This window comes from Streptomyces sp. ALB3, from assembly GCF_044385685.1.
Lineage (GTDB): Bacteria > Actinomycetota > Actinomycetes > Streptomycetales > Streptomycetaceae > Streptomyces.
The window spans coordinates 227246-341556 of the sequence record NZ_JBISCE010000037.1; the positions used below are offsets into that span (position 1 = coordinate 227246).

104 protein-coding genes, 1 pseudogene and 2 riboswitches (2 of these 107 running past the window's edge) are annotated in these 114311 nt (G+C 71.5%); of the genes and pseudogenes, 36 read left to right on the forward strand and 69 right to left on the reverse strand.

Annotated features, from left to right (window positions below; translation table 11 throughout):
- Together ACHFIV_RS23065 and hisD are read right to left on the reverse strand one after the other, a co-directional pair.
- On the reverse strand, window positions 1-781 hold the 5' portion of the coding sequence (locus ACHFIV_RS23065; RefSeq protein ID WP_398972196.1) for a histidinol-phosphate transaminase. Its footprint begins 347 nt before the window's first position; 781 of the gene's 1128 nt are visible here — the first part of the coding sequence; its start codon is at window positions 779-781; its stop codon lies beyond the left edge, outside the window.
- Window positions 778-2100, reverse strand: a complete 1323-nt coding sequence (hisD, locus tag ACHFIV_RS23070; RefSeq protein ID WP_398972199.1) for a histidinol dehydrogenase — start codon at window positions 2098-2100, stop codon at window positions 778-780. The genes ACHFIV_RS23065 and hisD overlap by 4 nt, the downstream gene beginning before the upstream one ends.
- A 160-nt stretch (window positions 2101-2260) precedes the next feature.
- Between hisD and ACHFIV_RS23075 the strand changes: the two genes are divergently transcribed.
- From ACHFIV_RS23075 to ACHFIV_RS23095, 5 genes are all read left to right on the forward strand, one after another.
- Window positions 2261-3862 carry an oxidoreductase gene (locus ACHFIV_RS23075; protein WP_398972202.1) on the forward strand — a complete coding sequence of 534 codons (1602 nt, stop codon included), beginning with the start codon at window positions 2261-2263 and terminating at the stop codon, window positions 3860-3862.
- A 222-nt stretch (window positions 3863-4084) separates the two neighbouring features.
- Window positions 4085-5119 carry a hypothetical protein gene (locus tag ACHFIV_RS23080; RefSeq protein ID WP_398972205.1) on the forward strand — a complete coding sequence of 345 codons (1035 nt, stop codon included), beginning with the start codon at window positions 4085-4087 and terminating at the stop codon, window positions 5117-5119.
- Window positions 5120-5130: 11 nt separating this feature from the next.
- On the forward strand, window positions 5131-5907 hold the full coding sequence (locus tag ACHFIV_RS23085) for an LON peptidase substrate-binding domain-containing protein (protein WP_398972207.1): 777 nt from the start codon (window positions 5131-5133) through the stop codon (window positions 5905-5907).
- A gap of 16 nt (window positions 5908-5923) precedes the next feature.
- Complete coding sequence (gene ybaK, locus ACHFIV_RS23090; RefSeq protein ID WP_398972210.1) at window positions 5924-6424, forward strand: Cys-tRNA(Pro) deacylase; 501 nt, start codon at window positions 5924-5926, stop codon at window positions 6422-6424.
- Window positions 6425-6500: 76 nt separating this feature from the next.
- A complete protein-coding gene (locus tag ACHFIV_RS23095; RefSeq protein ID WP_398972213.1) occupies window positions 6501-6875 on the forward strand; it encodes a TraR/DksA family transcriptional regulator in 375 nt (124 codons plus the stop codon).
- Window positions 6876-6915: 40 nt separating this feature from the next.
- On the opposite strand, the gene ACHFIV_RS23100 is transcribed toward ACHFIV_RS23095, so the two are convergent.
- From ACHFIV_RS23100 to ACHFIV_RS23120, 5 genes are all read right to left on the reverse strand, one after another.
- Window positions 6916-7113 (reverse strand): hypothetical protein, encoded by a 198-nt coding sequence (locus tag ACHFIV_RS23100; RefSeq protein ID WP_398972577.1) that lies wholly within the window; start codon window positions 7111-7113, stop codon window positions 6916-6918.
- A gap of 55 nt (window positions 7114-7168) precedes the next feature.
- A complete protein-coding gene (locus ACHFIV_RS23105; RefSeq protein WP_398972214.1) occupies window positions 7169-7906 on the reverse strand; it encodes an ABC transporter permease in 738 nt (245 codons plus the stop codon).
- A gap of 34 nt (window positions 7907-7940) precedes the next feature.
- Window positions 7941-8780, reverse strand: a complete 840-nt coding sequence (locus tag ACHFIV_RS23110; protein WP_398972216.1) for an ABC transporter permease — start codon at window positions 8778-8780, stop codon at window positions 7941-7943.
- A 55-nt stretch (window positions 8781-8835) separates the two neighbouring features.
- Window positions 8836-9819: an ABC transporter ATP-binding protein gene (locus tag ACHFIV_RS23115; RefSeq protein ID WP_398972564.1), complete on the reverse strand. Its 984-nt coding sequence runs from the start codon at window positions 9817-9819 to the stop codon at window positions 8836-8838.
- Between the two features lie 106 nt (window positions 9820-9925).
- Entirely contained in the window at window positions 9926-11185 is a 1260-nt protein-coding gene (locus ACHFIV_RS23120; RefSeq protein ID WP_398972218.1) for an NYN domain-containing protein, read from the reverse strand.
- A gap of 264 nt (window positions 11186-11449) precedes the next feature.
- Between ACHFIV_RS23120 and ACHFIV_RS23125 the strand changes: the two genes are divergently transcribed.
- The gene (locus ACHFIV_RS23125; protein ID WP_398972221.1) at window positions 11450-11623 is read left to right on the forward strand and encodes a hypothetical protein; all 174 of its coding nucleotides are present in this window, start codon (window positions 11450-11452) and stop codon (window positions 11621-11623) included.
- Between the two features lie 90 nt (window positions 11624-11713).
- Here ACHFIV_RS23125 and dnaE read toward each other — a convergent pair whose 3' ends face one another.
- Window positions 11714-15253, reverse strand: coding sequence for a DNA polymerase III subunit alpha (gene dnaE / locus ACHFIV_RS23130; RefSeq protein WP_398972224.1), 3540 nt, complete (start codon window positions 15251-15253; stop codon window positions 11714-11716).
- A gap of 170 nt (window positions 15254-15423) precedes the next feature.
- Between dnaE and ACHFIV_RS23135 the strand changes: the two genes are divergently transcribed.
- The 4 genes from ACHFIV_RS23135 to ACHFIV_RS23150 all read left to right on the forward strand — a co-directional run bounded on the left by ACHFIV_RS23135 (window position 15424) and on the right by ACHFIV_RS23150 (window position 20235).
- The gene (locus ACHFIV_RS23135; protein ID WP_398972226.1) at window positions 15424-16749 is read left to right on the forward strand and encodes a DUF2252 domain-containing protein; all 1326 of its coding nucleotides are present in this window, start codon (window positions 15424-15426) and stop codon (window positions 16747-16749) included.
- 84 nt (window positions 16750-16833) lie between these two features.
- Entirely contained in the window at window positions 16834-17559 is a 726-nt protein-coding gene (locus ACHFIV_RS23140; protein ID WP_398972228.1) for a hypothetical protein, read from the forward strand.
- 47 nt (window positions 17560-17606) lie between these two features.
- The gene (locus tag ACHFIV_RS23145) at window positions 17607-18422 is read left to right on the forward strand and encodes a DsbA family protein (RefSeq protein WP_398972231.1); all 816 of its coding nucleotides are present in this window, start codon (window positions 17607-17609) and stop codon (window positions 18420-18422) included.
- 148 nt (window positions 18423-18570) lie between these two features.
- Window positions 18571-20235 carry an alkaline phosphatase D family protein gene (locus tag ACHFIV_RS23150; RefSeq protein ID WP_398972234.1) on the forward strand — a complete coding sequence of 555 codons (1665 nt, stop codon included), beginning with the start codon at window positions 18571-18573 and terminating at the stop codon, window positions 20233-20235.
- 54 nt (window positions 20236-20289) lie between these two features.
- On the opposite strand, the gene ACHFIV_RS23155 is transcribed toward ACHFIV_RS23150, so the two are convergent.
- Complete coding sequence (locus ACHFIV_RS23155; RefSeq protein ID WP_398972236.1) at window positions 20290-20868, reverse strand: dienelactone hydrolase family protein; 579 nt, start codon at window positions 20866-20868, stop codon at window positions 20290-20292.
- Between the two features lie 37 nt (window positions 20869-20905).
- On the opposite strand from ACHFIV_RS23155, the gene ACHFIV_RS23160 reads away from it, so the two are divergent.
- A complete protein-coding gene (locus ACHFIV_RS23160; RefSeq protein WP_398972239.1) occupies window positions 20906-22048 on the forward strand; it encodes a mechanosensitive ion channel family protein in 1143 nt (380 codons plus the stop codon).
- Window positions 22049-22087: 39 nt separating this feature from the next.
- Here the strand turns inward: ACHFIV_RS23160 and ACHFIV_RS23165 are convergent, their stop codons facing one another.
- From ACHFIV_RS23165 to ACHFIV_RS23185, 5 genes are all read right to left on the reverse strand, one after another.
- The gene (locus ACHFIV_RS23165; protein WP_398972242.1) at window positions 22088-23674 is read right to left on the reverse strand and encodes a Na+/H+ antiporter; all 1587 of its coding nucleotides are present in this window, start codon (window positions 23672-23674) and stop codon (window positions 22088-22090) included.
- Between the two features lie 116 nt (window positions 23675-23790).
- Window positions 23791-24267 (reverse strand): GNAT family N-acetyltransferase, encoded by a 477-nt coding sequence (locus tag ACHFIV_RS23170; RefSeq protein WP_398972244.1) that lies wholly within the window; start codon window positions 24265-24267, stop codon window positions 23791-23793.
- Window positions 24264-25205 (reverse strand): RluA family pseudouridine synthase, encoded by a 942-nt coding sequence (locus ACHFIV_RS23175; RefSeq protein ID WP_398972247.1) that lies wholly within the window; start codon window positions 25203-25205, stop codon window positions 24264-24266. Before ACHFIV_RS23175 ends, ACHFIV_RS23170 begins: the two co-directional genes overlap by 4 nt.
- Before the next feature lie 23 nt (window positions 25206-25228).
- Complete coding sequence (gene lspA, locus ACHFIV_RS23180; RefSeq protein WP_398972250.1) at window positions 25229-25843, reverse strand: signal peptidase II; 615 nt, start codon at window positions 25841-25843, stop codon at window positions 25229-25231.
- Window positions 25844-26182: 339 nt separating this feature from the next.
- Window positions 26183-26998 (reverse strand): TraR/DksA family transcriptional regulator, encoded by an 816-nt coding sequence (locus ACHFIV_RS23185; RefSeq protein WP_398972252.1) that lies wholly within the window; start codon window positions 26996-26998, stop codon window positions 26183-26185.
- A 563-nt stretch (window positions 26999-27561) separates the two neighbouring features.
- On the opposite strand from ACHFIV_RS23185, the gene ileS reads away from it, so the two are divergent.
- A complete protein-coding gene (gene ileS / locus ACHFIV_RS23190; RefSeq protein ID WP_398972255.1) occupies window positions 27562-30711 on the forward strand; it encodes an isoleucine--tRNA ligase in 3150 nt (1049 codons plus the stop codon).
- A gap of 214 nt (window positions 30712-30925) precedes the next feature.
- Here the strand turns inward: ileS and ACHFIV_RS23195 are convergent, their stop codons facing one another.
- The 16 genes from ACHFIV_RS23195 to rsmH form a co-directional block, all read right to left on the reverse strand.
- Complete coding sequence (locus ACHFIV_RS23195; protein WP_398972258.1) at window positions 30926-32077, reverse strand: DivIVA domain-containing protein; 1152 nt, start codon at window positions 32075-32077, stop codon at window positions 30926-30928.
- A 49-nt stretch (window positions 32078-32126) separates the two neighbouring features.
- Window positions 32127-32423 (reverse strand): YggT family protein, encoded by a 297-nt coding sequence (locus tag ACHFIV_RS23200; RefSeq protein WP_031098947.1) that lies wholly within the window; start codon window positions 32421-32423, stop codon window positions 32127-32129.
- 69 nt (window positions 32424-32492) lie between these two features.
- Window positions 32493-33104 carry a cell division protein SepF gene (locus ACHFIV_RS23205; RefSeq protein WP_250289705.1) on the reverse strand — a complete coding sequence of 204 codons (612 nt, stop codon included), beginning with the start codon at window positions 33102-33104 and terminating at the stop codon, window positions 32493-32495.
- Between the two features lie 127 nt (window positions 33105-33231).
- Window positions 33232-33951 (reverse strand): YggS family pyridoxal phosphate-dependent enzyme, encoded by a 720-nt coding sequence (locus tag ACHFIV_RS23210; protein ID WP_398972263.1) that lies wholly within the window; start codon window positions 33949-33951, stop codon window positions 33232-33234.
- Window positions 33952-33957: 6 nt separating this feature from the next.
- The gene (pgeF, locus tag ACHFIV_RS23215; protein ID WP_398972265.1) at window positions 33958-34689 is read right to left on the reverse strand and encodes a peptidoglycan editing factor PgeF; all 732 of its coding nucleotides are present in this window, start codon (window positions 34687-34689) and stop codon (window positions 33958-33960) included.
- A gap of 17 nt (window positions 34690-34706) precedes the next feature.
- Entirely contained in the window at window positions 34707-35921 is a 1215-nt protein-coding gene (gene ftsZ, locus ACHFIV_RS23220) for a cell division protein FtsZ (protein WP_398972267.1), read from the reverse strand.
- 276 nt (window positions 35922-36197) lie between these two features.
- A complete protein-coding gene (locus ACHFIV_RS23225; protein WP_398972270.1) occupies window positions 36198-36989 on the reverse strand; it encodes a cell division protein FtsQ/DivIB in 792 nt (263 codons plus the stop codon).
- Between the two features lie 48 nt (window positions 36990-37037).
- A complete protein-coding gene (gene murG / locus ACHFIV_RS23230; protein WP_398972272.1) occupies window positions 37038-38132 on the reverse strand; it encodes an undecaprenyldiphospho-muramoylpentapeptide beta-N-acetylglucosaminyltransferase in 1095 nt (364 codons plus the stop codon).
- Window positions 38133-38138: 6 nt separating this feature from the next.
- Window positions 38139-39599, reverse strand: coding sequence for a putative lipid II flippase FtsW (gene ftsW, locus ACHFIV_RS23235; RefSeq protein WP_398972274.1), 1461 nt, complete (start codon window positions 39597-39599; stop codon window positions 38139-38141).
- A 139-nt stretch (window positions 39600-39738) separates the two neighbouring features.
- A complete protein-coding gene (gene murD / locus ACHFIV_RS23240) occupies window positions 39739-41172 on the reverse strand; it encodes a UDP-N-acetylmuramoyl-L-alanine--D-glutamate ligase (protein ID WP_398972276.1) in 1434 nt (477 codons plus the stop codon).
- Window positions 41154-42224: a phospho-N-acetylmuramoyl-pentapeptide-transferase gene (mraY, locus tag ACHFIV_RS23245; RefSeq protein WP_398972279.1), complete on the reverse strand. Its 1071-nt coding sequence runs from the start codon at window positions 42222-42224 to the stop codon at window positions 41154-41156. Before mraY ends, murD begins: the two co-directional genes overlap by 19 nt.
- Window positions 42221-43639 carry a UDP-N-acetylmuramoyl-tripeptide--D-alanyl-D-alanine ligase gene (locus ACHFIV_RS23250; RefSeq protein ID WP_398972281.1) on the reverse strand — a complete coding sequence of 473 codons (1419 nt, stop codon included), beginning with the start codon at window positions 43637-43639 and terminating at the stop codon, window positions 42221-42223. Before ACHFIV_RS23250 ends, mraY begins: the two co-directional genes overlap by 4 nt.
- A 4-nt stretch (window positions 43640-43643) precedes the next feature.
- The gene (locus ACHFIV_RS23255; RefSeq protein ID WP_398972282.1) at window positions 43644-45374 is read right to left on the reverse strand and encodes a UDP-N-acetylmuramoyl-L-alanyl-D-glutamate--2,6-diaminopimelate ligase; all 1731 of its coding nucleotides are present in this window, start codon (window positions 45372-45374) and stop codon (window positions 43644-43646) included.
- A 16-nt stretch (window positions 45375-45390) separates the two neighbouring features.
- Complete coding sequence (locus ACHFIV_RS23260) at window positions 45391-47382, reverse strand: peptidoglycan D,D-transpeptidase FtsI family protein (RefSeq protein ID WP_398972285.1); 1992 nt, start codon at window positions 47380-47382, stop codon at window positions 45391-45393.
- Between the two features lie 4 nt (window positions 47383-47386).
- Window positions 47387-47917 carry a septum formation initiator family protein gene (locus ACHFIV_RS23265; RefSeq protein WP_398972287.1) on the reverse strand — a complete coding sequence of 177 codons (531 nt, stop codon included), beginning with the start codon at window positions 47915-47917 and terminating at the stop codon, window positions 47387-47389.
- Window positions 47918-47966: 49 nt separating this feature from the next.
- On the reverse strand, window positions 47967-48932 hold the full coding sequence (rsmH, locus tag ACHFIV_RS23270; protein WP_398972290.1) for a 16S rRNA (cytosine(1402)-N(4))-methyltransferase RsmH: 966 nt from the start codon (window positions 48930-48932) through the stop codon (window positions 47967-47969).
- 405 nt (window positions 48933-49337) lie between these two features.
- On the opposite strand from rsmH, the gene ACHFIV_RS23275 reads away from it, so the two are divergent.
- From ACHFIV_RS23275 to ACHFIV_RS23290, 4 genes are all read left to right on the forward strand, one after another.
- Window positions 49338-49898, forward strand: coding sequence for a beta-class carbonic anhydrase (locus tag ACHFIV_RS23275; RefSeq protein ID WP_398972292.1), 561 nt, complete (start codon window positions 49338-49340; stop codon window positions 49896-49898).
- 190 nt (window positions 49899-50088) lie between these two features.
- Window positions 50089-51135 (forward strand): AAA family ATPase, encoded by a 1047-nt coding sequence (locus tag ACHFIV_RS23280; RefSeq protein ID WP_398972295.1) that lies wholly within the window; start codon window positions 50089-50091, stop codon window positions 51133-51135.
- Window positions 51135-52520 carry a DUF58 domain-containing protein gene (locus tag ACHFIV_RS23285; RefSeq protein ID WP_398972298.1) on the forward strand — a complete coding sequence of 462 codons (1386 nt, stop codon included), beginning with the start codon at window positions 51135-51137 and terminating at the stop codon, window positions 52518-52520. Before ACHFIV_RS23280 ends, ACHFIV_RS23285 begins: the two co-directional genes overlap by 1 nt.
- The gene (locus ACHFIV_RS23290; RefSeq protein WP_398972300.1) at window positions 52517-54937 is read left to right on the forward strand and encodes a transglutaminaseTgpA domain-containing protein; all 2421 of its coding nucleotides are present in this window, start codon (window positions 52517-52519) and stop codon (window positions 54935-54937) included. Before ACHFIV_RS23285 ends, ACHFIV_RS23290 begins: the two co-directional genes overlap by 4 nt.
- 373 nt (window positions 54938-55310) lie before the next feature.
- Here ACHFIV_RS23290 and ACHFIV_RS23295 read toward each other — a convergent pair whose 3' ends face one another.
- The 3 genes from ACHFIV_RS23295 to ACHFIV_RS23305 form a co-directional block, all read right to left on the reverse strand.
- Window positions 55311-55715, reverse strand: coding sequence for a DUF3040 domain-containing protein (locus tag ACHFIV_RS23295; protein WP_033303312.1), 405 nt, complete (start codon window positions 55713-55715; stop codon window positions 55311-55313).
- A 302-nt stretch (window positions 55716-56017) separates the two neighbouring features.
- Entirely contained in the window at window positions 56018-56776 is a 759-nt protein-coding gene (locus tag ACHFIV_RS23300) for a methyltransferase (RefSeq protein ID WP_398972304.1), read from the reverse strand.
- A 105-nt stretch (window positions 56777-56881) separates the two neighbouring features.
- On the reverse strand, window positions 56882-57418 hold the full coding sequence (locus ACHFIV_RS23305; RefSeq protein ID WP_398972306.1) for an SAV_6107 family HEPN domain-containing protein: 537 nt from the start codon (window positions 57416-57418) through the stop codon (window positions 56882-56884).
- 167 nt (window positions 57419-57585) lie between these two features.
- Between ACHFIV_RS23305 and ACHFIV_RS23310 the strand changes: the two genes are divergently transcribed.
- From ACHFIV_RS23310 to ACHFIV_RS23325, 4 genes are all read left to right on the forward strand, one after another.
- Complete coding sequence (locus tag ACHFIV_RS23310; RefSeq protein ID WP_398972308.1) at window positions 57586-58419, forward strand: ATP-binding cassette domain-containing protein; 834 nt, start codon at window positions 57586-57588, stop codon at window positions 58417-58419.
- The gene (locus ACHFIV_RS23315) at window positions 58391-60478 is read left to right on the forward strand and encodes a YhgE/Pip family protein (protein WP_398972310.1); all 2088 of its coding nucleotides are present in this window, start codon (window positions 58391-58393) and stop codon (window positions 60476-60478) included. The genes ACHFIV_RS23310 and ACHFIV_RS23315 overlap by 29 nt, the downstream gene beginning before the upstream one ends.
- A gap of 29 nt (window positions 60479-60507) precedes the next feature.
- Complete coding sequence (locus ACHFIV_RS23320) at window positions 60508-61119, forward strand: TetR/AcrR family transcriptional regulator (protein ID WP_398972312.1); 612 nt, start codon at window positions 60508-60510, stop codon at window positions 61117-61119.
- A gap of 454 nt (window positions 61120-61573) precedes the next feature.
- Window positions 61574-63076: a phytoene desaturase family protein gene (locus tag ACHFIV_RS23325; protein ID WP_398972314.1), complete on the forward strand. Its 1503-nt coding sequence runs from the start codon at window positions 61574-61576 to the stop codon at window positions 63074-63076.
- Between the two features lie 55 nt (window positions 63077-63131).
- On the opposite strand, the gene ACHFIV_RS23330 is transcribed toward ACHFIV_RS23325, so the two are convergent.
- The 6 genes from ACHFIV_RS23330 to ACHFIV_RS23355 all read right to left on the reverse strand — a co-directional run bounded on the left by ACHFIV_RS23330 (window position 63132) and on the right by ACHFIV_RS23355 (window position 67951).
- Complete coding sequence (locus ACHFIV_RS23330) at window positions 63132-64043, reverse strand: hypothetical protein (RefSeq protein ID WP_398972316.1); 912 nt, start codon at window positions 64041-64043, stop codon at window positions 63132-63134.
- Between the two features lie 50 nt (window positions 64044-64093).
- Complete coding sequence (gene metF / locus ACHFIV_RS23335) at window positions 64094-65011, reverse strand: methylenetetrahydrofolate reductase [NAD(P)H] (protein ID WP_398972319.1); 918 nt, start codon at window positions 65009-65011, stop codon at window positions 64094-64096.
- A gap of 104 nt (window positions 65012-65115) precedes the next feature.
- Entirely contained in the window at window positions 65116-65766 is a 651-nt protein-coding gene (gene thiE, locus ACHFIV_RS23340; protein WP_398972323.1) for a thiamine phosphate synthase, read from the reverse strand.
- Window positions 65767-65914: 148 nt separating this feature from the next.
- Window positions 65915-66280 (reverse strand): Rv2175c family DNA-binding protein, encoded by a 366-nt coding sequence (locus tag ACHFIV_RS23345; protein ID WP_031081112.1) that lies wholly within the window; start codon window positions 66278-66280, stop codon window positions 65915-65917.
- Window positions 66281-66339: 59 nt separating this feature from the next.
- Window positions 66340-67581 (reverse strand): NAD(P)/FAD-dependent oxidoreductase, encoded by a 1242-nt coding sequence (locus ACHFIV_RS23350; RefSeq protein ID WP_398972326.1) that lies wholly within the window; start codon window positions 67579-67581, stop codon window positions 66340-66342.
- A 28-nt stretch (window positions 67582-67609) separates the two neighbouring features.
- A complete protein-coding gene (locus ACHFIV_RS23355) occupies window positions 67610-67951 on the reverse strand; it encodes a hypothetical protein (protein ID WP_398972328.1) in 342 nt (113 codons plus the stop codon).
- Window positions 67952-68002: 51 nt separating this feature from the next.
- Window positions 68003-68115, forward strand: a riboswitch (TPP riboswitch).
- On the opposite strand from ACHFIV_RS23355, the gene thiO reads away from it, so the two are divergent.
- From thiO to ACHFIV_RS23380, 5 genes are all read left to right on the forward strand, one after another.
- Window positions 68113-69327 carry a glycine oxidase ThiO gene (gene thiO, locus ACHFIV_RS23360; RefSeq protein ID WP_398972331.1) on the forward strand — a complete coding sequence of 405 codons (1215 nt, stop codon included), beginning with the start codon at window positions 68113-68115 and terminating at the stop codon, window positions 69325-69327. It overlaps the preceding riboswitch by 3 nt.
- Window positions 69324-69566, forward strand: coding sequence for a sulfur carrier protein ThiS (thiS, locus tag ACHFIV_RS23365; protein ID WP_398972334.1), 243 nt, complete (start codon window positions 69324-69326; stop codon window positions 69564-69566). Before thiO ends, thiS begins: the two co-directional genes overlap by 4 nt.
- A gap of 2 nt (window positions 69567-69568) precedes the next feature.
- Window positions 69569-70363, forward strand: a complete 795-nt coding sequence (locus ACHFIV_RS23370; RefSeq protein ID WP_398972336.1) for a thiazole synthase — start codon at window positions 69569-69571, stop codon at window positions 70361-70363.
- Window positions 70364-70491: 128 nt separating this feature from the next.
- Window positions 70492-72411, forward strand: coding sequence for a Stk1 family PASTA domain-containing Ser/Thr kinase (gene pknB, locus ACHFIV_RS23375; RefSeq protein WP_398972338.1), 1920 nt, complete (start codon window positions 70492-70494; stop codon window positions 72409-72411).
- Between the two features lie 20 nt (window positions 72412-72431).
- Window positions 72432-73295 (forward strand): deoxyribonuclease IV, encoded by an 864-nt coding sequence (locus tag ACHFIV_RS23380; protein WP_398972340.1) that lies wholly within the window; start codon window positions 72432-72434, stop codon window positions 73293-73295.
- Window positions 73296-73425: 130 nt separating this feature from the next.
- On the opposite strand, the gene ACHFIV_RS23385 is transcribed toward ACHFIV_RS23380, so the two are convergent.
- Window positions 73426-74058, reverse strand: coding sequence for a sulfite oxidase-like oxidoreductase (locus ACHFIV_RS23385; protein WP_398972343.1), 633 nt, complete (start codon window positions 74056-74058; stop codon window positions 73426-73428).
- 156 nt (window positions 74059-74214) lie between these two features.
- Between ACHFIV_RS23385 and bfr the strand changes: the two genes are divergently transcribed.
- The gene (bfr, locus tag ACHFIV_RS23390) at window positions 74215-74694 is read left to right on the forward strand and encodes a bacterioferritin (RefSeq protein WP_398972345.1); all 480 of its coding nucleotides are present in this window, start codon (window positions 74215-74217) and stop codon (window positions 74692-74694) included.
- Between the two features lie 46 nt (window positions 74695-74740).
- Here bfr and ACHFIV_RS23395 read toward each other — a convergent pair whose 3' ends face one another.
- Window positions 74741-75010 (reverse strand): bacterioferritin-associated ferredoxin, encoded by a 270-nt coding sequence (locus ACHFIV_RS23395; protein ID WP_398972347.1) that lies wholly within the window; start codon window positions 75008-75010, stop codon window positions 74741-74743.
- A gap of 159 nt (window positions 75011-75169) precedes the next feature.
- Complete coding sequence (locus ACHFIV_RS23400; RefSeq protein WP_398972349.1) at window positions 75170-76516, reverse strand: class II 3-deoxy-7-phosphoheptulonate synthase; 1347 nt, start codon at window positions 76514-76516, stop codon at window positions 75170-75172.
- A 103-nt stretch (window positions 76517-76619) separates the two neighbouring features.
- Between ACHFIV_RS23400 and ACHFIV_RS23405 the strand changes: the two genes are divergently transcribed.
- Window positions 76620-76676, forward strand: coding sequence for a trp operon leader peptide (locus ACHFIV_RS23405; RefSeq protein WP_078513512.1), 57 nt, complete (start codon window positions 76620-76622; stop codon window positions 76674-76676).
- Between the two features lie 120 nt (window positions 76677-76796).
- Complete coding sequence (locus tag ACHFIV_RS23410) at window positions 76797-78734, forward strand: anthranilate synthase family protein (protein ID WP_398972566.1); 1938 nt, start codon at window positions 76797-76799, stop codon at window positions 78732-78734.
- 85 nt (window positions 78735-78819) lie between these two features.
- Here the strand turns inward: ACHFIV_RS23410 and ACHFIV_RS23415 are convergent, their stop codons facing one another.
- From ACHFIV_RS23415 to ACHFIV_RS23435, 5 genes and pseudogenes are all read right to left on the reverse strand, one after another.
- Window positions 78820-79824 carry a 2-hydroxyacid dehydrogenase gene (locus tag ACHFIV_RS23415; protein ID WP_398972351.1) on the reverse strand — a complete coding sequence of 335 codons (1005 nt, stop codon included), beginning with the start codon at window positions 79822-79824 and terminating at the stop codon, window positions 78820-78822.
- A 94-nt stretch (window positions 79825-79918) separates the two neighbouring features.
- Window positions 79919-80158, reverse strand: a pseudogene (locus tag ACHFIV_RS23420) (6-phosphofructokinase); the annotation flags it as partial.
- 16 nt (window positions 80159-80174) lie between these two features.
- Window positions 80175-80867: a response regulator gene (locus ACHFIV_RS23425; RefSeq protein ID WP_398972353.1), complete on the reverse strand. Its 693-nt coding sequence runs from the start codon at window positions 80865-80867 to the stop codon at window positions 80175-80177.
- Window positions 80864-82081 (reverse strand): MacS family sensor histidine kinase, encoded by a 1218-nt coding sequence (gene macS, locus ACHFIV_RS23430; RefSeq protein ID WP_398972356.1) that lies wholly within the window; start codon window positions 82079-82081, stop codon window positions 80864-80866. The genes ACHFIV_RS23425 and macS overlap by 4 nt, the downstream gene beginning before the upstream one ends.
- Before the next feature lie 59 nt (window positions 82082-82140).
- Complete coding sequence (locus ACHFIV_RS23435; protein ID WP_398972358.1) at window positions 82141-82860, reverse strand: lysophospholipid acyltransferase family protein; 720 nt, start codon at window positions 82858-82860, stop codon at window positions 82141-82143.
- Window positions 82861-83076: 216 nt separating this feature from the next.
- Here ACHFIV_RS23435 and ACHFIV_RS23440 point away from each other — a divergent pair, with 216 nt between their 5' ends.
- Window positions 83077-83856 carry an alpha/beta hydrolase gene (locus ACHFIV_RS23440; RefSeq protein ID WP_398972360.1) on the forward strand — a complete coding sequence of 260 codons (780 nt, stop codon included), beginning with the start codon at window positions 83077-83079 and terminating at the stop codon, window positions 83854-83856.
- Window positions 83849-84520 carry a hypothetical protein gene (locus tag ACHFIV_RS23445; RefSeq protein ID WP_398972362.1) on the forward strand — a complete coding sequence of 224 codons (672 nt, stop codon included), beginning with the start codon at window positions 83849-83851 and terminating at the stop codon, window positions 84518-84520. The genes ACHFIV_RS23440 and ACHFIV_RS23445 overlap by 8 nt, the downstream gene beginning before the upstream one ends.
- A 66-nt stretch (window positions 84521-84586) precedes the next feature.
- Here the strand turns inward: ACHFIV_RS23445 and ACHFIV_RS23450 are convergent, their stop codons facing one another.
- The 6 genes from ACHFIV_RS23450 to ACHFIV_RS23475 form a co-directional block, all read right to left on the reverse strand.
- On the reverse strand, window positions 84587-85348 hold the full coding sequence (locus ACHFIV_RS23450; protein ID WP_398972365.1) for an endonuclease/exonuclease/phosphatase family protein: 762 nt from the start codon (window positions 85346-85348) through the stop codon (window positions 84587-84589).
- A gap of 75 nt (window positions 85349-85423) precedes the next feature.
- Window positions 85424-86365 (reverse strand): ROK family glucokinase, encoded by a 942-nt coding sequence (locus ACHFIV_RS23455; RefSeq protein ID WP_398972367.1) that lies wholly within the window; start codon window positions 86363-86365, stop codon window positions 85424-85426.
- A gap of 75 nt (window positions 86366-86440) precedes the next feature.
- Window positions 86441-86932 carry a DUF5304 domain-containing protein gene (locus ACHFIV_RS23460; RefSeq protein WP_398972369.1) on the reverse strand — a complete coding sequence of 164 codons (492 nt, stop codon included), beginning with the start codon at window positions 86930-86932 and terminating at the stop codon, window positions 86441-86443.
- 80 nt (window positions 86933-87012) lie between these two features.
- Entirely contained in the window at window positions 87013-88194 is a 1182-nt protein-coding gene (locus ACHFIV_RS23465; RefSeq protein WP_398972371.1) for an ArsA family ATPase, read from the reverse strand.
- Between the two features lie 4 nt (window positions 88195-88198).
- Window positions 88199-88648 carry an SRPBCC family protein gene (locus ACHFIV_RS23470; protein ID WP_398972374.1) on the reverse strand — a complete coding sequence of 150 codons (450 nt, stop codon included), beginning with the start codon at window positions 88646-88648 and terminating at the stop codon, window positions 88199-88201.
- A gap of 120 nt (window positions 88649-88768) precedes the next feature.
- Entirely contained in the window at window positions 88769-89578 is an 810-nt protein-coding gene (locus ACHFIV_RS23475) for a metallophosphoesterase family protein (RefSeq protein WP_398972377.1), read from the reverse strand.
- A gap of 280 nt (window positions 89579-89858) precedes the next feature.
- On the opposite strand from ACHFIV_RS23475, the gene ACHFIV_RS23480 reads away from it, so the two are divergent.
- Window positions 89859-91655 carry an AMP-dependent synthetase/ligase gene (locus tag ACHFIV_RS23480; RefSeq protein WP_398972379.1) on the forward strand — a complete coding sequence of 599 codons (1797 nt, stop codon included), beginning with the start codon at window positions 89859-89861 and terminating at the stop codon, window positions 91653-91655.
- A gap of 67 nt (window positions 91656-91722) precedes the next feature.
- On the opposite strand, the gene ACHFIV_RS23485 is transcribed toward ACHFIV_RS23480, so the two are convergent.
- Window positions 91723-92865, reverse strand: a complete 1143-nt coding sequence (locus tag ACHFIV_RS23485; protein WP_398972382.1) for a glycosyltransferase family 4 protein — start codon at window positions 92863-92865, stop codon at window positions 91723-91725.
- 77 nt (window positions 92866-92942) lie between these two features.
- Between ACHFIV_RS23485 and ACHFIV_RS23490 the strand changes: the two genes are divergently transcribed.
- Window positions 92943-94211: a glycosyltransferase 87 family protein gene (locus tag ACHFIV_RS23490; RefSeq protein ID WP_398972384.1), complete on the forward strand. Its 1269-nt coding sequence runs from the start codon at window positions 92943-92945 to the stop codon at window positions 94209-94211.
- Here the strand turns inward: ACHFIV_RS23490 and ACHFIV_RS23495 are convergent.
- From ACHFIV_RS23495 to ACHFIV_RS23510, 4 genes are all read right to left on the reverse strand, one after another.
- Window positions 94168-95421 (reverse strand): hypothetical protein, encoded by a 1254-nt coding sequence (locus ACHFIV_RS23495; protein ID WP_398972387.1) that lies wholly within the window; start codon window positions 95419-95421, stop codon window positions 94168-94170. The genes ACHFIV_RS23490 and ACHFIV_RS23495 overlap by 44 nt on opposite strands.
- 232 nt (window positions 95422-95653) lie before the next feature.
- Window positions 95654-96679, reverse strand: a complete 1026-nt coding sequence (locus tag ACHFIV_RS23500; RefSeq protein ID WP_398972390.1) for a C40 family peptidase — start codon at window positions 96677-96679, stop codon at window positions 95654-95656.
- 297 nt (window positions 96680-96976) lie between these two features.
- Window positions 96977-98338 carry an NYN domain-containing protein gene (locus tag ACHFIV_RS23505; protein WP_398972569.1) on the reverse strand — a complete coding sequence of 454 codons (1362 nt, stop codon included), beginning with the start codon at window positions 98336-98338 and terminating at the stop codon, window positions 96977-96979.
- A 37-nt stretch (window positions 98339-98375) separates the two neighbouring features.
- Complete coding sequence (locus ACHFIV_RS23510; RefSeq protein ID WP_356536793.1) at window positions 98376-98618, reverse strand: hypothetical protein; 243 nt, start codon at window positions 98616-98618, stop codon at window positions 98376-98378.
- 168 nt (window positions 98619-98786) lie between these two features.
- Between ACHFIV_RS23510 and ACHFIV_RS23515 the strand changes: the two genes are divergently transcribed.
- Both ACHFIV_RS23515 and ACHFIV_RS23520 read left to right on the forward strand, forming a co-directional pair.
- The gene (locus tag ACHFIV_RS23515) at window positions 98787-99536 is read left to right on the forward strand and encodes a rhomboid family intramembrane serine protease (RefSeq protein WP_398972393.1); all 750 of its coding nucleotides are present in this window, start codon (window positions 98787-98789) and stop codon (window positions 99534-99536) included.
- Window positions 99533-99814: an Lrp/AsnC family transcriptional regulator gene (locus ACHFIV_RS23520; protein ID WP_033303376.1), complete on the forward strand. Its 282-nt coding sequence runs from the start codon at window positions 99533-99535 to the stop codon at window positions 99812-99814. Before ACHFIV_RS23515 ends, ACHFIV_RS23520 begins: the two co-directional genes overlap by 4 nt.
- An 88-nt stretch (window positions 99815-99902) precedes the next feature.
- Here the strand turns inward: ACHFIV_RS23520 and ACHFIV_RS23525 are convergent, their stop codons facing one another.
- The 6 genes from ACHFIV_RS23525 to ctaE form a co-directional block, all read right to left on the reverse strand.
- The gene (locus ACHFIV_RS23525; RefSeq protein WP_398972396.1) at window positions 99903-101309 is read right to left on the reverse strand and encodes an aminotransferase class V-fold PLP-dependent enzyme; all 1407 of its coding nucleotides are present in this window, start codon (window positions 101307-101309) and stop codon (window positions 99903-99905) included.
- 172 nt (window positions 101310-101481) lie between these two features.
- A riboswitch (SAM riboswitch) is annotated at window positions 101482-101599 on the reverse strand.
- Window positions 101600-101684: 85 nt separating this feature from the next.
- A complete protein-coding gene (gene trpD, locus ACHFIV_RS23530; protein WP_398972398.1) occupies window positions 101685-102749 on the reverse strand; it encodes an anthranilate phosphoribosyltransferase in 1065 nt (354 codons plus the stop codon).
- Window positions 102750-102872: 123 nt separating this feature from the next.
- Window positions 102873-104498: a cytochrome bc1 complex cytochrome b subunit gene (gene qcrB / locus ACHFIV_RS23535; RefSeq protein ID WP_398972400.1), complete on the reverse strand. Its 1626-nt coding sequence runs from the start codon at window positions 104496-104498 to the stop codon at window positions 102873-102875.
- Window positions 104495-105547: a cytochrome bc1 complex Rieske iron-sulfur subunit gene (gene qcrA / locus ACHFIV_RS23540; protein ID WP_398972402.1), complete on the reverse strand. Its 1053-nt coding sequence runs from the start codon at window positions 105545-105547 to the stop codon at window positions 104495-104497. The genes qcrB and qcrA overlap by 4 nt, the downstream gene beginning before the upstream one ends.
- On the reverse strand, window positions 105544-106353 hold the full coding sequence (gene qcrC, locus ACHFIV_RS23545) for a cytochrome bc1 complex diheme cytochrome c subunit (protein ID WP_398972405.1): 810 nt from the start codon (window positions 106351-106353) through the stop codon (window positions 105544-105546). The genes qcrA and qcrC overlap by 4 nt, the downstream gene beginning before the upstream one ends.
- A 55-nt stretch (window positions 106354-106408) precedes the next feature.
- Window positions 106409-107029: an aa3-type cytochrome oxidase subunit III gene (ctaE, locus tag ACHFIV_RS23550; protein ID WP_014045480.1), complete on the reverse strand. Its 621-nt coding sequence runs from the start codon at window positions 107027-107029 to the stop codon at window positions 106409-106411.
- A 187-nt stretch (window positions 107030-107216) separates the two neighbouring features.
- Here ctaE and ACHFIV_RS23555 point away from each other — a divergent pair, with 187 nt between their 5' ends.
- Entirely contained in the window at window positions 107217-107618 is a 402-nt protein-coding gene (locus ACHFIV_RS23555; RefSeq protein WP_398972408.1) for a hypothetical protein, read from the forward strand.
- Between the two features lie 63 nt (window positions 107619-107681).
- Here ACHFIV_RS23555 and ACHFIV_RS23560 read toward each other — a convergent pair whose 3' ends face one another.
- The 4 genes from ACHFIV_RS23560 to ctaC form a co-directional block, all read right to left on the reverse strand.
- Complete coding sequence (locus ACHFIV_RS23560; protein WP_398972410.1) at window positions 107682-108938, reverse strand: L,D-transpeptidase; 1257 nt, start codon at window positions 108936-108938, stop codon at window positions 107682-107684.
- A gap of 125 nt (window positions 108939-109063) precedes the next feature.
- Window positions 109064-109462: a cytochrome c oxidase subunit 4 gene (locus ACHFIV_RS23565; RefSeq protein ID WP_398972413.1), complete on the reverse strand. Its 399-nt coding sequence runs from the start codon at window positions 109460-109462 to the stop codon at window positions 109064-109066.
- Window positions 109459-111195 (reverse strand): aa3-type cytochrome oxidase subunit I, encoded by a 1737-nt coding sequence (ctaD, locus tag ACHFIV_RS23570; RefSeq protein ID WP_398972416.1) that lies wholly within the window; start codon window positions 111193-111195, stop codon window positions 109459-109461. The genes ACHFIV_RS23565 and ctaD overlap by 4 nt, the downstream gene beginning before the upstream one ends.
- Window positions 111192-112160: an aa3-type cytochrome oxidase subunit II gene (ctaC, locus tag ACHFIV_RS23575; protein WP_398972419.1), complete on the reverse strand. Its 969-nt coding sequence runs from the start codon at window positions 112158-112160 to the stop codon at window positions 111192-111194. Before ctaC ends, ctaD begins: the two co-directional genes overlap by 4 nt.
- Window positions 112161-112432: 272 nt before the next feature.
- Between ctaC and ACHFIV_RS23580 the strand changes: the two genes are divergently transcribed.
- The gene (locus tag ACHFIV_RS23580; RefSeq protein WP_398972422.1) at window positions 112433-113815 is read left to right on the forward strand and encodes a cysteine desulfurase/sulfurtransferase TusA family protein; all 1383 of its coding nucleotides are present in this window, start codon (window positions 112433-112435) and stop codon (window positions 113813-113815) included.
- A 19-nt stretch (window positions 113816-113834) separates the two neighbouring features.
- On the opposite strand, the gene ACHFIV_RS23585 is transcribed toward ACHFIV_RS23580, so the two are convergent.
- Window positions 113835-114311: the end of a carbohydrate kinase family protein gene (locus ACHFIV_RS23585; RefSeq protein ID WP_398972424.1), read on the reverse strand. Its footprint extends 498 nt past the window's final position; 477 of the gene's 975 nt are visible here — the last part of the coding sequence; the start codon falls outside the window, past its right edge — the gene reads right to left on this strand; the stop codon is at window positions 113835-113837.

Below are 114311 nucleotides of genomic sequence, written 5' to 3' on the forward strand. Positions count from 1 at the left end.
CCAGCTGCACCGCGTCGACGACGGCGGGGTCGGCGGCGAGGTAGCCCAGGCGCAGGCCCGCGGCGCCGAAGGCCTTGGACATGGTCCGCGAGAGCACCAGGTGGCGACGCCCCTCGATGAGGGGCAGCAGCGAGGGGTGGTGGCTGAACTCGCCGTACGCCTCGTCGACGACGACCATCGAGGGTCCGGCCGCCTGGGCGGCGTCGTAGAGCTCCACGACGGTGTCCGCCTCCACAGCGGTGCCGGTCGGGTTGTTGGGCGAGGTGATGAAGACCACGTCGGGGCGGTGCTCGGCGATGGCCTTCTTCGCCGCCTCGACGTCGATGGTGAAATCGTCCTCGCGCGGTCCGGAGATCCAGCCCGTGCCGGTGCCTCGGGAGATGAGCGCGTGCATCGAGTACGAGGGCTCGAAACCGATCGCGGTGCGCCCGGGGCCGCCGAAGGTCTGCAGCAGCTGTTGCAGGACCTCGTTGGAGCCGTTCGCCGCCCAGACGTTGGCCGCCGCGACCTGGTGGCCCGCCGTGCGGGTGAGGTAGCGGGCCAGTTCGGTGCGGAGCTCCACGGCGTCACGGTCGGGGTAGCGGTTGAGGTCGCGTGCGGCCTCGCGGACCCGCTCGGCGATGCGGTCGACGAGCGCGTCGGGCAGCGGGTACGGGTTCTCGTTGGTGTTCAGCCGGACGGGCACGTCGAGCTGGGGCGCCCCGTAGGGGGACTGGCCGCGCAGCTCGTCGCGGATGGGGAGTTCGTCCCAGGCGTTGGCGGTGGTGCGGTCGTCTCTCACGCCTGCGGGACCTTCCATCCGAACCTGGCCTTCAGCGCGGCGCCGTGGGCGGGAAGGTCCTCCGCCTCGGCCAGGGCCACCACGTGGTGGGTGACCTCGGCGAGCGCGTCGCGGGTGTAGTCGACGATGTGGATGCCGCGCAGGAAGGACTGCACGGACAGGCCCGAGGAGTGGCAGGCGCAGCCGCCGGTGGGCAGGACGTGGTTGGAGCCCGCGCAGTAGTCGCCGAGGGAGACGGGCGACCAGGGGCCGACGAAGATGGCGCCGGCGTTGCGGACGCGGCCGGCGACGGCGGCGGCGTCCTCCGTCTGGATCTCCAGGTGCTCGGCGCCGTACGCGTCGACGACCTTGAGGCCGTCCTCCAGGTCGTCGACCAGGACGATCGCGGACTGGCGGCCGGTCAGGGCGGGCTCGATCCGGTCGGTGACGTGCCTGGTCGCGGCGACCTGGGGCTTCAGCTCGGCCTCGGTGGCGGCTGCGAGCTCCTCGGAGTCGGTGACGAGCACCGCGGCGGCCATCGGGTCGTGCTCCGCCTGGCTGATCAGGTCGGCGGCGACGTGCACCGGGTCGGCGCTCGCGTCGGCGAGGATGGCGATCTCGGTGGGGCCCGCCTCGGCGTCGATGCCGATGCGGCCCTTGAGGAGGCGCTTGGCGGCGGCGACGTAGATGTTGCCCGGGCCCGTGACGAGGTTGACCGGCAGGCAGTCCTCGGTGCCGTACGCGAACATCGCGACGGCCTGGGAGCCGCCGGCGGCGTACACCTCGTCGACGCCGAGCAGGGCGCAGGCGGCCAGGATCGTGGGGTGCGGCAGGCCGCCGAACTCCTTCTGCGGCGGGGAGGAGACGGCGAGGCCCTCGACGCCGGCCTCCTGGGCCGGGACGACGTTCATCACGACGGAGGACGGGTAGACGGCACGGCCGCCCGGCACGTACAGGCCGACGCGCTCGACCGGCACCCACTTCTCGGTGACGGTGCCGCCCGGGACGACCTGGGTGGTGTGCGTGGTGCGGCGCTGCTCACGGTGGACGAGGCGGGCGCGGCGGATCGACTCCTCCAGGGCGGCGCGCACGGCGGGATCGAGCCCCTCCAGGGCCTCGGTGATCGCACCGGCGGGGACCCGGACGGATTCCAGCCGCACCCCGTCGAGCTTCTCCCCCCAGTCGATCACTGCCGCGGAGCCACGATGGCGTACGTCCTCGCAGATGGGCCGCACCGTCTCCAGGGCGGCTTCCACGTCGAACTCGGCACGGGGCAGCAGGTCGCGCAGGTCGCCGCCCTCGGGGAGGGCGGTGCCGCGCAGATCGATTCGAGAGATCACACCGCAATTCTCTCAGACCGGTTCCGGCGTCCGGTCGCCCGTATCACTGGCTGATACATGTCCCGGGTGTCACTGCTGACCGTCAGCTTTCACACGGTCACAGAGAGGGAAGAACGACTGTACGAAGCGCGGACAGGCCCGCGCGGGCGGAGGTGAGGCAGTGACCGAACCGCAGGACGGCGAGATCCCTGACGGGCTCAGCGCCGCGGAACTGGGTATGTGGCAGTCCTTCCGCAACGGCACCACCTACGATCTGCGCTCCCACGACCCCGTGCGCGACGATCCCTTCGCCCCGCACGGCTGGGGGCCCGAGCGGAGCGTCGGCGCACGGACGGTGGCGCGCCTGCTGCTCAGCGGCCCGCCGGCCCGGCCGGGACGGGTGGCCGCACTGAAGCTCAGGGGCGTGCGCATCACGGGGAAACTGGATCTGGCGGGCGGGCGCGTCTCGCCCTACGTGGAGCTGACCGGCTGCCGCTTCGAGCAGGAGGTGGTCCTGCCCGAGTGCCACTTCACGACGCTGCGGATGGTGGGCTGCGCCGTGCCGAGGCTGGACGCCGCCCGGCTGCGCACGGAGGGCGATCTGCATCTGCCGCGCTGCCGGGTCGAGCGGGGCATCCGGCTGACGGACGCCCAGATCGGCACGGACCTGCTGATCAACCAGATCCGGATCGGACCCGACCGGCGCGGCCGTGCCTTCGTGGGCGACGGGATGTCGGTGGCGCAGGACCTGCAGGCCGAGATGATCGAGACGCTCGGCGAGCTGAGCCTGCGCGGCGCCAAGGTGGGCGGCTCGCTGAGTCTGCGCGGCAGCCGCCTGCGCGCCACGGACGGCCGGCGGGCGCTGAACGCCCCGCAGCTGAGCGTGGAGCGCACGCTGTACATGACGGAGGCCTGGGTGAGCATCGACACGGGCAACCAGGGGACGACTCCCCCGTTCGGTGTGGCGCGGGGCGGCGGCCCGGCTCGCGGGACGCGTGCGCAGGTCTTCGAGTGCAGGGGCGCGGTACGGCTCGACGACGGGCGGTTCGGGGACGCGGTGGACCTGCACAAGGCCCGGTTCGTGCTCGCCGACCGCGAGGAGCTGTCGCTGCGCCGCATCGTCACCCCGGAGCTCCGCTTCAACGCGGAGCGCCCGCGGGAGGGCCGGGTCGTGCTGAACGGCGCGAAGGTCGTGACGCTGATCGACGTGTCGACCAGCTGGCCCGGTCCGGGCGGCCTGGCGATGGGGGGCTTCGTGTACGAGAGCCTCGTCCCGTACGGACACTTCCCGCTGTCCCGGCGCCTGGAGTGGGTACTGACCGCGACCCCGGAGTACGTACCGGAGCCGTACGAACGCCTCGCGGCGGTGCTCCGCAGCTGCGGCGAGGACGCGGACGCCCGCGAGGTGCTCCTGGCCAAGCAGCGGCGGCGCCGGGAGACGCTGCCGCCGGCGGGGAGGATCTGGGGCTACCTCCAGGACTGGGCGGTCGCGTACGGCTACCGGCCGGGCCGGGCCCTGGTGTGGATGGCGGTGCTCTGGGCGGCGGGGACGGCGGCCTTCTCGCAGTACGAACCGGCGTCGATCAAGGGCGACGAGCATCCGCAGTGGAATCCCGCGCTGTACGCGCTCGACCTGCTGGTGCCGGTGATCAATCTCGGGCAGGACGGTTACTGGCGGCTGGAGGGGGGCTGGCAGTGGACGGCGGCGGCTCTCGTGCTGGTGGGGTGGATACTGGCCACGACGGTGGCGGCGGGCGCCTCCCGGCTGCTGCGGCGCGGCTGACCCGGGGGGGGTGTCCCGTCCGGGCGGATCCCTGTCGGCGCGGTGGTCGAAAGGCCGGCCGGGACCCGGCAGGACAGGCGGTTATCGGCAACCGGGAGGGCGGAATCACGCCACCCGAGGGCGCTTCCTTTACTTTTTCTTGACCTGACCGGGGGCAACCCTCCCACTCGCCACAGAAGCTTCACAGAGACCCTCTGGCGCCGCCCCCACCAGGGCTTTTCAATGGTCTGCACCATGGCTCTCCTCCGCGCACTGCTGAGTTCCGCGCGCACGTTCCGGCACGGCCCCGGGCTGTCGGCCGGGCTGCCCTCGGACGACGCGGTGATGCTCGACGCCCCCGACGAACGGCTCTCGCCCGCGTTGGTGGCGGCGGCCCTGGGCGACTTCGAGCCCGCGGCGAAGCTGCTCGCCACCACCAGGGACGCCGCCGACTGGGAGACCCGTGACCGCACGCTGGCACGGCTGGTCGCCTTCGCGCGCAGCCGGGACGGCTGGCTCACCGGCTGGCTGGCCGCCGCTCCTCGCGACCCGGACGCCCTGCTCGTCAAGGCCGCCCTGGCGGTGCGCCGCGCGTGGGAGTCGCCCGCCCACGCGGAGCTGCTCCGCGAGGTGGGCCCACTGATCACGGCCGCCGCCGAGGCCGATCCCCGTGACCCGGTCCCGTGGCGGCTCGCGCTCGACCACGCCCGTGGCACCCATGCCCCGCACACGCTCTTCGAGTCGCTGTGGGAGCAGGCCGTCCGCCGCTGCCCGCACCACTACGGCAGTCATGTCGCCGCGCTCCGGTACCTCTCGGCCGAGTGGTACGGCTCCCACCGCGAGTGCTTCGACTTCGCCGAGCGGGCGGCCGAGGACGCGGCGGGCGACTCCCTCGTGCAGGCCCTTCCCGTCCGGGCGGCCTTCGCCCTGCTGCGGGACGAGAAGGCGGCCGCGCGGGCGAACTCCGTGCAGGCGGAGCGGGTCGACGCCGCCGCCGACCTCGCGATCAGGCTCTCGGCCGGGTTCCCCGTCGGCGACCCCTGGCCGGCGGAGGTCCGCAACCTCCTCGCCTACGTCCTCGTCGCCCGGGGCCGCGAGACGGAGGCGCTGGAGCAGTTCCGCCTGATCGGGCCGTACGCGACGTCGTTCCCGTGGGCCTCCGTCACCGGGGAGGCACTCGGGGGCTTCCTCGACGCGCGGGCCGACGTCCGGCTCCGGGTGGCCTCTTCGACGCCGCTCTGCGGGAGGCCGGAACACAGCGGGCTCCGTGGCCATTAGGCTTGGCCGTTGTGACCACCGCTCGCCTGCCCCTCTTCCCGCTGAACGCGGTGCTGTTCCCCGGCCTCGTGCTGCCGCTCAACGTCTTCGAGGAGCGTTATCGCGCCATGATGCGCGAGTTGCTCGAGATCGACGAGGACGAGCCGCGCCGCTTCGTGGTGGTCGCGATCCGCGACGGCCGTGAGACCGCGCCGACGGCCACCGGGATGCCGGACACCGTCGCCGCCGCGCCCCCGGTGGAGCGCGCCCCGGGAGACGGCTTCGGACCCGATCCCCTCCAGACCTTCCACCGCGTCGGCTGCGTCGCGGACGCGGCGAAGATCCGTGAGCGCGCCGACGGCAGCTACGAGGTGCTGGCGACCGGTACCACCCGGGTCCGGCTGCTGTCCGTCGACGCGAGCGGTCCGTTCCTGACCGCCGAGGTGGAGGACCTGCCCGAGGACCCGGGCGCCGCCGAGGGCGAGGACTCGCCCACGGATGAGGCGGGGGCACTGGCGGAGGGGGTGCTGCGCGCTTTCCGCGGTTACCAGAAGCGGCTGGCGGGCGCGAGCGAGCGTTCCCTGACGACCGGCGCGGACCTGCCGGACGACCCGTCCGTCGTCTCCTACCTGGTGGCCGCCGCCGCGGTGCTCGACATCCCCTCGAAGCAGCGCCTGCTCCAGGCCCCGGACACCGCGACCCGGCTGCGCGAGGAGCTGGCGCTCCTGCGCAAGGAGACGGCGGTCATCCGGCACCTCCCGTCGCTGCCGGCGATCGACCTGACCCGCGATCCCACCTACCCCAACTGACCCGAGGACCTGCCCGGTGGCGAAGAAGTCCAGGAAGCAGCAGCCCGGCGGTACCCCGGCCACGGTCGCTCTGGCCACGGCCGGCACGGTGTTCACGGTCCACTCGTACGACCACGACCCGTCCTCCCCGTCCTACGGCGAGGAGGCGGCCGAGGCCCTCGGGGTGGCCGCCGACCGGGTCTTCAAGACCCTGGTCGCCGACGTCGACGGCGAACTGGTCGTCGCCGTCGTCCCGGTCGCCGGATCGCTCGACCTGAAGGCACTGGCGTCCGCGGTGGGCGGCAAACGGGCGGCCATGGCGGACCCGGCGGCGGCGGAGCGCACCACGGGCTACGTCAGGGGCGGCATCTCCCCGCTGGGGCAGCGCAAGCGTCTGCGCACGGTGCTGGACGCGTCGGCCGCGTCCCACCCCACGATCTGCGTCTCGGCGGGCCGCCGGGGGCTGGAGGTCGAGCTGTCCGCCTCGGACCTGGCCGCCCTGACCGGCGCGTCGCTGGCGGAGATCGGCCGGGCGTAGCGGAAGGGGCCGTGCGCGGACGGTGAACGGCTGGCGCGCACGGAATGCGGGCGCGGCCACGGCCGTTGTCGCGCAGGTGGACGAACAGGTGGCGCCCGGCGGCCCCGGGACGGTCCGTCGGCGGCTGATCGCGGAACGCCGCGACACGGTTGCCCGGATCGCGGCTCTCCTCAGGGACTTCGACGGCATCGTCGAGGCGAACGCGCTGGTGGCGGTCGACGACGAGCACGACCCGGAGGGATCCAGCACCGCCTTCGAGCGGGCCCATGTCGCCTCGCTCCTGGCCCTGGCGCGCGGTCACCTGGACGCGGTGGACCACGCGCTGGAACGCCTGGAGCGGGGCGGCTACGGTCGCTGCGAGGGGTGCGGGGAACCGATCCCTCCGGGCCGTCTGGAGGTGCGTCCGGCGGCGACGACCTGCGTGGGCTGCGCCGCGGGCGCGGCGCGCTGAGCCCGGGCCGCGCCCTTCCGGGAATCCTCCCGGCGCGTCGTCAGCGCTTGAAGGCGTCCTTGGACTTCTCCTTGGTGCCCCGGCCCTTGCCCCGGGCCTCCAGTGCCGCTCCCTTGGCCGCGGTGGTGTCGTCACCTGCCGCGTGGGCCATCTTCCGTACGGCCTTACCGGCGATCTGCTCGGCCTTGGCCTTCGTCTTCTCTCCGGCGCTCATGTCGGTCCTTTCGTAGGTGCTCATCCAGTCGCCTGCCCCTGACCCCGGGGCGGAAACGGGCTGGAAGCAGAAAGGCGCGCTACGGCCGCGACGGACCGGCGCCCGGGGATGTCGGGCCGTCCCCGGCCCGCGGCTCCTCGGCGGCACCGGACGCGGGGCCGAAGGCACTCTCCGGTCCGGCTCCGGCCCGGGGCGCCCCGTACGGGATCTCCCACTCGGGCTCGGGGTCGCGCGGCCCGGCCAGCGCCGTCAGACCCAGGTGGACGATCATCGCCGCGATGGGCCAGGCGAGCACCGCCGCCCCCACCGCGTGGAGCTCCAGAGGCGCGTCGAAGGTGACCCCCTTGCCCACCTCCTTGGCGTGTGCCACCACGTCGGACGTCGGCCCGAACCAGGTACCGATCCCCCATGCGAGCAGGGAGCCGAGCAGCCCGCCCAGGGCGAGGCCCACCACCAGTGGAATGCCTCCGCGCCTGCGGAAGAGGAAGACGGCGGCCGCCGAGGCGAGACCGAAGGCGAGTGCCAGGAGCACGAACGTGCCGTCCGCCCCGATGGCCTCCTCGCCCTCACTGTTCTTGAGGAAGACGGCGGTGTCGTCGGAGACGAGCGGTACCCGCGGCGCGAGCCACAGCCAGAGCAGACCGAGGCCCACACCTGCCACCGTCAGCACCGCGGCGATCACCGCGCCCTGCCGCAGCTCCGCGCGCCGTTCACCGGACCCGGGGTGGTCGCCGGGAACGGCGTGCGACCCGGACGGCGGGGCCTGCCACGGGTCGTTCGGCTGGGGCTGGTGCGGCGGCGTCAACGGTGCGGTCACGGTGCCATCGTGCCAGGCCGACGCGTGCGCCGCCTCACCGGACCGCCGCGCGCCGGTAGGCCCAGGTGGCCACGGCGAGCGACAGCACACCGACCGCCGCGCACACCGCGAGGTCGAGGGCGATGACCGCCCAGTCGGGGTGGGCGTCGAAGGACCGGGCCAGCGCCTCGACACCGTAGGTCGAGGGGAGAAGATCGCGCGCCCAGCCGACCGGACCGGGCAGCCGCTCGGCCGGCAGCACGCCCAGCAGCAGCGCGGCCGACATGCCCAGCTGCCCGAGCAGCGTCGCCAGCTCCTGCCGCGGCGCCAGCAGCCCGAGCGCGGCCCCCAGACCGGAGAGCGCGGCCCCGGAGAGCGGGATGACCGCGACGAGCACCCACAGATGCGTCATCGGGAGCCCGAAGAGGGCGCTGCCCGCCACCGCCGTGACGATCGTGCCGGGCACGGTGAACGAGGCGTACGCGCCCGCCGCCCCCAGGACCACGGCGGCGGGCGGCACCGGCAGCGTGGCGTAGTGGTCGAGACCGCCGCCGGCCCGGAGCTGACCGAAGTACTGGGCGAGGAGGTTGAGCGCGACGAAGGCCACGACCAGCACGCTGGACCCGGCGACGACGGCCCGTGCCTCCGCCCCGCCGTCGACGACCCCGCGCATCAGCACCATGATCCCGACGGACTGGAAGGTCGCGACGAACAGCAGGGGAATCCGCGCGACCCGGGCCCTCGACAGCTGCGCGCGGTACACGGCGGCCAGCGACGGAAGCAGTCTGGCCCGCGGGGCGAGGGCGGCGGGGGCGGTGCGGGCGGGCCGGCCGGCGGAGGTCCGCGCCCCGGGCCCGGTCACCTTCGCCGACTCCGTGGGAAGGATGCTCGTCACCTGGTAGTGCTCCCGTTCGACTCCGACACGCGTCCCGGCACGTCCACCGTCCTGATCACGCCTTCACCAGTCCCTCGCCCGCCTTGGCGGCGTCCCCGCCGAGTGCCAGGTAGACGTCCTCCAGGCTCGGCGTGGCCAGCGTGAAGTCGTCGAGCGAGGAGAAGGCCGCCCCGCCGGTCACGGCGGCCACGGCGGCCCTTGCCTCGTCGGGTCCGAGCCGCAGCACCCACCTGCGTCCCGACTCCTGGGCGGACCCGCGGAGCGCGGCCACCTCCGGGACGTCGAGCGGCGCACGCTCGCGCCACACCAGCTCGACCCGGACCTCGCCGGCCACCCGCTCCTTGAGTCCGGACGGGGTGTCGCAGGCGATGACCTTGCCGCACTCCATGACGGCCACCCGGTCCAGGACCGTCTCGGCCTCGATGACGTTGTGGGTCACGAGCAGCACCGTCGCCCCGTGCTCGGCGCGCCGCCGGTCGACGGCGGACCAGACGGAGCGGCGGGCGACGGGGTCCATACCCGTCGTCGGCTCGTCCAGCACGAGGACGGGACGCTCACCGACCAGGGTCGCGGCGAAACAGGCGAGCCGCCGCTGCCCGCCGGACAGCTTCTTCAACGGGCGTCCGGCGAGCCCGGTGATCCCGAGCTCCTCGAGTACGTCGTCGCGGGCGGCCCGCGCCTGCCGTGCGGGCAGGCCCCTGAGCCGCCCGGTGGTCTCCGCGGCGAGCGACACGGTCAGCTCGTCGAGGGCGGTGGACTCCTGGCCGAGGTAGCCGACGAGCCGTGAGGCCCGCTCGGGGTGGCGCACGAGGTCGTGCCCCAGTATCTCGACGCTTCCGGAGTCGGGGCGCATCAGTCCCGTGAGCTGGCGCACGAGCGTGGACTTGCCCGCGCCGTTGGGCCCGAGCAGCCCGAAGATCTCGCCGCGCCGGACATCGAGGCTCACCCCGTCGGTGGCGCGCACCTCGGGAGTGGCGGCGCGGCCGCGTCGGCCGCGGACGGCGGGGTAGGTCTTGACCAGATCACGCACCGCGCACACGGTCCCGGTCCCGGTCTGTGCCTGTGCTGTGCCCGTACTCACGAGGAATGAGACTACGGGGTCGGATGCCCCGTATCGCGTCCGGGGCCGGGCGGAGCCGGCCCGCTCACTCCCCCGCGGGAGCGTGCTCGGCGGCGGCCCGTACGTCGATCTCGCGCCAGAACCCCGCCCGGATGGCATAGCGGTCGTGCTCGTCGATCTGGTCGTCCTTGTGCGCGAGCAGCCCGAAGCGGGCCGCGTACCTCAGCAGTTCGCCGTCGATGCGGTGCGGGACGCGGGGGTACATGGTGGACAGTTTCTGCAGGTGGACGGTCTCCGGCAGCCGTTCCATCCAGCGCCGGGCGAAGACCTGGCCGACCTCGAAGGGGTCACCGCCGACGGTGGTGATGTCCTCCTCCCGGTCCGCCCAGCGCTGTTCCGCGCTGGTGAGCTGCGCCAGGGTCGGCAGGGACGCGGTCTCGGCGGGTTCGCCGAGAGGCCCGCCCCGCTCGACCCAGCCCTTGTCCGACGACCAGCGCAGCGTCGCGTTGGCGGCCGGCGGCTGCGGCGCGTGGTGCGCGGTGTGGGCCCCGGGGGCGCGCAGGCTCGCCAGGTCCTTGGGTGTGGGGACGCCCTTGGCGCCGGACGGCGGCTGGGGGTGCGGGGCGGCCTCCTCGGTCCGCGTCGCCGTGCCGTTGCGGGCGGCGGCGGCCTGGGCCTCCGACGCCCGCTCGGCCGACGCGGCGAGCGCGGCCTCGGGAAGGGGCGCGGACAGGATCGCGGCGATCTCGGGGCGCGGGACGGGCGGGGGCGCGCACACACCGCCCGTCTCCTTGGCCCGCACGGCCTTGGTGATCCAGAGCCGGTCGAGCACCCGTCGCTCGTCGGCCTCGGCGACCAGGTCCTCGGACTGGTTGTAGTCCCCGTCGGCGGCCTGCACGGCCCAGAGGTGGACGGCGACGCCGTGCTCCTTGGCGGACATGAGCCCCGGCAGCAGGTCACCGTCGCCGGTCACCAGCACCACGTCGGAGCAGGCCCGGTTCCGGGCCAGTTCGGTCAGTTCCGCGTGCATGGCGGCGTCGACGCCCTTCTGCGCCCACCGTCCGTCACTGCGGGTGAGGGCCCCCAGCCGAACGGTCACCCGTGGCATGACCCGCAGCCGCCGATGCTCGGGCTGCGGCACCCGGTCGGGGGCGCCGTCGAACCAGTAGATGCGCAGCAGGGGCTGTTCGGTGTCGGCCTCGGCGCGTTCGCGCAGACCCTGGATCAGGGCCGCGTGGTCGACCGTGATGCGGGAACGGGCGGGCTCTCCGGCCAGCAGGCTCGCGGCTGCGCCCAGCAAGTAGCCGGCGTCCACCAGGACGACGCAACGGTCCACGCGTTCCACCCTCTTCCAGTTCGGGAGCGGATCTGCGGGACCGGACTTGGGTGGTCCGCCGACCCGGGGTCTGCTTACTCAGGGTTTCCTTCGAGTCTGCCCGACGGCGCCGGGCTTAAGGACCGGAACTCGATCATCGGCGTGGCGGATCCGGGAACGGCGGATGATACCGCGCCTTTCACGCTCGGTAATGATCCAACATGCGGCTTTTAAGGTGATATGTGAGTCTGACAGCGGTTCTGGACCCCCAGATCTCCCACAGGAGGCATCACGATGGCGAAGAACAAGAACCGCAAGCAGGGCAGCCAGCACGACCGCGCGTCCGCGTCGGAGCGTGGCGCGGAGGAGGCGAAGTCGACGGCGTACGAGTCACAGCCGCAGGCTCAGTCGCAGGGCAGCCCGGCCGACGTCGCCCGCAAGCACCAGAAGCGCTTCGGCCACAACTGAGGCACGGCCTGACGGCCCGTGGGGCCGACAGGCCGAGAGGGGCGCCCCGCCGGTCGGCGGGGCGCCCCTCTCGAGGTGCGGGCGGGACCGTCAGCCGGCCAGGCAGGAGGGGCCGAGCAGCACCTTCAGGTCGCCGAAGAGGGCGGGGTCCGGCTTGACGCGGTGCCGGTCGAGGCGCAGCACGGTCGTCTTGCGCGGGCCCTGGAGCCTGATGCGCACCTCGGTGTCACCGCGGTGGTTGCTGAGGACCTCGCCGAGCCGGCTCACCATGGGCGGGGTGACCCGGACCGTGGGGATGGTCAGGATGACGGGGGCGTTGGACCCGGCGTTGGAGATGTCGGGGACCTGCATCTCCATGGCGACCAGACGCGGCACGTCCTCGCGCTTGTCGAGACGCCCCTTGACGAAGACGACGGTGTCCTCGACGAGCTGGGTGGAGACCAGCTGATAGGTCGCGGGGAAGAACATGCACTCGATGGAGCCCGCGAGGTCCTCCACGGTGGCGATGGCCCAGGCGTTGCCCTGCTTGGTCATCTTGCGCTGGAGGCCGGAGATGATGCCGCCCACGGTGACGATCGCGCCGTCGGAGTGCTCACCGCCGGTGAGCTGCGAGATCGCCGCGTCCGACTTGTCGGAGAGGACGTGCTCCAGGCCGAAGAGAGGGTGGTCGGAGACGTAGAGGCCGAGCATCTCCCGCTCCTGGGCGAGCAGGTAGGACTTCTCCCACTCGATGTCGGAGAACTCCACGTCCAGCCCGAAGCCCGGCTCGTCGCTCGCCTCCTCCCCCATGCCGCCGAAGAGGTCGAACTGGCCCTCGGCCTCCTTGCGCTTGACCTGTACCACGTTGTCGATCATCGGTTCGTGGTGGGCGACGAGTCCCTTGCGGGTGTGCCCCATCTCGTCGAAGGCGCCGGCCTTGATGAGCGATTCGACGGTGCGCTTGTTGCAGACGACCGCTTCGACCTTGTCGAGGAAGTCGGGGAACGTGGAGTACTTCCCCTTCGCCTTGCGGCACCGGATGATCGAGTCGACCACGTTCTGCCCGACGTTGCGGATGGCCGTCAACCCGAAGAGGATCACGTCGTCACCCTGGGCGGCGAAGTTCGACTCGGACTCGTTGACGTTCGGCGGAAGCACCTTGATGCCCATGCGCCGGCACTCGTTGAGGTAGACCGCCGACTTGTCCTTGTCGTCCTTGACGGAGGTCAGCAGGGCGGCCATGTACTCGGCGGGGTAGTTCGCCTTCAGGTAGGCGGTCCAGTAGGTGACCAGGCCGTAGGCGGAGGAGTGCGCCTTGTTGAACGCGTATCCGGCGAAGGGGACCAGGACGTCCCAGAGCGCCTTGATCGCCGCGTCGGAGAAGCCGTTCTTCTTGGCACCGGCCTCGAAGAGGACGAAGTTCTTCGCCAGCTCGTCGGCCTTCTTCTTGCCCATCACACGGCGCAGGATGTCGGCCTCGCCGAGCGAGTAGCCGGCGACGATCTGGGCGGCCTTCTGCACCTGCTCCTGGTACACGATCAGGCCGTACGTGAGGCCGAGCACCTCCTTGAGCGGCTCCTCCAGCTCCGGGTGGATCGGGGTGATCTCCTGGCGGCCGTTCTTGCGCTCGGCGTAGTTCGTGTGCGAGTTCATCCCCATCGGGCCCGGCCGGTAGAGGGCCGAGACGGCGGAGATGTCCTCGAAGTTGTCGGGCTGCATCTGGCGCAGCAGCGAGCGCATGGGGCCGCCGTCGAACTGGAACACCCCGAGCGTGTCACCGCGGCAGAGCAGCTCGTACGTCTTGGGGTCGTCCAGCGGCAGGGAGAGCATCTCCAGGTCGACGCCCTTGTTGGCCTTCACCATCTTGATGGCGTCGTCCATGATCGTCAGGTTGCGCAGACCGAGGAAGTCCATCTTCAGCAGGCCGAGCGACTCGCACTGGGGGTAGTCCCACTGCGTGATGGTGACGCCGTCGGTGTGCCGTACCCAGACCGGGGCGTGGTCGACGATGGGCTCGCTGGACATGATCACTCCGGCGGCGTGCACGCCCATCTGCCGGACGAGGCCCTCGACGCCCTTCGCCGTGTCGATGACCTTGCGGACGTCCGGCTCGTTCTCGTACATCCCCCGGATCTCCCCCGCCTCGCTGTAACGCGGGTGCTTGGGGTCGGTGATGCCGCTGAGGTCGATGCCCTTGCCGAGGACGTCGGCGGGCATGGCCTTGGTGAGGCGGTCGCCCATGGCGTAGGGATAGCCCAGGACGCGCGCGGAGTCCTTGATGGCGTTCTTGGCCTTGATCTTGCCGTACGTGCCGATCATGGCGACCTTGTCGGCGCCGTACTTCTCGGTCACGTACCGGATGACCTCGACGCGCCGGCGCTCGTCGAAGTCGATGTCGACGTCGGGCATGGAGACGCGCTCGGGGTTGAGGAAGCGCTCGAAGATCAGCCCGTGGGTGATCGGGTCGAGGTCGGTGATGCCCATGGCGTACGCGACGATCGAACCGGCGGCGGAACCGCGGCCGGGACCCACCGCGATGCCGTTGTTCTTGGCCCACATGATGAAGTCGGCGACGACCAGGAAGTACCCCGGGAACCCCATCTGGATGATGATGTCCATCTCGTACTCGGCCTGCTTCTGCCGGTCCTCGGGGACGCCGCCGGGATAGCGGCGCTGCATGCCCACCCGGACCTCCTCCTGGAACCAGGTGATCTCGGTGAAACCCTCCGGGATGTCGAACTTCGGCATCAGGTCGCGCTTCTCGAACATGCCGGCGGTGTCGATCTGCTGCGCGACCAGGAGGGTGTTGGCGCACCCTTCCTGCCACGCGTCGGAGGAGTCGACGCCGTACATCTCGTCCGTCGTCTTGAGGTAGTAGCCCGTGCCGTCGAAGCGGAAGCGGTCGGGGTCGGAGAGGTTCTTGCCGGTCTGGATGCAGAGCAGGGCGTCGTGCGCGGTCGCCTCGTGTGCGTACGTGTAGTGCGAGTCGTTCGTCACGAGCGGCGGGATGTCCAGCTTCCGGCCGATCTCCAGGAGCCCGTCGCGGACCCGGCGCTCGATCTCGATGCCGTGGTCCATCAGCTCCAGGAAGTACCTGCCCTCGCCGAAGATGTCCTTGTAGTCGGAGGCCGCCTGGACCGCCTCGTCGAACTGTCCGAGCCGCAGCCGGGTCTGCACCTCGCCCGAGGGGCAGCCCGTGGAGGCGATCAGGCCCTCGGACCACTGCGAGATGGTCTCCTTGTCCATGCGCGGCCACTTCTGCAGCCAGCCCTCGGCGTAGGCGTCGGAGGAGAGCCTGAAGAGGTTGTGCAGACCGGTGCTGTTGGCCGCCCAGATCGTCTTGTGGGTGTAGCCACCGGAGCCGGAGACGTCGTCGCGCTTCTGGTGCGGCTGGCCCCACTGGACCTTGCGCTTGTGCTTGCGCGACTCGGGGGCGACGTAGGCCTCGATCCCGATGATCGGCGTCACCCCGGCCTTCTGGGCCGAGTGGAAGAAGTCGTAGGCGCCGTGGAGGTTGCCGTGGTCGGTCATCGCGATGTGCGACATGCCCATGTCGTTGCACGCCTCGAACATGTCCTTGAGCCGCGCGGCACCGTCCAGCAGCGAGTACTGGGTGTGGACGTGCAGGTGCGTGAATGGCGGCTTGCTCACGGCGCTGTGCCTCCGGAGGAACTGGGGATGACGGGTGGGGGGGACAGCGTGGAAGTCTACGTCTCCGAGGTGACGGACGGCGGGCACTCCGGGGTACGGTCGCGCGTTGGAAGACCCGGGGACGCCCGTCCCTTTTGTCATGAACGCCATGTACCAGGAGGCACCCAGCGATGTCGGACACGCAGACCGGCGCAGAGCAGCGCGGGGAGCAGATCCTCGCCGTTTTCGACACCGCGTTCGGGCAGCTCCTGGCCGCCGACCCCGCAGCCTTCCGGGTGAAGTTCCGCAAGATGGCGGGCTCGGCCTTCGCGTTCTACCGGGGCTCCGCCGGCCTGTTCTACGCCGACCTGGACCGCGAGCAGTACACGGGTGACTACCTGGACGAGCGCACGAGCAGGGTGTGGATCCACGGTGACCTGCACGCCGAGAACTTCGGCACGTACATGGACGCCAACGGCCGGCTCGTGTTCAACGTCAACGACTTCGACGAGGCCTACGTGGGCCCCTTCACCTGGGACCTGAAGCGCTTCGCCGCCTCCGTCGCCCTGATCGGCTACGCGAAGGCCCTGGGCGACGACCAGATCACCGAGCTCGTCCGCGTGTACGCCGACGCCTACCGGGAGCGCATCCACGCCCTGGCGACGGGAGCCAAGAACGACGAGGTGCCGCCCTTCACCCTGGACACGGCCGACGGCCCGCTGCTCGGCGCGCTGCGCGACGCCCGCGCGCTGACCCGCTTCGGGCTGCTGGACTCGATGACGGAGATCCGTGACTTCGAGCGCAGGTTCTCCGCCGACGGGGGTGCCATCGACCTGGACGCGGCCACGCGCTACAAGGTGCTCGCGGCGTTCGACGGCTATCTGGAGACGCTGCCGGAGTCCAGCCTCACCCGGCCCGACTCCTACCGGGTGAAGGACGTCGTCGGCCGCAGGGGCATCGGCATCGGCTCGGCCGGCCTGCCCTCGTACAACATCCTCCTGGAGGGCAACAGCGACGCCCTGGAGAACGACGTGGTGATCTACCTCAAGCAGGCGCAGACCCCGGCGGTGTCCCGGCACATCACCGACGCCGCCGTGCGGGACTACTTCCAGCACGAGGGGCACCGCACGGTGATCTCGCAGCGCGCCCTCCAGGCGCACGCCGACCCGTGGCTGGGCTGGACCGAGCTGGACGGGTCCGGCCAGCTGGTCGCCGAGGTCTCCCCGTACGCGGTCGACCTGGACTGGTCCGACATCGACGAGCCGGACGAGATCGCGGCGGTGGTCGCCGACCTCGGCCGTGCCACGGCGACGATGCACTCCGCGGCGGACGACGAGAGCGGGCACTCGCTGGTGCCGTTCTCCACGGAGCGGGCCATCGACGCGGCGATCGCGGCCGACGAGGAGGGCTTCGCGGAGCTCCTGGTCGACTTCGCGCACAGCTACGGCGCGCGCGCCCGCGCGGACCACCAGATCTTCGTCGACCTCTTCCGCAACGGCCGCATCCCGGGCCTCTAGGGCCTTCCGTACGGAAGGCCCGGGCCGGACCCCTCGCTCATTCTTAGGGCTCGCTTACAGGAACGCATGGCACACTCTCCGGCGATGGACGTATCAGGGACTCAGATCAGAGCGGTACGCGCGGCGCTGTTCACCGCGCTCGTCGTCACGCTCTCGTCCGCGTCCCACGTGCTGCTCTCCCGGGTGCCGCTGCCGCTGACAGCGGTCGCCGTGCTGGCGGGGGCCGTCTTCGCCGTGGCGTTCGCGCTGGCCGGCCGGGAGCGCGGCTTCGGGGCGATCGCCGGGCTGCTGGTCCCGCTGGAGCTGGCCGCCGACACGGTGTTCACCACCGGCCAGCACCTCTGTTACGGGGCGGCGGGCGGCCCCATCGCGGGTCCGTTGCGCTCCGTGGGCGTCGACGTGCTCTGCGGCGGCGAGGCCGGGCGGGGCGCGGACGGGCTTTCCGGTGTGGCCGCGGTCGGCACACCGCTGGCCGGTGTGACCGCCGAGGGCGGCCACGCCGCCGCCCTGCTGGCCTCGCCGGGACCCGCCGTCCCGTGGCTGCTGCTGGCCGCGCACGTGACGGTCGGACTGCTGGCCGCCGCCTGGCTGCGGCGTGGCGAGTCGGCTCTCGCCGGACTGCTGCGCGCGGCGGCCGCCGTCGCCTTCCGGCCCCTGCTCACCGCGGTCGCCGTGGTGAGGACGGCCCGGCACCCCGCACGGCCCGGGGCCCGGCGCGCCGGGCGTCCGCTCCCGATCGCCCCGACCCGCTTCCTGGTGCACTCCGTGGGACGGAGGGGCCCGCCGCGCTCGGCCCTCACCTCTGCCTGAGTAAGCGGTAAGACCCTTCGAGCCATCCTCACCTACGGAGCACCCTCATGAGCAAGCGCAACAGCCAGTCCAACAAGACCGCCGCCCGCGAGCGGCTGCGCGTGGAGCGCGAGCGCCAGGCCAAGAAGGACAAGGCGCGCAAGCAGGTCGTCGTGGCCGTCTCGGTCGTCGCCGTGCTGGCGGTCGCGGGCGGTGTCAGCTACGGCGTGATGCAGCTGAACAAGCCCTCCGCCTGGGAGGCGGCGGCGGACGCGAAGAACGTGACCGCCCCCAAGAACACCTCGGGTGACGACGGCACGACCGTCGTCATCGGCGAGCCGGGCGCCAAGAAGACCCTGGAGCTGTACGAGGACTCCCGCTGCCCGGTCTGCGCCACGTTCGAGCAGGCGGTCGGCGGGACCGTGGACAAGGACGTCGAGGCCGGCAAGTACAAGATCAAGTACGTCGGCGCGACCTTCATCGACAACGCGGCCGGCGGCGAGGGCTCGAAGAACGCCCTGAGCGCGCTGGGCGCGGCGCTGAACGTGAGCCCCGAGGCCTTCCTGGAGTACAAGACCGCGCTGTACTCCGCGAAGTACCACCCCCAGGAGACGGACGACAAGTTCGCCAAGGACAGCTACCTGATCGAGGTGGCTGACTCCGTGAAGGCGCTCAAGGGCAACGAGGCGTTCCGGAAGGACGTCGAGGACGGCACGTACGACGCCTGGGCGATCAAGATGTCGAAGACGTTCGACAAGAGCGGGGTCCAGGGAACCCCGACCCTCAAGATGGACGGCAAGACGCTCACCGCCGAGGGCAGCGAGAACGCCCCCATGACGGTGGCCGACTTCAACGCGGCGATCACCAAGGCGCTGAAGGGCTGATCCGCAGCAGCGGACCGAGAGCCCGACCGGAGAACCCACGTCCTGTGAGGACGGCGGGCGCAACTCCTGGCGACTTCTGGCCAACAGGCGGGCGAACTTCCCTTGTTCGCCCGCCTGTGCGCTCTACCCGCCAGTAGGGTGATCGCCCGTGACCAGACCACACCTCTCCGCGACACCCACCCGCCGCACGGTCGTCAAGGCAGCCGCCGCCACCGCGGTCGCCGGCCCCGTGCTCGCCGCCACCGGCGCCCGTGCCGCCGGCGGTCCCGCCTTCCTGCACGGCGTGGCCTCCGGCGACCCCCTGCCCGACGGCGTACTCCTGTGGACCCGCGTCACCCCCACCCCGGACGCCGCGCCCGGCTCGGGCCTCGGCCGGGACACACCGGTGGTCTGGGAGGTGGCCGAGGACAAGGCCTTCTCCCGGGTCGCCGCCCGGGGCACGGCCGTCGCGCGGGCCGACGCCGACCACACCGTCAAGGCCGATGTCCGGGGGCTGCGCCCGGCGACGACGTACTGGTACCGCTTCACTGCGGCCCCCGGCGGTCCGGACGGCGGACAGGGGGTCATCTCCCCCGCCGGCCGCACCCGCACGGCACCCGCCCCGGGGGCCGTGGTCCCCGGCGTGCGCTTCGGCGTGGTGTCCTGCGCCAACTGGGAGGCCGGCTGGTTCTCCCCCTACCGCCACCTCGCGGCCCGCGCCGACCTGGACGCCGTCCTGCACCTGGGCGACTACATCTACGAGTACGCCTCGGGCGGCTACCCGACCCAGGACACGGTCGTACGCCGGCACGCCCCGCTCCACGAGATCCTCACCCTCGCCGACTACCGCCTCCGGCACGCCACCTACAAGACGGACACCGATCTCCAGGCGCTGCACGCCGCCCACCCCGTGATAGCGATCTGGGACGACCACGAGTTCGCCAACGACGCCTGGTCGGGGGGAGCCGAGAACCACACCCCCGGCACGGAGGGCTCCTGGGCCGCCCGGGTGGCCGCGGCGAAGCAGGCGTACTTCGAGTGGATGCCGGTCCGCGCCTCCACCGAGGGCACCGTGTACCGGCGTCTGAGCTTCGGCGGCCTGGCGGAGCTGCACCTGCTCGACCTGCGCAGCTTCCGCTCCGAGCAGGCGTCTATCGGCAACGGGGCCGTCGACGACCCGGAGCGCTCGGTCACGGGGCGGGCGCAGCTGGACTGGCTGAAGGCCGGGCTGTCCGCGTCGGACGCCCGCTGGAAGCTGGTCGGCACCTCGGTGATGATCTCACCGGTCGCCTTCGGGGCACTGCCCGCCCATCTGCTGGCGCCCCTCGCGGAACTGCTGGGGCTGCCCGCCGAGGGGCTGGCGGTCAATGTGGACCAGTGGGACGGCTACACGGACGACCGCAAGGAGCTGATCTCCCACCTGCGGGACCAGGGCGTCACCGACACGGTCTTCCTGACCGGGGACATCCACATGGCGTGGGCCAACGACGTACCCGTGAAGGCGGCGACGTATCCGCTGTCCGCGTCGGCGGCCACCGAGTTCGTCGTGACGTCGGTCACCTCGGACAACCTGGACGACATCCTGCGGGTGGCTCCGCAGACCGTGTCGCTCGTCGCGTCGGCGGCGGTCAGGGCGGCCAATCGCCATGTGAAGTGGGTCGACCTCGACTCGCACGGCTACGGCGTCCTGGACGTGACGGCCGAGCGCTCGCAGATGGACTACTACGCGGTGTCCGACAAGACCGCGAAGGACGCGACCTCTTCCTGGGTCCGCTCCTACCGCACGCTCAGCGGCACCCAGAGGATCGAGCGGGTGAACGCCCCGGTGCGCTGATCCGCTTCGCGTACGGGCCGCGGCACCCTCCGGCGGCGGCCCGTGCGCACGGCCCTACAGAGTGGCGAGGAAACCCAGCGAGACCTTCCACGTCAGGTCGGCGGCGGCCTGGTCGAAGTCCGGGAGGTCCGGGTCGGTGTAGAGGTGGCCGGCGCCGGGGTAGCGGTAGACCTCGACGTCCGCGCCGGTCCGCTGCATCTGGAGGTACCAGCTGGTCAGCCAGTCGTGCGACTCGAACGGGTCGGGGTCGGCCACGTGCAGCTGCACGGGCAGTTCGTCCACCGAGGCGTTGTCGGCGATGTCCGACGTGCCGTGGAGCAGCAGCAGCCCGCGGGCCTTCGCGTCGCCGAGCGCCAGCGTCTGCGCGACCGAGGCCCCGAAGGAGAATCCCGCGTAGACGAGGCCCTGGTCGGAGTAGGGCGCGGCGGCCAGGACGGCACGCTTGAGCAGCTCGTCCTTGCCCACCTCCTCCTTGAAGGCCATGCCGTCCTCGACGGTGTCGAAGGTGTGCCCCTCGAAGAGATCGGGCACGCGCACCTCGTGGCTGGCCGCACGCAGCCGGTCCGCAGCCGCGTGCACAGCCGGCCGCAGACCGAAGGTCGAGTGGAAAAGCATGATGTTCATGAGGCCCATGGTGCCAGTTGTGCCCCGACGCTTGGAGGACACGGGAATGGAGAACATTCTGCGGCCGTTGCTGGTCGTGGGCGGATCACTGGTGCTCACGCTGGTGCTGGGCTGGCTGGTGGACGTGCTGCTCAGGCGCGCCGACAGCCGGCACCACGAGACCCCCGTCTGGGGGCTTCTGCGGCTCTGCCGCCCTCCCCTGCAGGTGGTGCTCTGCAGCGCGCTGCTGAGGGCCAGCTTCGACCAGCTCCGGCTCGACGTGGTGCGGGACAACCGGGCCGTGATCGGACAGGTCCTGACCCTGGTGCTCATCGCCGCGTCGGCCTGGCTGGTGATCCGCGTGGCGGCCACGGTGGTGCAGTCCTCGTACGCCCGTTACGCGACCTCCACCCGCGACCCTGCCCGGGTCCGCCGGGTCCGGACCCAGGTGACCCTGATCCAGCGCGTGGTCACCGCGGTGGTGGCGACGGTCGCCGTCGCGGCGATGCTGCTGACCTTCCCGGCGATGCGCACGGTCGGCACCTCGATGCTGGCCTCCGCCGGTGTGCTCGGCATCGTCGCCGGTGTCGCGGCCCAGTCGACCCTCGGCAATCTCTTCGCCGGCTTCCAGATCGCCTTCGGCGACATGGTGCGGATCGGCGACACGGTGGTCGTGGACGGTGAGTGGGGCACCGTGGAGGAGATCACCCTCACCTTCCTCGCGGTACGGACGTGGGACGAGCGGCGGATCACGATGCCCGTGTCCTACTTCACCAGCAAGCCGTTCGAGAACTGGTCGCGCGGAGGGGTGCAGATGACCGGCACCGTCTTCTTCCAGCTCGACCACTCGGCCCCGATCGCGGCGATGCGGGACAGGCTGCGCGACATCCTGGGCGAGTGCGCCGCCTGGGACGGCCGCGACTGGTCCCTGGCCGTCACGGACACCACCCCCACGACCATCGAGGTGCGGGCGGTGGTCACCGCGAAGGACGCGGACGACATCTGGACGGTGCGGTGCGCCGTGCGGGAACAGATGATCGGCTGGCTCCGGGACCACCACCCCTACGCGCTGCCCCGGGTCGTGACATCGCCGGCCGCCCTCCCGCCGGGCGACCACTGGCGGGAGCTGACGGGCGCGGACACCGGCCGCCCCTCGCCCAACGGCAGGGTGCCGACCCCCGACAAGGCGCCCCGCACCGGGCGCGGCTGACCGGCCGGCCCCGGGCGGGACCCGTCCGGGGCCCTCGCGTCAGCGCAGGCTGCGCACGTCCAGGTTGCGCAGCACCCGGTCCACCACCTCCGGGTCCGAGCCCGGCTCGCTCCGGGCGGCGAGCACCGCGTGACGGGCGGCCGACATCATCTCCCGCTGGATCCGGCCGATCTCCTTGATCCGCTGGGCGCGCCGCGCGTAGGCCTCGCGCCGTTCCTCGTCGACCATGCCGGGACTGATCCGCGCCCCGATGTCGTACGCCGCGCGCCGCAGCCGCTCCAGGACCTCCTCAGGGAGCTCCTCGGCGTCCTGGACCTCCCTGAGCCGGTTCCTGGCCGCCGCGGCGGCCCGGAGGGCGAGGTCGCGCTCCAGTGCCTCTTCCGCCTCGGTGTCCGCGCGGACACCGAGCCTGCGCACGAGCCACGGCAGGGTCAGGCCCTGGAGGACGAGGGTGGCCATGACGACGGCGAAGGCGATGAAGACGATCTCGTCCCGGCCGGGGAACGGCTTGCCGTCGTCCGTCTCCAGAGGGATGGCGAGCGCCAGCGCGACGGAGGCCACCCCTCGCATCCCGGCCCACCACACGACGACGGTCTCGCGCCAGCTGGTGGGGATCTCCTCGCTGTAGTCGTGCCGGGTGTGCAGCCGCCCGGCCAGCCAGGTCGCGGGCAGCAGCCACAGGAGGCGTACGCCGACGACGACCGCGACGACCGCGAGCCCCCATCCCAGCAGGCGCGGTGCGTGTCCGTCGGCGGTGCCGAAGGCGTTGTGGAGTTCGAGGCCGATCAGACCGAAGGCGACACCCGTCACGAGGGTGTCGACGATGTCCCAGAACGACCGGCCGGCCAGCCGCCCGAGGACGTCGTCCGCGTCCGCCGTGTGCTCGGCGAGGAAGAGCGCGGTGGTCAGGACGGCGAGCACGCCCGAGCCCAGCAGCTCCTCGGCGAGCACGTAGGCGGCGAACGGCACGAGCAGGGTGAGGCCCACCTGGAGGGTCGCGTCGCCCAGGAAGCCCAGCAGCCTGACGGTGAGCCGGCCGAGCACGATACCGACGGCCACGGCGACCACCGCCGACAGGACGAGCATCCCGAACGCGGCGGGCAGGGAGAAGGTCCCGCTGACGGCGGCCGCGATCGCGACGTGGTAGAGGACGATGGCCGTGACGTCGTTGAACAGCCCCTCGCCCTCCAGGATCGAGACGAGCCGCCGTGGCAGTCCCACGGACCCCGCCACGGCCGTCGCCGCGACCGGGTCGGGCGGGGCGACCAGCGCGCCCAGGGCCACGGCCGCGGCGATGGGCAGGCCTGGCACCATCGCGTGGGCGACCGTGGCCACGGCGGCCGTCGTGACGAAGACGAGAGCCACGGCGAGCAGGAGGATCGGCCGTCTGTTCGCCGCGAACTGCCGCCAGGACGTGCGCTGCACGGAGGCGTAGAGCAGCGGCGGCAGGACGGCGGGGAGGATGAGCTCCGGGGGGATGTCGACGTCGGGGAGGAAGCCGGCGAAGGCCATGACGATCCCCGCGAGGGTCATCAGGACGGGTGCCGGCAGACGCAGCCGCTCCCCGAGCGGCACCGTGACCACCGCCCCGAGGAGGAGCAGAAGCAGCAGTGCCATCTGGTCCACGTTGTGCCTTCCGCAGCTCGCCGGGCCCCGGCGGGCCCGTCGACCGGCCGGTCAGGGCCCTCAGCGTGCCACGCGGGGCCGTCGTACCCCCGGCATCCCCGGTGCGGTCCGCGCGGTCAGAGCGCGCGGCGCATGGCCCGGTGCGGCATGCCCGCGTCAGGGAACTCGGGACCGTACGCGGTGTAGCCGAGGCGCTCGTAGAAGCCGAGCGCGTGTGTCTGGGCGTGCAGGTCCACGGCGGCCAGACCGAGCGTGCGGGCCTCCGCCTCCAAGGCGCGGACCAGCGCGGCCCCGACACCGAGTCCACGGGCCGCCCGCGTCACGGCGAGCCGGCCGAGCGAACCGACGGTGTGGTCGCCACCGGTCTTCCCCGCCGCGTCCGCACCGTGCAGCAGCCGTCCCGTGCCGAGCGCGGAGCCGTCCGCGCCCACGGCGATCACATGGACCGCCGAAGCGTCGTGGGCGTCGTACTCGATCTCCTCGGGTACGCGCTGCTCCCCGACGAAGACCTCCTTGCGGACCTGGAAGCACGCCGCGAGGTCGCCCTCGTCGAGAGCCCTGCGGGTGCTGTACGGGGCGGACCCGGGGTTCATTCGCTCTCCGCCACGATCGTGTCGAGGGCGTGGCGCAGGTCGTCCGGGTAGCTGCTCGCGAACTCGACCCAGCTGCCGTCCGCCGGGTGCTCGAAGCCGAGCCGGACCGCGTGCAGCCACTGCCGGGTGAGTCCGAGGCGCTTGGACAGCGTGGGGTCGGCGCCGTAGGTCAGGTCGCCGACGCAGGGGTGGCGGTGCGCGGACATGTGCACGCGGATCTGGTGCGTGCGCCCGGTCTCCAGCTTGATGTCGAGCAGGCTGGCGGCGCGGTACGCCTCGATGAGGTCGTAGTGCGTCACAGAGGGCTTGCCCTCGGCGGTGACGGCCCACTTGTAGTCGTGCTGCGGGTGGCGGCCGATGGGGGCGTCGATGGTGCCGCTCATCGGGTCCGGGTGGCCCTGGACCAGCGCGTGGTACTTCTTCTCGACGACGCGGTCCCGGAACTGCGCCTTGAGCAGCGTGTAGGCCCGTTCCGACTTGGCCACGACCATCAGGCCGGAGGTGCCGACGTCCAGCCGGTGCACGATGCCCTGGCGCTCGGCGGCGCCCGACGTCGAGATGCGGTAGCCGGCGGCGGCGAGGCCGCCGATGACGGTGGTGCCGGTCCAGCCGGGGCTGGGGTGGGCGGCGACGCCCACCGGCTTCATGATGACGACTATGTCGTCGTCGTCGTGGACGATCTCCATGCCCTCGACGGGCTCGGCGACGACCTGGACGGGAGCGGGTGCCTGCGGCATCTCCACTTCCAGCCAGGCACCGCCGTGCACCCGCTCGGACTTCCCGGCCACCGCGCCGTCCACCTGGACCTTCCCGGCAGCGGCCAGCTCGGCGGCCTTGGTGCGGGAGAAACCGAACATCCGGGAGATGGCGGCGTCGACACGCTCGCCCTCCAGGCCGTCGGGTACGGGCAGGGTGCGGACCTCGGGATACGTACTCACCAGTCGAGTATGCCTTGCGCCCACTAGTCCTTGTGCACGGTGCCGTCGGGGTCCAGGCCCCTGAAGGAGAGGATCACGATCAGGATGCCGCCGCAGACGATCGCGGAGTCGGCGAGGTTGAAGACGGCGAAGTGCGCGGGGGCGATGAAGTCGACGACCGCGCCCTTGAAGACGCCGGGCGCGCGGAAGACGCGGTCGGTGAGGTTGCCGAGGGCTCCGCCGAGCAGCAGGCCGAGGGCGATGGCCCAGGGCAGGCTGTAGAGCTTGCGCGCCAGCCGGATGATCACGATGATCACAACGGACGCGATGGCGGTGAAGATCACGGTGAACGCCTCGCCGATCCCGAAGGCGGCGCCCGCGTTGCGGATCGCGTCGAACTTCAGCCACTCACCGAAGATCTCGATCGGTTCCTCGTGCTCCAGCTTCGCGACCACGATCATCTTGCTGACCAGGTCGAGGAGGTAGGCCAGGACGGCCACGGAGAGGAGGGCGAGGATCTTCTTCCTGCCACGGCCGCTGCCCGGCTCGACGGCCCCGTCCGGGGCCGGGCCCTCGGCGGGCTGCCGGGGTCCCGCCCCGTCGGCCCCCTCGGCGTCAGGGATGTCCGGCGTACCGATGATGCGCTCCGCCTCTGCCACGTGTGTCCCTCAACCTAGGTGCCTGACTGAGGACGAGGGTACGACACACCCGGGGTATCAGGGGTCCCAGGCTCCGGAACCCCTCCGGCTGCGGCCCCGCGGGGTCCTCCCGCACGGACCGGACCGGACGGGCCCCCCGCACGGGGGACCCCGCGGGGCCGGTACGGCCGTCGTGAAGCCCCTGCGGTGGCGGCGCCGCACCCTCCCGTCCACGGCTCGCGGTGGTGTCCCGGACTCCCGGCTCCGCCCGGATGCCGCCTCACGGGCGTGAGGCGGCATCGGTGGGAACACCGCGGGCCGCGTCCTCCGGGCGTGCGGCGGGACTCCGCCCGGCGCCCGCTAGCCGCGCCGTTCCTGCTTCTGCTTGTCCTCCACGCAGAGCGTGGCCCGGGGGAAGGCCTGCATCCGCGCCTTGCCGATCGGCTTGCCGCAGACCTCGCAGAGCCCGTAGGTCCCGGCGTCGAGCCTGGCGAGGGCGCGCTCGGTCTGGTCGAGGGTCTCCTGGGCGTGGGCCGCCAGGGAGAGCTCGTGCTCCCTGGTGATGTTCTTCGTCCCGGTGTCCGCGTCGTCGTGACCGGCGCCGTCCCCTGAGTCGCGCATGAGCCCCGCCAGCGCCTCACCCGACGCCTCCAGCTCCGTGCGCAGCCGCACGACCTCGCCGGTCAGCTCGGTCCGCGCCGCGTCGACCTCCTCCGAGGTCCAGGGATCCTCCCCCGGCCTGACCGCCAGGTCTCCGGGCGGCGTCGCGACTCCGGCCCTCGCCGGGGGGACCGCCGTCGCGACGCCCTCCCCGACAGCCGTGCTCCGGGCCGCGCTCTTCTTGGCTACCACCGTGTGGGCTCCTGTCTGCTCGGCGGCCTGGGCCGCCCCCGTGGCCTGTTCCGACGCCTTCTTGGCTGCGTTCTTCTTCGCCGTGCTCTTCTTCGCCGGCCCGTGGTGAGCCGGGTCCTGACCGGTGTCCTGCGGCTCCGGCGCCGTCTTCTTCCCGGCGGCCGCCTTGCGTGCCGCGCTCCTCGCCGTCCTTCCGGCCTGCTTCTCCCGTCCCGCCTCCTGCGGGCCGGCCTCCTCGCCCGTACTGCCGTTCTCCTCCTCGGCAGCCGCGGCCTTGGATCTCGCGGACGCCGTTCTCGATACGGCGGTCTTCTTCGCCACCATGGCCGCGGCCCCTTCACATATTGTGATCTTGCACGCGAATCGTGCTGGGACGATAAATCGACCCCAGCTCCGCGGCAACGGGGCACGCCGCCGGTTCGCCCCTCCCCACGTCCGGGCAGCGGCGCGCCTGCAACCGTTGTGCCCAGCTCCCCACCGGGTAATCCGCCCTCCGCGCGCTCTCCCGGACTCCGTCCGTCCCGACTGGCCATTCGGGTCAAGCCCCGCCGCGCGGACGACCGGTCGGCCTCCGCCCGTACGGGCCCGTACACTGGCCCCAGCGAAAGGCATGGACGGGACGAGTAGCGTCGTACGCAGCCAGGAGCGACCCGGGGACGGTGGGAGCCCGGGGGCGAGCGCGCCGTGAAGATCACCCCGGAGCCGCCGGAAGAAAGCTTTGGACCTGGGCTCGCCCACGGGCGCAAGGCGACTAGACCCGGCATCGCGACCCCAATGAGGGGGCTACGGGCGTCCGCCCGGGGCCAAGGAGGGTGGTACCGCGGGAGCCGACACGGCTCTCGTCCCTCCGACGGAAGTGGAAGACGTCCGCCGGAGGAAGCCCGCACATGACATCGCCGCAGTACCGCCAGGTACCCGCCCAGGTCGACCTGCCCGCCCTCGAGCACGCCGTGCTCGACTTCTGGCGCGACGCCAAGGTCTTCACCAAGAGCCTCGAACAGTCCGAGGGCCGCCCCGAGTGGGTCTTCTACGAGGGCCCGCCGACGGCCAACGGCATGCCCGGCGCCCACCACATCGAGGCGCGCGTCTTCAAGGACGTCTTCCCGCGCTTCCGCACCATGCAGGGCTACCACGTCGGCCGCAAGGCCGGCTGGGACTGCCACGGCCTGCCGGTCGAGCTCGCGGTGGAGAAGGAGCTGGGCTTCAACGGCAAGAAGGACATCGAGGCCTACGGCATCGCCGAGTTCAACGCGAAGTGCCGTGAGTCCGTCACCCGCCACACCGACGCGTTCACCGAGCTCACGACGCGTATGGGTTACTGGGTCGACCTCGACGACGCCTACCGCACGATGGACCCGGAGTACGTCGACTCCGTGTGGTGGTCGCTGAAGGAGATCTTCAACAAGGACCTGCTGGTCCAGGACCACCGCGTGGCGCCCTGGTGCCCGCGCTGCGGCACCGGCCTCTCGGACCACGAGCTCGCCCAGGGGTACGAGACGGTCGTCGACCCCTCGGTCTTCGTGCGCTTCCCGCTGACGGGCGGACCGCTGGCCGGCGAGGCCGCGCTGCTCGTCTGGACGACGACCCCGTGGACCCTGGTCTCCAACACCGCCGTCGCCGCGCACCCCGACGTCACGTACGTGGTGGCGACGGACGGCGAGGAGAAGCTGGTCGTCGCGCGGCCGCTGGTGGAGAAGGCGCTGGGTGAGGGCTGGGAGCTCACCGGCGAGACCTTCACCGGCCGCGAGATGGAGCGGTGGACGTACGAGCGCCCGTTCCGGCTCGTCGACTTCCCGAGCGAGGCGCACTTCGTCGTCAACGCCGAGTACGTCACGACCGAGGACGGCACGGGTCTGGTCCACCAGTCCCCCGCCTTCGGCGCCGACGACCTCCAGGTCTGCCGTGCCTACGGCCTCCCGGTGGTGAACCCGGTCCGCCCCGACGGCACCTTCGAGGAGGACCTCCCGCTGGTCGGCGGTGTCTTCTTCAAGAAGGCCGACGAAGCGCTCACCGCGGATCTGGCCGCTCGGGGCAGGCTCTTCCGCCACGTCCCCTACGAGCACAGCTACCCGCACTGCTGGCGCTGCCACACGGCTCTGCTGTACTACGCGCAGCCGTCCTGGTACATCCGCACGACGGCGGTCAAGGACCGGCTGCTCCAGGAGAACGAGAAGACCAACTGGTTCCCCGACTCGGTCAAGAACGGCCGGTTCGGCGACTGGCTGAACAACAACGTCGACTGGGCCCTCTCCCGCAACCGCTACTGGGGCACCCCCCTGCCGATCTGGCGCTGCGAGGACGACCACCTGACGTGCGTGGGCTCCCGCGCCGAGCTGACGGAGCTGACGGGCACCGACCAGTCGTCGCTCGACCCGCACCGCCCGTTCATCGACGAGATCACCTTCACCTGCTCCCACGAGAACTGCCGACTGGAGGCGTACCGCGTCCCCGAGGTCATCGACGCCTGGTACGACTCGGGTTCGATGCCGTTCGCGCAGTGGGGCTACCCGTACAAGAACAAGGAGATCTTCGAGAGCCGCTACCCGGCGCAGTTCATCTCGGAGGCCATCGACCAGACGCGCGGGTGGTTCTACACGCTGATGGCGATCGGCACCCTGGTGTTCGACAAGTCGTCCTACGAGAACGTGGTCTGCCTGGGCCACATCCTCGCCGAGGACGGCCGGAAGATGTCCAAGCACCTGGGCAACATCCTCCAGCCGATCCCGCTGATGGACCAGCACGGCGCCGACGCGGTCCGCTGGTTCATGGCGGCGGGCGGCTCCCCGTGGGCGGCTCGCCGTGTGGGCCACGGCACGATCCAGGAGGTGGTGCGCAAGACGCTCCTCACGTACTGGAACACGGTGGCCTTCCAGGCCCTCTACGCCCGCACGTCGAAGTGGGCCCCCTCCGCCGCCGACCCGGCGCCCGCCGACCGCACGGTCCTGGACCGCTGGCTGCTGAGCGAGCTCGGCACCCTGGCCGACGAGGTCACCAAGGCGCTGGAGGGATACGACACCCAGCGCGCCGGCAAGCTGCTGTCGGCGTTCGTCGACGACCTGTCCAACTGGTACGTCCGCCGCTCGCGCCGCCGCTTCTGGCAGGGCGACAAGGCGGCGCTGCGCACGCTGCACGAGGTCGTGGAGACGGTCACCCGGCTGATGGCCCCGCTGACCCCGTTCATCACGGAGCGGGTCTGGCAGGACCTGGTCGTCCCCGTCGACCCGGACGCCCCGGAGTCGGTGCACCTGTCCGACTGGCCGAAGGCGGACCCGGCCTCGATCGACCCGGCGCTCTCCTCGCAGATGGCGCTGGTGCGCCGCCTGGTCGAGCTCGGCCGGGCCACGCGTGCCGAGTCGGGTGTCAAGACCCGGCAGCCGCTGTCGCGGGCCCTGGTGGCGGCTGCGGGCTTCCAGTCGCTCTCGCCCGAGCTGCGCGCCCAGATCACGGAGGAGCTGAACGTCTCCTCCCTGGCCTCGCTCTCGGAGGTCGGCGGCTCGCTGGTCGACACCACGGCGAAGGCGAACTTCCGCGCGCTGGGCAAGCGGTTCGGCAAGGGCGTCCAGGCGGTGGCCAAGGCCGTCGCGGACGCCGACGCCGCGGCACTGAGCCTGGCGCTCCGTGAGGGCACGGCCTCGGTGGAGGTCGACGGTGAGCAGGTCACCCTGGCCCCCGACGAGGTCATCATCACGGAGACTCCGCGCGAGGGCTGGTCGGTGGCGTCCGACTCGGGCGCGACCGTCGCCCTGGACCTGGAGATCACCCCGGAGCTGCGGCGGGCGGGTCTGGCCCGTGACGCGATCCGCCTCATCCAGGAGGCCCGCAAGAACAGCGGCCTGGACGTGGCGGACCGCATCGCCGTCCGCTGGACCTCCACCTCCCCGGCGACGGCCGAGGCCCTGACGGAGCACGCGCCCCTGATCTCGGACGAGGTCCTGGCCCTGGACTACGCGCAGGGTGAGGCGGACGACACGTACGGCGCCCCGTTCGAGGACGAGGGACTGTCCCTGACCTTCCGCCTCCGTAAGACGGAGCAGTAGCCGGCAGCACCCAGGGCCCGGCCGGACACCTCTCCGGCCGGGCCCTTCGCTGTCCCCCGCCCGCCCCTTCCCGGCTCCGGGGGCTCCTGGAGCAGAGCCCCCGCGCCGCAGCCCCCCGCCGCCACGCCACGGCAAAAGGGCCGGGCCCCGGGGTAAACCCCGGGGCCCGGCCCTCTGCCTGCCGACGGCTACGCGCTCAGCGAGCGCGAACCGCTCAGTTGTCGTCCTCGTCGATCAGGAACCCGCGCATCGGCGACGGCGCCTGCTGCATCGGCTGCGGCGCCTGCGGCCGCACCGGCGCCATGGGCTGCGTCATCGCGGGCGACATCTGCTGCTGACCGCCGCCGTACGACGGTCCGCCGCCCATCGACTGGTTGCCTCCGCCCATCTGCTGGCTGCCGTGGCCACCGTGGTTGCCGCCCATGGTGTGTCCCATCGCACCCGCACCGGCCGGAGCCAGCGAGGGCGACGGCGGCAGCGAAGCGGCGGCGGGGGTGCGCGGCGGGGCCAGCGAGTCGTCGGCCTGGGTCTCCAGCTGACGCAGCTGGCTCTCCAGGTACGACTTCAGGCGGGTCCGGTACTCGCGCTCGAAGCCACGCAGGTCCTCGACCTTGCGCTCCAGCGTCGCGCGGGCCGACTCCAGCGAGCCCATCGCCACGCGGTGCTTCTCCTGCGCGTCCCGCTCCAGGGCGTCCGCCTTGGCACGGGCGTCACGCTCCAGGCCCTCGGCACGGCTGCGCGCCTCGCCGACGATCTTGTTGGCCTCGGAACGGGCCTCCGCGATCGCCTGGTCGGCGGTCTGCTGGGCAAGGGACAGGACTCGGGCGGCACTGTCGCCACCGGGGCCCTGGCCGGGCTGCTGCATCTGCTGCTGCTGCTGCATCTGCTGCATCTGCTGCTGCGGGGCATGACCGCCCATGGGGCCGCCCATCGGGCCGCCCATGGGGCCACCCTGCATCGGGCCGGGGCCGTGCTGGCCCTGCGGACCGGGGCCGTGGCCGCCCTGCGGGCCATGACCGCTGGGACCGGCAGGCAGCTGGGGAGCGCCACCGGGCAGCTGGGGGGGACCCATCTGCGGGGGCTGCTGCTGCTGTACCGGCGGACCAGATATGGCGGCGGGCACGGGTGCCCCTGGCCGTTCCTGCTGCTCCGGTGGTTTGCGCATTCCCTGCTGCTGCTGGTTCTGCGCGGCCGCACGCGTGGCGGCGGCCAGCTTGGCGCGCAGGTCCTCGTTCTCACGGAGCAGACGGGTCAGTTCCGACTCGACCTCGTCGAGGAAGGCATCGACCTCGTCCTCGTCATAGCCTTCTCGGAGGCGGACGGTCGTGAACTGCTTGTTCCGCACGTCCTCGGGGGTCAGCGGCATCTCTTCTTCACCTCTACGTAGTCGTCGGCAGTCGGCAAGACCGTATCGTTCACACGCTGCTCGCTAGCTTGCCCACGAGGTTGAGCAGAATGTAGACGATGATCATCAGAACGAAGAAGGACAGGTCAAGTGCCACGCCCCCGAGACGCAACGGCGGTATGAACCGCCGCAGAAGCTTCAACGGTGGATCCGTGACAGTGTAAGTGCCCTCGAGAACGACCACCATCGCCTTGCCTGGCTGCCATGAACGTGCGAACTGGAAGACGTAGTCCATGACCAGCCGGAAGATCAGCACGATGAGGAAACACATCAGCGCGATATAGACCACATCCAGTGCGACGCCCATGTTCCCGCGCTTCCCTCTCCCCTGGCTCTCGTAGCCCCGGCCTCCCGGCCGGGTTTGTTCCCGGTGTTCTCAGCTCTGGTTGAAGAACCCGCCCTCTGCGATGCGGGCCTTGTCCTCCGCCGTGACATCGACGTTAGCAGGCGACAACAGGAACACCTTCTGCGTCACACGCTCAATGCTGCCATGGAGACCGAAGACGAGTCCCGCGGCAAAGTCGACAAGTCGCTTCGCGTCGGTGTCGTCCATCTCCGTGAGGTTCATGATCACCGGGGTGCCCTCGCGGAAGTGTTCCCCGATGGTACGGGCCTCGTTATAGGTCCTGGGGTGCAGCGTGGTGATCCGGTAGGGCTCCCGCTCGGACACGACCTTGGGCATGATCACCGGTGCGTTCTTCTCCAGATTCGGGCGGTCAGGTGTGATGGATGCCACGGGGGCGATTCGGGCGGGTCGTCCGCTTTCCGCCGGGAGCTGAACAGGTTCCCGGGGTGCGGGTGGCTGCACCGCTCGTACCGGTTCGTCCCGTTCCCGCTCCACCGGATGCGCGGGCTGGTGCCGCCGCCGGTCCCGCTCGGGCTCCGGCTCGGGTTCGAATTCGTCGTCGGGGTCGAACCCCGGACCGTCGTACCCATCGTCCTCCACGAGGCCGAGGTAGACCGCCATCTTGCGCATCGCGCCGGCCATGCTCCGAGTCCTCCGCTCTGTGGTGGATCGGCATTCGTGTCACCAAGTGCCCGAGATCCACTCCGGCCTGCCCGCGTGGAGCGGGAATGACCATATTTTCTGCTGTGGTCCGACTTGCTTCGCGACGTTACCCGAGCCGGGGTCGGACTCCGAGTACCGCCGTACCGACGCGTACATGTGTCGCCCCGGCCGCCACGGCGTCCTCGAGATCCCCGCTCATCCCGGCAGAGACCATGTTCGCAGTCGGATGGTTCCCGCGCAGGCGGGATGAGATTTCCATCAGGCGGTCGAACGCGGCCCGTTGCCGGCCGGCGTAGGGACCGGCGAGCGGGGCGACGGTCATCAGGCCGTCGAGCCTGAGCCCCTCCGCCGCTCGGACCGACGCCGCCAACTCCTCGACCGCGTCCGGCGCGACACCTCCCCGGTCGCCGCGCTCCCCGCTCTCCGCGTCGAGCGCGACCTGGATCAGGCAGCCGAGCTCGCGCTCGCCCCTGACCGCCGCCGCCGAGAGCGCGGTGACCAGCTTCACCCGGTCCACCGACTGCACCACATCGGCATAACCGGCCACGGAACGGACCTTGTTGGTCTGCAACTGTCCGACGAAGTGCCATGTGAGCGACAGATCCGCGCAGGCCTCGGCTTTCGGCGCCGCGTCCTGGTCGCGGTTCTCCGCGACCTGGCGCACGCCCAGGTCGTGCAGGATGCGCACGTCGCTCGCGGGATAGGTCTTGGTGACCACGATGAGGGTCACCTCCTCCCGCCGACGGCCGGCCGACGCGCAGGCGGAGGCGATGCGCTCCTCCACCTGTGCCAGATTGGCCGCGAGTTGTGTCCTGCGATCCGTCATGCCCTATCAGTCCAACCAGACATATCCGGCGAGCCGTCCCGTGGTGCGGTCGCGGCGGTACGAGAAGTGGTCGCCGGATTCCAGCGTGCAGAACGGCGAGCCGTGCCGGTCGCCGACGCCGAGCCCGTCGAGCTGGGCGTGGACCCCTGCCGTGACGTCCACCGCGGGCGTCCCCCAGCTGGTCTCCGACCAGGAAGCCGGGACGATCCCGGCGACCTCGGCGCGCATCTGCTCCGGAACCTCGTAACACCGGCCGCAGACCGCCGGTCCGGTGCGCGCGACGATCCTGGAGGGCTGGGCGCCGAGCGCGATCATGGCCTCGACCGTCGCCGGCACGATTCCCGCGACCAGACCCGGCCGTCCCGCGTGGGCCGCCGCGACGACACCGGCCGCCGGGTCGGCGAGCAGGACCGGTGTGCAGTCCGCGGTGAGCACCGCGAGCGGAAGTCCGCGCCGCGCCGTCACCACCGCGTCCACGGCGGGGATGTCCGAGGCGTCGCCCCAGGGGCCGTCCACGACGGCCACGTCACGTCCGTGCACCTGGTTCATCCAGACCACACGGGCCGGGTCCAGACCGAGGGAGCCGGCGGCGCGCGCACGGTTCGCGCGCACGGCGGCGGGGTCGTCACCGACCGCGCCGCCGAGGTTGAGCTCCTCGTACGGAGCGGCGCTCACTCCGCCCCACCTGTCGGTGAAGGCGAAGTGCGCGCCGCCCGCCGAGGACTCCGCGGCTCTCACCGCGTGCTGCGGACCTATCACTTCAAGAAGTCCGGTACGTCCAGCTCTTCGGCCTGGGTGTCCTGGTAGGGACGGGCCGTCGGGACGTGCGGCGGGGAAACCGGCGGCAGCGAGGTCTCGTTCGCCGCCGGCGCCGGCTCGGCCGGCGTGGGGGGCTCCTCGCGCGGGGGCACGGAGCCCAGTCCTCCGGTCTGGCGCGCCGGCTCGGCGGCCCGGGCCGCGGGAGCCGGCTCCTCGCGCTTCCCGGCACTCGATCCGAGGACGTTCTCCCGGCGGGCCGGCGGCTGTCCGCCGTCGAAGCCCGCGGCGATCACGGTGACCCGCACCTCGTCGCCGAGCGCGTCGTCGATGACCGCGCCGAAGATGATGTTCGCCTCCGGGTGGGCCGCCTCGCTCACCAGCTGGGCGGCCTCGTTGATCTCGAAGAGACCGAGGTCGCTGCCGCCGGAGATGGAGAGCAGGACACCGCGGGCGCCGTCGATGGACGCCTCAAGGAGCGGCGAGGAGATCGCCATCTCGGCGGCGGCCACCGCGCGGTCGTCGCCGCGGGCGGAGCCGATGCCCATGAGCGCCGATCCGGCCTCGGACATGACCGACTTGACGTCGGCGAAGTCGAGGTTGATCAGCCCCGGGGTCGTGATGAGGTCGGTGATGCCCTGGACACCCGAGAGCAGCACCTGGTCGGCCGACTTGAACGCGTCGAGCACGCTGACCTGGCGGTCCGAGATGGACAGCAGCCGGTCGTTGGGGATGACGATGAGGGTGTCGACCTCTTCGCGGAGCTCGGCGATGCCGTCCTCCGCCTGGTTCGCGCGTCGCCGGCCCTCGAAGGTGAACGGGCGGGTGACCACACCGATCGTCAGGGCGCCCAGCGAGCGGGCGATGTTGGCGACGACGGGTGCGCCGCCCGTGCCGGTGCCGCCGCCTTCTCCGGCGGTGACGAAGACCATGTCGGCCCCCTTGAGGACCTCCTCGATCTCCTCACGGTGGTCCTCTGCCGCCTTGCGACCGACGGCCGGGTTCGCCCCGGCGCCGAGGCCACGGGTGAGTTCACGGCCGACGTCGAGCTTGACGTCGGCGTCGCTCATCAACAGTGCTTGCGCATCGGTGTTGATCGCGATGAACTCGACGCCCTTGAGACCGACCTCGATCATTCGGTTGATGGCATTGACACCACCGCCGCCGACACCGATGACCTTGATGACTGCGAGGTAGTTCTGCGGTGCTGCCACGTCGAAGGCCTCTCGCCTCGAGTTACGTGTCGTCGCTTCGCGGTGTTCCCGCCGCGACGACGGATGCCGATTGGGTCGGTCCGAACGCCGACCCAAACCCTAACGTTGAAGTTTAGGGTTACCAGTGTGTCTGTTTCTTGGACTCTTCCGAACAGGACACTAAGTCGACACGTGGCGCACGTTCAACGAACACGCCGAACCTCCCGTTTTTCTTTTCACCCTATGTGATCACCCGTAGCGCTGACCAACCAGGGGGCTGGCCAGGCCAAACGTGCGTCAACTCTTCGACGAGGCGGGGGCCGTGGGAGCACTCACGTCGAAGTGTCCCGCTTTGGGGGTCGCCTTCATCAGAGCGGTGAGCACCCGCGCCTTCACGGGCCCCTCCTCACTGCTGCCCCACATCACGGTGCGCTCCCGCGTGAGTTCGAGCACGACGGAGTCGTAGGACGTGATCCGCACGGCCTTCGTCTCCCCGGCCACCTTGTCAGGGAGGTCTCCCGCGACCCGTACCGCTTCCCGCAGCAGACGGTCACTGCCGAATCGTCGCAGGCTCGCCGACTGACCCGGCGTCATCTTCAGGAGCGGGACACGCGGGGGTGCTTTGTCCACGGTTGCGAAACGCACACCCTTTGCGTCGACTTCGACGAACTTCTTGCCCTTTCCGACCACCAGGACCGGCTTTCGTTCCGTCACGTGCAGGCCGACCTCGTGCGGCCATGACCGTACGACATCCACGGAGTCGATACGGGGCAGCTCCCGCCGCAGCCGGTCGGCGATCGCGTCGGTGTCCACGGAGACCAGCGGGGAGCCGACCGGGGCCGCCGCCGCGGCCTCCACCTCGCTCCGGGTCAGGACGTCGGTGCCGGTGGCCGTCACCCGCTCCAGCCGCAGCCAGGACGATCCGTAGAGCACCCAGACCGTGGCCGCGGCGGTCAGCACGAGACCGGCCGCGGCCAGCACCAGTCCGGTGCGGCCGCTCAGCCGCCTCCCGGGGCCGGTGTGCGGCGGGCGGGCCGGAGTGCCTGCCCGCTCGGCCTCGCCGCGCTGGGCGGTCGTCGGTCCGGCCACGCTCACTCCTTCGCCGGACCCGGGGCGCGCGCCCCGGGTCCCACCGCCTCACGCCTGGCGGCGTGCGGCAATCGCCTCGTACACCATGCCGACGAGCAGGTCGTCGGCGTCCCGCCGCCCGAACTCCGCGGCGGCACGGGACATCTCGTACAGCCGGTGCGGATCCGACAGCACCGGAAGGACGTTGCCCTGCACCCATTCCGGGGTGAGTGCCGCGTCGTCGACCAGCAGGCCGCCACCGGCGTTGACCACCGGCTGGGCGTTGAGCCGCTGTTCGCCGTTGCCGATCGGCAACGGGACGTAGGCGGCGGGGAGCCCGACGGCGGAGAGTTCGGCGACGGTCATCGCGCCGGCGCGGCAGAGCATCATGTCGGCCGCGGCGTACGCCAGATCCATCCGGTCCACGTACGGTACCGGGATGTAGGGCGGCATCCCGGGCATGTTGTCGATCCGCGGCAATTCGTTCTTCGGGCCGACCACGTGCAGGATCTGGATTCCGGACCGCTGGAGCAGCGGTGCGATCCGGGTGACCACCTCGTTGAGGTGGCGGGCGCCCTGCGAGCCGCCCGAGACGAGCAGCGTGGGCAGGTTGGGGTCCAGTCCGAAGGCGGCACGCGCCTCCGGGCGGACCCGGGCCCGGTCGAGGGTGGCGATGGTCCGGCGCAGCGGGATGCCGATGTAGCGGGCGCCGCGCAGCTTGCTGTCCGGCGTGGAGACGGCGACCCCGTGCGCGTACCGGGAACCGATCTTGTTGGCCAGACCCGGCCGGGCGTTGGCCTCATGGACGACGATCGGCACCCCGGCGCGCTTGGCCGCGAGGTAGCCGGGCAGCGCCACGTAGCCCCCGAAGCCGACCACGCAGTCCGCCCCGGTGCGCTCCAGGATCTGCTCGGCGGCCTTGATGGTGCCGCGCAGCCGTCCCGGGACGGTGATCAGCTCGGGTGTGGGCTTGCGCGGCAGCGGTACGGCGGGGATCAGTGCCAGCTCGTACCCCCGCTCGGGTACGAGCCTGGTCTCGAGTCCGCGCTCCGTGCCGAGGGCAGTGATTCCCACGGCCGGGTCCTGCCTCCGCAGGGCGTCTGCGAGGGCAAGCGCGGGCTCGATGTGCCCGGCGGTCCCCCCGCCGGCGAGTACGACATGCACCGAAATTCACCGCTCTCCGGACGGACGCTTCATGACGCGCCGTCTCATCGTCTTCCATCTCACCCCGGGCCTCCGCATGGCCAGGGCCGCTCTCGCCGCAGGGTCCTCCCGCGCGAAGGCGATCATGAGCCCGACTGCGAACATGGTCGGCAGCAGGGCCGAGCCCCCGTAGGAGAACAGCGGCAGCGGGACACCGGCGATCGGCAACAGGCCGAGCACCGCACCGATGTTGATCACGGCCTGCGCCGTGATCCAGGTGGTCACGCCTCCCGCTGCGTACCTCACGAAGGGGTCCTCCGTGCGTCCGGCCACGCGGATACCCGCATAGCCTAGAGCCGCGAAGAGGGCCAGCACCGACAGCGTCCCCGCCAGACCCAGTTCCTCCCCGGTGATGGCGAAGATGAAGTCGGTGTGTGGTTCGGGAAGTTGACCCCATTTTTCCACACTCGCGCCGAGCCCGGAACCGAACCATCCACCGGACGCCAGAGCATAGATTCCGTGGACCGCCTGCCAGCACGAGTCCCCCGGGCCGGGCTCGGAGGCTCCGATGCAGCCGAGCCGTGACATCCGGTTGGGGCTGGTCCTGATGAGGACGAATCCGATCAGCCCGGCGACGGCGAGCACGCCCACGAAGAGCCGGGTGGGGGCGCCGGCCAGCCAGAGCAGGCCGAAGAGGATCGCGGTGAGGATGATCGCGGTGCCCATGTCCCCGCCGAGCATGATCAGCCCGAGCAGCATGAAGGCGACCGGCACGAGCGGCACGAGCATGTGCTTCCACTGCGCCAGCAGCCGCTTGTCCTGTTTCCGGGCCAGCAGGTCCGCGCCCCACAGGATGAGGGCGAGCTTGCCGAACTCGCTGGGCTGGAGCTGGAAGGGGCCGCCGAGATAGATCCAGTTCTGGTTGCCGTTGACGGACATCCCTATCCCGGGCACCTGTACCAGGACCATGAGGAAGACCGTGCCCATGAGGAGCGGGTAGGCCAGTGCCCGGTGGAGCTTGACCGGCACCCTGGAGGCCAGGAACATCAGCCCGGCCCCGATCACGGCGGCGAGGAACTGCTTGCGGAAGAAGTACGTGCCGGGCCGTGCCAGCTCGAGCGCCTTGATCATCGAGGCGGAGTAGACCATGACGAGGCCCAGGACGGTGATCAGCAGGCTCGACCCGAGGATCAGGTAGTAGGCCGTCAGAGGGCGGTCCCAGGCCCGTCGTGCCCGCTCGTACGTCCGCCGGATCCCGGCTCCCCGGGGCGGCCGGGGCGGCGTACCGGCCCCACGGGCCCCGCCACGCGGCGCGGCCGGCCTCCGGGGGCCCGTGGCGGGCCGGCTCCGCAGCGCCAGGCCCCTCAGCGGCGCGGGCCCGGCGGGCAGCGGCGCGGTGAGCAGGGACGGGGCGAGCGCCCGGCTGATCGCCGCGGTCGCCCGTGAGCGGCCGGTACCGCGCGCGGCTGAGCTCTCGTCGGCCGGCATTGTCGCTTGTCCCCTCCACTGCTCGTGCCCGGGGGCCGCCGCCGGGGGCGCGGGCCCCCGGCGGTGCTGCTCGTGACCGGGTCCCCGGACGCCACGGTCTCCGGTCCTCCGGGACCGTACGGCGCGCGGGCGGGGCCTGTCAGGCGCTCTCGTCGGCGAGTTGGCGGACCGCGTCCGCGAAGGCCTCGCCCCGCCTGTTGTAGTTGACGAACATGTCCATCGAGGCGCAGGCCGGGGCCAGCAGGACGGTGTCGCCCGGCAGGGCCAGCCGTGCCGCTTCGCGGACCGCTGCGGACATCGCCCCAGTGTCGGTCCGGTCGAGGTCGACCACCGGTACCTCGGGGGCGTGTCGCGCCAGGGCTTCGCGGATCAGCGCCCGGTCGGCGCCCATCAGCACCACGCCCCTCAGCCGCTCGACCGCCCGGCCGACCAGTTCGTCGAAGGTGGCGCCCTTGGCGAGGCCGCCGGCGATCCAGACGATCGGTTCGTAGGCCGCGAGGGAGGCCTCGGCGGCATGGGTGTTGGTGGCCTTGGAGTCGTCGATGTACGTGACTCCGGCGACATCGGCGACGTGCTCGATGCGGTGGGCGTCGGGGCGGAAGGCCCTCAGGCCGTCCCGCACGGCGGCGGGCTGCACGCCGAAGGCCCGTGCGAGCGCCGCCGCGGCCAGCGCGTTGGCGATGTTGTGGGGGGCCGGCGGATCGACGTCGCCGACCTCCGCGAGCTCCTGGGCCTGCTTCTGGCGGTTGGCGACGAACGCCCGGTCGACGAGGATGCCGTCGACCACACCGAGCTGCGAGGGACCCGGCGTACCGAGGGTGAAGCCGATGGCCCGGCAGCCCTCCTCGACGTCGGCCTCGCGCACGAGGTCCTCCGTCGCCCCGTCCTGCGCGTTGTAGACGCAGGCGACGCTGTTGCCTTCGTAGATCCGGCCCTTGTCGGCGGCGTAGCCGGCCATGGAGCCGTGCCAGTCGAGGTGGTCCGGGGCCAGGTTGAGCACGGCCCCCGAGTGTGCACGCAGCGAGGGCGCCCAGTGGAGCTGGTAGCTGGAGAGCTCGACGGCGAGCACGTCGTACGGCTCGTCGGCGAGCACCGCGTCCAGCAGGGACACCCCGATGTTGCCGACGGCGGCCGTGCGCAGACCCGCCGCTTCGAGGATCGAGGCGAGCATGCGCACGGTCGTGGTCTTGCCGTTGGTCCCGGTGACCGCGAGCCAGGGGGCGGCACCGGGGCCCCGCAGCCGCCAGGCGAGCTCGACGTCGCCCCAGACGGGGACGTCCGCCTGCGCGGCTGCGAGGAAGAGCGGCTTGTCCGGCTTCCAGCCGGGCGCCGTGACGACCAGCTCGGTGGACTCCGGCAGTGTCGCGCCGTCACCGAGGCGCACGGTGACCCCCAGCGCCTCCAGCTCGGCCGCCTGGGCGCGGGAGCGCTCGTCGTCGCCGTCGTTGACGACGGTGACGAGGGCGCCCAGCCCGTGCAGGGCGCGGGCGGCGGGGATACCGCTGACACCGAGCCCGGCGACCGTGACGCGCTTGCCCTGCCAGTCCACGTTGCTCACTTCTTGGCTGCCCATCCCGCGTAGAAGAGGCCGAGGCCGACGATCACGCACATGCCCTGGATGATCCAGAAGCGGACCACGACGAGGACTTCGGACCACCCCTTGAGTTCGAAGTGGTGCTGGAGCGGCGCCATCCGGAAGACCCGCTTGCCGGTCATCTTGAAGGAACCGACCTGGATGACCACGGACATGGTGATCATCACGAAGAGGCCGCCGAGGATGGCCATCAGGAACTCGGTGCGGGAGCAGATGGCCAGACCCGCGAGCGCGCCGCCGAGGGCGAGGGAACCCGTGTCGCCCATGAAGATCTTCGCGGGCGAGGTGTTCCACCACAGGAAGCCGAAGCAGGCGCCCATCAGGGCCGAGGCGACGACCGCGAGGTCGAGCGGGTCGCGTACCTCGAAACACGCCTGTGGGTTGGTGAGGGTGGTCGCGTTGGCGCAGGACTCCTGGAACTGCCACAGGCCGATGAAGGTGTACGCGCCGAAGACCATCACCGACGCGCCGGTGGCCAGACCGTCCAGACCGTCCGTCAGGTTCACGCCGTTGGACATGGCGAGAATCATGAACAGCGCCCAGACGCAGAACAGCACCGGTCCGATCGACCAGCCGAAGTCCTCGACGAACGACAGCCGGGTGGAGGCCGGGGTGTTGCCGCGGGCGTCGGCGAACTGGAGGGAGAGCACCGCGAAGGCGATGCCGACGATCAGCTGGCCGGCCATCTTGGCCTTGGCCCGCAGACCCAGCGAGCGCTGCTTGACGATCTTGATGTAGTCGTCGAGGAAGCCGACGAGGCCCATCCCCGCCATCAGGAACAGGACGAGGACGCCCGAGAAGCGCATCGGCTCGCCGGTGATGACCTTCGCCAGTACGTACGCGATGACCGTCGCCAGGATGAAGGCGATGCCACCCATGGTGGGCGTGCCCTTTTTGCTTCCGTGGGTACGCGGGCCGTCGTCCCGGATGAACTGCCCGTAGCCCTTGCGGGCCAGGAGCTTGATCAGCAGCGGGGTGCCGACCAGCGTCAGGAAGAGCCCTATGGCCCCTGCGAAGAGGATCTGCCTCATCGGACGGCGACCTCACCCTCGGTCGTCTCCAGCAGTGCCAGGGCGACCTTCTCCAGGCCGACCGACCGGGACGCCTTCACCAGCACGACGTCTCCCGGGCGCAGTTCACTGCGCAACAGGTCGACGGCCGCCTGTGCGTCGGACACGTGCACCGACTCCTCACCCCACGAACCCTCGTTATATGCGCCCAGTTGCAGCCAGGAGGCTTCTCTTCCTCCGACAGCGACGAGCTTGCTGACGTTGAGCCGGACGGCGAGCCGTCCGACCGCGTCGTGCTCGGCGAGCGACGCGTCACCGAGCTCGGCCATCTGACCGAGCACCGCCCACGTGCGCCCCCCGTCCGCCCGTCGGGCCTTGCCCATGGCGGCCAGCGCACGGAGTGCGGCCTTCATGGATTCGGGGTTCGCGTTGTAGGCGTCATTGACGACCGTCACACCGTCCGGACGCTCGGTGACCTCCATGCGCCAGCGGGAGAGGGTGCCCGCCCCGGAGAGCGCATCGGCGATCTCGGTCACGGACATGCCCAACTCATGGGCGACGGCGGCCGCGGCGAGCGCGTTCGACACGTGGTGCTCACCGTACAGGCGCAAGGTCACGTCGCTGCACCCGGTGGGTGTGTGAAGCGTGAAAGCGGGGCGGCCGTCGTCCGTGAGCCGCGCGTTCTCTCCCCGTACGTCCGCATCCGGGGCCTCTCCGAAGAGGAGCACCCGGGCTTTTGTGCGGGATGCCATGGCACGCACGAGCGGATCGTCGGCGTTGAGGATCGCGGCACCGTCCTCGGGGAGGACCTCGACGAGCTCGCCCTTGGCCTGGGCGATCGCCTCACGGCTGCCGAACTCCCCGATGTGGGCGCTGCCGACGTTGAGGACCAGGCCGATCCGCGGCGGCGTCAGGTCGGCGAGGTAGTGGATGTGGCCGATGCCCCGTGCGCCCATCTCCAGCACGAGGTGGCGGGTTTCCGCCGTCGCGCGCAGCGCGGTGAGCGGCAGACCGATCTCGTTGTTGAGGGAGCCGGGCGTCCAGACCGTGGGCGCCTTGCGCTCCAGGAGCTGGGCGATCAGGTCCTTCGTGGACGTCTTGCCCGCCGAGCCGGTCAGCGCGACGACGGTGGTGCCCAGGCGTTCGACGACGGCACGGGCGAGGGCGCCGAGCGCGGCCACGACGTCGTCGACGACGATCGCCGGGACCCCGACGGGGCGGGCGGCGAGCACGGCCACCGCGCCCGCCTCGGCGGCGCGCTGCGCGTAGTCGTGGCCGTCGACCCGCTCGCCCGCGAACGCGGCGAACAGGGAGCCCCGCAGCACCTCCCGGGAGTCGATGACGACGGGGCCGGTGACGACGGCGGACGGGTCCGGCACGTCGTGCGGCTGCCCGCCGACGATTCCGGCGATCTCGGCGAGGGAAAGGGCGATCACTTGGTCATCCCTGACTGTTGTTCTCATGGGTGTGTACGCGGTCTTCGGGGGCGCGCGCGGCGCTCCCGCGCCCCAGGGAGTGCTCGATGGCCTCGCGCAGGACTTCGCGGTCGTCGAAGGGCCGCACCACTCCGTGGATGTCCTGGCCCTGCTCGTGTCCCTTTCCGGCCACCAGCACGGTGTCGCCGGGTTCGGCCCGGGCGACGGCCGCGGCGACGGCCGCGGCCCGGTCGGCCTCGACGAGCACCTCGCCCCGCTCGTGGACGGGCACCTCGGCCGCGCCCAGGAGCATCGCGGCGAGGATCGCGAGGGGGTCCTCGGAGCGGGGGTTGTCCGAGGTCAGTACGGCGGTGTCGGCGAGCCTGGCCGCGGCCGCGCCCATCGGGCCGCGCTTCGTCGTGTCACGGTCGCCGCCGCAGCCGAGCACGATGTGCACCCGGCCCTCGGTGACCTTCTGCAGGGAGCGCAGGACGGATTCGACCGCGTCGGTCTTGTGCGCGTAGTCGACGACCGCGAGGTACGGCTGTCCGGCGTCGACGCGTTCCAGCCGGCCCGGGACGCCGGGCACGTCCGCGATGCCGTCGGCGGCGGTCTGCGGGTCGATCCCGGCGACGGCCAGGGTGACGACGGCGGCGAGGGTGTTGGCCACGTTGAACGGCCCGGGGAGCGGGGCCCTGGCGGTGACCCGCTCGCCCTTGGGGCCGAGCACGGTGAAGCGGCTGTCCTGGGGTCCGACCTCGACGTCCTCGGCCCGCCAGTCGGCGTCCGGGTGGCCCTCCGCCGAGAAGGTCACCACCGGAACGGTCGCCTCCCGCACCAGCCTGCGGCCGTACTCGTCGTCGAAGTTGACGACACCGAGCTTGCTGCGCCGCGGCGTGAACAGCTGCGCCTTCGCCTGGAAGTAGTCCTCCATCCCGGAGTGGAACTCCATGTGCTCCGGGCTGAGGTTGTTGAAGACGGCGACGTCGAAGACACAGCCGTCGACCCGGCCGAGGACCAGGGCGTGGCTGGAGACCTCCATGGCGACCGCCTCGACACCGCGCTCGCGCATGACGGCGAAGAGCGCCTGGAGGTCGGTGGCTTCGGGGGTGGTGCGCTCCGACTTGATGCGCTCGTCGCCGATCCGCATCTCGACGGTGCCGATCAGCCCGGTGCTGCGTCCGGCGCCGCGCAGTCCGCCCTCGACGAGGTAGGCCGTGGTGGTCTTGCCCGACGTTCCGGTGATGCCGATCTGGAGCAGGCCGACGCCCGGCCGCCCGTAGATCTCGGCGGCGATCTCGCCCATCCGGCCGCGCGGGTCCTCGGTGACGAGGACCGGGAGGCCGGTGGCGGCGGCACGCTCGGCGCCCGCCGGGTCGGTGAGGATCGCGGCGGCGCCGAGGCTCTCGGCCTGGGCGGAGAAGTCGGCACCGTGGAAGCGGGCACCGGGCAGAGCCGCGTAGACGTCGCCCGGGCGCACGGCCCGGGAGTCGTGGGTGATGCCGGTGACCTCACCGGAATCCTGCGGTCCGGCTCCGAGCCGGGCGGCCAGCTCTCCGAGGGACGTCGGCAGCAGCCGGTCCGGCCGGGGCGCTCCCGGGTAGGTCACGGGCGCGTCCTTCTGAGTGGTTTGGCACTGATCAGCGTGGGGCACGGCGGTGAGCGTACCGGGCGGACCGGGCCTCTCGCGAAGTGAGGGCCCGGGTTTGCGGTACTTCTCGTTCCGGTTCCCGGGATCGGGGGTGATGGTCGTCACTGAGGGTTCCCCCGAGTCACTCGCCGGGCTTGAAGGACACGGGCAGCCGGGCGGGAGCGCTGCCGGTGGGAGGTGTCTGGAGGGTCTTCAGAGCGAACTCCATGACCTTCTTGTAGATGGGGCCGCAGATCTGGCCGCCGAAGTAGCTGCCCTTGGTGGGGTTCTGGATGGCGCAGTAGACGGTGATCTGCGGATCGTCGGCCGGGGCGAATCCGGCGAAGGAGGCGGTGTAACCCTTGTAGACGCCGCGCACGGGGTCGACGCGGTTGGCCGTGCCCGTCTTGCCGGCGACGCGGTAGCCCTGGATGTGGGCCTTGGTCCCGGTGCCCTCCTCGTCGTCCACCACCGACTCCAGCATCTTCGCCAGGGTCCTGGCCGTCTTCTCGCTGACCACCCGGGTGCGTTCGGGCGCGTCGGACGCCGTGTAGCGGCCGTCGGCGTCCTTGGTCCCGCGGACCAGCGTCGGCTCGATCCGGACCCCGCCGTTGGCGATCGTCTGGTAGACCGACGCGGCCTGCATCGCGTTGAGCGAGAGGCCCTGGCCGAACGGGATCGTGTACTGCTGCGAGGTCGACCAGTCCTGGGGCTTCGCGATGATGCCCGGGGACTCACCCGGGTAGTCGAGCCCGGTGGTGCTGCCGATGCCGAACTTGCGCAGGTACGAGTACAGGACCTTGTTGGCCTCCGCCTGGTTCTTCCCGAGCTGCCCGGTGGCCAGGATGGTGCCGATGTTGCTCGATTTGGCCAGGACGCCGTTGAGCGTGAGGTACCAGGTGGGGTGGTCGATGTCGTCCCTGAACAGCCGGTCGCCCCGGTGCAGCCGGTTGGGGACGGTGACGTGCGTACCGGGCGTGGCCACTCCCTCCTCCAGCACGGCGGCCATGGACATCACCTTGCTGGTGGAGCCGGGCTCGTACACGTCCTGGAGGGCCGCGTTGCCGAGGGCGGCCGAGTTGCTCTGCCCGAGGTCGTTCGGGTCGTACCCGGGAGCGTTGGCCATGGCCAGCACCTCGCCGGTCCTCGTGTTCTGGACGACCACGTAGCCGCGGTCCGCCTCGGACTCCTTCACCTGGTCGGCGATGGCGCGCTGGGCCGCCCACTGGATGTCGCGGTCGATCGTCAGCTCGACGTCGGTGCCGGCGACCGCCGGAGTCTCCGTGGAACCGGCTGTCGGCACGGGACGGCCGCCTGCCTGGGCGTAGCGGATCTTGCCGTCCTCGCCCTGGAGCCGCTCGTTCAGCTGTGCCTCCAGGCCGCCGCCGCCCTTGCCCTCGGCGTTGACGAAGCCCAGTATCCCGGCGGCGAGGTCACCGTTGGGGTACACGCGCCTGGTGGTCGGCTCCTGGAGGACTCCGGCCAGCACGTCGGCTCCGGGGCCTCCGTTCGCCCTGTCCTCGGCCGCCTTGTCCGCGAAGACGGACTTGAGGTCCTTGATCTGCTTCCAGACCTGGGGTGTCTGCCGCCGCGCCAGCACCGTGTAGCGGCTGTCGGGGGTGGAGAGCTTCTTCGCCAGCTCGGCCTCGTCCTCGCCGAGGATCGGGGCGAGCAGCGCCGCCGCCTGCCGCGGTGCGTCCGGGGCCTTGCTCTCCTCGGGCGTGAACAGTTTCGGGTCGGCGGTGATGTCGTGCGCGTCGACGCTGGTGGCCAGGGCGATGCCGCCGCGGTCGGTGATCTCGCCGCGTTCGGCGGCGATCGTGTACTCCAGGTAGCGGTTCTTCCCGGCCTTCGCGGCGTACGTGTCGGCGTCGACCGCCTGGACCTGGAGGAGCCGGACGACGAACGCCAGCATGACGAGGGTCAGGCAGAGGCTGATCAGGCGGAGCCGTGGGCGCGGGCTGCCCAGCCGGATGGCCTTCGGGGAGCCGCCGCGCCGCTGCCTCGCCGCCGGGCGCCGGGGGCGCCGGGCGTCGGGGCGGGCGGTGGGACGCGGGCGCCCTGATCCGCCGGCCGCGTTACGGGAGCGCGCGGGGCCGGGTACACGGCGGCGCGGCGGTTCCTTGGACGGCACTGCGTCACCTGCCGGAGCTCGTCGGGGGCGGTGTGTTCGGAAGCGTGGACGGCGTCGCGGGGGGAAGGGCGGGCGACGACGGCGACGCGGAGCCGGACGGCGACGCCGGTCCGGCTGATCCCGTGGTGCCCGCGCCGGGCTCGGGGACCGCGGTGGGGTACGGCTGCGCGGTGGCCCGTTCGGGCACTCCGCGGACCCTGCCGTCAGGCTCCAGGAAGGCGGGGCTGCCGCCCGGCACCATGCCGAGCTCCCGGGCCCGGCGTTCCAGCGCGTCGGGTTCGGAGTTACCGTCGACGTCCCGCTGGAGGGCCTGCTGCTCGTCGGTGAGCTCGGTGGTCTCCCTCTTCAGCTTGCTCAGCCTGAACGATCCTTCATTGAGCGCCGAGTTCAGCAGCAGCAGCGAGATCAGGCCACCCGCGAGCAGCAGGACCACCAGCAGGACGAAGGGGGTGCGGGCGGCGGTGTTCGGTCCCGACGGCATCAGCCGGGCGAGCCGGCCGGCCCGTCCCTTCATCTGCCCGGCCGTCCCGGTCACCGCGGCGTCACCGTCCCGGCGTACGTCCGGCCGGCCCTGGGGGATCCGGTCACCGCTCCTCCTCGCGGATCCGCTGTGCGCCGCGCAGCCGTGCGGGGGCGGCGCGCCGGTTCTCGGCGACCTCCTCCTCGGTGGGCAGCTCGGCGCCGCGGGTCAGCAGCTTCAGGCGGGGCTGGTAGCGCTCGGGGACTACGGGCAGCCCGGGCGGCGCCGTGTTGGCCGCGCCGGCGGCGAACACCTGCTTGACCAGGCGGTCCTCGAGCGAGTGGTAGGAGAGAACGGCGATCCGGCCGCCGACGTCCAGACTCCGCACCGCGGCCGGGATCGCACGCTCCAGGACGGTGAGCTCGCCGTTGACCTCGATGCGCAGCGCCTGGAAGGTGCGTTTGGCCGGGTTGCCGCCGGTGCGCTTGGCGGCCTGCGGCAGGGAGTCGCGGATCAGCTCCACGAGCCGGGCGCTGTTGCTGAAGGGCTCCTTCTCGCGCTCGCGCACGACGGCCGAGACGATGCGCTTGGCCTGCTTCTCCTCGCCGTAGGCGCGCAGGATCCGTACGAGTTCACCCGGCGGGTAGGTGTTGAGGACCTCGGCGGCGCCGATACCGGTCGTCTGGTCCATGCGCATGTCGAGCGGCGCGTCCTGGGCGTACGCGAACCCTCGGTCGGCCTCGTCCAGTTGCATGGAGGACACCCCGAGGTCGAACAGCACGCCCTGGACCTTGGGGATCCCGAGCCGGTCGAGGACCTCGGGCAGTTCGTCGTAGACGGCGTGCACCAGGGTGACGCGCTCGCCGTACGGGGCCAGGCGCTCGCCGGAGAGCCGCAGGGCCTCCTTGTCCCGGTCCAGGGCGACCAGGCGGGCGGCGGGGAAGGCGGCGAGGAGTGCCTCGCTGTGCCCGCCGAGCCCGAGGGTGCAGTCGACGACGACCGGGGGCCGCGGTCCCGTCGCCTCCAGAGCCGGGGCCAACAGGTCCAGGCATCGCTGGAGCATCACCGGGACGTGGCGGGTCTGGCTCAAAGCGCCCTCTCAGGCTCTGTCCCGGGTGGCCGCACATACGGCCTGGTCCCCGCCCGCCCGGAAGGGGAGGTCGGCCGGCGCCGGGGAAGGGGCGTCGGCCGGCCGCGAGCGGGAGAGGGCCGGGCCGCATGTACGCCGCACACCACGGGAACGCGAAACATGCAAAACATGCGGAATGTGCAGGCGTGTCGGTAACTTCGCGTCACTTTAGTCCACCCTGCCATTCGATCCGTTCCCGATCAACGAACCGCGCAGCGCGTCGGTCCCCGGCCGCCGTCCGGGAACCTCACCCGGCCGGGTGCCTGTACGTGAGGCTTGTGGGTTACCTCACAACAAGGCGCGTTGGCGTTCTTTGTCCCCTTCCACAGCACGCCGGACACGGTCGCGAAGGCTAACGTCATAGTCATGTCGACTTCTGCGCACCCTTCCGCCGAGACCGATTCCGCCGCTCCCTCCGCCGCTTCCGGAGGGACAGTCACCGACCGCCTGGTCGAACTGAACGCGCGTTACGCGGAGGCGTTCAGCGACCCCGGCATGGACGCGCGGCCCGTGCTGCACGTCGCCGTCGTCGCCTGCATGGACGCCCGTCTCGACCTCCACGCCGCGCTGGGCCTGGAGCTCGGCGACTGCCACACCATCCGCAACGCGGGCGGTGTCGTCACCGACGACGTCATCCGGTCGCTGACGATCAGCCAGCGGGCCCTCGGTACCCGCAGCGTCGTGCTCATCCACCACACGAACTGCGGCATGGAATCGATCACCGAGGAGTTCCGGAAGGATCTGGAGTTCGAGGTCGGGCAGCGCCCGGCCTGGGCGGTAGAGGCCTACACGGACGCCGACCAGGACGTACGGCAGTCGATGCAGCGCGTGCGCACCTCACCGTTCCTTCTGCACACGGACGACGTCCGCGGCTTCGTCTTCGACGTGACCACGGGCAAGCTGCGCGAGATCCTGCCCGCCTCCTGAAACCTCTCGACATACGGGCCACATCCGGCATATCGCGCCCACTTGTCCAGAGGCGAGTGACACGAAGCGGTAACGGCAACAAGAATGCGGGTGTGACATCTCCCCGGGTCCTCCGGGGAGTGTCCGTACGTCGGGGCGGGCCGGGCATCTCCGTGCGCCTGCCCGTGCACAAGGGGCCGAGGAGGGCCGGGTGACGACCTATGACGATCGAGCGAGCCTCACAGATCTGACCACCACAGCGGAGCGGGTACGCAGGTCGGTCGAGAGTGTGATCGAGGGCAAGCCTGAGGTCGTACGGCTTTCGCTGACCGTGCTGCTCGCCGAGGGGCACCTCCTCATCGAGGACGTGCCCGGGGTCGGCAAGACGATGCTGGCGAAGGCGCTGGCACGGTCCATCGACTGCTCGGTCCGGCGTATCCAGTTCACGCCGGACCTGCTGCCCTCGGACATCACCGGGGTCTCGATCTTCGATCAGCAGCGCAGGGACTTCGAGTTCAAGCCGGGTGCCATCTTCGCCCAGATCGTGATCGGTGACGAGATCAACCGCGCGTCGCCCAAGACCCAGTCGGCGCTGCTCGAGTCGATGGAGGAACGCCAGGTCACGATCGACGGCCAGACCTACGAGCTGCCGGATCCCTTCATGGTCGTGGCGACCCAGAACCCGGTGGAGATGGAGGGCACCTACCCGCTCCCCGAGGCACAGCGCGACCGTTTCATGGCCCGGGTGTCGATCGGCTACCCGAGTGCCGAGGCCGAGCTCCGGATGCTCGACGTGCACGGCGGTGCCTCACCGCTGGACGACCTCCAGCCGGTGGCGCACGCGCACGACATCGTGAAGCTGATCGACGCGGTGCGCACGGTCCATGTGGCCGAGGCCGTCCAGCGGTACGCCGTGGAGCTGGTGGCCGCCACCCGGCAGCACCCGGACCTCAGGCTCGGGGCCTCGCCGCGCGCGACCCTGCACCTGCTGCGTGCCGCCAAGGCGTCGGCCGCCCTGTCCGGGCGGGACTACGCCCTGCCGGACGACGTCCAGGCCCTCGCGGTCGCGGTGCTCGCCCACCGGCTGCTGCCGACGGCGCAGGCGCAGCTCAACCGCCGGACGGCCGAGCAGGTGGTGCTGGACATCCTGCAGCGCACCCACGTGCCGACGTCCGCCGGCGGGGCCGCCCCCGCGCACCCCCAGCACCGTCCCGGCAGCCCGGTGTACGGCGGGCAGCCCGGCGCACGGCGGCTGTGATGACGGCCGGGGCGCCCGGCCCCGTGGACGACAGCGACGGCAGGGGCGGGCTGCGCGCGGCTCTGAGCGGGCTGACGACGCGCGGGCGGTCCTTCCTGGCCGCGGGTGTGGCGGCCGCCGTCTGCGCGTACGTGCTGGGTCAGGGTGATCTGCTCCGGGTCGGCCTGCTCCTCGCGGTGCTGCCGCTGGTCTGTGTCACCGTCCTGTACCGCACCCGCTACCGGGTGGCCGGCAGCCGGCGTCTTTCGCCCTCCCGGGTGCCGGCGGGCTCGGAGTCACGGGTCCATCTGCGCGTGGACAACGTGTCCCGGCTGCCCACGGGCCTGCTCATGCTCCAGGACAGCGTCCCGTACGTCCTCGGGCCACGCCCCCGGTTCGTGCTGGACCGGGTGGAGCCGGGCGGCGTGCGGGAGGTGTCCTACCGGGTCCGCTCCGACCTGCGCGGGCGTTATCCACTGGGCCCGTTGCAGCTCCAGCTGAGCGATCCGTTCGGGATGTGCGAGCTGACGCGCTCCTTCAGCTCCTACGACACCCTCGTCGTCATCCCGGGCACCGAGCCGCTCCCGGCGCTGCGGCTGGCCGGTGAGGCCTCCGGGTACGGCGACGGCAGGCAGCGCTCGCTGGCGCTGGCCGGTGAGGACGACATCATTCCGCGCGGTTACCGGCACGGTGACGACCTGCGACGGGTGCACTGGCGGTCCACCGCGCGCCACGGCGAGCTGATGGTGCGGCGGGAGGAACAGCCGCAGCGGGCGCGGTGCACGGTACTGCTGGACACCCGGCGGATCGCCTACCCGGGCGCCGGACCCGGGTCGCCCTTCGAGTGGGCGGTGTCCGGGGCGGCGTCCGCGCTGGTGCACATGCTGGAACGTGGCTTCGCGGTGCGGCTGCTCACGGACGAGGGGAGCGTCGTGCCCGGTGAGAGCGCCGACGGTTTCGCCGCTTCGACCCAGGAGTCCGCGGACTCGGCGGGGCTGATGATGGACACCCTCGCGGTCGTCGACCACTCCGACGGGGGTGGGCTCTCCCGCGCGTACGACGTGCTGCGCGGGGGCAACGAGGGGCTGCTGGTGGCTTTCTTCGGTGATCTCGACGAGGAGCAGACCGCGGTCGCCGCACGGATGCGGCAGCGCAGCCGTGGAGCCGTGGCGTTCGTGCTGGACGGCGACGGCTGGGCACGCGGCGGGAAGGCCGCGCCTGACGCGCGGGTCCCCGACAGCCTGCGGCTGCTCCGCGAAGCGGGATGGACGGCGATGGCCGTGCCACCGGGGGCGGAACTCGCCCGGCTGTGGCGGCAGGCGGGGGCGGAGGGCTCCGGGGCGCCGTCCTCCGGCGCGCAGTCCTCCGCCGCGGGCACGACGGGATTCTCCGGGGGATGGTCATGAGCGGGCGTTTCCGGCTGGCGCTCAGCGCCTTCTCGGCCACCTTGCTGGCGTCGGGAGCTCTTCTGCCCCTGGTCGAGACGTCCAGGTGGGTCCTGCAGGCCGCGTTCATGCTGGCCGTCCAGAGCGGTGTGGGCGCACTCGCGCGCCGGATGCGCCTGGCACGGATCCTCACGGTCTCCCTCCAGGTGCTCGTCACCCTGCTGACGCTGACCGCGGCCTTCGCCAGGGAACACGCCCTGTTCGGTGTGCTGCCCGGCCCCCAGGCGGTCCAGCGGCTCGCCGGTCTCCTGAGCGCGGGAGCCGACGACGTCGGCAGGTATGCCATTCCCGCGCCGGCGACGGACGGCATCCGGCTGATGCTGATCGGTGGGGTGCTGCTGATCGGGCTCGCCGTGGACGTCCTCGCGGTGACCTTGCGCGCCGCCGCTTCGGCCGGGCTGCCGCTGCTCGCGCTCTACTCGGTGGCTGCCGGGCTGTCCGACGGCGGGGCGGGGTGGTTCTGGTTCCTGCTCGCGGCGAGCGGATACCTGCTTCTCCTGCTGGCCGAGGGCCGGGACCGGCTGTCCCGGTGGGGGCGGGTGTTCGGCGGTGTGTCGCGTACGTCGGGCGGTCTGGCCGCCGGACTGGAGGGTCCGGGGCACGGGCCGGCGCCGGTCCGTACGGGCCGGCGCATCGGCGTGGTCGCCCTGGGCGTCGCCCTGGTGGTGCCCGCGGCCCTGCCGGCTCTGGACGGCGGGCTGCTGGACGGCGCGGGCGGCGGTTCGGGTAGCGGCAGCGGCGGGGGCACGATCTCCGCGGTGAATCCGCTGGTCTCGCTGCAGAACAACCTCAACCAGCCGGAGAACCGGGAGGTGATGTCGTACCGCACCAACTCCGGGAGCCCGCAGGACTTCTATCTGCGCATCCAGGCCCTGGACCAGTTCAGCGGCGGCGAGTGGCGTCCGTCGACCCGCCGGCTGAGTGATGTCCCGGACAGGCTGCCGCAGCCGGCGGGACTGGGCGGGGACGTCGCCGTCACCGAGATCCGGACGAACATCTCGGCGTCGCGCTCGTACCAGCAGACGTATCTGCCGCTCCCCTACCCGGCGAGCGAGGTGGACGTCCGGGGCCGCTGGCGGTACGAACCCGAGGGGCGCACCCTCGTCGGCGACGACGGCCAGACGACACGTGGCGCCCGGTACGAGGTCAGCAGTCTGGTGGTGGAGCCGACAGCCGCGCAGCTCGCCGCTTCCAGGGAACCGCCGTCGGACCTGGCCCGTGAGTACACGCGCGTTCCACCGTCGCTGCCGGACGTGGTCGAGGAGACCGCCGAGCGGGTGACCGGTGGCGCCGACGACGACTACGAACGGGCGGTGAGGCTGCAGGACTGGTTCGCCTCGGAGGGTGGTTTCCGGTACGACACGACGGTGACCTCGGGTACCGGCACCGCGGCGATCGAGCGGTTCCTGAAGGACAGGGAGGGGTTCTGCGTCCACTTCTCCTTCTCGATGGCCGCGATGGCGAGGACCCTGGGCATTCCGGCCCGGGTCGCGGTGGGCTTCACGCCCGGCACGGTCCAGGCGGACGGCTCGGTGTCGGTGGGGCTGCGGGATGCGCACGCCTGGCCCGAGCTGTACTTCGAGGGCGTGGGCTGGACCCGTTTCGAGCCGACGCCGTCCCGGGGCAGCACCCCGGCGTACACCCGGCCGGACGCACCCTCGGCGGACCCGAGTGCTCCCGCGCTGCCGACGGACGGTGCTTCCACGGCGCCGACGGCGGCCCCCTCCACCTCGGAGTCCTGTCCCGCGCAGATGCGCCGGCAGGGTGAGTGCGGCGCGTCCCCGGTCCCCGGCGCACTGGATTCCGCCGGCCCGGGGACCCCTGCGGGGACGGTGGCGCTGTGGGTGCTCGGCTCCCTGCTGGTGCTGACGCTGCCCTTGGCACCGATGCTCTGGCGGCTGCGGGCCCGTGGCCGGCGGCTCGGCTCCTCGGGAGGGCGGACGGCCGCTGACGCCGCCGACAGGGTGATGGCGGCCTGGCGGGAGGTCACCGACACTGCCTGGGACCACGGCATCGCGCCGGACGAGTCGCAGACCCCCCGCAAGGCCGCCGCGCGTATCGTCCGGCTGGGGGGCCTCGACGAGCCGGCCGCCGCTGCCGTCCACCGGGTGGCGGGGGCGGTCGAGCAGGTGCTGTACGCGCCCGGGCCGGGTGCGGTGTCCGTTCCCGCCGAGGATGTGCTCGCGGTCCGGGCCGGCCTGCGTGCCCCGGCCGGCCGCTGGGGCAGGTTGCGGGCGACGCTCGCCCCGCGTTCGGCTGTCCGGGTGATCTGGGCGGCTGCGGAACGCCGGGCGGAACTCGCCGGGCGATGGTCGGCCCGGGCGGGGCGCGTCCGCTGGGCGGCACGGTCGCGCCGCCCCTCACGGCAGCGGGGCTGAACCCCTGGATCCTGGGTCGGCGGGTGGATCCGCCGCGTTCCGGGTCAGGGGCCGCTCAGGAGGTCGGGAGCCGGGGGGCTGACCGGGTCGCGGGCGCCGATGCTTTTCGCGGGTCCGGCCGCCGCCCCTCGGCCCCGGGGCGGCGTCGGACCCGTCAATCCGCGCGGGCGCCGCTCAGCGGCTTGGCGGGCACCGGCACGGAAGCGCCGTGACCGGCCCGCGCGGTCACCGGGTGACGGGAACGCGTGAGGGGCGGTCGCTGCGATGCGACCGCCCCTCACGTGTGAGGCCAGGCGTCAAGTCCTCGGCGTGTGCCGTCCGCTTCCGGGACCGGTGGCCGGGACTGCTCGCTTCCGGCCGGGAAGCGGAAGGCTCACTGGCCCTGTTCGTCGCGGCGGCGCTGCCACCGCTGTTCGATCCGGTTCATCATCGACCGGCGCTGCCTGGGGTGTCGGCGTTCGCCTCCGCCCCCGCTCGCGCTCCCCGCCGGCTGCTGCTCACCGGGCTTCGGCGCTTTGCGCCATCCGGTGACCGCCAGCACGGCGCAGCCCAGCATGACGAGGAACCCCGCCACGCTGACCCAGGTCTGCTGGAAAACCATTCCGGCCATGAGGAGCGCGATACCCACCAGAAAACCGGCCACCGCCTGGTAGACCCGTCGCCGGGTGTACCTGCGCAGCCCGCTTCCCTCAAGCGCTGTAGCGAACTTGGGATCTTCGGCGTACAGCGCTCGCTCCATCTGCTCGAGCATGCGCTGCTCGTGCTCCGAGAGCGGCACGGAGTCCTCCTCGTCGTCGGCCGCGGGGGCGACCGGTATGCGGCCCTTCCAGGATAGGCAGGGATTCGCCCCCGTGAAACCCGCCCTCTAGCCATAGCCAGTCCGGACCGCCATTTCGGCTCGGCTGCTGAGGCGTAGATTCCCCGACCTCCGATCCGTCATGCCGGATGGTGTCACCCGATCATACGGGGCTCGCGGCGCGATCGGGTGTTCTGAGCCGTACTCCGTCTGCAGCTGCGTTGCTGATCAGCCGTGCTGCTGTCGCCTTCGCGGCCGTACGCCGACGGTGTCGCCCTCGCGGCTCAGGCGCGCTTCTCCCCCAGAACGTGCAGCTGGGTCGCGACCGAGTGGAAGGCGGGCAGTTCCGCGACGGCCGCTTCCAGCCTGAGGAGCTCCTCCATCGCGCCCGGTTCGGTGTCCACGAGAACGCCCGGCACGAGGTCGGCGAAGACCCGCACCCCGTGGACCGCGCCCACCTCGACGCCCGCCGCCTCGACCAGGCCGGTCAGCTGGCCGGCGGTGAACCTGCGGGGAACGGGGTCGCCGTCGCCCCAGCGTCCGGCGGGGTCCGCCAGCGCCTTGCGGGCCTCGGCGAAGTGCCCGGCGAGCGCCCTGGCCAGGACGGCACCGCCGATGCCGGCGCCGAGCAGGCTGAGGGCACCGGACGGGTGGAGCGCGTCGACCGCGTTCCGTACGCCTTCGGCGGGGTCGTCCACGTACTCCAGGACGCCGTGGCAGAGGACCGCGTCGTATCCGGCGCGGTCCACCACGTCGAACAGGCCCAGGATGTCTCCCTGGACGCCTCGGACCCGGTCGGCGACACCGGCTTCCTCGGCACGGCGCTCCAGCGCGAAGAGGGCGTTCGGGCTGGGGTCGACGACGGTCACCCGGTGGCCGAGCCGGGCGACCGGCACGGCGAAGTTGCCGGTGCCGCCGCCGGTGTCCAACACGTCCAGGGCGTCCCTGCCGGTCGCCTCGACCCGGCGCTCGAGGGCGTCCTTGAGGACCTCCCAGACCACGGCGGTACGGAGGGAGGCGCGGGGGCGCAGCTGGTCCGACACGGCAGTTGACTCCTCGGCACGGTGCCGCCACGGACGGCGGAGCGTGAACGGTGCAGGTGGTACGGGTGCTCTCCACCCTATTGCCTCGCACCGCCCTCGCGGCCACTACGCGTCGGTCCGCCGTCCGGGACCGTCCCGCCGGGGTTGCGGGAGGACGGGCTGGAGGGCGAGCAGCCGCTCGACGAGGCGCAGGAACATGGCCGCGTCGCGGAGCAGGTCGTCGGCGTCGCGGCTGCCGGCCGCGCCGGGTATGCCCGCCTCCGCACGGGCCCTGCGTCCGGCGCCCGACGCGAACAGGGCGCTCCACTCGGTCAGTTCCGGCGCGATGTCCGGCAGGACCTCCCAGGCGCTGCGGATCCGCTCCCTGCGGCGCCCGCCGGATTCGGGCCGGCCACGGGCGGCGAGCACGGCGGCGGCCGTGCGCAACGCCGCGAGGTGTGCTGTGGCGTACCGCTCGTTGGGCACGTCGAGGGCGGCGGCCTCGTCCAGGCCGGCGTGAGCCTGGGCGAGCAGGTCGAGTGCTGCGGGCGGCGCCGTGGTGCGGCGCAGCACGGGGTGGACGTCGGTTGCCGGACCGTTCAGTGAGGGGGCAGGGCTGCCTGCGCGGCGCCGCGGGGCGGCGGCTGCGGACGAGCTGGCCATGACGAACCTCCTGTCGTCTGTGACGGCTCGGTGGCCGTCTGTATCCATCGTGACCGCCACCACTGACAATCATTCAGAACTGCCCCCTGACCAGGCGTTTTGCTTCGATCACGAGTTCCGGCTAGCTTTTTGCACTGACTGGTCAGTGCAAAATGGGGGTGGGGATCGTGGAAAGCCCGCACGGGGCGGCTCTGAGCGCCGAGGGGTTCGGACTGAAGGGTCCGCGCGGCTGGGCCTTCCGAGGCGTGGAATTCACGGCCGGTCCCGGATCGCTCGTCGCGGTCGAGGGGCCGTCGGGTTCGGGCCGCACCTGTCTGCTGCTCGCGCTCACCGGCCGCATGCGCTCCACGACGGGCCACGCGGAGGTCGGCGGCGAGCGTCTGCCCGGCCGGCTCGCCGCCGTACGCGGTTTCAGCGCACTGGGCCCGGTGCCGGGGGTCAGCGAGCTGGACCCCTCCCTCACCGTCGCCGAACACCTGCGCGAACGGGCCCTGCTGGCACGACGCTTCGACGGTTCGCTGCGCTCCCTGCTGCGCCGGCGCCCAGGACGTGCCGCGACGGCACGGGCGGCGGTCGGCACCGCGCTGGATGCGGCGGGGCTCGACCTCGCGGACCTGCCCAAGGCCGGACGCACCTCCGTACGCGACCTGGAGCGGCTGGAGGCCCTGCGCCTGTCCGTCGCCCTCGCCCTGATGAGCCGCCCCCGGCTGCTCGCCGTGGACGACACCGACCTCAAGCTCTCCGCCGCTGACCGCGCCCTGGCCTGGGAGCTGTTGCGCTCCCTCGCGGCCGGCGGCACCACCGTGCTGGCCGTGTGCAGCGAGGCTCCGAAGGACGCTCTCACGGTACGCACCCGGCCGGCGGCCGGACCGGACACACCCGCCGACGGCACGACCACCGGGGACACGCCCACAGCCGGCACCCCCGCCGACGACACGACGACCGACACGACGACCGGGAAGGGAACGGCCGATGCGATCGCCGAAACTGGCCGCGCTTGAACTGCGGCGCTTCGGCCGGGGCCGGATGCCGCGTGCCGCACTGGTGGCACTCCTCCTGCTGCCCCTGCTGTACGGAGCGCTCTACCTCTGGTCGTTCTGGGACCCGTACGGGCGGCTCGACCGCATTCCGGTGGCACTCGTCAACGACGACAAGGGCGCGACCACCGGGGACGAACACCTCGCGGCCGGTGACGAGCTGGCCGGCCGGCTGCTCGACTCCAAGGTCTTCGACTGGCACGAGGTCGGATCCGCCGAAGCCGAGCAGGGCGTCGAGGACGGGACGTACTACCTCTCGCTGACCATGCCGTCGGACTTCAGCGAGCGGATCGCCTCGAGCGGCGGGGACTCCCCGGCCACGGGCGCCCTACGGGTCCGCACCAACGACGCCAACAACTACATCGTCGGGCAGATCTCCAGGACCGTCTTCGCCGAGGTCCGCAGTGCCGCGTCGACGAAGGCCTCGCGCGGCTTCCTGGACCGGATCTTCATCGACTTCTCGGGCCTGCACGACGCGACCGCGAAGGCGGCCAAGGGCGCCGACGACCTGGAGACCGGCCTCGAGAAGGCGAAGAAGGGCTCCAAGGACCTGGCGGACGGCCTCAAGGACGCCAAGTCGGGCAGCGGCACGCTCGCCACCGGGATCACCAAGCTGAACAAGGGGGCCGGCGACCTCGAGACGGGGTCCCGGCAGGTGGCCGGGGGCACCCAGCTGCTCGCCGACAAGGTCAACGCCGTCGCGGGGGACGTACGCCCCTTCCTGAAGGACAACGGCAAGGCCATCGGGGACACCGCCCGGCTGGTCGCCGACTCCTCCCAAGCCGTACGGGACAACCTCGGCCTGTTGGCGGAAGCCGCCCCCACCGCGTCGGCCGCCGCCCACACGGCCTCCGACGAACTGGCCGAGGTCTACCGCCTCCGCTGCGAGGAGCAGCCGCTGCCCGACCCGGCCGCCTGTCCGCAGCTGAAGCGCGCCAGGACCGCCGCGGCCGACGTCGCCGCGGTGTCCGACGACGTGAACGCCCTGGTCACGGATCAGAAGGGCGACCTGACGGAACTCCGCGGCCAGTTGGCCACACTGCAGAAACAGGCCGACGCGCTGGCGAAGCGCTCACCCCGTCTGGACACGGACCTGGAGACCGTCGTGTCGAAGGTCAACGCGCTCAACACCGGGGCGCACAAGGTCGCCAAGGGTGCGGACGCGCTCCACACCGGTCTCGGTACCGCCAAGACGGGTGCCGGGGATCTGAACACCGGCGTCAAGAAGCTCAAGACGGGTGCCGGGACCCTGAACAGCGGGCTGTACCGGCTGGGTGACGGTTCCGCGACGCTCGCCCAGGGGCTGAACGACGGAGTCGGCAAGATCCCCGACTACGACGAGAAGGACCGCGACGCCCGTACCGGTGTCATGTCCGACCCCGTGCGGCTGGCCTCCTCCTCCCTGCACGCGGCGCCCAACTACGGCACCGGCTTCGCCCCCTACTTCATTCCCCTCTCGCTGTGGGTGGGCGCGATGGTGGCGTACATGCTCGTCCAGCCGCTCAACCGGCGGGCGCTCGCGGCCGGAGCACCGGCCTGGCGTATCGCCTTCGCGGGCTGGCTGCCGGTCGCCGCGATCGGCCTGCTCCAGGTCGCCGCCCTGATGTCGGTGCTGCACTGGCGGCTCGGACTGCAGATGACGCACGCCGCCGGAACCCTCGGCTTCCTGGCGCTGGTCACCTGCTGCTTCGCCGCGATCGTGCAGTGGCTCAACGCCAGGTTCGGCGCGGCGGGCCGGATCCTCGTCCTGGCCGTGCTGATGCTCCAGCTGACCTCGGCCGGGGGCACCTATCCCGTGCAGACCAGCCCGGGCTTCTTCGGAGCGGTCCACCCGTACCTGCCGATGACCTATGTGGTGGACGGGCTGCGACGGCTGATCACGGGCGGCGGGCTCGGCCCGGTCTGGCAGGGCTGCGCCGTGCTGCTGGCCTTCACCGCGGGCGCCCTGGCGCTGACGGCCCTCTCCGCCCGCCGCAAACAGGTGTGGACCCTGGACCGGCTGCACCCGGAGCTGAGTCTGTGACCGCACCCGGACCTGTGAGAATCGTGCGCATGGACAGCAGTAGCACCACACGCCGCCAGGTCACCCGGCAGAAGCTCTACGAGGCGGCGGTGACCCTCATCGCGGAGAAGGGCTTCTCCGCGACGACGGTGGACGAGATCGCCGAGCGCGCCGGGGTCGCCAAGGGCACGGTCTACTACAACTTCAAGAGCAAGACGGAACTGTTCGAGGAACTGCTGCGGCACGGCGTGGGGCTGCTCACACAGTCGCTGCGGTCCGCCGCCGACTCGACCGACGCCCGCGGCGGCACCCGTGTGGAGGCGCTCGACGCGATGATCAGGGCCGGCCTGGTCTTCATCGACCGCTACCCGGCCTTCACCCAGCTGTACGTCGCCGAACTGTGGCGCACCAACCGTGCCTGGCAGTCGACCCTCCTGGTGCTGCGCCAGCAGGTCGTCGCCGTCGTCGAGGAGGTGCTCCGGGAGGGCGTCGCGGGGGGCGAGCTCAGCGAGGAGATCGACATCCAGCTCACGGCCGCCGCACTGGTCGGCATGGTCCTGGTCGCGGCCCTCGACTGGCAGGCGTTCCAGCCCGAGCGGACGATCGACGACGTCCACTCCGCCCTGTCCCTGCTGCTGCACGGCCGGGTCAGCGGCCGCTGAACCGGCCTGCCCGCACGCCCGCACGCCCGCACGCCCGCACGCCGAAAACGCCGGCCCCGTGGAATTCGATCCCCCCGAATTCCACCGGGCCGGCGTCCTGTGCCGCCGCAGAGCCCTCCCCCGTGACCCCGTGTCCCCCGTGGTCCCGGAGCTCCGCGTCGTGCGCCCCCGTCACGTCCGGGGTCCCGCGCCCGTTCCGCCGCCCCGTGCCGGCGGTCCGGGCGCCGTGCCCTTTCCGTGGGCCCCACTCTTCCGTCCGCGCAGGTGGGGGCCCATCCGCATCCCTACTCATCTCACCCACTAGGTAGGGGTACTCAGACCTGCCCCGACAGCGCCCGCCCGGGCCCCTCCGCGACGTCACGACCGTGTCCGCGGCAGGAGCCGTGGGCGTCTCCCGCGTCCGTGCACCGGCCTCCCGGACGGCCTGTCGGTGCCACCCCTTAGGGTCACTGACATGGCACGAATTGCGGTGATCGGCGCCGGGGCAGGCGCGATGGCGGCGGCCGCCCGGCTCTCCGTGGCAGGCCACCGGGTGACGGTGTACGAGCGGTCGCAGACCCACGGCGGCTCGCTGGGCCGGCACACCCGTGACGGTTTCGTCTTCGACACCGGCCCCGGGCTGCTGCACCTGCCCGCCGTCTACCGGGACCTGTTCGTGAAGACGGGCAAGGAGAGCCTGGAGCAGTGCGTCACGATGACCCAGGTCGACCCGGCGAGCCGCCATCTCTTCGCGGACGGCACCGAGGTCTCCCTGCCCAACGCCTCACGGGCCGGGGTGGTGGGCGCGCTGGACCGGGCGCTCGGCGAGGGGGCCGGAGCCCGGTGGGGGGACTTCCTGGACCGGGCGGGCGTCGCCTGGAACCGGTCCCGCAGGCCACTGCTGGAGGAACCGCTGCCCGAGGACCGGCGGACGCTGGGCCGTGATCCCTACCCCGCGGTGCGCCGGCGCAGGCTGCTGCGCGCCGCCCGGCAGGCGGGCACGGTCGCGGAGGTGGGCGCCCTCGAGCTGGCGGACCCCCGCCTGGCGGCCCTGCTCGACGGGTACGCCCTGTCGTACGGGCTCGACCCGCGCCGCGCCCCGGCCGCCGCCGCGCTCCTGCCGTACATGGAGGAGACCTTCGGCAGCTGGTACGTCGCCGGGGGCATGCGCGCGCTGGCGGACGCGGTGTACGAGCGGTGTCTGGCCCGCAGGGTGGAGTTCGTCTTCGGCGCCGAAGTGGTCCGGGTCTGCGAGAAGGACGGGCGGGTGTCCGGGATCGAACTCGCGGACGGCGGGAGCGTGGAGGCCGGCCATGTCGTCCTCGGCGCACAGCCGGCGGCCGGGCTCCTCCCGGTCCGGGAGCAGGAGCAGGGGCCCGCCGGGGCGCGCGGTGCCTCGGTGCCGGGCCGCTTCCTCGTCCTGCTGTCGCTGCGCGGCGCCCGGGAGGCCGGCGCGGCGCACCGGACCGTGGTGCACGCCGTGGATCCCGGCGCGGAGCTGGAGGCGGTGTTCGGCGGCGGGACGACGGAGTCGCCCACGGTGACGGTGCTGCGCCCGGACGACCCCGCCACCCGCCCCGACGGGGAACACGAGGCGGTGACCCTGATGGCCACCGTGGCGCCGCACGGCCCGGTCGACTGGACGGACGCGGCGCTGCGCGCGCGGTTCGCGGACGCGGTGATCGGCCGGGCGGCGGAGGCCGTGCCCGGCCTCCGCGGGCGGATACTCCGCGCCGAGGTGCGGACGCCCGCCGAGACCGCGGCCGACACGGGCGCCGAGGGCGGTTCGGTGCCGCCTCCGGCCCTGGCCGGGGCGGGGGGCGCCTGTCTGCGCCCGGGGAACCGCACTTCGCTGCCCGGGCTGTACCTGGCGGGCGGCTGGTCGCATCCGGGCGGCGGAATGGCCCACGCCGGGATGTCGGGTGCCCTGGTCGCCGGCCTCGTCGTGGAGGGTGACGGCTTCCGCGGCTCGCAGTGAACCTCCGCGCGCGGCTGGGGCCGGCCGCCGGGTGGACCGGCGGCCGGCCCGGGGGTCAGTAGCGGTACTGCTCGTTCTGGCCGGTGTCGTAGCCGTTGCCGTAGGGAGCGGGCCTGACGGGGGCTTCGGGCGGCAAGGGGGGGTACTGCTCGCTCTCCCGCTGCTGCGGGACCCACACCCCGCCCGGCGGGGTGTCGGTGTACTGCCCGGCGTACGGGTCCGCCGGCTGCTGTCCGGGAGCCTGGGCGGGGTCGTTGCCGTAGCTGTCGTACGAGGGGTACTGCCCGGGGCCCGTGCCGATGTAGGGGTCGGAGTAGGCGGCGTATCCCGCCTGGTCCGTGCCGTAGTCGTACGGCCCCGCGTAGGCGCCCTGACCTTGGTCCTGGTAGGTCTCCTGGCCCTGCTGGTAGCCGCCCTGGCCGCCGTACGGCTCCTGGGGGGCCTGCTGGCCGTAGCCGTCGTACGGGTCGTGGCCGGCGTACTGCGGCTGTCCGCCGTGCTGGTCCTGCCGGTCCCCGCCGCCCGCCGGTGCCGGGTCGGTGTAGATGCCGTACTGCCCGGTGTCGTCCGGCAGCGGCTCGGGTTCGTAGACCGCCGAAGGGGCGGCCTCCGCCTGCTGGGGGGTTCCCTCGTACTCCAGGCCGGAGACCTCGAGCGTGGGCCTGCGGCTCCCCGGGCCGCCCGCCCCGCGGCGACGGCGGCTCTCACCGGGGCTGCCGCCTATGGCCCATCCCGTCGAGAAGCCGCGCCTGAAGGACAGCGTGACGTACGTCTGGCCCGTCGCGAAGGCGATCGCCCCGACGATGATCACCAGCACGTTGGTGATCAGGACACCGAGGACCACGCCGAGGAAACCGGCGAAGGCGAGCAGCCTCCACCGCAGGCGTGCCTTGTACTGCAGGAGCACCTCGCCCAGCAGCCACAACGCCACTATGCCGAATGCGATGTAGAGGACCGTCCAGCCCACGCCCGCCCCCTCCTACGGCCACCGCCCCGGTAGGTGGCGGGTACGGCCGGTCACGACTGCTTGTGCAGTCCGAGATTCTCGTAGATCTCGAGTGTCGCCGTCGAGTTGTTGAGCGTGATGAAGTGCAGCCCCGGGACACCCTCGGAGAGCAGTTTCGCGCAGAACTCCGTGGCGAACTCGATGCCAATGGAGCGTACAGCGGCCGGGTCGTCCTTCGCGGCGAGGATGCGCTCTTTCAGCGAGGAAGGCAGCGACGCGTTGCTGAGCTGCGCGAATCTCTCCAGCTGTTTGACGCTGGTGAGCGGCATCACCTCGGGAATGACCGGGGTGTCGCAACCCGCAGCGACGACGCGGTCACGCATCTGCAGATAGCTTTCCGGATGGAAGAACATCTGAGTGATCGCATAGTCGGCACCGGCGCGGCACTTGTCCACGAAATGACCGATGTCGGAGTCCCAGTCGGCGGACCGCGGATGCATTTCGGGAAATGCCGCGACGCCGACGCAGAAGTCGCCGGCCTCCTTGATCAGGCGGACGAGGTCCGCCGCGTACCGCACACCCTGCGGGTGCTCGATCCACTCCCCCATCGGGTCGCCCGGCGGGTCTCCGCGCACGGCGAGGATGTTGCGGATGCCGGCGTCGGCGTACTGCCCGACCATGTTGCGCAGTTCGGCGACGGAGTGGTCGACCGCCGTGAGGTGCGCGACGGGTGTGAGCGTGGAGTCCGCGGCGATCCGCTGGGTCGCCCGGACCGTGCCGGCACGGGTCGAACCACCGGCCCCGTACGTCACGGAGACGAAGCTCGGCGCCACCGCCTCGACGCGGCGCAGCGCGTTCCACAGATTCCGCTCGCCCTTCTCCGTCTTGGGCGCCCAGAACTCGAACGAGAACGACGTCTCGCCGGTCGCGAGCAGCTCACGCACGGTGCGCGCGTGATCTGTCCTGGTGGAAGGTGTGCCGAGAGCCATACTGGGAGGTTAACCAGGGCCGGGCGGTACCCCAACCAGAGGGACGGAAATGCCCGGAATGAGGCGTTCTTTGTCCACCCTTCGGACACCCCCTTCCGCGCCCTTCAGACGGCGCGCGCCCGGATGCGCCGCGCGAGGGCGGCGGTCGCGGCGGCGGGGTCCTCGGCCTCGGTGATCGCCCGTACGACGACGACGCGGCTCGCGCCGGCGTCCAGCACCTCGTCCAGGTTGTCCGCGTCGATCCCTCCGATGGCGAACCACGGTCGCGTGGTGCCGAGTGAGGCGGCGTAGCGCACGAGGCCGAGGCCCGGCGCGTGCCGGCCCGGCTTGGTCGGTGTGGGCCAGCAGGGGCCCGTGCAGAAGTAGTCGGTGCCCTCTTCGGCGACGGCCGCGTCGACCTCCGACTCCGCGTGGGTGGAGCGGCCGATCACCACGTCGTCGCCGAGGACGGAGCGGGCGGCCGGGACGGGCAGGTCACCCTGTCCGAGGTGCAGGACGTCGGATCCGACGGCGTGGGCGACGTCGGCCCGGTCGTTCACCGCGAGGAGGGCGCCGTGGCGCTCGCAGGCGTCGGCGAACACCGCGAGGTGTTCCAGCTCCTCCGCCGCCTCCATGCCCTTGTCCCGCAACTGCACGATGTCCACGCCGTTGGCCAGCACGGCGTCGAGGAACGCGGGGAGATCGCCCTGCCGCTTGCGGGCGTCCGTGCACAGGTAGAGCCGGGCTCCGGCCAGCCGGTCGCGAGGCGTGGACATGATGAATTCCCCCGTCGGTACGTCGATGGATCACTGGTGGGGCGGCGAATCGCCCGTACGACGATGGACCGCCGTGCGGACGCGCCCGGTAACGGCGGAGTGCGGGCCGCGTGATGCCGCGGCCCGCACCCCGCTCACGGTCGTCCGGTCAGACGGCGAGCGCCTGGGCCCGGCGCTTCACCTCCGTGCCGCGATTCTCGCTCAGGGCCTGCGCGGGGGTGCCTGGCAGGGTCGGGTCGGGGGTGAAGAGCCAGTCCAGCATCTCTTCGTCGTTGTAGCCGTCGTCCCTCAGGAGCGTCAGGGTCCCTGCGAGGCCCTTGACCACCTTGTCGCCGTCGATGAAGGCGGCAGGTACCTGGAGCGTCCGGTTCTCACCACGTCGTACGGCGATGAGCTGGCCCTCCTTGACCAACTGCCGTACACGGGTCACCTCGACATCGAGCATTTCCGCGATGTCGGGAAGGTGGAGCCAGGCGGGGACGAGAGCATCGATCTTTGCGTCAATCTCGGTCACAAGGACAAGCGTGCCATCCCGGACCGACAGTCGGTACCCGGGCCGACCGTACGGGGCCGTCACCGCCCCTGGAGCGCCGCCGATTTCAGCGGGACGGAGGAGTCGGCGGCGCGTGCCGCGTCGATCCGCGTCCCGGCTTCGATCAGCTTGCGCCCCTGCGCCAGGTCACGGGGCCTGCTGACGGCCAGCACGGCGACCAGGACTCCCTGGCGCAGCCAGCAGACCGACCAGGCCGGGCCCGCCGGGTCCCCGCGCCACAGCAGCGTGTCGGCACCGGTGTGGTGGCCGGCGTACTGGACGAAGCGCCCGAACTGCTCGGACCAGAAGTAGGGCACCGGGTCGTACGTCCTGGCCACCCCGTCCACGAGGGCCGCGGCGACCGCCCGGGGGCCCTGGAGCGCGTTGTCCCAGTGGTGGACCAGCAGCCGTTCCCGGTAGCGGGCGGAGGGGAAGGAGGCGCAGTCGCCGACCGCGTGGACGTCGGGCAGGGAGGTGCGCAGCGAGCTGTCCGCGGTGACCGAGCCGTCCGGGCCGAGTGCGATGCCCGAGCCCGCGAGCCACGCGGTGGCGGGCCGGGCGCCGATGCCGACGACCACCGCCCCGGCGGGGACGGCCCGGCCGTCCGCCAGGTGGACGGTGCCCTGCTCCACGCGTGCCACCCGGGCGCCGGTGAGCAGGTCGGCCCCGCTCTCGGCGTACCAGGCGGCCATCGGGGCGGCGACCTCGGCGGGCATCGTGCCCGCGAGGGGGCGGGCCGCGGCCTCGACGACGGTGACCTCGCAGCCGGCCGCGCGGGCCGCGGTGGCGAACTCGGCGCCGATCCACCCCGCCCCGACGACGACCACGTCGTGCTGCCGCTCCAGGACGGGCCGCAGGCGCGCGGCGTCGTCGAGGGTGCGCAGCAGATGGACGCCGGGCACCCCTTCGGAGCCGGGCAGAGCGATCGGTTCCGCGCCTGTGGCGAGGACCAGCGCGTCGTAGGCGACGGGCCCCTGAGGGGTGTCCAGCTCATGGTCCGCGGCACGCAGGCCGGTCACGTCGAGCCCCAGGCGCAGTGTGATGTCCAGGGCCTCGAAGTCGACGTCGAAGGCCGAGCCCTCCGCATGGCCGAGCAGGACCGCCTTGGACAGGGGCGGCCTGTCGTACGGCTGGTGCGGCTCGGCACCGACCAGGGTGACGGATCCCGTGAACCCCTGTTCGCGCAGGGCCACGGCCGTCTGCACGCCGGCCATTCCGGCGCCGACGATCACGACGTCCCGTGCCCGGCGCCCCGCTTCCGTGTGCTGTGTCTGCTCGCTCACCTGTCCACCCTAGCCACGTGACGTCCTGTCAGTCCGCGAGCTCTTCCACCACGCTCGTCCCGCTGCCTTCCCGGGACTCCCATTCCCAGGCCTCGTCCAGGCGGACCCGGCCGTCGGGGAGGTCGGTGACGGTCGAGACGCAGTGCCCGGAGGACGTCGTACCGTCCCGCGTCAACTGGACGTAGCGGAAGTCCAGGGTGTCCGCGTGCCGGGTGCCGACGAGGTGCCCGCGGGCGACGTCACCGCCCGCGTACTCGGCCCATACACGGCCGTCCTGCTCCCGGTACGAGAAACGGGTCCGGGCCCCGACCTGGCCGGGGGCCTGGTCGGCGACCGGCGAGAGGACGAGTCCGTCGAGCGAACGGGCCACGGGTACTGCTCCCTTACTGGCTGCGGGCGGTGGGGTTTAGGCTGGCCACCGTAAGACACTCGCGGGAGTCCGGACGCACCGGGCTGAGAGGGAGGCTGACCGGCCTCCGACCGTACGAACCTGATCCGGGTCATGCCGGCGAAGGGAGGGGCTGGACGCTCATGCGCGTATCCGCAGACGGTTCCGACGTCCTGGTCGTCGGAGGCGGCATCATCGGCCTGGTGACCGCCTGGCGGTCGGCCCAGCGCGGTCTGCGGACCACGCTGGCCGATCCCGACCCGGGCGGCGGGGCCGCCCGGGTCGCGGCCGGGATGCTCGCCGCCGTGACCGAACTCCACTACGGCGAACAGATGCTGCTCGGCCTCAACGTGGCCTCCGCCGCACGCTATCCGGAGTTCGTGGCCGAACTGGAGGAGGCGAGCGGGCAGGAGACCGGCTTCCGTGCCTGGGGCACCCTGTCCGTCGCGCTCGACTCCGACGACCGTGCGCACCTGCGGGAGCTCCACGCACTGCAGCAGCGGTCGGGGCTGGAGTCCGAGTGGCTCAGCGGCCGCGAGTGCCGCCGCCTGGAACCGATGCTCGCCCCGGGCGTGCGCGGCGGTCTGCGGGTCGACGGTGACCACCAGGTGGACCCCAGGCGGCTGGCCTCGGCCCTGGTCACCGCCTGCGAGCGGGCGGGGGTGGGCCTCCGCCGCGCCTGGGTCCAGCGGCTCCGCGTCACGGGGGACCGGGCGACGGGAGCCGTCCTGGCGGACGGTACGGAGCTCGCCGCCGGCCAGGTGGTACTCGCCGGCGGGAGTCTCAGCGGCCGGCTCCAGGGGGTTCCCGAGGCGGTCGTCCCGCCGGTACGCCCGGTCAAGGGGCAGGTGCTGCGGCTGACGGTGCCGCCCTCCCACGCCCCGTTCCTCAGCAGGACGGTCCGGGCCGTCGTGCGCGGCGGCCAGGTCTATCTCGTCCCGCGTGCGAACGGTGAGCTGGTGGTGGGCGCGACCACCGAGGAGATGGGCTGGGACACCACGGTCACCGCGGGCGGGGTGTACGAGCTGCTCCGTGACGCCCACGAGCTGGTGCCCGGCATCACCGAGCTGCCGTTGACGGAGACCCGGGCCGGCCTGCGGCCCGCCTCGCCGGACAACGCGCCGCTGCTGGGCCCCACGGCGCTGCCGGGCCTGCACCTGGCCACCGGACACCACCGCAACGGGGTGCTGCTGACTCCGGTCACGGGTGACGTGATGGCCCATGTGCTGACCACCGGTGAGCTGCCCGAGGTCGGCCGCCCCTTCGCGCCCCTGCGCTTCGCCCCCCTCGCCGCCCCACCGGAGACCCTCCGGACCCCCGCACACACCGCCCCCGCGCCGCAGGAGCAGCCCGTATGACACAGCCCGTGCCCGCCGCCCCCGTCCCGACGTCCGCCGTCTCCGTCTCGGTCAACGGTGAGGACCGCTCCGTCCCCGCCGGCACCGCGCTGGACACCCTGGTCGCGGCGCTGACCACAGCCCCCTCCGGGGTCGCCGCCGCCGTGAACGAGGCCGTCGTCCCGCGCGGCGAGTGGTCCGCCACCACGCTCGCCGACGGCGACCGCGTCGAGGTCCTCACCGCGGTCCAGGGAGGCTGACGATGTCCGACGACCTCCTCACCCTCGGCTCCACCACGTTCTCCTCCCGGCTGATCATGGGGACGGGCGGGGCGCCGAGCCTCGACGTACTGGAACGCTCCCTGATCGCCTCCGGCACCGAGCTGACCACCGTGGCGATGCGCCGGCTCGACCCGACCGTGCAGGGTTCCGTGCTCTCCGTCCTGGAACGCCTGTCCATCCAGGTGCTGCCGAACACGGCGGGGTGTTTCACCGCCGGCGAGGCGGTGCTGACGGCCCGGCTGGCCAGGGAGGCGCTGGGTACCGACTGGGTCAAGCTGGAGGTCGTGGCCGACGAGCGGACCCTGCTGCCCGATCCGGTCGAGTTGCTGGACGCCGCCGAGATCCTGGTCGACGACGGTTTCACGGTCCTGCCGTACACCAACGACGATCCGGTCGTGGCCCGGAAGCTCCAGGACGTGGGGTGCGCGGCGATCATGCCCCTGGGCTCCCCCATCGGTTCGGGGCTGGGCATCCGCAACCCGCACAACTTCCAGCTGATCGTCGAGCAGGCCGCGGTCCCGGTGATCCTGGACGCCGGCGCGGGGACCGCGTCGGACGCCGCGCTGGCGATGGAACTGGGCTGTGCGGCTGTGATGCTCGCCTCGGCCGTGACCCGGGCGCAGGAGCCGGAGCTGATGGCGGCCGCGATGCGGCACGCGGTGGACGGCGGACGCCTGGCGTACCGGGCCGGACGCATCCCGCGCCGCCATTTCGCCGAGGCGTCCTCCCCGTCGGAGGGCCTCGCGGTGCTGGATCCGGAACGCCCGGCCTTCTGAGATCCGGGCACCGGCGGCGGTCTTCCCGTCACAGCACGTGCATGCCCCTGTCACGGGTCCGCACCGGAACGACCTCCGAGGGGCCCTGGCCGCCCCGGCATGTCCGTGGCAGCTCGTAGACTCGCTCCGTGGACACGACCCTCCAGGACCCCCTCGTCGGGCAGCTGCTCGACGGCCGCTACCGCATCGATGCGCGCATCGCCGTCGGCGGTATGGCCACGGTCTACCGGGCCGTGGACACCCGGCTCGACCGGGTGCTCGCCCTCAAGGTGATGCACCCGGCCCTGGCGACCGACGCCGCGTTCGTCGAGCGCTTCATCCGCGAGGCGAAGTCCGTGGCCCGCCTCGCGCACCCCAACGTGGTGGGCGTCTTCGACCAGGGCGCCCAGGGCGCGTACGTCTACCTGGCGATGGAGTACGTCGCCGGGTGCACGCTGCGCGACGTCCTGCGTGAGCGTGGAGCGCTCCAGCCCCGGGCCGCCCTGGACATCCTCGAACCGGTGCTGGCCGCCCTCGGCGCCGCGCACCGTGCCGGATTCGTCCACCGCGACATGAAGCCGGAGAACGTCCTCATAGGGGACGACGGCCGGGTGAAGGTCGCCGACTTCGGCCTCGTGCGCGCCGTGGGGACCGCCACGGACACCACCGGCTCGCTCCTGGGCACGGTCTCGTACCTCGCTCCGGAGCAGATCGAGCAGGGCACCGCCGACACCCGTTCGGACGTGTACGCCTGCGGTGTGGTGCTCTACGAGATGCTGACCGGCGGCAAGCCGCACACCGGGGACACCGCCGCCCAGGTCATCTACCAGCATCTGAACAACGACGTCCCGGCGCCGTCCGGTGCCGTTCCCGGCCTGGCCGCCGGACTCGACGAGCTGGTGGCCTCGGCGACGGCGCGCGACCCCGACGCCCGTCCGTCCGACGCGGTCGACCTGCTCGCGCGGTCCCGTGACATACGCGCGGACCTCACGGACGAGCAGCTCGACGCGATGCCTCCGCAGGCCCTCGCGGAGGTGCACGACGTCGCCGAGGACCGCACGAGCGTGATCCCCAGGGTCATCCCGGCGGGGCAGGGCACCGCACACCACACCAGCCGGCTGGAGATGCCCGCCCCGGCACCGGAGCCGGTGCGGGCGCGGCGCGGGGGCTTCGCGGGCCGTGGCCGACGCGGGACGGTCGCCGTGCTCGTCGCCGTGCTCCTCGTCCTCGGGGCGGGAGCGGGCGTCTGGTACATCAACTCGGGTCAGTTCACCCGGGTGCCCTCGCTCCTGGGCCAGACCCAGAGTGCCGCCGAGAAGCGGCTCGCGGACGAGGGACTCGACCTCAGGGGTGTCGAGCGCGCCTACAGCGACACGGTGCGGCGCGGCACGGTGATCAGCAGCGATCCGGGCTCGGGAGAGCGGATCCGGGGCAACGACGCGGTGAAGCTGGTGATCTCGCGCGGGCCGGAGATCGTCGAGGTGCCGGATGTCGAGAGTCTCGCGCTCGCCGACGCGCGGCGCGAGCTGAAGGAGTCGGGGCTCGCCCCGGGGATGGTGACCCGCGAGTTCAGCGAGGACATCGACCGGGGCAAGGTGATCCGTACGGACCCGCGGGCCGGGACCGAGCGCCGTCCCGAATCGGCGGTCGCCCTGGTCATCAGCAAGGGCAGCCCCGTCGACGTGCCCGACGTCACCGGCCTTCCGGTCGCCGAGGCCACGGCCGCGCTGAAGAAGGCGGGTCTCAGGACGAAGGTGCTGACCGACCGGGTCGACTCACCCGAGGCGGCGGGCGAGGTCGCCCGGCAGACGCCCGGCAGCGGCGCGGAGGCCGCAGAGGGCGACACCGTCGAGCTGACGGTCTCCAAGGGTCCGCGCATGGTCGAGGTCCCCGACGTCACGGGTGAGGACGTCGAACGGGCCCGGAGCACACTGGAAGAGGCGGGGTTCGAGGTCAAGGTCGACCGTCCGTTCCTCTCCTTCAGCGACACGGTCGGGAGCCAGTCGGTCGAGGGCGGCGAGAAGGCCGCCGAGGGATCCACGATCACCATCAGGACCAAGGCCCTGTAGAGCACGAGGACTGGCATCACATGCGCAACCCCATAGGCGGGCACGTGCCCGTGGCCGGCGGGCTCGCCAAGACCGGCCTCGGATACGCCCGCGAGCTGGCGGCGGAGACCGTGCAGGTCTTCGTCGCCAATCCGCGCGGCTGGGCGACACCGCCCGGGAACCCGGCGCAGGACGAGCTGTTCCGCTCGGAGTGCGCGGCCGGGTCGGTTCCGGCGTACGTCCACGCCCCGTATCTGATCAACTTCGGTTCGCACACCGAGGCCACGGTCGAGCGGTCGGTCCTCTCGCTGCGCCACTCCCTGCGCCGGGCGAGGGAGATCGGCGCCCTGGGCGTGGTGGTGCACACCGGCTCGGCGACCGGCGGACGCCCGCGCGAGGTGGCACTCGCCCAGGTGCGTACGCACATGCTCCCGCTGCTGGACGAGCTGACCCGTGACGACGATCCGTTCCTGCTGCTGGAGTCGACCGCCGGCCAGGGCTCCTCGCTCTGCTCCCGGACGTGGGACTTCGGTCCGTACTTCGAGGCCCTGGACTCCCACCCCAGACTGGGGATCTGCCTGGACACCTGTCACATCTACGCGGCCGGCCACGACCTCACCGGCCCGGCCGGCATGCGGCAGACCCTGGACCTGCTGGTGGACACCGTCGGCGAGGGCCGGCTGAAGCTGATCCACGCCAACGACTCCAAGGACGTGGTGGGCGCTCACAAGGACCGGCACGAGAACATCGGCGCGGGTCACATCGGCGCCGAGCCGTTCCGTGAGCTGTTCTCGCATCCGGCTGCCGAAGGCGTGCCGCTGATCATCGAGACGCCCGGCGGCAAGGAGGGCCACGCGGCGGACGTGAAGCGGCTGAAGGAACTCCGGGACGCCCGCCGCGCCTGAGAGGGACACCCCGGCGGGGATACGTGGTCCACGAAGAGGTCAGGCGGCCGCGACCGGTGGATGACCGCTCGCGGCGGGGGGGTCATGCCGTGGCGCACTCCCGCCACCGCTGACAGGCCGCCGGGGGACGTCAGAGCTCGGGGCCGTCCCCGGGCTCCTCCTGGTAGGAGTAGCGCTGCTCGCTCCACGGGTCGCCGATGTTGTGGTAGCCGCGCTCCTCCCAGAAGCCACGGCGGTCGGCCGTCATGTACTCGATGCCCCGGACCCATTTGGGCCCTTTCCACGCATACAGATGGGGCACGATCAGGCGCAGCGGGAATCCGTGTTCCGCGGTGAGCAGTTCGCCGTCCTTGTGGGTGGCGAACAGTGTCCGGTCAGACGCGAAGTCGGCGATCCGGAGGTTCGAGCTGAAGCCGTATTCGGCCCAGACCATCACATGGGTGACGTGCGGCGCGGGCGGCGCGAGTTCGACGATCTCGCGGGCCGGGATTCCGCCCCATTCGGCTCCGAGCATGCTGAATTTCGTCACGCAGTGGAGGTCCGCGACGACGGAGGAGAAGGGGAGGGCGCTGAATTCCTGGTGATTCCAGCAGTGCTTGTCGCCGTCGGCCGTGGCCCCGAAGACGCGGAACTCCCAGCGGTCCGGCTTGAACTTGGGCACGGGGCCGTAGTGGGTGACCGGCCAGCCGCGCTGCAGCCGCTGCCCCGGTGGAAGCCCGGACTGCTCTGCTGTGCCGCGTTCCCGGCTTTCCGGCTGACCCATGCCTCCATGGTGACAGACAGGCAGGGGTGGTCATGACCAGGGGAGAGTGGATCAGGGGCAACTCGTACTAAGCATGCACTTACTGGACGGTTGCGTGGCGCGATGCGAGGATGCGCGCAAACGTGCCCAGTTCACCGGTTGGAAGGAGCCTCTGCGATGCAGGGCGACCCCGAGGTCCTCGAGTTCTTGAACGAACAGCTGACCGCCGAATTGACTGCCATCAATCAGTACTTCCTGCACGCGAAGATGCAGGAGAACTTCGGCTGGACGAAGCTCGCCAAGTACACCCGGGCCGAATCGTTCGACGAGATGAAGCACGCGGAGATTCTCACCGACCGGATCCTCTTCCTGGACGGCCTGCCCAACTATCAGCGGCTCTTCCACGTGCGGGTCGGCCAGACGGTCACCGAGATGTTCCAGGCCGACCGCCAGGTGGAGGTGGAGGCGATCGACCGCCTGAGGCGTGGCATCGAGGTCATGCGGGGTAAGGGCGACGTCACGTCGGCGAACATCTTCGAGGCGATCCTCGCCGACGAGGAGCACCACATCGACTATCTCGACACCCAGCTGGAACTGATCGAGAAGCTCGGTGAGCCGCTGTACATCGCCCAGGTGATCGAGCAGCCGGAGAGCTGATCCGGCGGCGGCCGCCGCACGGTCCCACGGCTGCCGGACGGGCCTCTCAGGCGGCGTCGGAGAGCCGGACGTCCGCCGGGACTCCGAGGGCGGCGGGCGCACCGGCCGGGGCGCCCGCCGACGGCGTACGCCCTTCGACGAGCTCACGACGCGAGCAGTCACCGCGGCCGAGGAGCGCCTGGATCCTGCGGACACAGCCACCGCAGTCGGTGCCGGCCTTGCACGCGGAGGCGATCTGGCGGGGCGTGCACGCTCCGCTGTCCGCGTGCCGCTTGACCTGGGCCTCCGTGATGCCGAAGCAGGAGCATACGTACACGCGGTTCACCTCCCGACGGGTCGATCGCTGCGCCGTCCCGAATTCTCGGTGAGGCTAACCTAACCTTACCCGCGGGCCCTCCCGCGCAAAAGCCCGGGTACGACTGTGGGGCACGGATCACATGGATCCGTGCCCCACAGGTGCCGCCAGTGGTGGTCCCTACTGGTCGCGGTACATCTCGGCGACCAGGAAGGCCAGGTCGAGGGACTGGCTGCGGTTGAGGCGCGGGTCGCAGGCCGTCTCGTAGCGCTGGTGCAGATCGTCCACGAAGATCTCGTGACCGCCGCCGACGCACTCCGTGACGTCGTCGCCGGTGAGCTCGACGTGGATGCCGCCGGGGTGCGTCCCGAGCTGCTTGTGCACCTCGAAGAAGCCCTTGACCTCGTCCAGGACGTCGTCGAAGCGGCGGGTCTTGTGGCCGGAGGCCGCCTCGAAGGTGTTCCCGTGCATCGGGTCGGTCACCCACACCACCGTGGCACCGGAGGCGGTGACCTTCTCGACCAGCTCGGGAAGCTTGTCGCGGACCTTGTCCGCGCCCATGCGGACGATGAAGGTCAGCCGGCCGGGCTCGCGCTCGGGGTCGAGGCGGTCGACGTAGCCGAGCGCCTCGTCGACGGTGGTCGTCGGGCCGAGCTTGATGCCGATGGGGTTGCGGATCTTCGAGGCGAACTCGATGTGCGCGCCGTCCATCTGGCGGGTGCGCTCACCGACCCAGACCATGTGGCCCGAGGTGTCGTAGAGCTGGCCGGTACGCGAGTCGGTGCGGGTCAGCGACGACTCGTAGTCGAGCAGCAGCGCCTCGTGCGAGGCGTAGAACTCGACTGCCTTGAACTCGGCCGGGTCCGTACCGCACGCCTTCATGAAGTTCAGCGCGTTGTCGATCTCGCGGGCCAGGGCCTCGTAGCGCTGCCCCGACGGCGAGGACTTCACGAAGTCCTGGTTCCAGGCGTGCACCTGCCGCAGATCCGCGTACCCACCGGTGGTGAAGGCGCGCACGAGGTTCAGCGTGGAAGCGGATGCGTGGTACATCCGCTTCAGCCGCTCGGGGTCCGGGACGCGGGACGCCTCGGTGAACTCGAAGCCGTTGACGGAGTCGCCGCGGTAGGTCGGCAGGGTCACGCCGTCGCGGGTCTCGGTCGGCTTGGAGCGCGGCTTGGAGTACTGCCCGGCGATCCGGCCGATCTTGACGACGGGCACGGAGGCCGCGTACGTCAGGACGGCGCTCATCTGGAGCAGCGTCTTCAGCTTGGCCCGGATGTGCTCGGCGGACACGGCGTCGAATGCCTCGGCGCAGTCGCCGCCCTGCAGCAGGAACGCCTCGCCCTTGGCGACGGCTCCCAGGCGGGCGCGCAGCTGGTCGCACTCGCCCGCGAAGACGAGCGGAGGATACGACGCGAGGTCCGCGAGTACGTCGCGCAGGGCCTCGGCATCGGGGTACTCGGGCTGCTGCGCCGCGGGAAGGTCTCGCCAGGTGTGGCCACCGGCGACGGAGGTATTGGCGTTCACGGTCACCTTGCCAACACTACGGGGTCGGGAGGGCGTCCCGGCCGCCCGCTCAGCAATTGAGACACACGCTCGTCCGTCCGCCCCTTCGGCTAGGGTGTGCGGCATGTTCGCGCAGACGACTCAGAACTGGTGGTGGACCGCTCATCCGGCGGCCCACTGATTCATCGCGCGTACAGACTTCGCGAAGGCCGCCCGAGGGGCGGCCTTCTCTGCGTTCAGGAGCCGGGAGCCGTTCCTCCATCAGGAAGGAACGCCCATGCCCGAGCGCACGCCCGAGCCGATGCCCGACCGCACCGCCGCCCTGTTGTCCGCCCTGCTCCGCGACAACGCCCCTCCCTTCGCGCTGCTGCGCCGGCGCACGCCCGGCCGGGACCACGACACCGTCGAGGTCCTGACCGGAGAGGTCCGGGACGTGGAGCGGCTCGCCGACATCCCGGTGGGTGAGCTGCCCTCACTGGCCCTGGTGCCCTTCCGGCAGATCGCCGAGCGTGGTTTCGACGTGCGGGACGACGGGACCCCGCTGTCGGTGCTGGTCGCCGACGAGGCGTACGAACTGCCGCTCGCGGAGGTGCTCGCGCACCTGCCCGGCCACGACGTGCGGGTCGAGGACGGTGCCTTCGACGTGGCCGACGAGGAGTACGCGGACATCGTCCGACGGGTCGTCGAGGACGAGATCGGGCAGGGCGAGGGCGCGAACTTCGTGATCCGGCGGACCTTCTCCGGCGAGATCCCCGGTTTCGGCCGGGCCGACGCGCTGGCGCTGTTCCGGCGGCTGCTGGCCGGTGAGCGCGGGGCGTACTGGACGTTCGTCGTGCACACGGGAGGCGGCACGGCCGGCGACGGCTCCTCGTCCGGGCGGAGAGGGGCGGCGGGCGGCCGGACGCTGGTCGGAGCCAGTCCGGAGGTCCATGTGCGGATGTCGGGCGGGACGGTCGTGATGAACCCGATCAGCGGGACCTACCGGTACCCGCCCGAGGGTCCGTCCACCGAGGGCCTGCTGGCCTTCCTTGGCGACCGCAAGGAGACCGAGGAACTCTCCATGGTGGTCGACGAGGAGCTCAAGATGATGTGCACCGTCGGCGACATGGGCGGTGTGGTGGTCGGGCCCCGCCTGAAGGAGATGGCCCATCTCGCGCACACGGAGTACGAGTTGCGAGGGCGTTCCTCGCTGGACGTGCGGGAGGTCCTGAAGGAGACCATGTTCGCGGCGACGGTCACCGGCTCCCCCGTGCAGAACGCCTGCCGGGTCATCGAACGTCACGAGCCGGGCGGCCGCGGCTACTACGCGGGGGCCCTGGCGCTGGTGAGCCGGGAGCCCGGCGGGGCGCAGACCCTGGATTCGCCCATCCTGATCCGTACCGCCGACATCTCGGCGTCCGGCCGGCTGCGCGTGCCGGTGGGGGCGACCCTGGTGCGCCACTCCGATCCGGCGGAGGAGGTCGCCGAGACCCACGCGAAGGCGGCCGGTGTGCTCACCGCGCTGGGCGTCCGGCCCGGCCGGCCCCGTGCGGAGGCGGACCGTCCCCGGCTGGCCTCCGATCCGCGGGTGCGGGCGGCCCTGGACGACCGGCGCGGCGGGCTGGCCCCCTTCTGGCTGCGGATGCGGGAGCGGACGCGGGACCTGTCCGGCCACGCGCTGGTGGTGGACGGCGAGGACACCTTCACGTCGATGCTGGCGCACCTGCTGCGCGCCTCGGGTCTCACGGTCACGGTGCGCCGGTACGACGAGCCCGGCCTGCGCGGGGCCCTGCGGACGCACGAGGGGCCCGTGGTGCTGGGCCCGGGGCCGGGCGATCCGGGGGACACGACGGACCCGAAGATGCGGTTGCTGCGGGGGCTGGCCTCCGAGCTCGTACGGGAACACCGTCACGGGCTGCTCGGCGTCTGCCTCGGTCACGAGCTGATCGCGGCGGAGCTGGGCATGGAGATCGCGCGGAAGGAAGTGCCTCACCAGGGTGCCCAGACCCGCATCGATCTGTTCGGGAGGCCCGAGACCGTCGGCTTCTACAACAGCTTCACCGCGCTCTGCGACGACGCGGCGGCCACGGAGCTGGGGGCGCACGGGATCGAGGTGAGCCGGGACCGTGCCTCCGGCGAGCTGCACGCGCTGCGCGGCCGGGGCTTCGCCTCCGTGCAGTTCCATCCGGAGTCGGTGCTGACGTTGCGCGGCGTCACGATCCTGACCGGACTCCTGGCGGCACTGCCGGTGGCCGGCTGAGGGCCGGGGGGCCGGCGGCACCGTGGGCCGGGGCAGGGCGACACCCCACGGCACTGCCGGCTCCCGCCCGGCCGGACGGGAGCGCCTAGCGGCCGGGGGGAGCCGGGACGAGGAAGTTGTCGCTGCGGCGGCCCGCCAGGTAGTCGGCCACGTTCCGCACGGTGGCATCGATGATCTGTCCCACGGCGTCACGTGTGTAGTACGCCTGGTGCGAGGTGACGATGACGTTGGGGAAGGTGACCAGCCGGGCGAGGGTGTCGTCGTCGATGCCCTCGACGGACCTGTCGACGTGGAAGAGGCCTGCCTCCGCCTCGTAGACGTCGAGCCCTACCCCCGTGAAGCGGCCGGCGCGCAGCTCGGTGACGAGGGCACGGGTGTCGATGAGACCGCCCCGGCTGGAGTTGACCAGGATCGCGTCGTCCTTCATCGCGGCCAGGGCGCCGGCGCCGATGAGGTGCTGGGTGTCCGGCAGCAGCGGCACGTGGAGACTGATCAGGTCCGCCTCGGCGAACAGCTGCTCCTTGTCCACGTACGTCATGCCGAGCGCGGTGCAGGCGGGGTTCTCGGCGATGTCCCAGCCGAGCAGATCCATGCCGAAGCCGTGGGCGATCCGGGTGAACGCCTCACCGATCTTCCCCGTGCCGACCACACCGGCGGTACGGCCGTGCATGTCCCGGCCGAGGAGCCCGTCGAGCCGGAAATCGAAGTCCCGGGTACGGCTCACCGCGCGGACGATGCGGCGGTTGACGGCCATGGCCAGGGTCCAGGCGAATTCGGCGACCGAGTGGGGGGAGTAGTACGAGACCCGGGCGACACGCAGGGCGAGTCGCTCGGCGACGTCCAGGTCGATGTTGTTGAAGCCGGTGGAGCGCTGGGCGATCATCTGTGTGCCGCCCGCCGCGAGGCTCTGCAGGACGCGGCTGCCGAGGTCGGCGTTGACGCTGGTGGAGACGATCTCGTGGCCCGCGGCGATCGGAGCGGTGTCCTCGGTGAGGAAGACGTCCAGGCAGCGGACGTCGTGCAGGCCGGCGAAGGCCTTCTCGATCAGGGGCTTCTCGTCGGACTGCACGCCGAATGCCAGGATTTCCACGACGTCTCCCGGGTGAGGGGTGGGGCCGGTCCTCGCGAATATACGGCCCGCCCCGGGGTGCCGCCCGGCCGGAACGGGACCGGCCGGGCGGCAGTCATCCGAAGAAGCCCCCCGCTTCCGCGTGGAGGGCCGGGTCGACGGTCTTCAGGCGGGCGGTCGCCTCCGCGATCGGCACCCGCACGATGTCCGTCCCCCGGAGGGCGGCCGTCACGCCGGAGGCGCCCCCGTGCACGGCGCCGATGGCGTGCGGCCCGAAGCGGGTGGCGAGCCGGCGGTCGAAGGCGCTCGGCGTTCCGCCGCGCTGGACACGACCGAGGACCGTCGTCCTCGCGGCAGGGGGCGGTTGCCGGTCAGACGTCGTCGAGTCCGGCTTCGATGGCGTAGCGCACGAGCTCCACACGGTTGTGCAGCTGGAGCTTGCCCAGGGTGTTCTGGACGTGGTTCTGCACGGTCCGGTGGGAGATGACCAGGCGCTCGGCGATCTGCTTGTAGGAGAGTCCCTTGGCCACCAGCCGCAGGACCTCCGTCTCACGGTCGGTGAGCTGCGGGACCTTCGGCCGGTCGGGGGCCGCGGGAGCGGGATCGGACGCGAGCCGGCGGTACTCGCCGAGGACGAGCCCGGCGAGGCCCGGTGTGAAGACCGGGTCGCCGGCCGCCGTGGCACGTACCGCGTCGGTCAGCTCCTGGGTGCTGGCCGACTTGAGCAGGTAGCCGGTGGCACCCGATTTCACGGCCTCCAGGACATCGGCGTGCTCGCCGCTGGCGGACAGCACGAGGACGCGCAGCCCGGGGAGGGAGCCGACGAGCTCCTTGCAGACCTGGACGCCGGGCAGCCCCGGCAGATTCAGGTCGAGGACCAGGACGTCGGGTCCGGCCGCCCTCGCCCGCCGCACGGCTCCCGGGCCGTCGCCGGCGGTCGCCACCACGTCGAACCCGGACTCGGCCAGGTCCCGGGCGACGGCGTCGCGCCACATCGGGTGGTCGTCGACGACCATCACCTTGATGGCCCGCTCCTCGGACGCCTGTGTGTTCGGTGTGCTCATCGGACCGATCCTGCCTTCCCCCGTGAAACCTTCGGAACCTTCATCTCGACCTCGGTGCCCTGTCCGGGTACCGAGATCAGCTCTGCTGTGCCGCCCAGGTCGCGCAGCCGGCCGCGGATCGACAGGGCGACTCCGAGCCGCCCCTCCCCCTCCGCCTGGTCGAGCCTGCCCTCCGGGATGCCCGGGCCGTCGTCCCGGACCGTGACGATCACCGCGTCCGGCTCGTCCTCGACGAGGATCCAGGCCTGGGCGTCCGGCCCGGCGTGCATCCGGACGTTGTCCAGCGCGGCGCTCACCGCGGCGGCGAGCTCGCGCGCGGCGCCGGCCGCGAGCAGCACCGGGGCGCCGGGCTCCGCGAACGTGACCCGGGAGCCGGCGTGGGGAGCGAGCATGACGCGCAGATCGGACTCGGCGCTCTCCGTCCCGCCGGCGTCCGCCTCACGGACCGTCGCACCCTCGGCGCCGTCCTCGGACACCCGTGTCGTCGGCACCAGACCGCTGGAGACGAGGGTGCGCAGGGCGACCTCCTGCTCACCGGCCATCCGGCCGAGCTCCGCGGCCTCGCCGCCCAGGGCCGTGCCGCGCCGCTGGACCATGGCCAGGACCTGGAGGACGCTGTCGTGGATGTCCCGGGCGAGCCGTTCCCGCTCCCGGGTGGCGGCCTCGATCTCCAGGGCCCGCGCCAGGGTGCGCTCACTGGCACGGGCCACCTCGACGACGTAACCGATGGCGATGGAGGCGACCCACACCAGCACCACGTTGTGGAAGGTGTCCTCGCTCGGCTCGCCGCGCTCGATGATGTTGGCGACGGCGACGAGGGTGGAGGCGAAGGCGGCCCAGCGCCAGCCGCCCTTCAGCGCGAACGCGAGGACGGACCCCGCCGTCCAGATCGACGGGAGCGTCGGGCCGTCCACGCGCTGGGCGTCGAAGTCGGCGAGGGGCGTCAGCAGGACCCCGGTGAGGGCGACGGTGAGGTCCGTGCCGAGGAAGCGCCTGGTGCAGCTGGCCGCGTTGGCCACCCTCGGGAGCGTGGCCAGGGTCCAGACGGCCAGCACCGCCAGGAAGACGACGGCCACCCAGGGCCGCTCGAACTTCTCCCGGCCCAGGCCCGCGAGCAGCACCGCGTAGACCAGCGTCAGCACGCGGTAGGCGGTCAGCGCCCGCCACAGCGGCTGCTCGACCGACATCCTCACGACCCGTTCACGCCCGGCCATGTCCCCTCCCCCGGTTCCCGCCCCTGTCATGCTGCCCGCCCCGGGCGGTCGACGGCGCCTCAGGCGCCGGACCGCTCCGTGCCCTTCTTCTTCGCGGCCTCGGCGATCTGCCGCTTGGCGGCGGTCGCGTAGATGTCCACGTACTCCTGGCCCGAGAGTTTCATGATCTCGTACATCACCTCGTCGGTCAGCGAGCGCAGGATGAACCGGTCACCGTCCATGCCCTGGTACCGGCTGAAGTCCAGCGGCTCGCCGATCCTGATGCCGGGCCGCATCATCCTGGGCACGACCTGGCCGGGCGGCTGGATCTTCTCCGTGTCGATCATGGCCACGGGGATGACCGGCGCACCGGTGGCGAGGGCCACCCGGGCGAGGCCGCCGGGCTTGCCACGGTAGAGCCGTCCGTCGGGTGACCTGGTCCCCTCCGGATAGATCCCGAAGAGACCGCCGCTCTCGATCACCCGGATACCCGCTCCGATCGCCGCCTCCCCGGCTCCGCGCCCGCCTGAGCGGTCCACCGGGAGCTGCCCCACGCCCTTGAAGAACGCGGCGGTGAGCCTGCCCTTCACCCCGGGGGCGGTGAAGTACTCCGCCTTGGCGATGAAGGTCACCTTGCGGTCGAGGACGGCCGGCAGGAAGAAGGAGTCCGAGAACGACAGGTGGTTGCTCGCGAGGATCGCCGGCCCGTGCGCGGGAATGTTCTCCAGACCCTCCACCCACGGCCTGAAAGCGAGCTTCAGGGACCCGCCGATGGAGAACTTCATTGCGCCGTAGATCAACTCGGGTGCCTCCTGTGTGCCGTCCGACAGACCTTAACCTGTGGTGCCGGCAGCCTCCCCGCCCGCTGCGGGCGGTGTCCCGCGCGGGAGCCCGTCGCAGGTGGCGGCTGCTCGGGCCGTGACGGCCCTGGTCGGTGTCGGTCCGGTCGCGTACGGTGAGGTAATCCTTTCGCACACCCCCCTCACCCCGTCCCGCTTCATGAACAGGAGACCCCGGTGCCGGTCCTCCCTGGAGCCGAGCCGTTCCGCCACGAGGGCGGAGAGGTCGGCGTCCTCCTCTGTCACGGATTCACGGGTTCGCCGCAGTCGCTGCGCCCCTGGGCCGACTACCTGGCGGAGCGCGGGCTGACCGTGTCCCTCCCCTTGCTGCCCGGTCACGGCACGCGCTGGGAGGACATGGCCGTCACCGGCTGGCAGGACTGGTACGCGGAGGTTGACCGGGAACTGCGGGCGCTGCGGGCCAGGTGCGAGCAGGTCTTCGTCTTCGGTCTCTCCATGGGCGGGGCCCTGGCGCTGCGCCTGGCCGCCAAGCACGGTGACGAGATCACCGGCCTGGTGCTGGTGAACCCGGCGAACAAGGTGCACGGCCTGTCGGCGTACGCCCTGCCGGTGGCCCGGCACCTGGTCCGCACGACGAAGGGGCTGACCAGCGACATCGCGTTGCCGGGAGCCGAGGAGGTCGGCTACGACCGGGTGCCGTTGCACGCCGCGCACTCGGTACGGGCGTTCTTCCGCCTGGTCGACGCCGATCTGCCCCAGGTGACACAGCCGGTCGTCCTGCTGCACAGTCCGCGGGACCATGTCGTGCCGCCGGCCGACTCGGCGCGGATCCTCAGCCGGATCTCGTCCCGGGACGTCGACGAGATCCTCCTGGAACAGAGCTACCACGTGGCGACGTTGGACCACGATGCGGAGCGGATCTTCGACGAGAGCTACCGGTTCATCGACCGCCTCGCACCCAACGCTGGCAAGAAGGGGAGCACGTCCGGTGGCTGAGCACGACGCGGAGCGCGCGGGCAGTGACGAGGAGCGCGAACCGCGCCCCACGGAGGGAACGGCCGTGCCCGGGGGCACGGAGGGGGCCGGTCCGGTCGACGAGGCGGCTGCCTGGGAGGCGATCGTCGCGGGATACGGCGAGGAACCGCCGGACCCGCCGGGCGCCAAGCCGTTCAAGTCGATCGAGGACCTGGCCCTGCTGGAGAGCGACCAGCTCAACGTCCTGGACCCCTCCCCGGAGGGCGGCGCGGGTGAGGACCCGGACAAGGGCGTGAGCGAGAAGGCGCCCGGCGGTCCGCCGGAGAAGAAGCCGCTCGGCGGTTCGGTCGTCTTCGCCCCCGGGGTGGCGGGCCCCCGCGACTACGCCCTGGAGGAGCCCAAGGACGGCGATGCCGGCGATCCGGACGACGGCGAGGAGGGGCACTTCGTCCCGCCGGAGCCGCCGCCCCTTCCCGAGGCGGACGTCACGGCGAAGTTCGCCTGGCTCGCGGTCGTCGGCGGGCCGGTGCTGATGCTGCTCGCGGTGCTGATGCAGTGGGAGATGACGTGGTGGCTCACCACTCTCTCCATCGGCGGTTTCCTGGGCGGCTTCGCCACCTTGGTGGCCCGCATGCCTCACGACGACGAAGAGGACGACGACCCGGGGCGCGGCGCGGTCGTCTGACCGGGCCACGGCGCGGTCGTCCGGCCGGAAGCGCGGCCCGGTACACACGGGATGCTCGGGCCCCGTTCAGCCGCCGGCGGGCACCCTCAGGGCCGCCAGGACGGGCAAGTGGTCCGTGGCCGCCCGCAGGTCCGCGCCGGTGACTCCGGGCAGGCCGGTCGGGACTCCGCAGCCGAGCACCTCGATGCCCCCGGTCGCGAAGACCGCGTCGATCCGTTTGCGCGGCGCGTCCGGCGGGAAGGTGAGTTCGCCGCCCCACGGCCGCACCGTCCGGCAGTCCTGGAGCCGCCCGGACAGCCGCCGGAAGGCACTTCCCTCGGGCACGTCGTTGAGGTCGCCGGCGACGACGGCGTGCGGGACGTCCATCGCGTCGATCCGTTCCAGCAGCATCCCCGCCTGTGCCTGCCGTTCCTCGCGTTGCAGGCTGAGGTGACAGCTCAGGACGCCGATGCGGGCCCCGGCGATCCGGACGACCGCCGTGGCCAGTCCCCGCCGGTGCAGCCCGGGCGTGAGCGGCAGCAGCACGTCCTCGGTGCGTTCCACGGTGGCGCGCAGCGAGCAGAGCAGCAGGGGCCCGGCAGCCGTCGCCCCGCCGCTGAGGACCACCAGGTCGGTCGCGGCCGCGAGCCGGGCCGCAGCCTTGCGCCAGCGGAAGAAGCGCGGGGCCTCCTGGACGCAGACGAGGTCGGGGGCGCAGGCGCGGATGACGCGGGCCAGCGCCTCGGTGTCGTCGCGCAGCGAGCGCACGTTGTAGCTGAGCACCCGGATGACGGCCGAACCGTCCGGCTCGGTACGGGAGTCGGGCAGCGGCAGTGGCGTCGTGACCATGAGGGGCACGATACGACGGACGCCCGCCGCTCCCCGGGGGGCGCGACGGGCGTCGGACGTTCAGCGGTGGTGAGGTCAGCCCTGACGGGCCAGGTCCGCCGCGCCCACCAGGCCCGCCTTGCCGCCCAGTTGGGCCGCGAGGACCTGCGCGTGCGGGCGCCACTCGCCGCCGATCAGCCAGCGCCGGAACGACTTGCGGATCGGGTCGAGCACCAGCTCGCCCTCGTCCGAGACGCCGCCGCCGACGATGAAGGCCGACGGGTCGAAGAGCGAGGCGAGGTCGGCCAGTCCGGCTCCGGCCCAGCGGGCCAGCTCACGGAAGGAGTCGACGGCCACGGGGCAGCCCTGGCGGGCGGCCTCGCTGATGTGCTTGCCCTCGATGCCCTCCACCGTGCCGTCGCCGAGACCCAGCAGGATCGGGGCGTTCTCCGGGGTGGCGTTGGCGCGCTGCTTCGCGTACCGCACGAGCGCGCGGCCCGAGGCGTACTGCTCCCAGCAGCCCTGGCTGCCGCAGCCGCAGAGCAGGCCGTCCGGGACGACCCGGATGTGACCGAATTCCGCGGCCACGCCGAAGCGTCCGCGGCGCAGCTTGTTGCCGATGATGATGCCGCCGCCCAGGCCGGTGCCGAGCGTGATGCAGATGACGTCGTCGTGACCCTGGCCGGCGCCGAAGCGGTATTCGCCCCAGGCCGCCGCGTTCGCGTCGTTCTCGACGACGACGGGGAGGCCCACGCGCTGCTCGACCTTGTCCTTGAGCGGCTCGTGACGCCAGTTGATGTTCGGAGCGAACAGCACGGTGGCGCGCTTGTCGTCGACGTATCCGGCCGCGCCGATGCCTACCGCTTCGACGTCGTGTCCCTCGCTCGCCCCGGCCACGGCGGCGCTGATCGCGTCCACGATGCCTTCGGCGGTCGGCGGGGTCGATACCTTGAACGTCGAGAGGATCCGGCCCTCTTCGTCGACCACTCCAGCCGCGATCTTCGTGCCGCCGATATCGACGCCGATGGTGAGTCCCATGAATCCCTCAGTTTCGGTCGAGCCCCGCTACGGCCAACCGTACCCGAGCCGGGGACGGGCCTTCCCTGTCCAGGGTCAGTCCAGGTTGATGTTCTCGCTGCCGCCGGTGCCCCCGTCACGCGGGTCCGACGGGTCCTCGGCCGCCTTCTTCCCGGGGCCGGAGGTGGTTCCGGTGCCGCCCGGGGTGCCGCCGGCGCCTTCGGTGCCCCGGGTCCAGCGGCCCTCCTGGCCCTCGACGGCGGAGCGGTAGGCGGCGAGGAGTTCGTTTCCCGCGGCGGCCAGGTGGTCGAAGAGTTCGGGATTGCGCTCGATGACGGGCTCGACCGCGGACCTGGCCTGCCGGATCACCTGCTGGACGGTTCCCTGGGCGGCCATGCCGAGCAGCGGCGACTGGAGCGAGGAGACCTTGTCGGCCACCGCGTCGAGGAGCTTGCGCAGCTCCTCGGCCGCGGAGCCCGGCTGCTGTCCGTACTGGGCACGGCGGCGGGCCTTCTCCGCCTCCAGGTCCTCGGCGCAGGCCTCCGCCCACGCGTCGTCGTCGACGGGACGATCGGTGGATTCACTCATGGCGGACTCCTGCGACGCGGTTGTCTGCGTGGCCGTGCGGGCCACGTACTACCGACGTTACCCGAACGGTGGTACGCCGTTCATTGTGTCCGGGGCCAGAGTCCCGGGTCAGGCGTGAACCGGACACGCAGGACGCCCTCGGCGAGCGCTGCTCCCGAGACGGTGCAGCGGCGCAGCGCGGACTCCAGACGCACGATCCGGTGGAACGGCCCGGCGGTGAGGAGCAGTTCGTCGCCGCGCCGGACGAGCTTGAGGTCCTCCTTGACCGCTCCGGGCAACGGCAGGCACCAGGCGATCACGCCGTCCCCCGCGTCCTCGGTCCACCAGGGGTCCCCGGCGTGTCCCGGGTCCAGGCCGTCCGGTGCGCAGGCCTCGGCGAGCAGGGCCAGGTCATCCACCGTGCGCGGCTCACGGCCGAGGTGGGCGGTCTCGCGTACGGAGGCCCCGGGAGCCCACTCCTGGCGCCAGGAGTCCAGGCACTTCTCCTGCCGGGCGGCGAGATCGGCGAACCAGGGGTCGACGGAGTGGCGGGGCAGGACGCGGGACGCCACGACGGAGTCGACGCGCAGTCCGTGCAGGGCGAGCCCGGTACGGGCGGTGCGCAACGCCTCGGCGGCACTCCGCCCGGGTTCGGCGACCAGCCTCACGGTGGTCGCCCCGTCCCCGATCAGTGCCTCGACGGCGGCCAGTTCGGCGTCCTTGCGGGCGGCGGCCTCGTACAGCCACCGGGCGGGCATGGGAACCCCGGCGAGCTGGGCGAGGACCGGGCGCAGGGCTCGGGCCGCCTGGCGTTCCCGGGGCAGGAGGCGTCGCAGGTAGCGGCGCAGCTGCCCGGGGAGCGCGAGGAGGGCCAGGGCGTCGGCCAGCGGAGGCAGGTCGACGACGAGGACCTCGTAGCCGTCCTCCGCCCAGTCGCCCTCGGCCGCCCGGCGCAGGGTGTGGAGTACGGCGAGCTGCGCGCTGCCGGGGAGTTCGGTCAGTTCCTCGCCGTCGAGCCGGTTGGCGCCGAGCAGGTCGAGCACCCCGGACGCCCGGTCCTGCAGGCCGAGGAGCTCGGAACGGAAGTGGGCGGCGGAGTCGATGCGGGCGCAGGCCAGCCGCTCGGCCGCCTCGGTGGGCTCGGCGCCCGCGGGGAAGGCGGGCACCGCGTCGGCGGAGACCAGGAGGGTGCGCCGGCCACTGCGGGCCGAGGCGAGCGCGGTCGCCGCCGCGACGGTGGTACGGCCCGCGCCGCCGGGGCCGGTGACGAGGACCGTACGCACGTGGTCAGACCTTCGGGACGGACTCGACGCGCTTCTTCAGCCCGGCGAGGGCCCGGTCGATGATGACCTTCTCGGCCTTGCGCTTGATCATGCCGATGAGCGGGATCTTGACGTCGACGGCGAGCCGGTAGGTGACCTCGGTGCGGTCGCCGTCACCCAGGGGCGCCAGCGCGTAACTGCCGTCGAGCGAGCGCAGCATCTGGGACTTCACGAGGGTCCAGCCGACCTCGTACGCGCTGTTCCAGGTGTAGGCGAGGACGTGGTCGTCCTTGATCGCGCCGGCGTCCAGGACGAGGCGGACCTGCTCCGCACGGCCCTCGGCGTCCGTGGCCAGGATCTCGGCCTCCTTCACCTCTCCGGTCCATTCCGGATAGCGGGCGAAGTCGGCGATCACTCCCATGACGTCGGCCGGCGCCGCCTCGATCGTGATGCTCGAGCTGGTGTGTTCAGCCATCGCCGTGGCCCTCCAGTGCGGTGTACCGGTCGCGTTCGGCAGAGGCCTGCCATGTGCAGGCTATCGCGTGCCGGAGGCCCTCCTGCCCGCGCCCCGGCCCGTGGCCGGTGGCCGTGTCGCTCACCACTCCAGGGCCCAGGGACGGCCGCTCGACGCGAAGTGGCCGACGTTCACGCATTCGGTGACGCCGATCCGCATCCGGCGCACCAGGGGCTGGTGCACATGGCCGAAAATCGCGTAGCGGGGGCGGGTGCGGTGGATGGCGTCCAGGAGTGCGCGGCTGCCGCGTTCGAAGCGCCGGGCGACGGTGTCGTAGGTCAGCTCGGGGACGTCCGGCGGGATGTGCGAGCACAGGACGTCCACCGGCCCGAGCGCCTCGACCTTGGCGGCGTACTCCTCGTCGCTGATCTCGTACGGGGTGTTCATGGGGGTCCTGAGCCCTCCGCCGACGAACCCGAACACCCGGCCGCCGATCTCGACACGCTCGCCGTCCAGGACGGTCGTACCGGAATTGGCGTATTCGGGCCAGAGCGCCGGTACGTCGACGTTGCCGTAGGTGGCGTAGGTCGGGGTGGGCATGACCGCGAACATCTCGGCGTACTGCTTGCGTACGGCGGACAGGATCGCCGCGTTGCGGTCCCGGCCCGCCCACAGCTCACGGCCGAAGGCGCGGGCCTCCTCGAAGCGGCGCGCCGTGCGCAGCTCGACGATGCGGTGGGCGTTCTCCACTCCGAACAGGTCGGGGAAGATCCCGCGCGAGTGGTCGGCGTAGTCGAGGAAGAGGACCAGGTCACCCAGACAGATGAGGGCGTCCGCGCCGTCGCCGGCCCGCGCCAGCGCCTCCGCGTTCCCGTGCACGTCGCTGACCACGTGCACGCGTGTCCGTCGGGTGGTGGTTCTGTGCTGATTGTGCGGTGTGCCGGCTCGCATGAGGATCACCCTAGGTCGCCGTCCGCTGCTCTGGGTAGAGGCCGTCGGACCTGCGATTACTTCCGGATCGGGACACGGGTGGACTAATGTGCGCCGAAGGCCCACCGATATGTGTGATGCATAAGACATCTGGCCGGATCCCCCTTTCCGGAACCGAGTACCGGTGGGTAACGTCCGGCCAGTCCAGTCGTGCTCACCCCACTGAGCATCTGCCAGTCTTGGACCGATCCGGTGCGTCGCACAGAGCCGTGGAACCGGAGCCCGATGAGGAGCAGCAGTCTTGCGCGAGTTCAGCCTTCCGGCCCTGTACGAGGTCCCTACGGACGGCAACCTGACGGATCTCATCCGCCGCAACGCCGCTCAGCATCCCGATGTCGCGGTGATGAGCCGGAAGGTGGCCGGGGTCTGGACGGACGTCACGGCGACCCGGTTCCTCGATGAGGTCAGAGACACCGCCAGGGGCCTGATCGCGTCGGGCATCCAGCCGGGAGACCGGGTCGCGCTGATGTCGCGCACCCGTTACGAGTGGGTCCTGCTGGACTTCGCCATCTGGTGCGCGGGCGCCGTCACCGTGCCGGTGTACGAGACCAGCTCCGCCGAGCAGGTCCAGTGGATACTCGGTGACTCGGGCGCGGTCGCGGTCGTCGTGGAGAGCGGGGCCCACGCGGAGTCCGTCACCGCCGTGCGCGACGGGCTCCCCGGTCTGCTCCACGTCTGGGAGATCGACCGGGGCGCCGTCGGCGAGCTCGTGGCCGCGGGCGCCGGAGTCTCCGACGAGACGCTGGACCTGCGCATGGTGAGCGCCAAGGCCGACGACCCGGCGACGATCGTCTACACCTCGGGCACCACCGGGCGCCCGAAGGGCTGTGTGCTGACGCACCGCAGTTTCTTCGCGGAGTGCGGCAACATCGTGGAGCGGCTCAAGCCCCTCTTCCGTACCGGCGAGTGCTCCGTCCTGCTCTTCCTGCCCACCGCGCACGTCTTCGGCCGGCTGGTCGAGGTCGCCTCGGTGATGGCCCCGATCAAGCTCGGCTGCGTACCGGACATCAAGAACCTCACCGACGAGCTGGCCTCCTTCCGGCCGACGCTGATCCTCGGTGTGCCGCGGGTGTTCGAGAAGGTCTACAACTCGGCGCGGGCCAAGGCCCAGGCCGACGGCAAGGGCAAGATCTTCGACCGGGCCGCCGACACCGCGATCGCCTACAGCCGGGCGCTGGGCACGCCGGACGGCCCGTCGGTGGGCCTGAGGATCAAGCACAAGGTCTTCGACAAGCTGGTGTTCGGCAAGCTGCGGGCCGTGCTCGGTGGCCGCGGTGAGTACGCCATCTCCGGTGGCGCGCCGCTGGGCGAGCGGCTCGGCCACTTCTTCCGCGGCATCGGCTTCACGGTGCTGGAGGGGTACGGCCTCACCGAGACCTGTGCCGCCACGGCGTTCAACCCGTGGGACCGCCAGAAGATCGGCACCGTCGGCCAGCCGCTGCCGGGTTCGGTCGTGCGGATCGCCGACGACGGTGAGGTGCTGCTGCACGGCGAGCACCTGTTCACCGGTTACTGGAAGAACGAGGCGGCGACGGCCGAGGCACTGGCCGACAACTGGTTCCACACGGGTGACATCGGCACGCTCGACGAGGACGGCTATCTCGCGATCACCGGCCGCAAGAAGGAGATCATCGTCACCGCGGGCGGCAAGAACGTCGCCCCGGCGGTGATCGAGGACCGGATCCGCGCGCACGCCCTGGTCGCCGAGTGCATGGTGGTCGGCGACGGACGGCCGTTCGTCGGCGCGCTGCTCACCCTCGACGAGGAGTTCCTCTCCCGCTGGGCCGAGGAGAACGGCAAGCCGGCCGGGTCGACGGCGGTCTCGCTGCGCGAGGACCCCGAGCTGCTGGCCGAGGTGCAGCGGGCGGTGGACGACGGCAACGCGGCGGTCTCCAAGGCGGAGTCGGTACGCAAGTTCCGCGTCCTGGCCGCGCAGTTCACCGAGGAGGCGGGCCACATCACGCCGTCGCTGAAGCTGAAGCGCAACGTCGTGGCGAAGGACTTCGCGGACGAGGTCGAGTCGATCTACCGCGGCTGAGCCCGGACGCACGTACGAGGAGGGGCCGCACCGTGCCGGTGCGGCCCCTCCTCGTACGTGCGTCCGCTCAGAGCAAGGTCCGGAGCTTCCCGGCGAGCAGGTCCCAGCGCCACTTCTCCTCGACCCACGCCCTGCCCCGCTCCCCCATGCGCCGGCGCAGCTCCGGGTCGCCGAGCAGGGCGACGATCCGGTCGGCCGACTCCTCGGCGGAGCCGCCCCGCACCACCCACCCGGTCTCGCCGTCGAGCACGGCGTCCGGGGCGCCTCCCGAGTCACCCGCCACGACCGGCAGTCCGGTCGCGGACGCCTCCAGGTAGACGATGCCGAGGCCTTCGACGTCGAGTCCGCCGCGGCGGGTGCGGCAGGGCATGGCGAACACGTCGCCGGCGCCGTAGTGCGCGGGCAGTTCCTCCCAGGGCACGGGTCCGGTGAACCGCACGGAGTCCCGCACACCGGTCTCGGCCGCCAGCTTCTTCAGCTGCCCGGCGTACGGGCCGCCGCCCACCACGAGCAGGACGGCGTCCGGCACCCGCGCCAGGATCGCGGGCATGGCCAGGATGAGGGTGTCCTGGCCCTTGCGCGGCACGAGCCGCGACACACAGACGACGACGGGCCGGTCCGCGAGGCCGAGCCGGGCCCTCACCCGGTCGCCGCCGGAGGCGGGGTGGAAGGTCTTCTCGTCGACCCCGGGCGGCAGCTGCACCATGCGGCCCGCTGCCTCCGGGGTGAGCGCGGCGGCGATCCGGGAACGGGTGTACTCACCGAGGTAGGTGATCGTGTCGGTGCCCTCGCCGACGCGGCGCAGCAGCTGCCGGGAGGCGGGCAGCTGGGCCCAGCCCGCCTCGTGGCCGTGTGTGGTGGCCACGATCCTGCGCGCACCCGCCCGGCGCAGCGCGGGCGCCATCAGCCCGAGGGGGGCGGCCGCGCCGAACCACACGGAGGAGCAGCCGTGTTCGCTCAGCAGCCGGACCGCGCGCCGGGTGACCCGGGGGGTGGGCAGCAGCATCGTCGTACGGTCGCGTACGACGGTGAACGGCTGCTCGGCGTCGAAGGCGGCGGTGGCCTCGGCGCCCTCCGCGCCTCGCTTCCAGGTGGAGGCGTAGACGACGAGCCGCTCGGGATCCATGCGCAGCGCCATGTTGTGCAGGAAGGCCTGGATGCCGCCGGGGCGGGGTGGGAAGTCGTTCGTCACGATCAGCGTCTTGTCCATCGCCGCCGACAGTACCGGGCGGCCCGACGGCCCTGCCTGACGGCTCCCGCACAGCCGGGGCCTGCATCATGGCGTGCATGACGGTCAGGACGGATACGGGCGGCCGGGCGAGCCGGGGGCTGTCCCTCGCGGTGTGGGGCCTCACCCGCGCGGTGCTGCTGCTGTGCGTCTTCAAGGTGTTCACGGTCCCCGGGCCGGACGTCACGAGCGATGTCTCGGTGATCTACCGGGGCTGGTACGAGGTGCTCCGCGCCGGCTCGTACCCGCTGGACGACGTCACCTGGCAGTATCCGCCCGCCGCCGCGCTCGCCGTCCTCTCCCCCGATCTGCTGCCCTTCCTGGAGTACGCCTCCGCCTTCTTCCTGCTCGTGCTGCTGTGCGACGCTCTGGTGTTCGGGCTCCTCCTCCTCGCGGGGACCCGGCCGGGCACGCGTGACGCGGGGACGTGGCTGTGGGTGGTGGGCGTACCGCTGCTGGGGCCGACCGTGTACGCCCGTTACGACCTGATGGTGACGGCCGTGGCGGTGGTGGCGCTGCTGGCGGGCGTGCGCCACCCCAGGGTCCTGGGGGCACTGGCCGCCTTCGGCACGCTCCTGAAGGTCTGGCCGGTGCTGCTGCTGGTGGGCACCGCGCGGGGCAGGGCGACGCGGCGGTCCTGGTCGGCGGCGGTGGTGACGGCCGCCGTGCTCGCCCTGGCCGCCGCGGTGGTGCTGCCGGGCGCGTTCGCCTTCCTGACGTTCCAGCGGGACCGGGGCCTGGAGATCGAGTCCCTCGGGGCACTGGTCTTCCATGTGGCCAGGCAGTTCGGCTGGGAGGGCCGGGTCGAGCTCCGTTACGGCTCGATGGAGTTCGCCGGCCCGCACGTGGCGCTGGTGAGCACACTGGCCCTGGCGCTGAGCGTGCTCGCGTTCGGCTGGCTGCTGGTGTGGCGGCTGCGGGCCCGTACGTTTGCGGTGCACACGCCGGCGGACGCGGCGTTCACCGCCGTGCTGCTGTTCACCGTGACCAGCCGTGTCATCAGCCCGCAGTACATGGTGTGGCCGCTCGGTCTCGCCGCGGTGTGCCTGGTGTTCCGGGGCAGCCGGATGGCGCTTCCCGCCTGTCTGGTCCTGGTGGCCACCGGTGTCACCCTGATGGAGTTCCCGCTCGGCTTCGCGCACGTGGTGGCCAGTGACGCGGAGGGTGTCGCGCTCATGGCCGTGCGCAACGGTCTGCTGGCTGCCGCGACGCTCGTGGCCGGGCGGCGGCTGTGGCGGGACACCGTGCCCGGGGCGGGGCGGCGGGGCGGGGCCGCGGACCCGCTCAGCCGAGCCGGGCGCGCAGATACTCCCGCCAGCGCGTCGTGAAGTCCTGGGGGGTGGTCCCGAGCACCGTGTGCATGGCCTGCTCCACGGCTCCGTCACGCTCCGCACGGCTCCCCACGGCCTTGTAGAAGGCGACCAGCCCTTCCTCGCCCCAGTCCCGCGCTATCAGCTCGCAGGCCAGCCAGCCGCCCTCGTACGCCCGGGCGAGCGTCACCGCGTCCCCGTCGAAGCCGAAGTCCTCGTCGGCCGGCAGCTGCGCGGGCAGGTCACCGCGCCGGACCGCTTCGGCGAGCTCCGGCGCGATCTCGGTGGCCGTGCGGCTCTCCCGGAGGTAGGCGGTCCGGTCGGCGAAGCCCTCGGAGAGCCAGACGGGGGTGGCGGCGGAGGTGTGCGCACGGGTCGCGACATGGGTGGTCTCGTGGGTGAGGACGACCCGCTGCCCGAAGTCGCCGAGCATGCCGTAGGCCTGCGGATTGACGATCACCCGGTCCGCGGGCGCCCGGCCGCCGCCACCGACCTCACCGGTGGTGACGGCCGCTATGCCCCGGTAGCTGGCCGCCGGTGAGTCCAGGAGACCCGCCATGTCCTCCACGGACTCGGGGACGAGCACCACGACCCGCCCGGCCCAGGGCTCCGGCCAGGCCCCGGTGACGGCCGGGACGGCCCGGTCGGCGGTGGCCGCGATCCGGCGCAGCTCCGCCGTCCGGCGTCCGACCCCGAGGACCAGGCTGCGCGCACCGCGTACGACGTCGACGTCGCCCTGCTCCCAGAGCTGCCCCGGGGCCCCGTCGGCGGCCCGGTCGGCGGAGACGTACCAGGTGCGGTCCTCGTCGCGCCGCACCAGTTCCACCGTGCGGGAGGACGACATGGGCGCCGTGTCGTAGCCCTTGATCCGGTACCGCAGCTCGACCTGCGCCGTGACCCGGTCCGCGCCCGTGCCGGTCACGTCCTCCACCTCGTACGCCCATGACTCCAGCGGTACGTCGGCGAGGTTGTCCAGCTCGGTGCGCTGGGCTTCCCGGAAGGACGTGGCCCGGGGGTCGAGCGCGGCCAGGTAGGCGCCGGTGTCGCGCTCCATGACCGCCGCGGCCCGGCGGTCCAGGGCGGCGCCGACCTCCTGGGCGGTGCTGCCGGTGGAGGCGCCCTCGGGGGCGGAGCACGCCGGCGCGAGCAGCACGACGGCCAGCACGGCGCCCGCCGTGCCCCGTCTGCGGGTACGCTCCCGCCGCGCGTCCTGCGTACGAACAGCCATCGGACCGATCGTACGGTCGGACGCGGAGGTCCGGTGAGGCGGGCTTCACGCCGACGGGGCCGTGGCACTCCGGCGCCCCAGGCCGCGGTACGCGGGCCGGGGCGGCCGCCCACCGGCCGCGGGCCGCGCCGGACGCGTGGACGGGCGGGTACGGCGGCGCCCCGCCGGAGACCTGTGGTCTCCGACGGGGCGGGGCGTCACCGTGGGGTGCTGCGATTCGCCCGTTCGGGCGTCAGACGCGCACGCCGAACTGGAAGGAGCCGAGGTACTCCATCGCCTCGTACCGGACGACCTGGCCCGGGTACGGCGCGTGCAGGACCTGGTTGTTGCCCGCGTACAGGCCGACGTGCGAGGTGTTGCTGAAGAACACCAGGTCGCCGGGCTTGAGTGCGCCCCGGCCGATCCGGACCCCGTCGTTGACCTGCGTGTAGGTGGTGCGGGTGATCTGGACACCGGCCTGGGCGTAGGCCCACTGGGTCAGGCCCGAGCAGTCGAACGAGTTGGGGCCGGATCCCCCGGAGACGTACGGCTTGCCCAGCTGCGTGGCGGCGGCCTGGAGAGCGGCGGCACCACGGGCGGACGCGGGGACCTCGTTGCCGAGTTCGACCCGGTCGCCGGCGGCGCGGCTGGCGCGCTGCTCGTCCTCCTGCATCTTGGCGCGCTCGGCGGCGGTGAGCGTGTTGAGCAGCTTCTGCGCGTCGGCGAGCTTGCCCTGGTACTTCTTCTTGTTCTCGTTCAGCGTCTTGCGGACGTCGGCGAGGTCGTTGAGCTTGCCCTGCGCCTCCTTGCGCTGCTGCGCGAGGGTGCGCTGCTTCGCCTGGATCTTCTGCAGCGACTCCGCCTGCTTGGCCGTCAGCTGGTCCAGTGCGGAGGCCTGGTCGAGGAAGCTGTCCGGGTCCGAGGAGAGCAGCAGCTGGACCGACGGGTCGAGACCACCGGAGCGGTACTGCGCGGTGGCCAGCGAACCGAGCTCGCCGCGCAGGGTGTTGAGCTCGTCCTGGCCGCGGGCCACCTTGTCCTGGAGCGCGTCGGCCTGCTCCTTGAGCTTGTCCTGCTGCTCCTTGGCGCCGTTGGCCTTCTCGGTGGCGACCTCGGCCTCGTGGTAGAGCTTGTCGACCTTCGCCTTGACCTCGCTCTTGGTCGGCTTGGGGTCGGCGTGGGCGGCCTGAGAAGTCAGGGCCACGGCCGCAGCGGCGGTCGCGGTGAGCACGGTCACGCGGGTGCGGCTCGGCTGCTTGGGACGACGGTGGGACGCCACGAAGGCGAGCTCCTTCTTCCTCGAGCCGCCTACCGGGTTGCGGGGGGACAGACGCGAATCCCCGGCTCCGTGCACGTCACGGACTCGGCGGTTCCTTCGCTGTCGCCCCGGGTGGGCAATCAACCGTGCGAAGGTTCGAGGCCTGACCTTAGTGACCCTCTTGTGATCAGTTCAAATCCTCACGAGCAAAATTTCGTCACACCAGGCACTTCTTTACTTTCATCACACGCGGTGTAGCGGCGAGTTGACGGTACGTTCCGTGAATTCCGGCAAGTCGCCCATGCCTCACAAGTCGCCTCAGACGCGCGAGAGGCGCTTCAGGAGCAGGGCGGACGCGACCGGCCGCGCCCCGGCCTTCGCCACCCCGTCCGCGACTTCGCGGTCGGTGGAGACCACGACGACGGGTCTCCCCGGCGGTTCGGCCCGCGCCAGTTGTCTGATCAGCTCGTCCGCGGTCACCCCGGCCTTGCTGAACAGCACTCGCACCCCGCGCGGTGGGGCGAGCAGGACGGGGACGGCGAGTTCGGCCCCGTCGAAGACGCAGGTCATCTCCGCGCCGGTCTGGGCCGCGAGGACCGACAGCCCGCCCAGGAGACGCAACCGCTGCTTCTCCAGCGGCATCTGCGGATAGCCGGTCTTCGTGACGTTGTACCCGTCGACGATCAGATGCGCCTGCGGCAGGGCGAGCAACTGGTCGAGCAGCGCCGGGTCGGTCTCCGAAAGGGCCCTGGCCGCGATGTCCTTCGGCGACATCCGGCCCGGCTCCACCGCTTCCACGCTGTCGGCGGGGCGCAGCGAGGAAGGAGGCAGCGCCAGTTCACGGCGGAGCCCCTGCGCGGCGTCGAGCACGGTGTCCAGGAGCAGCCGCAGCCGCATGTCCTCGACCGAGCGCCCCTCCCTCGCCGCCCTGCGGCCCGCCTCGACGGACGCCTCCGCCTCGGCCAGGCGCGCCTTGAGCCGGCGGGACTCGGTCTCGGCGGCGGAGACCTGGGCCGCGGCCTCGGCCCGTACGGCGTCGGCCTCGGCGCCGGACCTGCGCAGGGCCGCCTCTCCGCGCTTCACCTCGCTGAGGGCGCTGCGCAGCTTGCGGTTCAGCGAGTCGGCCTCCTTGCGGGCGGCCTCCAGTTCCGAACGCAGCCGCTCGGTGTCGGCTTTGGTCTGGCCGCGGGCGCGGTCGAGCTCCTCACGCAGCCGTTCCAGCTCGCGCCTGGTCTCCTCGTCGGCCCGCTCGGCGTGCGCCCGCTGGACCTCCTCGCCCGCCGCGGCCACCAGCTTGACCCAGCCGGCAGGGCGCAGCACATAGGCCGCGGCGGCCACGTCGACGGGGTCGGCGGCGGCCGGCGGCACGCCTGACGCGAGCGCCTCGGCCAGCTCCGGCTGCGTCTGGCCGATCCGTTCGGCGATACGACGGCGGAAGACGGGGTCGCTCTCCAGGGCGGCGGCCATCGCGTTACCCGCGAACTTGGCCCGCCTGGTCGGCGTGAAGCGGGCGTACTGCCGGAGCTGGGCGGGGAGTTCGCCGACGGTCAGGCCGCCGAACGCGTCCGAGACCAGCGCCACCACCTTGCGGCGTACGCCTTCGGGCAGCGGACGGTCGAGCGACTCCGCGGTGCCGTCGGCCGCATCGGCCGGTTCGGCGCCGCCTGTCGGCTGCTCCACCATCCATCACCCCAATATGTCCGTCCGCGCGGCTCCGTCAGGAGCCGGCACCTGGCCTGTCGACCAGCTCGATCTGGTCCACGGCGTTGCACCAACGGCAGCGCACCGACTCGATGGTCTCACTGACCACCTCGCGCTCCTCGACACTCGACTCCCCGGCCAGGTCGAGATGCACGTACTCCACGACCTTCGAGGAACGCGTCACGTCGAAACGGGTGAGGTTGCCGCAGAGCGTGCAGCGCCAGCGGGTCCCGTCCGTCGGCTGGGGAACCGTCGTCATCGTTGCGTCCTCTTTCGTCGTCCGTCGGATCCTGTGTGCCCAGGTCTTCGATCTCGCGGTGCGCCGTCGAACTGCGGATGTCCTGCCGTAACCCTACGGCCTCGCGCATACGTATCGGCACGGCGAGGCGGTCCGTCCCGTTCTCGCCTAGTGCGTCATGCTCTGTACGTGATCGATCGGCGGGGAGTCGGCTGGCGGCGGCGCGCCAGGGAGCTCGGTGCGGCGGCAGCGGCGGGGGGCGCCCCGGTCACGTACGGGCTGATGGCCCTGTGCTGCGCGGTGTTCCTGATCAGCCCCCTCTCCGGCTTCAACCCTGCCCGCGGCGGCGCCGACGCCCTCCTGGCCGCCCAGGCCGGGTACTTCGAGAAGTGGGGCGTGATCCCCAGCGAACTCCTGGAAGGCTCCGCGCACGCGGCGCTGACCCCGCTGACCGCGCTCTTCGTGCACGGCAGCTGGCTGCACCTGCTGGGCAACATGCTCTTCCTGTACGTGTTCGGCGCGATGGCCGAGGAGCGGATGGGCCGCACCGGGTTCGTCTGCTTCTACGTCGCGTGCGGCTACTTCGCCCTGGTGGCCTACGCGGTGGTGTACGCGGACTCCGACCAGACGCTCGTCGGGGCCTCGGGGGCGATCTCCGCGGTGCTCGGCGCCTTCCTCTACCTCTTCCCCCGGGCCCGGGTCACCAGCCTCTTCCCGTTCCTCTTCTTCCTGCCGCTGCGCTTCCCTGCCTGGATCGTGCTCGTCTTCTGGTTCGTCCTGCAGTGGCTGGCGGCCCAGGGAGCGGGCAGCGGCCCGGGCGTGGCGTACCTCGCGCACGTGGCCGGCTTCGTGGCCGGGTTCCTCTACGCCTGGGTGCGGTTCCGGGGTACTACAGTGAAGTCTCCAGCCACGGCCACTGAGGGAGAAAGCCAGCCGTGATCACCGCGATCGTGCTCATCAAGACAAGCGTGGACCGGATTCCCGAGATCGCCGAGGCCATCGCCGCGCTGGACAGCGTCAGCGAGGTCTTCTCGGTCACCGGTACGTACGACCTGATCGCCATGGTCCGGGTGGCCAGGCACGACGATCTGGCCGACGTCATCCCGGGCCGGATCAGCAAGATCCAGGGTGTCGAGGCCACCGACACCCATGTGGCCTTCCGTACGTATTCGCAGCACGACCTCGAGGCGGCCTTCGCCATCGGTCTCGACGCCTGAGACCGCTTCCGGCGCGAGGCGCGTACGGCTCCGGCCGGGGACGGGGGCGTCACGCCTTCCGTCCCCGGCCGGAGCCGTAGCGGGCCGTTCAGACCTGGGCGGCGGCGCCCCGGTCGGGCACGCAGCGGCCCTCCTCGGTGCGGTACGTCCAGCGGGCGCCCTCGTCCACCAGCTCCCGGACGGCGCCCAGGAACCGCTCGATGTGCTCGTCCGGCGTGCCGGCGCCGAAGCTCACCCGGATCGCGTTGAGCGACTTCTCCCCGGGCGCGGCCTCCGGCGCGCCGCACTCGCCCGGGTCCTGCGGCTCGCTGCCCAGCAGGGTGCGCACCAGCGGGTGGGCGCAGAACAGGCCGTCGCGCACCCCGATGCCGTACTCGGCGGAGAGTGCCGCGGCGAAGTGCGAGCTGTTCCACCCCTCGACCACGAAGGAGATGACGCCGACCCTCGGGGCGTCGTCACCGAAGAGTGAGAGCACCTTGACCCGGGGGACCTCGGCAAGGCCCTCGCGGACCCGGGTCACCAGCTGCTGCTCGCGGGCGACCAGCCGGTCGAACCCGGCCTCGGTCAGGGCCTTGCAGGCGGCGGCGATGGAGTAGACGCCGATGACGTTGGGCGATCCCGCCTCGTGCCTGGCCGCGGTGGTGTGCCACTCGACGTCGACACCGCCGTCGGCGCGCCGGGCGACCTTGCGGGAGGCGCCGCCGCCGGCGAGGTACGGCTCCGCCTCGGCCAGCCAGTCGGCCCGGCCCGCGAGGACCCCCGAGCCGAACGGCGCGTACAGCTTGTGCCCGGAGAAGGCGACCCAGTCGACGTCCAGCTCGGCGATGTCCACCGGGTGGTGGGGCGCCAGTTGGGCGGCGTCGAGCACGATGCGCGCCCCGTGCGCGTGGGCGGCGGCGGCCAGCTCCTTCACCGGCCACAGTTCACCGGTGACGTTGGACGCGCCGGTGACACAGACCAGCGCGGGCCCGGCGCCCGCGCCGGGCCGGGAGTCCGGGGAAGGCTCGCGGTCGGCCAGGGCCCGCTCCAGCGTGGCGACTGCCTGGGCCGGGGTGCGGGGCGCGTCGAGGTAGGTCACCCGGGCGTCACGCCAGGGCAGCAGCGAGGCGTGGTGCTCGGTCTCGAACACGAACACCTGGCAGTCGGCCGGCAGTGCGGCGGCGAGGAGGTTGAGGGAGTCGGTCGTCGAGCGGGTGAAGACCACCTCGTCGTCCGCGCGGCAGCCGAGGAACTCCGCGACGGTCACACGGCTGTTCTCGAACAGGTCGGTCGACAGCTGCGAGAGGTACCCGGCACCGCGGTGGACACTGCCGTAGTACGGGGCGTAGGCAGCCACGTCGTCCCACACCCGCTGGAGAGCCGGGGCGCTGGCCGCGTAGTCGAGGGCGGCGTACGTGACGTCCCCGCCCGTGACGAGCGGAACAGTGACATCCGCACCCAGGACCGGCAGAGGGGCACAAATGGACCGGACGGCGGCAGCGGTGGAGACAGACATGGCGAACTCCCGTAAGAGGCAGGCGAGATCAACGCGCCGGCGGTACGCGGCAGCGCGGAGAAGAAGAAAAAGGGGTGTGCGGAGGAGGGCGTCGAGCCCTATCGCATTCGCTTGCTCACAAGAGGCTCCCTGGGACCAGGACCCCAAGGGGTGGCATCAGACGATGCCGAGGGGCCCGCGCTTGCCACAGACCTCGCTGCCTGCGGCCTGGTCTTCACCCGGGGCACCCCGCCACGGACGGAGGGTTGCCGGACAGCGGGCCGGGGCCGTAGTCGCTGTCACTCATGACCTGCGCAGCATCTTGCCACAACTGCGGTGACGCGCAAGGGCGCAGTCCGCGATCCGGACTGCGCCCCTGCTCACACGTGTACGCCGTCAGGCGTTGCTGGCCGCCACCCAGCGCTCCAGCGCGCGCTTGGCCGCGCCCGAGTCGATCGACTGCGCGGCCCGCGCGATGCCGTCCGACAGCTGTTCGCCGAGCGTGCCGTCGCCCGGTTCGAGAGCGACCAGCGCGGCGGCCGAGTTGAGCAGCACGGCGTCGCGCACGGGTCCGGTCTCCCCGTCCAGCAGACGACGGGCCACATCCGCGTTGTACGAGGCGTCCGCCCCACGCAGCGCCTCGACGGGAACCAGGTCCAGGCCGACGTCGCGCGGATCGAAGGCCTCCTCCCGGACGGTGCCGTCACGCACGATCCAGACCCGCGACGTCGCCGTGGTGGTCAGCTCGTCGAGGCCGTCGTCGCCCCGGAAGACGAGTGCGGAGTTCCCCCGGTCCGCGAGCACGCCCGCCACGATCGGCGCCATCTTCGGGTCGGCGACGCCGATGGCCTGGGAGCGCACCCGGGCCGGGTTGGTGAGGGGGCCGAGGATGTTGAAGGTGGTCTGGGTGCCGAGTTCCTTGCGCGCCCTCGCGGCGTACCGCAGGGCGGGGTGGAACTTCACCGCGAAGCAGAAGGTGATGCCCGCCTCCTCGGCCACGGCGACGACGCGCTGCGGGGTCAGTTCGAGGTTGACTCCGAGCTTCTCCAGCACGTCGGAGGCCCCGCTCGCCGAGGACGAGGCCCGGTTGCCGTGCTTGACGACCTTCGCGCCCGTCCCCGCGACGACTATGGCCGACATGGTGGAGATGTTGACAGTCTTGGCCATGTCGCCACCGGTTCCCACGATGTCGACCGTGCGGCCGGGCACCTCGATGGTGTGGGCGTGTTCGTACATGGCCCGGACGAGACCGGTGACCTCGTCGACGGTCTCGCCCTTGGCGCGCAGGGCGATCGCGAAGCCGGCGATCTGTACGTCCGTGGCCTCCCCGCTCATGATGCGGTCCATGGCCCACGCGGTGTCGTCCGCGCCGAGGTGCTCACCGCGCAGCAGAGGGGTCAGTACGCCGGGCCAGGTGCGGGCCGCCACGCTGTCGCCGCCGTCCGGGGTCACAACGTTCATGGTCCACTCCTGGGGTCCACAGCCGATAGAAAGGTGTCCCCCACCCTATCCAGCCGAGGGGACAGCGAAGAGCCCCGTCCATCGGATGGACGGGGCTCCCGCTGTGGCGTTCAGCTGAGGTGATCAGTGGTGGCCGTGGCCGCTGGTGATCTCCTTGTACTCCTCGGCGGTGGGCTTGGCGATCTGGTTGTTCTCGCCGTAGTAGCTCTGGCTGAGCCTGGCCCGCAGCTTCTGGAGCATCGACGGGTTGCGCTCGACACCGTTCTCGTCGACCGTCGGGCCGATCTCGACCGGCTTGTACTGCTCGTGCGCCGTGAGCGTGTGCAGCTGCTCCGGGCCGAGCGGCTCGTGGATCTCGACGAACTCACCGTGCGGCAGGCGCTTGATGGTGCCGGACTCGCGTCCGTGCAGCACCTTCTCCTTGTCGCGCCGCTGGAGCCCGAGGCAGATCCGCCGGGTGACGACGAACGCGACGACCGGGCCGACGAAGAAGGCGATCCGTACGAACCAGCTGATCGCGTTGAGCGACATGTGGAAGTGCGTCGCCCAGATGTCGTTGCCGCCACCGATCAGCATGACGAAGTAGATCGTCACCCAGGCGACACCCAGCGCGGTGCGGGTCGGAGCGTTGCGCGGGCGGTCCAGGATGTGGTGCTCGCGCTTGTCGCCGGTGATCCACGACTCGATGAACGGGTAGAGCGCGAGCGCCGCGAGGACGACACCGAACAGCACCAGCGGGATGAGCACGCCCAGGACCAGCGTGTGGCCCCAGAGGTTGATCTCCCAGCCCGGCATCACACGGACGAAGCCTTCCGCGAAGCCCATGTACCAGTCCGGCTGGGCGCCCGTGGACACCTGGTCGGGACGGTAGGGGCCGAGCGCCCAGATCGGGTTGATCGTGGCGATCGCGGAGAGGATCGCGATGAAGCCGAAGACCAGGAAGAAGAAGCCTCCGGCCTTGGCCATGTACACCGGCAGCAGCGGCATGCCGACGACGTTCTTGTTCGTCTTGCCCGGGCCCGCGAACTGCGTGTGCTTGTGGAAGAAGACCAGGATGAGGTGGGCGACCACGAGCCCGAGCATGATGCCCGGCAGCAGCAGGATGTGGATCGAGTAGAACCTCGAGATGATGTCCGTGCCGGGGAACTCCCCGCCGAACAGGAACATCGAGATGTACGTGCCCACGATCGGCATCGACAGGATCGCGCCCTGCGTGAAGCGCACACCCGTACCGGACAGCAGGTCGTCCGGGAGCGAGTAGCCGGTGAACCCGGTGAACATGCCGAGCACGAAGAGCAGGAAGCCGAACAGCCAGTTGATCTCACGCGGCTTGCGGTACGCACCGGTGAAGAACACCCGGAACATGTGCACGAACATGCCGGCGAGGAAGATGACGGCGGCCCAGTGGTGGATCTGCCGCACGAGCAGCCCACCGCGGACGTCGAAGCTGATGTCCAGCGTCGAGGCGTAGGCCGCGGACATCCGGATGCCGTTCATCGGCTCGTACGAGCCGTGGTAGACGACCTCGTTCATGCTCGGGTTGAAGAACAGCGTCAGGTACACACCCGTGAGGATGATGATGATGAAGCTGTAGAGGCAGATCTCACCCAGCATGAAGGACCAGTGGTCCGGGAAGATCTTGCGCATGTTGGCCTTGGCCAGGCCGTAGATGCCCAGCCGGCCGTCCGCCCAGTCGGCCACCCGCTCACCGGCGGGCGCCTTGCGCTGTGTTTCCGTCGCAGTACTCATCCGCGCTCCCAGAAGGCAGGACCGACGGGCTCTTCGAAGTCACCGAGCGCCTCGAGGTTGCCCTCGCTGTTCACACCGATCCGCAGCTGCGGAAGGGCGTGACCGGCCGGACCGAAGATGACGCGGGCGCCGTCGGAGAGGTCGAAGGTGGACTGGTGGCACGGGCAGAGCACGTGGTGCGTCTGCTGCTCGTACAGGCTGATCGGGCAGCCGACGTGGGTGCAGATCTTGGAGAAGGCCACGATTCCCTCGTGGGCCCACTCGCGCTCCCGCTTGTCCTTGATGTTCTCCGGCTCGATGCGGATGATCATCAGGGCGGCCTTGGCGATCTGCGTCTGGAAGTCGTGCGCGTCCTCCTCCAGGCCCTCGGGCATGGCGAAGGTCAGCGAACCGACGACGACGTCCTCGGGACGCAGCGGCTCCATGGTGTTCATGTTGACGAGCTGCTTGCCCTTGGCCCACATGGTCTTGCGGAGCTTCTTCTCCGGCAGCGGACCCAGGTCGCGCAGCAGCACCACACCGGAGAGCGGCACCAGGGCCAGCGCACCGAACATGGTGTTGCGGATCAGCTTCCGCCGGCCGATCGCGGACTCCTTGGCACCGGCCGCGAAGTCGGCCATGACCTTGGCCTTGACCTCGGGCGTCGCCTCGATGGCGTGCCGGTCGTCGGCCACCTCCACGTCGGACATCAGGGTGCGCGCCCAGTGGACGGCACCCGCGCCGATGAGGAAGAGCGCCAGTCCCAGGGTCAGACCCAGGGAGAAGTTGAGCGCGCTCACATGGCCGAACGGCCAGATGTAGACGATCTTGTCGACCGGGAAGATGACGTACGAGGCGATGAAGCCGACCGTCGCCAGCATGGACAGCGTGAACATGAGCGCGACGGCCCGCTCGGAGCGGTTCGCGGCCCGTTCGTCGATGTCCTGGATGCGCGGCCGGTGGGCCGGCAGCCCCGGGTCGGCGAACGGGTCGCCCGCACCCTCTACCGCGCCGTGCGCGGTGCCCTGCTCTACCGGCAGGTTCTCTTCTGGAATCTGTTGGCTACTCATGACTTCTTGGCCTTAGCGGTGTGGGCCGCGACCCATACGGCGATGGCGATCAGGCCGCCCAGGCCGAAGATCCAGCCGAAGAGACCTTCACTGACGGGGCCGAGGCCACCGAGCGAGAGCCCGCCGGGGGTCTCGGACTCATCACCGTTGACGGTCTTGATGTACGCGATGATGTCTTTCTTCTCCTGCTCCGGCATGGTGCTGTCCGGGAAGGAGGGCATGCTCTGCGGGCCGGTCTGCATGGCCTCGTAGATGTGCTTCGGGCTCACGCCTTCGAGGCTCGGGGCGTACTTCCCGTTCGTCAGGGCGCCGCCCTCACCGGTGAAGTTGTGGCACTGCGCGCAGTTCGTGCGGAACAGGTCACCGCCCTTGGCCACGTCGGCGCCCGCGGGGTCGACCTGGCTCTCGGTGGGCGTGATCGGGCCGGCGCCCAGGGACGCGACGTACGCCGCGAGCTGGTCGATCTCGGCCTGGGTGTAGATGACCTTCTTCTCCGGTACCTGGGGGCCCGGCTGCTGAGCCGGCATGCGCCCGGTACCGACCTGGAAGTCGACGGCGGCGGAGCCGACGCCCACGAGGGACGGCCCGTCGGTGGTGCCCTGACCGCCGGATCCGTGGCAGCTTGCGCAGCCCACGGAGTAGAGCTTCTTGCCCTCGTCGATAGCGAGGGACTGGGCGGTTTCGTCGGCCTGCGCCTTACCCGCAGGCGCAAACGCGGCGTACAGCCCCCCGGTAGCCGCCAGCGCGAGGAGTAGTACGACGACCGCCGCCAGCGGATGGCGTCGTCGTGCGGAGAGCTTTTTCACGGATTACCCCGGTGTCAGGATCTTCTGCGTCGATGGTGAGTGGGTGCGAGCCCGGTTACTTGATCATGTAGATCGTGGCGAACAGGCCGATCCAGACGACGTCGACGAAGTGCCAGTAGTAGGACACGACGATGGCGGCGGTGGCCTGTTCATGGGTGAATCTCGAGGCCGCGTATGTCCTGCCCAGGACGAGCAGGAAGGCGATGAGACCGCCTGTCACATGCAGACCGTGGAAGCCGGTCGTCAGGTAGAACACCGAACCGTACGGGTCGGAGGACAGGGAGAGACCCGCCTCCTTGACCAGCTCGGTGTACTCGAGGACCTGGCCTCCGATGAAGATCGCACCCATCACGAACGTGATGATGAACCAGGTGCGGAGCTTCTTCACATCGCCCCGCTCCGCGGCGAAAACGCCGAGCTGGCAGGTGAGAGAGGAAAGCACCAGGATCGTGGTGTTCGTCGCCGAGAACGGGAAGTTCAGATGGTGAGCCATCTCCTTCCAGTGATCGGGTCCCATCACCGATCGCAGGGTGAAGTACATCGCGAAGAGGGCCGCGAAGAACATCAGCTCGGAACTCAACCAGATGATGGTTCCGACGCTGGTGAGGTTCGGCCGATTGACCGACGGGTGCGCGTGCCCGGTTTCTACTGTCGTTGCTGTCGCCACGACCGACATTATGTCGGTCGCTTATCCCGCCCTCACTCCGGGGGGTGCCGTTCGGTGTGTCAGTGGGGTGTGTCCTCACCGAACGGCCCATCGGGTCGTCGTCCTCACCGGTGCTGACAGGCGGTCCCCCGGAGTACGATCCGCCCATCGGTTCATGCGCCGAGAGCCCCGAAGACACAGACGTCACGGAGGAACAATGCAGCCGACCGCCACGGTCCTGGTCTACAGCGACGACGCCAACACCCGCGAGCAGGTGAGGCTGGCAGCCGGGCGCAGGCCCGCGGCGGACGTGCCAGCGGTGACGTTCCTGGAGTGCGCCACCCTGCCCGCCGTCCTGAGCGCGCTGGACCGGGGGGGTGTCGACGTCTGCGTGCTGGACGGCGAGACGGCCCCGGCGGGCGGCATGGGCGTGTGCCGGCAGATCAAGGACGAGATCTTCGACTGCCCGCCGGTGCTGCTGCTGATCGGCCGGCCGCAGGACGCCTGGCTGGCCACGTGGAGCCGCGCGGACGCCGCGGTGACGCATCCGGTCGACCCGGTCGGCTTCGCGGACGCACTGGCCTCCCTGCTGCGCCGCAGGCTGTCCGTGGAGGCCTGAGGCGCAGGGGCCCCGGGCGTCCGCGCGGGGTCCCTGCGGGGCGTGGCGCACTCCCGGGCCGGATCAGACCTGGGGGCGCAGCCGCGCCGTGAGGACGTCGTTCCCGGTGTCCGGCGTGCCGCCCCCGTGCAGGGCGCTGCCCTTCAGCCAGGCGTCCCAGGTCAGGTTCCAGTCACCGAAGCCGTTGTCGAACGGCGTCATCATCTCGCCGTCGCTCCCGACGACCTTGACGATGTCGCCCTCGCGGACGGTCTCGAAGAACCACTGCGCGTCGGCGGTGCTCATCCCCGTGCAGCCGTGGCTGACGTTGGCGTTGCCCTGTGAGCCCGTCGACCAGGGCGCCGCGTGGACGTACTCACCGCTCCAGGTGACGCGTGTCGCCCAGTAGACCGGCAGGTCGTAGGACTCCGACGAACCGGCTGCGATGCCGATGCTCTCGCCGCGCATGCGTACGAACTGCTCCTTGGCGAGCACCACCTTGACGCCGTTGCGGGTGTCGAAGCCCGGCTTGCCCGTGGTCACGGGCAGGGTGTTGATCACGTCACCGTTGCGCAGGACGGTCATGGAGTGGTCGGAGGCGTCGGTGATCGCTTCTATGCGGTCGCCGGTGGTCAGCTTAAGGGGCTTGGCGGCGGCCCCGTAGAGGGCGTCGGTCACCTTTATGCCCTTGAGGTTGCTGCGGACGTCGATGCCGGCGTCGGCGGGCCAGTACTCCTTGGGGCGGTAGTGCAGGGTCTTGGCGTCCACCCAGTGCCAGGAACCGGTGACGGCGGGGGTGGACCGGACCTGGAGCCCGCGTTCCACGGTGGCCCTGGCGGCCCGTCCGGTGACCGGAGCGCTGAGTTCCGCCGTGAGGGGCTGTCCGACCCCGTAGGTGCCCGCCTGCGGGCCGAAGGTCACCTTCAGGAACTTCTTGGCCGCGGTCGTGCCGAAGGCGTACGTACGGCTGCCGGGAGCGCCGTCGCCGTTCTCCGTGGACACCTTGACGGTGTACCGGGTGCCGGCCGCGAGCGAGGTGGTGGAGTGCCACCGCTTGCCGTCGGCGTCGAGTTCGCCCGCCAGATGGCGGCCGTCGGTGTCCACGGCCGTCACATCGGTGATCTTCGCGTCGTCGTCCTTGACGGTGAATTCCAGGGGCGTGTCGGGGTCGGCCTTCTCGTCCTCGGACGGGCCGTTGAACGAGACCACGTCCGCGGCGTCGTGCGGCTTCAGCGACAGCGGATGGCCCTCGGGCTCGCCACAGGCGGTCGCACCCGCTACCAGGGTCACGACCAGCAGAGTGCAGCTCACTACGGTGCGGATGCGCGGCGTGTGGTTCATGAACCCACGCTAAGAAGATTCATCCGTTCCAGCGCGTTCAGTGACTGCAAACGGGGGCCCTGCCCGCTCGTTGCTGAGCGGGCAGGGCCCCCGTTCGGGTGCGGCACGTCCGGTGAGGGCGTGTCCTACTGGGTGCGGTTCTCGCCCCGGTAGTACTCGAAGACCCAGCCGAAGAGGCCGATCAGGAGCAGCGGGGCCGAGAAGTAGGCCAGCCACCAGCCGAAGACGACGGCCATGAACAGGAAGGCGCCACCGATGGCCAGCGAGAGCGGCTGCCAGCTGTGCGGCGAGAAGAAGCCCACCTCACCGGCTTCGTCCGCGACGTCGGCTTCCTTGTTGTCCTGGGCCATGGCGTCGACCCTGTTGGCCGTGAAGGCCAGGTAGAAGCCGATCATGATGGCCAGGCCGAAGGACAGGACGAGTGCGGTGGTACCGACCGGCTCCTTCGACCAGACGCCGTACGTGACGGCCATGGCCAGCATGAAGACGCTCAGCCAGATGAAGAGCTTGCCCTGGATCTTCACTTGCCGTCCTCCTTGCCGCCCGCGAGGACCTTGTCACCCTCGGAGAGGTGATCGAGCTGCTCGAGCGCCGTGATCTCAGGGTGGTGCAGGTCGAACGCGGGCGATTCCGAACGGATCCGCGGCAGGCTGAGGAAGTTGTGCCGCGGGGGCGGGCAGGACGTCGCCCATTCGAGCGAACGGCCGTAGCCCCAGGGGTCGTCGACCTCGATCTTCTTGCCGTACTTGGCGGTCTTCCAGACGTTGTACATGAACGGAAGCATCGACAGTCCGAGCACGAACGAGGAGATCGTCGAGATCGTGTTCAGCGCGGTGAAGCCGTCGGCGGCGAGGTAGTCCGCGTAACGGCGCGGCATGCCCTCGGCACCCAGCCAGTGCTGCACCAGGAACGTGCCGTGGAAGCCGACGAACAGCGTCCAGAACGTCATCTTCCCGAGCCGCTCGTCCAGCATCTTGCCGGTGAACTTCGGCCACCAGAAGTGGAACCCGGCGAACATCGCGAAGACCACGGTGCCGAAGACGACGTAGTGGAAGTGCGCGACGACGAAGTACGAGTCGGAGATGTGGAAGTCCAGCGGCGGAGAGGCCAGGATCACGCCGGTCAGACCACCGAAGGCGAAGGTGATCAGGAAGCCGACCGACCAGAGCATCGGTGTCTCGAAGGACAACGACCCCTTCCACATCGTGCCGATCCAGTTGAAGAACTTCACACCGGTCGGTACCGCGATGAGGAACGTCATGAAGGAGAAGAACGGCAACAGCACGCCGCCGGTGACGTACATGTGGTGCGCCCACACCGTCACCGAGAGGCCGGCGATGGCAATCGTCGCGCTGATCAGACCGATATAGCCGAACATCGGCTTGCGGCTGAACACCGGAATGATCTCGGAAATGATTCCGAAGAACGGCAGAGCGATGATGTACACCTCTGGATGGCCGAAGAACCAGAAGAGGTGTTGCCAGAGCAATGCGCCGCCGTTGGACGCGTCGAAGATATGTGCGCCGAATTTTCGGTCGACCTCCAGCGCGAAGAGCGCGGCGGCGAGGACCGGGAAGGCCAGCAGGACCAGGACACCGGTCAGCAGGACGTTCCAGGTGAAGATCGGCATGCGGAACATCGTCATGCCGGGGGCGCGCATGCAGATGATCGTGGTGATGAAGTTGACCGAACCGAGGATCGTGCCGAACCCGGAGAAGGCCAGACCCATGATCCACATGTCGGCGCCGACACCCGGCGAGCGGACCGCGTCCGACAGCGGGGAGTAGGCGAACCAGCCGAAGTCGGCCGCACCCTGCGGGGTGAGGAAGCCGCCCACGGCGATCAGCGAGCCGAAGAGGTACAGCCAGTAGGCGAACATGTTCAGCCGCGGGAACGCCACGTCGGGCGCGCCGATCTGCAGCGGCATGATCCAGTTCGCGAACCCGGCGAACAGCGGCGTCGCGAACATCAGCAGCATGATCGTGCCGTGCATCGTGAACGCCTGGTTGAACTGTTCGTTCGACATGATCTGCGTACCCGGCCGGGCCAGCTCGGCGCGCATGAAGAGCGCGAGGAGGCCACCGATGCAGAAGAAGGCGAACGACGTGACCAGGTACATCGTGCCGATCGTCTTGTGGTCAGTGGTGGTCAGCCACTTGACGACGACACTCCCCGGCTGCTTGCGCCGCACCGGCAGCTCGTCCTCGAACGAGTCGTCTGCTGCCGCGGCACCCTGGGATTCGTTGAGGATGCTCACAGTTTGTTCGTCTCCGCATTCCTGGCCGGGTCCGTCTGCTCGATGCCTGCCGGCACGTAGCCCGTCTGACCCTTCTCCGCCAGCTCCTTGAGGTGCTGCTGGTAACGCTCGGGAGAGACGATCTTGACGTTGAAGAGCATCCGGGAGTGGTCGACGCCGCAGAGTTCGGCGCACTTACCCATGTAGGTGCCCTCCTTCTTCGGCGTGACCTCGAAGGAGTTGGTGTGGCCCGGAATGACGTCCTGCTTCATGAGGAACGGCACCACCCAGAAGGAGTGGATGACGTCGCGCGAAGTCAGGACGAAGCGGACCTTCTCGCCCTTCGGCAGCCACAGGGTCGGACCCGGGTTGCCGTTCTGCGGGTTGCGCGTACCGGGGATGCCCACGTCGTAGACGCCGCCGGCGCCCTCGGGGAAGTCCTTGCGGTACTTGTCGGGGATGGCGTCGAGCTCCTTGGGGATCTCGCTGCCGGCGGAGGGCTGGCCCTCCACCTTCTCGATGTAGTTGAAGCCCCAGCTCCACTGGTAGCCGACCACGTTGATGGTGTGGGCGGGCTTCGGAGTGAGCTCGAGGAGCTTCGATTCATCGCGCGCGGTGAAGTAGAAGAACACCGAGACGATGATGAGGGGGACCACTGTGTACAGCGCCTCGATAGGCATGTTGTACCTGGTCTGCTGAGGTACCTCCACCTTGGTCCTGCTTCGCCGGTGGAAGATGACGCTCCACAGGATCAACCCCCAGACAAGGACGCCCGTGGCGAGCGCTGCCGCCCACGAGCCCTGCCAGAGGGAGAGGATCCGAGGGGCCTCTTCCGTTACCGGGGTGGGCATACCGAGGCGGGGGAAATCCTCCCAGTTGTATGAACAACCGGAGGCCGTCGCCAGGACCAGGCCCGCAGTCAGCACCTGCGGCAGCTTCCGCCGCATCGGGCGCCGCGACGAGCGGTCGGAGCCGTTGGGACTCACGTAGCGCCTTCCCGAGAGTCTCGCCCGCACGGTCGGCGCGGCCGTCTCACTTGGTCGGTCGCCGGCCCTGACGCGGGCAGGGGTTTGGATGTTTATGCGGACCAAACCCTACTGGACGCTATTTGGGGCCGCGCGGGGAGGGTGCCCAACGCGCCGCACGACACCCCGAAGGGATGGAATGCGAGCCTCCGGCCGCCGTCTGACGCCCTCTCTCCCCCCTCGCCGCGGCGGCCGGCCACCTGGTCACGCCCGGTGCGGGCTAGCGTGACGGTGTGCCCTACTTCGACGCGGCCTCCGCCGCCCCTCTGCACCCCGTCGCCCGCCAGGCGCTGCTTGCCTCCCTGGACGAGGGCTGGGCCGATCCCGCCCGGCTGTACCGGGAAGGCCGGCGGGCCGCGCTGCTGCTGGACGCGGCCCGGGAGACCGCGGCGGAGGCGGTCGGCTGCCGTCCGGACGAGCTCGTGTTCACCTCCTCGGGCACCCGGGCGGTGCACTCCGCCGTGGCCGGAGCTCTCGCCGGGCGTCGGCGTGTCGGCCGCCACCTGGTGCTCTCCGCCGTCGAGCACTCCTCGGTGCTCCACTCGGCGGCGGCCCTCGAAGCGGAGGGCGGTTCGTCCACCGAGGTGCCGGTGGACCGGTCCGGGGCGGTGGACCCCTCGGCGTACGGCCGGGCCCTTCGCCCGGACACCGCGCTGGCGTGTCTGCAGTCCGCCAACCATGAGGTGGGGACCGAACAGCCGGTGGCCGAGACCGCCGGGATCTGCGCGGAGGCGGGCGTGCCGCTGCTGGTGGACGCCGCGCAGTCGCTGGGCTGGGGGCCGGTGCCCGGCCGCTGGTCGCTGCTGACCGCGAGCGCCCACAAGTGGGGTGGCCCCGCCGGGGTCGGGCTGCTCGCCGTGCGCAAGGGCGTCCGGTTCGCACCCCGGGGTCCCGCCGACGAACGGGAGTCGGGCCGGGCCGCCGGTTTCGAGAACGTCCCGGCCGTCGTGGCGGCGGCGGCGTCGCTGCGGGCGGTGCGCGCGGAGGCCGCGGCGGAGGGCGCCCGGCTGCGCGCCCTGGTGGACCGGATCCGGTCGGCGGTGGGGTCCCTGGTGCCCGACGTGGAGGTGGTCGGCGACCCGGTGCGGCGACTGCCGCACCTGGTCACCTTCTCCTGTCTCTATGTCGACGGAGAGACACTGCTCCACGAGCTGGACCGGGCCGGCTTCTCCGTCTCGTCCGGGTCGTCCTGCACCAGCAGCACCCTGACGCCCAGCCACGTCCTGCGGGCGATGGGGGTGCTCACGGAGGGGAACATCCGTGTGTCGCTCCCGGCGGGGACCTCGGAGGAGCAGGTGGACGGTTTCCTCGGCGTACTGCCGGGCGTGGTGGCCGAGGTGCGGGACCGGCTCGGCGCGCCCGCTCCGGCGGCGCCCTCCGCCGGGTCCCGGGCCCCGCTCGTGGTCGACGCGCTCGGCCGGCGCTGCCCCGTCCCGGTGATCGAACTCGCAAAGGTGATCGGAGAGGTACCCGTGGGCGGCACGGTGACGGTGCTCTCGGACGACGAGGCCGCCCGCCTCGACATCCCGGCCTGGTGTGCGATGCGCGAGCAGGAGTACGTGGGCGAGGAGCCGGCGGACCGCGGCTCGGCCTATGTCGTCCGCCGGCTCGTGTGAGCCCGTGCCGCCGGCCTGCCTAGGAGAGGTGCTTCCTGACCTCGGAGGCCGCCTCGTCCCCGTAGGCCTTGGTGAAGCGGTCCATGAAGCTGGTGCGGCGCAGGGTGTACTCCTGGGTGCCGACCGTCTCGATGACCAGGGTCGCCAGCATGCAGCCGACCTGGGCGGCGCGCTCCAGGCTCACGTCCCACGCGAGGCCGGAGAGGAAACCGGCCCGGAACGCGTCACCGACACCGGTCGGGTCGGCCTTGCGCTCCTCCTCCGGGCAGACGACCTCGATGGGGTCGTGGCCGGCCTTCTCGATGCGGACGCCGCGGGCTCCGAGGGTGGTGACGCGGTGGCCGACCCTGGACAGGATCTCCTCGTCGCTCCAGCCGGTCTTGGACTCGATGAGCCCCTTCTCGTACTCGTTGGAGAAGAGGTACGTCGCGCCGTCGAGCAGGATCCGGATCTCCTCGCCGTCCATCCGGGCGATCTGCTGCGAGAAGTCGGCTGC

What these genes read in the sequence shown, in the direction of transcription:
- ACHFIV_RS23455 (WP_398972367.1), bottom strand. Translation starts at nt 86,365, where the DNA reads ATGGGACTCACCATCGGCGTCGATATCGGCGGCACGAAGATCGCGGCT.
- ACHFIV_RS23080 (WP_398972205.1), top strand. Translation starts at nt 4,085, where the DNA reads ATGGTCTGCACCATGGCTCTCCTCCGCGCACTGCTGAGTTCCGCGCGC.
- ACHFIV_RS23275 (WP_398972292.1), top strand. Translation starts at nt 49,338, where the DNA reads ATGTCGACTTCTGCGCACCCTTCCGCCGAGACCGATTCCGCCGCTCCC.
- ACHFIV_RS23125 (WP_398972221.1), top strand. Translation starts at nt 11,450, where the DNA reads ATGGCGAAGAACAAGAACCGCAAGCAGGGCAGCCAGCACGACCGCGCG.
- ACHFIV_RS23160 (WP_398972239.1), top strand. Translation starts at nt 20,906, where the DNA reads ATGGAGAACATTCTGCGGCCGTTGCTGGTCGTGGGCGGATCACTGGTG.
- thiS (WP_398972334.1), top strand. Translation starts at nt 69,324, where the DNA reads ATGACACAGCCCGTGCCCGCCGCCCCCGTCCCGACGTCCGCCGTCTCC.
- ACHFIV_RS23145 (WP_398972231.1), top strand. Translation starts at nt 17,607, where the DNA reads ATGAGCAAGCGCAACAGCCAGTCCAACAAGACCGCCGCCCGCGAGCGG.
- ACHFIV_RS23325 (WP_398972314.1), top strand. Translation starts at nt 61,574, where the DNA reads ATGGCACGAATTGCGGTGATCGGCGCCGGGGCAGGCGCGATGGCGGCG.
- ACHFIV_RS23510 (WP_356536793.1), bottom strand. Translation starts at nt 98,618, where the DNA reads ATGACGACGGTTCCCCAGCCGACGGACGGGACCCGCTGGCGCTGCACG.
- ACHFIV_RS23315 (WP_398972310.1), top strand. Translation starts at nt 58,391, where the DNA reads ATGCGATCGCCGAAACTGGCCGCGCTTGAACTGCGGCGCTTCGGCCGG.
- ACHFIV_RS23425 (WP_398972353.1), bottom strand. Translation starts at nt 80,867, where the DNA reads ATGAGCACACCGAACACACAGGCGTCCGAGGAGCGGGCCATCAAGGTG.
- qcrB (WP_398972400.1), bottom strand. Translation starts at nt 104,498, where the DNA reads ATGAGTACTGCGACGGAAACACAGCGCAAGGCGCCCGCCGGTGAGCGG.
- bfr (WP_398972345.1), top strand. Translation starts at nt 74,215, where the DNA reads ATGCAGGGCGACCCCGAGGTCCTCGAGTTCTTGAACGAACAGCTGACC.
- metF (WP_398972319.1), bottom strand. Translation starts at nt 65,011, where the DNA reads ATGGCTCTCGGCACACCTTCCACCAGGACAGATCACGCGCGCACCGTG.
- ACHFIV_RS23470 (WP_398972374.1), bottom strand. Translation starts at nt 88,648, where the DNA reads ATGGCTGAACACACCAGCTCGAGCATCACGATCGAGGCGGCGCCGGCC.
- ileS (WP_398972255.1), top strand. Translation starts at nt 27,562, where the DNA reads ATGACATCGCCGCAGTACCGCCAGGTACCCGCCCAGGTCGACCTGCCC.
- ACHFIV_RS23100 (WP_398972577.1), bottom strand. Translation starts at nt 7,113, where the DNA reads ATGAGCACCTACGAAAGGACCGACATGAGCGCCGGAGAGAAGACGAAG.
- ACHFIV_RS23210 (WP_398972263.1), bottom strand. Translation starts at nt 33,951, where the DNA reads ATGACGGATCGCAGGACACAACTCGCGGCCAATCTGGCACAGGTGGAG.
- ACHFIV_RS23195 (WP_398972258.1), bottom strand. Translation starts at nt 32,077, where the DNA reads ATGCCGCTGACCCCCGAGGACGTGCGGAACAAGCAGTTCACGACCGTC.
- ACHFIV_RS23155 (WP_398972236.1), bottom strand. Translation starts at nt 20,868, where the DNA reads ATGGGCCTCATGAACATCATGCTTTTCCACTCGACCTTCGGTCTGCGG.
- mraY (WP_398972279.1), bottom strand. Translation starts at nt 42,224, where the DNA reads ATGAGGCAGATCCTCTTCGCAGGGGCCATAGGGCTCTTCCTGACGCTG.
- ACHFIV_RS23135 (WP_398972226.1), top strand. Translation starts at nt 15,424, where the DNA reads ATGTCGGACACGCAGACCGGCGCAGAGCAGCGCGGGGAGCAGATCCTC.
- ACHFIV_RS23200 (WP_031098947.1), bottom strand. Translation starts at nt 32,423, where the DNA reads ATGGGCGTCGCACTGGATGTGGTCTATATCGCGCTGATGTGTTTCCTC.
- ACHFIV_RS23495 (WP_398972387.1), bottom strand. Translation starts at nt 95,421, where the DNA reads ATGGCTGTTCGTACGCAGGACGCGCGGCGGGAGCGTACCCGCAGACGG.
- murD (WP_398972276.1), bottom strand. Translation starts at nt 41,172, where the DNA reads ATGGGCAGCCAAGAAGTGAGCAACGTGGACTGGCAGGGCAAGCGCGTC.
- macS (WP_398972356.1), bottom strand. Translation starts at nt 82,081, where the DNA reads ATGGCCGGGCGTGAACGGGTCGTGAGGATGTCGGTCGAGCAGCCGCTG.
- ACHFIV_RS23320 (WP_398972312.1), top strand. Translation starts at nt 60,508, where the DNA reads ATGGACAGCAGTAGCACCACACGCCGCCAGGTCACCCGGCAGAAGCTC.
- ACHFIV_RS23205 (WP_250289705.1), bottom strand. Translation starts at nt 33,104, where the DNA reads ATGGCCGGCGCGATGCGCAAGATGGCGGTCTACCTCGGCCTCGTGGAG.
- ACHFIV_RS23525 (WP_398972396.1), bottom strand. Translation starts at nt 101,309, where the DNA reads ATGTCTGTCTCCACCGCTGCCGCCGTCCGGTCCATTTGTGCCCCTCTG.
- ACHFIV_RS23370 (WP_398972336.1), top strand. Translation starts at nt 69,569, where the DNA reads ATGTCCGACGACCTCCTCACCCTCGGCTCCACCACGTTCTCCTCCCGG.
- ACHFIV_RS23460 (WP_398972369.1), bottom strand. Translation starts at nt 86,932, where the DNA reads ATGAGTGAATCCACCGATCGTCCCGTCGACGACGACGCGTGGGCGGAG.
- ACHFIV_RS23170 (WP_398972244.1), bottom strand. Translation starts at nt 24,267, where the DNA reads ATGAACCCCGGGTCCGCCCCGTACAGCACCCGCAGGGCTCTCGACGAG.
- thiO (WP_398972331.1), top strand. Translation starts at nt 68,113, where the DNA reads ATGCGCGTATCCGCAGACGGTTCCGACGTCCTGGTCGTCGGAGGCGGC.
- ACHFIV_RS23450 (WP_398972365.1), bottom strand. Translation starts at nt 85,348, where the DNA reads ATGGTCACGACGCCACTGCCGCTGCCCGACTCCCGTACCGAGCCGGAC.
- ACHFIV_RS23285 (WP_398972298.1), top strand. Translation starts at nt 51,135, where the DNA reads ATGACGGCCGGGGCGCCCGGCCCCGTGGACGACAGCGACGGCAGGGGC.
- qcrA (WP_398972402.1), bottom strand. Translation starts at nt 105,547, where the DNA reads ATGAGTAGCCAACAGATTCCAGAAGAGAACCTGCCGGTAGAGCAGGGC.
- ACHFIV_RS23560 (WP_398972410.1), bottom strand. Translation starts at nt 108,938, where the DNA reads ATGAACCACACGCCGCGCATCCGCACCGTAGTGAGCTGCACTCTGCTG.
- ACHFIV_RS23475 (WP_398972377.1), bottom strand. Translation starts at nt 89,578, where the DNA reads ATGCGAGCCGGCACACCGCACAATCAGCACAGAACCACCACCCGACGG.
- ACHFIV_RS23485 (WP_398972382.1), bottom strand. Translation starts at nt 92,865, where the DNA reads ATGGACAAGACGCTGATCGTGACGAACGACTTCCCACCCCGCCCCGGC.
- ACHFIV_RS23555 (WP_398972408.1), top strand. Translation starts at nt 107,217, where the DNA reads ATGCAGCCGACCGCCACGGTCCTGGTCTACAGCGACGACGCCAACACC.
- ACHFIV_RS23185 (WP_398972252.1), bottom strand. Translation starts at nt 26,998, where the DNA reads ATGGTGGCGAAGAAGACCGCCGTATCGAGAACGGCGTCCGCGAGATCC.
- ACHFIV_RS23410 (WP_398972566.1), top strand. Translation starts at nt 76,797, where the DNA reads ATGCCCGACCGCACCGCCGCCCTGTTGTCCGCCCTGCTCCGCGACAAC.
- ACHFIV_RS23140 (WP_398972228.1), top strand. Translation starts at nt 16,834, where the DNA reads ATGGACGTATCAGGGACTCAGATCAGAGCGGTACGCGCGGCGCTGTTC.
- ftsW (WP_398972274.1), bottom strand. Translation starts at nt 39,599, where the DNA reads ATGCCGGCCGACGAGAGCTCAGCCGCGCGCGGTACCGGCCGCTCACGG.
- ACHFIV_RS23385 (WP_398972343.1), bottom strand. Translation starts at nt 74,058, where the DNA reads ATGGGTCAGCCGGAAAGCCGGGAACGCGGCACAGCAGAGCAGTCCGGG.
- ACHFIV_RS23305 (WP_398972306.1), bottom strand. Translation starts at nt 57,418, where the DNA reads ATGGCCAGCTCGTCCGCAGCCGCCGCCCCGCGGCGCCGCGCAGGCAGC.
- ACHFIV_RS23290 (WP_398972300.1), top strand. Translation starts at nt 52,517, where the DNA reads ATGAGCGGGCGTTTCCGGCTGGCGCTCAGCGCCTTCTCGGCCACCTTG.
- thiE (WP_398972323.1), bottom strand. Translation starts at nt 65,766, where the DNA reads ATGTCCACGCCTCGCGACCGGCTGGCCGGAGCCCGGCTCTACCTGTGC.
- trpD (WP_398972398.1), bottom strand. Translation starts at nt 102,749, where the DNA reads ATGAACGTTGTGACCCCGGACGGCGGCGACAGCGTGGCGGCCCGCACC.
- ACHFIV_RS23490 (WP_398972384.1), top strand. Translation starts at nt 92,943, where the DNA reads ATGACGGTCAGGACGGATACGGGCGGCCGGGCGAGCCGGGGGCTGTCC.
- ctaE (WP_014045480.1), bottom strand. Translation starts at nt 107,029, where the DNA reads ATGTCGGTCGTGGCGACAGCAACGACAGTAGAAACCGGGCACGCGCAC.
- ACHFIV_RS23380 (WP_398972340.1), top strand. Translation starts at nt 72,432, where the DNA reads ATGCGCAACCCCATAGGCGGGCACGTGCCCGTGGCCGGCGGGCTCGCC.